Consider the following 115,343-nt stretch of genomic DNA (forward strand, 5'->3'; position numbering starts at 1 on the left):
GAGCGACAAACGAAAATTAGCAAAGGGGGAACTCGGCGAGAGCCAAAGTTGGAAAAAGAGAACGAGCCGGTGGTTCCAACCCCCCGCCTCACCGCCATATTTGAAGAAGAGCTCGTACGCAAGTACGGGCTTTTTTTTCGCCTGTGATCCGCCCTGAATAGCGTGGTATCGCTGCACCTTTGCAGCGATACCAACACACTCATCACCGGTTATCGAGTTGCACAAGCGCCAGCCCCAGTTGACTCAGAGCAGCGTAGAACCCAAAAGCGTCATATTTACAACAATTGGCTGAAAACTCTGGCAGCCATCGTAGTAACACTGATACGGTTTTTCTGCGTAATGCATTGATGCGCAGATGGTTAAGGTTCTCCTCCCCCAACGAAAAATGCAAATGACTCAGTAACTCGAGAAAAATAGCCAGATGATCGCCGGGTTCGTTAAAAGTCTCACTCGTCTGCATTCCCGCTTCAAACAACAGGTGTTTGATCTCGCTGTCACCCGACTCGCACTGCTCATAAACTGAGGCATATGGCAAAGCGGCCTGAGTATCCGACATAAGAAACAGGCCACAAAAGTCTGCGGCAAGTTCCAGTTGCCCCTCTTCACGTAGCTTAAGCGCGGCGATTTTTTCTTCCAGAATCGTCACCGGTTGATTCAACGACGGTTCGCGTTTTAACAGCGAATACCAGTCCTGCATGTCCGAGGCGTGAAGTTGCAGCAAACTTTCACTATCCAGTTCACGGGAGAACAGTCGCGCCAGCCACGCGTAAACGCAGGCAATTTGTTCCTCCGTCAGATGTTTTTGGCTATCCATTTATTTTACCTGCTGCGCTGGGACATACTCACATTGCGCCACCATTTCCAGTGGGCCATTGAATGCAGTCACGCGATCCACTTGACCATTGTATTTCTCGATCTCCACCAGCGTGGTATGCGCGCTGGTTGCCTGAGCCAACTGAGAAGTACCGATATCCAGCGTTAAGACGTTAGGGTTACCGTATTTACACAGCGCATTGATCTCTCCACCTTTATCGGGATCGTACCAGGCGCCTTCATGGATACGGACCACGCCAGGCTTATAAAAATCAGAAACAACCGCACCGGCTAATACTTGTCCACGACCATTGAAGACCCTGACAATATCACCGTTTTGGATACCACGAGCTTGTGCATCCTGTGGGCTGATAAAAACAGGTTCTTTACCGCTAACAGCATAGTGCTGCCGCAACGTTTCCGATTCGCAGAGCTGCGAATGCAGGCGAAAATCCGGATGTACTGACTGTAAATGTAATGGCCAGCGCTGTGAGCCCGGCCCGCCATGTGAACGCTCGATTTTTTCGAACCACATCGGATAGCCCTGACAGTCGTCATAGTGCATTTCGGCAATCGTTTTAGAGTAAATTTCAATCAAACCACTCGGCGTTCCCAGCGGTTCAAGATCGGGATCTTCGCGAAATGCCTGGTGACGTACAAACATTTGCGGATGCTCGAACTCGATATACTCCTGTTGATTCCAGAACACATCAAATGCGGGTAAGTGGACACCGCGTCCTTTCCCCTGCTGGCTGCCTTCCTGCCAGATGCGCTTCAACCAGCCCATTTCATCCAGACCTTCGGTGAAAGCTTCCTCGCGGTTAAAACGACGGCAGAGATCGCGGAAAATATCAAAATCATTACGCGCTTCAAATTGCGGTGCTACCAATTGTTTCATAGCAATAATTCCGCGATTGGAATGGTTGCCATATTGGTCAAGATCGTTACGTTCAAACTGGGTTGTCGCAGGCAAGACGATATCAGCAAAACGACATGTAGAAGTCCACTGGTTATCAATCGCAATGACTGTTTCCAGCTTGCGCCAGCCTTCCATGATCCGGTTGATCTGCTGATGGCGGTGGAACGGGTTGGTTCCCGCAAATACGCACATTTTTAGCGGCGGTAGTTTTACTGTTTTGCCGTTCCAGTTAATAGTTTTCCCTGGCTCCAGAATTGCGTCGATGAAACGCGCGATAGGGATAGTGCTGCTATATCCTTTGTAATCGGTGCTGTCATGCACTGGAGGCACCGTCGTCGAGCCGGAAAAACCGCTTAAAATAATACCTTTGCGACTGGGCGTTCCCGCACCATTATAGTGCCAGCCAAACCCAAAGCCTCCCCCTGGCAAACCAATTTGACCCAGCATTGAGGCCAGTACCACTACCATCCACGCCCATTGCTCGCCATGCTGCATACGCTGTACGCACCACCCTGCAATAATCTGCGTTCTTCCTGAGGCCATTTGTCGTGCCAGAGCACGGATTGTTTCGGCATCAATACCACACAATTTCTCTGCCCACCGGGCATCTTTTGGCTGACCATCGCTCTCCCCCAGCAAATAAGGGAGAAACTGTTCAAAACCGACGCAATAGTTACTAATGAAATTTTTATCGTACAGATTTTCGGTATATAGCGTATGCGCCAACGCCAGCTGTAGCGGAACATCAGCCTGTGGATTGACGGCAATATGCTTAACCTTGTCGCGACCCAGGTAGTCATGCGTTGACGTCACTACCGGATCCACACTAATTACCGAGATCTCATCCCGTGCGACTTTCTCTTTCAGTTGCTCGTAATAACCATAAACATCATGATCCGGACACCACCAGTTGGCCTGCGGGTTTTTGATCAGATCAGCCCCCCACAACACGATGGTTTTGCTATTTTGCAGAACCAGCGGCCATGAAGTTTGCTGCTCGTAGACTTCCATGGATCCGACCACGCGCGGCAAAATCACCTGCGCCGCCCCGGTGGAGTAGTCTCCGCCGGTGCTGACGCTATTGCCATGCAGCGCAATGGCTCGGGCCAACATACCGGAGGCGTTATGGAACATACCCGTCGATTGCCAGCCGCTCGCCGTCAGCAGTGCACTGGGGCCGTAGGTTTTCTGGATACGCTCCAGTTCCTGATAAAAAAAGTCCAGCGCTTCATCCCATGAGACACGAACAAAACGGTTATCTCCACGTTGCGTAGTATCGCTTTGTTGGCGTTTACGCATCCAGTCCACGCGTACCATTGGATAACGAATGCGCGATGCACCATGAACATGGTCCGGCAGACCTGCAATCATTTTCGATGGATATCTGTCACGTTCAAAAGGTTTAACCGCAATAAATCGTCCATCTACGACCGTGGCGCGGATTGCCCCCCAGTGGGAGCCAGTAAGGATCCCCTCTTTTACCACAGCGCCTTGTTCACCCATGGCGGCCGCAGTTGCACTACGGGGAGTCAGTAACGAAGGCCCTAACATACCTGCAACGGTCATTCCCCCCAGTTGCAGAAGAAAGCGCCGACGTGATACCTGCAATGTGTCTTTACTTTTCATTGTTCTCTCCCTTATCACTATGGGGCTTATCCGTGGTGTCTGACGCGTTCAACTGGAGGTATTTCAACAAGGTACGTTCTTCTCGTTTATCCAGACTGGTAAAGCCAATCATGCCATTGAGCGTGCCAATCCAGCCGTTCGCATCAAAGTGCGATTTTTCCGGAGCGCCGTGGCACTGGTTACAGGTACCGTTATATAGCGAGTCGGCATAAGCCCAGATCGGCTTGATGTCATTCACCATGTCACTCTTTTGCATCCACGCAGTGGCCTGCAACTTACTCCACTCAGTGTTAGTCGCCGCGACGGTGGTTTTTTCCAGCGTTTTCACATGTTGCTGAACATCGCCACGGATGGATGCCACAAAAATTCGCTTACCTGGAAGTTGAGTCAGAACGCGTCGACGTCCCTGGCTTTCCGTCCAGCCGGTAATTTGTACCTGCAGCCATTCACCGTCACGTTTCAACACCGTCACTTCTGAAGCTGGCAGTAACGAGCCTGCAGGTTCTTTATCACCTTTAGACGCATAAATAGGTTTGATATCAAGAGAGTACAGAGTATCGCCGTCGCTGTTAGCATTGGCGCGTAATTCATCAAATTGCTTGCGGAAACCGCTGCTCATATCGGGTAACTGGTGGGCAATACCTTTATGACAGTCAATACAGGATTGGTTGTCTTTGGCGGCAATTTTCATCTGACGTGCGGCTTCAGGATGTTGCTTAGCATGATCCATCGCATCATAGTTATGGCAGGAGCGGCAGGTTGAGGAGTTATTTTCCTTCATCCTCGCCCACTCCCTTTCTGCCAGCTCAGCACGCTTGGCTTCGAATTTTTCAGGTGTGTCAATCGAGTGAGCGATAAACGTCTGGTAAATATCGTTGCTGGCTTCAAGTTTACGTTTCACCATCCCGGGAATATCCGATGGAATATGACAGTCGTGACATTCAGCGCGAACCCCGGAGGCATTCTGGAAATGCGCCGACTGCTTATATTCCTGATAGACCGGCTGCATACTGTGGCAACTGACACAAAACTCTGTCGAACTGGTTAACTTGATTCCAACGTGTGGGAGTACAATCAGTGCGATACCGATCAGTATCCCAACAATCACCAGCGCCAGTATTGACCAGCGCGCACTTGGCCTGAGTAACGCTCTCCATAGTCTCCGCATAATAGCCCCTATAAATATATGGTTTAGTTACGGGAGATCTTATTCAGCAAATGTGAACAGCGACACTGGTCAGGATGAACGACTTACTGCAAAATATGAACGAATATGAACAGAGAGACAGAACACAGGATGTCACATCACATTGTCATTGTTGAAGATGAGCCAGTGACCCAGGCACGACTGCAGGCTTATTTTGAGCAGGAAGGTTATCAAGTCTCGGCTGTTGCTAGCGGCGCTGGTCTGCGCGACATTATGGACCAACAGTCTGTTGATCTTGTCCTGCTGGATATTAATCTTCCGGATGAAAATGGTTTGATGCTGACCCGATCGCTACGAGAGCGCTCAACGGTTGGGATCATTCTCGTAACGGGACGATGCGATCAAATTGACCGAATTGTCGGACTGGAGATGGGTGCCGATGATTATGTGACCAAACCGCTGGAATTGCGCGAACTCGTCGTGCGGGTGAAAAACCTGCTCTGGCGCATCGATCTTGCCCGCCAGGCACAACCTGCTGCGAAAGATAATTGCTACCAATTTGCGGGATACTGTCTGAATGTTTCTCGCCACACGCTGGAAAAAGAAGAGGAAACGATTAAGCTCACCCGCGCTGAGTACGAAATGCTGGTGGCATTTGTGACTAATCCGGGTGAAATCCTCACCCGCGAAAGGCTACTCCGCATGCTTACGGCACGCAGAGTGGAAGACCCTGATCTGCGTACCGTCGATGTGTTGATCCGTCGTTTGCGCCATAAACTGAGTCCCGACCTGTTCGTTACCCAGCATGGCGAAGGCTATTTTTTAGCCTCCGACGTATGCTGATACAAATATACTGGCCGGAATCCCCCCGGAGATAGCGAGCTACGGCTATGTTTGCTGTCCGCATTTTCTGGGGTCAGTACTAAAATCGGCGGGCTGACGTTATCGGGAACGTTACGTCCCTGCAATACATTGATCGCTTGTTCGACCGCCAGTTGACCTTGCCAAACCATTTGGTCACTGGCAGCCATCAGTACCCGTCCACGCTTGAGACCGCGATAAACCTGATGTGACAGGTAAAATGAGACCACCGTGAGAGGGGTCGCCAGATTGCGTCTTTCCCCCATTGCCGCTTCCGCTGCAATGGCCGTCCCGGCAACCACATCAATATCCGGATGGCGTTCCAGCATCTCCTGCAACAGATTGCGCTGTACTTCTATATCATTGTCCCCAAGGGCGACATCCACAATTTGCACCTGGCTTCCGGCGATCGCATCGCGGAACCCGGCAACCATTTCCCTACTGCCTCCGGCATCATCAGGTCCTGGCATTAAAAGCAACTTCAGTGGTTTTCCACCACTCCACTTCACCAGGTAACGACCCGGTTGATAGCCCATTTGAAACCAGGGGACCCCGACTCGCGTTCGGGTTGTCGCGTCATGGATGGCGTTCACCACCTCAATAACCGGCAACGTGCCGACCTGTTTTTTGAGATCAGGAAACGATGTGGTGCTGCTGCCAAGTAAAATGGCATCTGCGCCCCACTCTTTACACTGGGCAATTTGCGTTTTCTGCGTCGAAAGCTGCCGATACCCTCCAGCTTCCTGCACTTTCAGGCTGACGCCGTAACGCCGTGCCGCTTGTTGCATGCCGTAGTTAACCGAGAGCCAATAGGAATCTTTGAGACTAGGGTAGAGCGCACAAAGTTTCCAGACCTGATGCGCTGTGACCGTTTCCTGCTGCTGAGGGGAAAAGTGTTGCTCGTCGTGCCAACGGATCAGAGACTCTCCTGCTCCGGCCGCCAGACCTTGTACAGAAAAGAAAGTCATCACCCAAAAAACGCATGCTCGCATGATAGCCTCATTATCAATAAGGCTTTATCCTAGTTGCTTTCCGCTTTTGGACTCAACCTTTTTAATCTGTGGCGACACTCCGTGAATTTATCTCTGACCAGAAGACTATGGATGGGCTTCGCGCTGATGGCGGCACTGACCCTCATGAGTACACTTGTAGGTTGGTACAGTCTGCGTTTTGTCAGCCAGGTTGAGCAAGCCAATACACAAGAACTAATCCCGACAATGAACATGGCGCGTCAATTGAGCGAAGCCAGTGCCTGGGAGCTTTTTTCCGCGCAGAACCTGACCATCGCCGACAGTGAAAATATGTGGCTGGCACAGGGCCGAATGTTAACAGCACAAAGTCTCAAAATTACCGCATTGCTTAAAACGCTACGTCAGCAAGGTTTTGACACCACGGCGATAGAGCTGCAGGAGCAGGAAATCGCACAGTCGTTAAGTCAGCAGGGAGAGTTGGTTGGACAACGGCTGAGACTCCGCGATCAGCAGCAACAACTCAGTCAACGTATTGTCACCGCCGCAGGCGATATCGCTGAAATGGCTCACGGTCAGGCGAATAATGCGGCGACTTCCGCAGGTGCGACACAAGCGGGAATATATGATTTGATTGAAAATAATCAGCGTCGGGAGGCTGAACAGGCACTGGATCGTCTCATTGATACCGATCTGGAATACGTTAATCAGATGAACGAGGTGCGTCTGAGCGCACTACGCGTGCAACAAATGATTATGAATCTGAGTGCCGATCAGGCGCAATATAACGCCGCAGCGATGGATAACCGATTGAATGCCGCAGTCAGAATTCTGCATCGTCGACAAATACGCATTGAAGATCCAGTGGTGCGCGAACAGGTTGCGGAGTCAGTGAATACGGTAGGACGTTATGTCGAGCTGCTGGCGCTATACCAGCAGGATAATGACATCAGCACCCGGCTACAGATCCTGTCGCAGAATAACATTTATCAGTTTACCCGTTTCAGCAGTGAAGTCAGCCAGTTAGTCAACACTATCGAAGAACGTAACCGTGCAGGGTTAACTTCACTGAAACAAGCCAGCGAGCGCGGACAAACCTGGCTGCTGTTGCTCGGCGCTGTTTCGCTGATATCGCTGATCCTAATCCTCTGGCGCGTGGTTTACCGTTCAGTGACGCGCCCTCTGGCCCAGCAAACACAGGCATTGCAGCAACTGCTTGAAGGTAACATTGACTCCCCCTTTCCAGAAACCGCAGGCGTTCGGGAACTGGATACTATTGGACGTTTAATGGATGCGTTTCGTGCCAGCGTCCACGCCCTCAATAATCATCGGCAGCAGTTGGCTACGCAGGTAAAATCGCGTACCGCCGAGCTTCACGCGCTGGTCATTGAACACCGTCAGGCGCGGGCTGAAGCTGAAAAAGCAAATCAGGCAAAATCAGCATTTCTTGCGGCAATGAGCCATGAAATACGCACCCCACTTTACGGGATCCTCGGCACTGCGCAGTTGCTTTCAGAAAACCAGGCGCTGGCTCAACATCAGGAAAACCTGCGTGCAATCACCGATTCCGGCGAATCACTACTGACTATTCTCAACGATATTCTGGATTACTCAGCAATTGAGGCCGGTGGAAAGAATGTCTCTGTTAGTGATGAGCCCTTTGAGCCCAGACCTTTGCTGGAAAGTACACTCCAGTTGATGAACAGTCGCATCAACGGGCGGCCTGTTACACTTGTTGCGGACTTTTCCAGCGCTCTCCCCCTCGCACTACAGGGCGATCCTCGCCGTATTCGTCAGATAATCACTAATTTATTAAGCAATGCACTGCGATTTACCGATCGTGGTCTTATTACGCTACGCAGCTTCACTGAAGGTGAACAGTGGTGTATCGAGGTTGAGGATACGGGCAGTGGTATCGAAGCCTCTCGCCTGGCTGACATTTTTAAGCCCTTTGTTCAGGTAAGCGGCAAACGTGGCGGGACAGGACTGGGGTTAACGATCAGTAGCAGCCTTGCACAGGCTATGGGTGGTGAACTGACCGTGACCAGCACACCTGGTGTTGGGAGTTGCTTTCAGTTGCGACTTCCTTTACGTCCCGCTTCGCGCCCTACCCCTAAATGTCCCCATCGCCCGGTCAATTTACAGGGGATACGTTTACTGTTGATTGAGGACAATCCCCTCACCCAGCGTATTACCGTGGAGATGTTAACCACCAGCGGAGCCCTGGTGATGGTAGCAAGTTGTGCCGCCGACGCACTACATGCCCTGCAAGGTAATGAGCACTATGATGCCGTGCTGGTTGATTTTGATCTCCCGGATACCGACGGTATTACGCTCGCCCAACAACTGACACAGATTTATCCAACCCTGCCTCTGATTGGGTTCAGCGCTCACGTGATTGATGAGACCCTAAGCCGTCGTACCAGTACGTTGTTTCGCGGTATTATTCAAAAACCGGTGCCGCGAGACGCCCTGGGTCAACTCATCACACACTATATTTCAGGTACAGAATCCCCTTACGTCGCTGAACCACTTAGCGAGTGTCTTCTGGATACGCATCAATTATCAGAAGATGCTCGCATCATGGGACATAGCAAAATTGGTGAATGGCTGCGTTTATTTACCCAACATACACTGCCTTTACTCGACGAAATTGATACCGCTCGCTCGCAAAAAGACGTTGAGAAGATCAGACGTCTTGCACACCAGTTAAAAAGTAGCTGCGCCAGCATGGGGATGGTTACCGCCCGCCGCGCATGCGAGGCTGTTGAACAACATCCGGAAGATAACTGCGCCCTCAGAGAAGAGATATTAAAAGGCCTGCGTGCAGTTGCATCCTGGCTGGAGAACGAAATGAAATAATCAAAGTGGGCCAGGGGAAACGGCTTCCATCTGTACACAACCGTTAACAGAATATCTTTCAGCCGGGCCAACAAATCTATTCTGTCCTTAGTCAACCACATGCTAACGTAATCTCCCCTCCAGGATTATGGATAATAAAATGAGCGTTATTGGTGTTGTCGTTTTAACTTATATAAAACCGTTAAATGAAGTCGATAATTTACTTCCCGCGCATGTGGAATGGCTGAAAAAAGGGTACGCAAAGGGTTTATTCCTCGCCTCAGGACGCAAAATCCCGCGCTCAGGAGGCGTAATACTGGCAAAATGCGATGATGAAGAAGCGTTAAAAAGTTATCTCAGCCAGGATCCCTTTCAACAATCAGGGGTTGTAAAAGTCGAGCTGATCCCTTTTGAAGCAACAATGATGGCTGCTGAGCTAAAAGATATTCTGTAAGCGTAATAAAAACAAAGCCCGGTTTCCCGGGCCTTGAAGACGAAGAACATATCAGTTGTAAGCATTAAGCGTCCGCTGACAGAGCGCCGAACGAACGCAATCATCTTTATTGAAACGAACGATCCCAATCATCTCATCTTCTTCGAAGCGGGCCAGCGCATCGCTTAACCCGGATCGAACATGCGCCGGTAAGTCACACTGGGTAACATCCCCGTTCACAATTACCGTCACATTCTCTCCAAGGCGAGTTAAAAACATTTTCATTTGCGCAGCAGTCACATTCTGAGCCTCGTCGAGAATAACAACTGCATTTTCAAAGGTACGTCCGCGCATATAAGCGAACGGCGCGATTTCCACCTTACCAATCTCAGGTCGCAGGCAATATTGCATGAAGGAGGCTCCCAGTCGTTTTACCAGCACGTCGTACACGGGTCGAAAATAGGGAGCAAACTTCTCGGAAACATCTCCAGGTAAGAAGCCGAGATCTTCATCAGCTTGCAGAACTGGACGGGTTACAATGATCCGGTCCACATCTTTGTGGATCAGGGCCTCTGCTGCTTTTGCCGCGCTGATCCAGGTTTTACCACACCCGGCTTCACCCGTGGCGAAGATCAGCTGTTTACTCTCGATAGCATTCAGGTACTGCGCCTGAGCTTCATTTCGCGCCATGATAGGTGTGGCGTCGCGACTGTCACGCGCCATACCGATCGCTTCTACGCCGCCCATCTGCACAAGCGAGGTGACCGATTCATCTTCACGTTGCTTATGGCTACGCGAATCCCGTCTCAGCACACGTTTTGCTTCACGACGAGCTTTGATCACTGCTTTTTGTCTTCCCATGGATAGCACCTTGAGTTGTAGGTATACATCACACGCACCGCTTGCGGCACGATTATGCTCACGAACATCTGAGGTTTGGCTTCCTTGTAAGCCATTGCTTGCCTTCGAATAAGACACCACGCACGGCTACGCGCACCGTACAGGGCGTCGGTAACAAGGATAAGATATGGAAGGGAGAGGAATTTAGCGGTGACGAGATGGCTGGCGGAAGAGAAACGTCCGCATAACATGGTATTGCTGCTGTGAAAAGCGAGTCCATTACAGGACATTACCATTCGCGATCTCCATAGTGAATGACCATCACCGCCGGGAACTACCGCTGTTACCTATAATTACAACAGAATTTATTGTCAGCGCAACAATATTTTTACTTATTGTTAACCAAATTACATCCTGCCGCTGAGAACAGTCTCTTACAGAGAGATGACAAAATTATTTCAACGCTGCAGACATCACGAAAAATAATTGGTCCATTCATCAAGTTGTCAGGAAATACCCCGCGGGAGTGCGGGGCTCAGGTTTCAGGCCTCAAGAAGAGATTGCCCAAGATAACGATCAGGGTCTTTGACACCAGGCAAGGCAAAGAAATATCCGCCACCAATCGGCTTCACATACTCTTCCAGCGCTTCACCATTCAGGCGTTTCTGCACGGTCAAAAAACCTTTTTCTAGATCGTGCTGATAGCAAACAAACAGTAAACCCATATCCAGTTGACCAGAATTGGTGACGCCAAGCGAATAGCTGTAACCACGACGCATCATCAGGCTGGACTCCGACTCCCGGGTTCGCGGGTTTGCCAGACGGATATGGCTGTCGAGCGCAATCACCTCACCTTCAGGATCGCTGGCGTAGTCAGGTACATCGTGCTCGTGCTGCATACCTAATGGTGCACCAGTCTGTTTGTCTCGCCCGAAAATAGTCTGTTGCTCTTTAAGCGGTGTACGATCCCAGAACTCAACGCGAAACTGAATAAGCCTTACCGCCTGATAACTCCCGCCTTCCGCCCATTTCGGCTCGTCTTGATCGGACGTCACCCACACCACATTTTGCATCAGCTTTTTATCTGTGCCATCCGGGTTAGCGGTCCCGTCTTTAAAACCAAGCAGATTGACTGGTGTCTCTTTGCCTTTACTGCGTGCAGCATGATCAGAGATAAACCCTTCGCGCTTCCAGCGAACGCTGAGGAGATCCGGTGTGTGCTTAATGATATCGCGCAGCGCATGTATGACGGTGTCTTGCGTGTTGGCGCAAATCTGTAACAACAAATCGCCATGACACAACGCTGCATCCAGCGAATCATTCGGAAAGCGCGTCATTTTTTGCAGTTTTTTCGGCATGCTGGTGCTAAGACCATAGCGCTCGTCGAACAGCGAATGCCCCACCGAAAGCGTCATCGTCAGGTTATCCGGCGCAATGTAGGCACCGAGAATGCCGGAATCCATTGGCGGTAAACGCGGGTTTGGCGTCTCGGGCGCGGGCCCGCCGGTCGTCAGGAACGCAAAACGACGGGTCAGTAACCGGAACAGACGCTCAAGGTCAGCTTTATCGCTGGCGAGAACATCAAACGCCACCAGCATCATGGATGCCTGCTGTGGCGTCAGGATCCCAGCCTGATGCGGGCCATAAAATGGCTGTGCTTCACCGCGAGCATCCGGCGATAGCGTTCCCGGCGCACTCTGCGGTTTTTGCGCATGCGCAACCGGGCAGCCGCCAGCCAGTGCCAGTGCGCCACCCAGCGCGCCCATCCCTTTCAGTAAACGTCGGCGCGACGGCTCGCTCACGCCGTTTTCATTATCATGCTGCATGATGCTTAATCCAGACCCAGTACACCGCGTAATTGAGACAAATCTTCCGCCAGCGTAGTAATTGGCCCTTTCAGCGCATTGCGGTCAGCATTGGTCAGTTTGTCATAGGTTTCAAAACCGTCTTTGGTACGATATTTCGCCAGGATAGCATCGACTTTTTTGAAGTTTGCATCCACTTTTGCCAGCAGTTCAGCATTGGATTTTTGCAACTGAGGACGCAGGAGATCGACAATTTTCTGTGCGCCATCAACGTTGGCCTGGAAGTCCCACAGGTCGGTGTGACTATAGCGATCTTCTTCACCACTAATTTTGCTGGCAGCAACTTCTTCAATCAGCCCGGCAGCTCCACCAACCACTTTTGATGGTGGGAACGCCAACTCGCTAATGCGCGTTTGCAGGTCAATAACGTCGCTGTTCAACTGCTCAGCATACTTATCCATGCCTTTGGTGGTATTGTCGCCAAACAGCGCTTTTTCCAGGCGATGGAAGCCGGTAAATTTCGGATCGGCGGCTTTTTGCTCGTAATCATCTTCACGCGCATCAATGCTGCCATCAAGGTCGGAGAACAGTTCCGCAATTGGCTCAATGCGCTCGTAGTGCTGACGTGTCGGTGCATACAGGGATTTGGCTTTCTCCAGATCGCCAGCTTTAATGGCATCAGTGAATGCTTTGGTACCCGCAACCAGCTGTGCGGTTTCTGCCGTCACATAGGCTTTATATTCGGTAATCGCGCCGCTCAGGCTCAGCAAGGCATCACTTTGCGCTGCATCCGCCGTAGCATTCCCCTTCACAATCAGCTTCCCTTTCGGGTTTGTCAGCAGACCGCAGGTCATATCATATTCACCTGGTTGCAGGTTGGCGGTCATTTTCTGGCTAAAGCCTGGCGCAATATTTTCACGCTCTTCCACCACCATGACACCTTTGAGGATCTCCCACTCCAGCGCTTTCTGGCTGTGGTTCTGGATGATGAACTGTGTTTTCCCGGCATTAACAGTGATCGTCATCGGTTCACACTGTTTGTCATTTACCGTGACTTTGACCTGTGGAATATCTGCAGCCTGTGCGGCAAATGCGGAAGTAAACAGCGCGGCAATACCCAGCTGCAGCGCACTACGGCGAAAATTAATCGTCATGACCCATCCCTACAAATAAGTATGTTGTAACTAAATGATATTCTGCATCGCGTTTTTTTAAGGTGCGGTACGAGATGCCGTAGTGCCTGAACGCGGCGGCAGTGCAAACAAAATCAGTGCCGGAATCAGGTAGATAAACCAGACTGCAACCTCACTGACGCTTGGCGCTTCCTGATACCCAAAGATCCCTTCCATTAACGTGCCGAACAGAGAGTGCGTTGAAAGAACGTTACTTATGTCAAACGCTACATCCTGGAAATGATTCCATAATCCGGCCTCGTGGAACGCACGAATGGCCCCTGCAGCAAGCCCTGCAGCCACCAGCAGAATAAACAGGCTGGTCCATTTGAAGAATGCACCGAGATTCAGTCGGATCCCACCCAGATAAATCAGGTATCCCAACACAACAGCCGTTGCCAGTCCCAGCATCGCACCTACCGGCGGCCAAATACCGACATCCTGCTGAAAAGCCGCCAGCAAGAAAAAGACCGATTCCAGCCCTTCACGGGCAACAGCAAAAAAGACCATCATCACCAGCGCCCAGCCGTGATGGTTGCTGCGCTGTAATGCGTTATCGACAGCCTGCTCCAGTTGAACTTTGACGTTACGTGAGACTTTACGCATCCAGAAGACCATCCAGGTAAGGATCACAACGGCAATGACCGCCACAATACCTTCAAATAACTCCTGTTCTTTTTGCGGAAATTCACCCGTGGTTTCATTGATGAAAATCCCCAACGCCAGACATAACGCCGCCGCCAGCAATACACCAATCCACATCACGCCAATCCAGCGGCCTCGCTGAGTTCGTTTCAGGTAACTGGCTATCAGGCTGACAATCAGCGCGGCCTCTAACCCTTCGCGCAACATAATTAGAAATGGAACGAACATGCGAAGTACCCTTAAACGTTATTCTCAGTCAACTGATGCAAAGAAAAGTAAATTACAGTGATAGTGATTATCATTACAGCAACAAAAAACTCAAGCAGAATGTTTTGAGAATGATGACTGAATGTAAACAGTTAGGAGAGCAACGGTTACTGCCTCTTTGCAAGGACAGCAAATAAAACAGCCCGCACGCAGTTAACACCACAGGGTTAAGCAAAATGAGCGGTTGAACGATCCGACGGGTAGACGACAATGCCTCATCAATTTCCTGATGGTGCTTTTTTATGCTTTCTTCCTGGCTCGACAATAACCAGATCCAGGCCGAGCCCGCTTCACTTTCCTGCTTCCAGCGGTCACTACATCTCGAATGGATTTTCCAGATGATTGAATCTTATAGTTTATGACGAAGGTTGTTCTAATAATTAGACACTCACCTTATTTTGAGCGACTTTGTATGGTTACTGTTACCGGTAATGTTGAGTTATTAAATAAATATATTAAACCATCACACAAGTATTGTGTTTTTAATGTCCGATGTTGATTTTTGATTTGATCTTTTATTGATGGGAAATGTTTTTTGAATAATTCAACCATAGACATACCAAGTCCATGCTCAAGAGATTTAATCAATACGCCATCTATGTCATTTTTATTTTTTAATATTCTACATGTTATTTTGTCTTTATTGTGTTGTTGAAGTAGAAGAATCATTTCTAATTTATCTTTTGCCGGCGCAATATTATCATTTATATAATGATAAAAAACATATAAACATTGCCCTACACCTTGATTAATCATCTGGGATAATTGATCAGGATCAAATGACCGTATTTGTATTCTACTTTTTGATAGAGTGTTTGGTAATCCTTTAATCAGGGTCCATGGAGACTTAACATACAGGTCCATAATTATATTGCTGCTAAGTTGTTGTCGGAACTCAGTGTTGTTAAGCTCTCTACCTATTAAGTATTTCATGTTTGGAGAGCTCCATGATGAGTTGTCGATAATGGCATTAACTAAACCTGGTGCTATTTTTTCAACCATGTTTGCAATATAGCCACCATATGAAGATCCAATTAATATTATTTTGCTATTTTCCATTTCAAAATTTAATATAGCATCGTTAATTGCATTTATTATATCAAGCGCAGGTAGCAATCCGAAATTTTGATATTCATTATTTTTTGGCTCAATCATCGCAAAAATTTGAGATGTAGTGTTATTTTTTTTGCGCTTTCATTTATTAGTGATATTTTTTTATTGATAGATTCAGATTCATCAATAAAAAAATGTCGTGCAAGGCTGTTTATGTGAGCTATATCAAATGCGGAAAATGATATTTTTCCACCGACATTTGGTCTTGAATGATAGCAAAAATACTCTACAGTCATTGTTGTTATGTCATATGTTTCAGCTATTTTTTCGCATAATCCATGAGAGTAATTACCTAGATCCCCTCCGAACCCTGGTATATAAACAAGGATTAAGTTGTCTTTTTTAGGGTTACATATATGGTAAGAGCAAGTTCTGGTTCCTGTTTGTGAAGATAATTCTATATCAGCATTTGAAATGAATGTTTTATTTATGTTTTGCACCATCGCTTGTAAAATCTCCTTTGTTTGATTCCAACAACATAAGCGACTTTTTTTTATAAACTTAAGAAAGGGGATGTGGCAGTGTTGCTTTTAATGGGGTCCGCTTGGAAAACGGTAGTTTCCCGCGTTAGGAGAATTGAGCTTAACGGGTGGTTTCATTCCAGTGAGCGGAAGCCCCTGGCTGTAAGAAATGATCAGGCTGTCCGCTAGTTTTTTGCTTACTTACACTTCTACTGCGTGGCGTACGTCATACGTCAACACCCAGTATCCCGTTCACTCAAAGCATCTTAAGTGAACGGTGTTACGCACGCAGCGAGCTTTAGAGATGTTGGGCAGGTTATTCTACCTGTAAACGTGACGGCGGCGCTGAGTGATAGTGGGCATCCGCCTCGGCAAAACGTTTCTGCATTGCCGCAGATGGCGCTTTACCCAACAGGCTGAAGACGACGATCCCAATGCTGCCGAAAATGAAGCCAGGGATGATTTCATACAGACCCAACCACGCGAACTGCTTCCAGACGATAACCGTCACCGCACCGATGATCATCCCTGCCAACGCGCCGTTACGGGTCATACGCGACCACATGACGGAGAACAACACGACCGGGCCAAACGCCGCACCAAAACCAGCCCAGGCGTAGCTCACCAGACCAAGTACGCGGTTTTCCGGGTTTGCCGCCAGCGCAATAGAGATTAGCGCGACAACCAGCACCATGATGCGCCCAATCCACACCAGTTCTTTCTGGCTGGCATTTTTACGCAGGAACGCTTTGTATAAATCTTCCGTAATAGCGCTGGAACACACCAACAGCTGGCAGCTCAGCGTCGACATCACTGCCGCAAGGATGGCAGACAGCAGAATACCGGCAATCCATGGGTTAAACAGGATTTGCGCCAGTTCAATAAACACACGCTCGGCGTTCTGATTGACCGCCCCCGCCAGAGACGGGTTGTTATTGAAGTAAGCGATACCAAAGAAACCAACTGCGACCGCGCCCGCCAGACACAAGATCATCCAGGTCATACTGATGCGGCGTGCGTGAACAATACTATGGTGGGAATCGGCTGCCATAAAGCGCGCCAGAATGTGCGGCTGGCCGAAGTAGCCCAGACCCCAGCCCATCAGGGAAATGATGGCAACAAAGTTCAGTCCTTTGAGCATATCCACGTTCTCAATGCTCTTTTGTTTGATCACTTCCAGCGAGTCTTCAAATCCGCCCACGCCAATAATGACCATCACCGGCGTCAGGATCAGAGCAAAGATCATCAGGCTGGCCTGCACGGTATCGGTCCAGCTTACCGCGAGGAAACCACCAATAAAGGTATAAATGATTGTCGCTGCCGCACCGGCCCACAGGGCAGTTTCATAGCTCATGCCAAAGGTGCTCTCGAACAGACGCGCCCCTGCCACAATACCTGAAGCACAATAGATGGTGAAAAACAGCAGAATAACCAGCGCGGAGATAATACGCAGAATACGGCTTTTATCTTCGAAACGACCGGTAAAGTAATCCGGTAGCGTCAGGGCGTTGTTATTGTATTCAGTGTGAACACGTAGGCGACCCGCCACCAGCTTCCAGTTGATCCACGCGCCTAATGTCAGGCCGATAGCAATCCAGCTTTCTGAAATACCCGACAGGAAAATCGCGCCTGGCAGCCCCATCAGCAGCCAGCCGCTCATATCAGATGCCCCGGCGGATAACGCAGTTACAAATGGCCCCAGACTGCGCCCACCGAGAATATAGTCATCAAAGTTTTTGGTCGAACGCCATGCAATAAACCCTATCAATATCATGCCAAAAATATAGACACAGAATGTCACTAACATCGGTGTGCTAATAGCCATCAAAACTCTCCAAAATTATGTATCGGCAATGTCGTGACTTGCCGTTTTATTACCCTGCCGGAACGTGGCGAAGATATCTATGTTTACCAGGGCGACCGTATCCTGCCGGAAGCGATGGTCATTCACAATCGATTTAACACATCATTTACATCAAATTTGATCCAGATTGGATAGCATTTTTCTGGAGGTTGCACTCCCTCACATTTTTTTCGGTTGCACCTTTAAAAAGTGTTAACTACCGCAGAGAAAAAGATTTCGTTATTTTTACAACGCTCATCATAAGAACAATATTTATTAACATTTCATTCATTTTCAAGCTTGCAAACCAGGTCACATTTAACACGGTTGCACAAAGTTGCAACATGGTAGATATTTCTCGGTAACTATCAGACCCGTATTTCAGTACAACAGGAGTAAACGGCATGGGAACCACCACGATGGGGGTTAAGCTGGACGACGCCACACGCGAGCGTATTAAAACAGCAGCATCACGAATCGATCGCACACCGCACTGGCTGATTAAGCAAGCCATCTTTAATTATCTCGAAAGACTGGAAAATGACGATGCCCTTCCTGAGCTACCTGCCCTGCTGGCTGGTGCAGCGAACGAGAGCGAGGAAACCACCGCGCATCAGAATGAAACACACCAGCCTTTCCTGGAGTTTGCCGAACAGATCCTGCCTCAGTCTGTCTCACGTGCGGCCATCACCGCCGCGTATCGCCGCGCTGAAACTGACGCAGTACCGATGCTGATGGAGCAGGCTCGTCTGCCGCAGCCGATCGCGGAACAGGCTCATAAGCTGGCGTATCAACTCGCTGACAAACTGCGTAACCAGAAAACCGCCAGCGGCCGTGCCGGCATGGTACAGGGATTATTGCAGGAGTTCTCTCTCTCTTCACAGGAGGGCGTTGCGTTGATGTGCCTGGCGGAAGCGCTGCTGCGTATTCCTGACAAAGCCACTCGTGATGCGTTAATTCGCGACAAAATCAGCAACGGCAACTGGCAGTCGCACATTGGCCGCAGCCCGTCCCTGTTCGTGAACGCCGCAACCTGGGGGCTGCTGTTTACCGGGCGCCTGGTCTCCACGCATAACGAAGCCAGCCTCTCACGCTCGCTAAACCGCATCATCGGCAAGAGCGGCGAACCGTTGGTGCGTAAAGGCGTCGATATGGCGATGCGCTTAATGGGCGAGCAGTTTGTCACCGGGGAAACCATCGCAGAAGCGCTGGCGAATGCGCGCAAGCTGGAAGATAAAGGCTTCCGCTACTCCTATGACATGCTGGGAGAAGCCGCGCTGACCGCCGCCGATGCGCAGGCCTATATGGTCTCTTATCAGCAGGCGATCCACGCCATTGGTAAAGCCTCTAACGGTCGTGGGATTTATGAAGGTCCGGGAATTTCGATCAAGCTGTCAGCGCTGCACCCGCGCTATAGCCGCGCACAGTACGATCGCGTGATGGATGAGCTGTATCCGCGCCTGAAGTCGCTAACCCTGCTGGCGCGCCAGTACGACATCGGCATCAATATTGATGCTGAAGAAGCGGATCGTCTGGAAATCTCCCTCGACCTGCTGGAAAAACTCTGCTTTGAACCTGAACTGGCAGGCTGGAACGGTATAGGTTTTGTTATCCAGGCCTATCAGAAGCGCTGTCCGTTTGTTATCGACTACCTGATTGACCTGGCAACACGCAGCCGCCGTCGCCTGATGATCCGTCTGGTTAAAGGTGCGTACTGGGACAGCGAAATCAAGCGTGCCCAGATGGACGGACTGGAAGGTTATCCGGTCTATACCCGCAAGGTTTACACCGACGTTTCCTATCTGGCCTGTGCGAAAAAACTGCTCGCCGTACCGAACCTGATCTACCCTCAGTTCGCGACCCATAACGCGCATACACTGGCAGCGATTTATCAGCTGGCGGGTCAGAACTACTACCCTGGACAGTACGAATTCCAGTGCTTGCATGGTATGGGCGAACCGTTGTACGAACAGGTCACAGGCAAAGTGGCGGACGGCAAACTAAACCGCCCATGTCGTATTTATGCGCCGGTGGGGACGCATGAAACGCTGCTGGCGTACCTGGTGCGTCGTCTGCTGGAGAACGGGGCTAACACCTCGTTCGTTAACCGTATTGCAGACACCACCTTGCCACTGGATGAACTGGTTGCCGATCCGGTCGAAGCCGTTGAAAAAATGGCACAACAGGAAGGCCAGGCGGGTCTGCCACATCCGAAGATTGCGCTACCACGCGACCTGTACGGCAAGGGGCGCGATAACTCAGCCGGACTGGATCTTGCGAACGAACATCGTCTGGCCTCGCTGTCCTCTGCTCTGCTCAATAGTGCCCTGCAAAAATGGCATGCCAAACCAATACTGGAGCATTCAGTAGCAGACGGAGAAATGATCCCCGTCATTAACCCGGCAGAACCCAAAGATATTGTGGGTTATGTACGCGAAGCCACCCATGCTGAAGTGGAGCTGGCGTTACAGAGCGCGGTAAATAATGCCCCGATCTGGTTCGCAACACCGCCACAGGAACGTGCCGCTATTCTGCAGCGTGCCGCCATTCTGATGGAAGGCCAGATGCAACAACTGATTGGTATTCTGGTGCGTGAAGCGGGTAAAACCTTTAGCAACGCCATTGCTGAGGTGCGCGAAGCCGTAGACTTCCTGCACTATTACGCAGGTCAGGTTCGTGATGATTTTGACAACGAAACGCATCGTCCGTTAGGCCCGGTCGTCTGCATCAGCCCATGGAACTTCCCGCTGGCAATTTTCACCGGACAGATTGCTGCCGCATTGGCGGCGGGTAACAGCGTGTTGGCAAAACCTGCGGAACAAACCCCGCTGATTGCCGCCCAGGGCATCGCCATCTTACTGGAGGCCGGTGTGCCGCCGGGCGTGGTGCAGTTGTTGCCTGGTCAGGGTGAAACCGTCGGGGCGCAACTCACATCCGATGAACGCGTACGCGGCGTGATGTTCACTGGCTCCACGGAAGTCGCCACGTTGTTACAACGCAATATCGCCACCCGTCTTGATGCTCAGGGTCGCCCGATCCCACTTATCGCTGAAACCGGTGGAATGAACGCGATGATCGTGGACTCCTCTGCGCTGACAGAACAGGTTGTTGTGGATGTGGTGGCCTCTGCCTTTGACAGCGCAGGACAGCGTTGCTCGGCGCTACGGGTACTGTGTCTGCAGGATGATATCGCCGATCACACGTTGAAAATGCTGCGCGGCGCAATGGCGGAATGCCGGATGGGCAATCCGGGTCGCCTGACGACCGATATTGGGCCGGTTATCGATGCTGAAGCCAAAGCGAATATTGAGCGCCATATTCAGGCGATGCGCGCCAAAGGTCGCCCGGTATTCCAGGCCGTGCGTGAAAACAGTGATGATGCGCGTGAATGGCAAACCGGAACCTTTGTTGCCCCCACGCTTATCGAACTGGAAAGCTTCGACGAGTTGCAAAAAGAGGTGTTCGGTCCGGTACTGCACGTCGTGCGCTACACCCGTAACAATCTGGGCAGCCTGATTGAGCAGATTAATGCCTCCGGCTACGGTCTGACGCTGGGCGTGCATACCCGTATTGATGAAACCATCGCCCAGGTCACCGGTACGGCGCATGTAGGTAACCTCTACGTCAACCGCAATATGGTTGGCGCAGTAGTCGGCGTACAGCCATTTGGTGGTGAAGGTTTATCAGGAACCGGTCCAAAAGCGGGTGGCCCGCTCTATCTGTATCGCCTGCTGGCAAACCGCCCAGAAAATGCGCTGAGCGTAACGCTTGCCCGCCAGGATGCAGATTATCCTGTTGATGCTCAGCTCAAAGCGGCGCTTATTCAGCCTCTTGATGCGCTCACCGGGTGGGCAGCCGACCGCCCATCACTGCATGCGCTCTGTCAGCAATTTGCCGAACTGGCGCAGGCCGGGACTCAGCGTCTGCTGCCGGGTCCTACCGGGGAGCGCAACACCTGGACGCTGCTGCCACGTGAACGCGTACTGTGTATTGCGGATGACGAGCAGGATGCGCTGGTGCAGGTTGCCGCCGTGACATCTGTTGGCAGTTTGATCCTGTGGCCAGATGATGCTTTCCACCGTGAACTGGCAAAGCGTCTGCCTGCGGCTGTTTCCGGTCGCATTCAGTTTGCCAAAACCGATAACCTTACCGCGCAACCGTTAGATGCGGTTATCTTCCACGGCGATTCCGACCAGTTGCGTGCGCTGTGTGAAGCAGTCGCCGCGCGGGAAGGGGCGATTGTCTCGGTACAAGGGTTTGCCCGTGGCGAAAGCAACATTCTGCTGGAGAGGCTGTATATTGAACGCTCGCTGAGCGTCAATACCGCCGCCGCCGGGGGTAATGCCAGCCTGATGACAATCGGCTAAGGCGGTGGTTATGGGGTATACGCTTCAGATCTGTCAGTAAAGCGTCGCCAGATGACAATGAATATATTGCCTCTGGCGCCTTGTTACGTTCACCTTGAATGCTTCACCACTCTGAAGCCGTTATGCCTGTGAACGTGTAAAGGGCGTTCTCCGCCACGCCCTTTACAATCCCGGCTCCCGGCAGGAAAATTGTTGCTTCGCAATCCCCTCCGCTAATTCCTCCAGGCTACCGGGCCGGGCGCGAGGTAGCGTCCCTGCAAAACGCGCCCTGAGCCAGCATCCATGCTGGCTCTCCCGGCCTTTCGGAAACGCGTCGGCAATTTTCAGCCGGACCAGTCCACACCTGACCTCCTGCATTTTTTGTTTAAACAGCAAAAAGGAAATACCTGAAAGCCAGAGCGCTGAAGCGGCCCCCTTAGTCCGGCTGAAAATCGATGAGGCGTTGACGGCTGACCGGGGCAGCCCGCAGGGAAGCGGGCTGAGGGGACGGCCTGCAGGGATGCAGGCTCGGCACCGACCCGACAGGCAGACGGAATAAGACGAATAAATCGCGCAGCGACGATTTTCCTTGCCGGGAGCCAGGGTTGCAAGGGAGGCGGCGGTGAGCCTCCCTTGCACGTTCACAGGGGCAGAGGCCTCAGAAAAGTCATGAACATAAAGTGAACGGAACCCTGTTCCAGAGTAAAATGTTCTTCTAATACTTAACAAACAAGCATTACTGGTAACGGAACCTTATTTATGCAGCCAGAGGGAAGCATGAAACGAATAATACTGACATGTGCGGCACTGTTGCTCAGCAGCCAGGCACTGGCTGATGACTGTGCCAACGCCAATAACCAAATTGAAATGAACACCTGCGCTGCCGCGCAGTTCAAAGCGGCTGACGCAAAACTAAATGATACTTATCAGAATGCACTTAAGCGCGCCGCGCCTGCTCAGCGTGATCTGCTAAAAAAAGCGCAAGTGGCGTGGATAACTCTGCGGGATGCTGACTGCGCGTTAATCAGTTCCGGTGCGGAAGGCGGCAGCGTACAGTCGATGATTTCCAGCCAGTGTCTGATGGATAAAACCAACGAACGCGAAGCATTTCTCGCCTCGCTCCTGCAGTGTGAAGAAGGTGATTTAAGCTGCCCGTTACCGCCCGCCGGTTAACGCACGCGGATCCCCTCGATTATCATCCGCTGTACACTTTCAACCGTTTGGTTAAAAAAAGCGTCATCACGCAGCGTTGCGCCGGTCACTGCCTCTACCTGTGGGGCAAAATCAGCGTAATGCTGTGTTGAAGCCCAAATCATAAAGATCAGATGATGCGGATCGACCGGAGCCAGCTTCCCACTCTTTACCCATCCGGCAATCAGTGCGGATTTCTCATCAATCAGCGTTTTAAGATCGCCCGTCAACTCAGTCATCAGCAGCGGCGCTCCCGCCAGCATCTCCATACAAAACAGTCGGGAAGCCTGAGGATAATCGCGGGAAACTTCCAGTTTGAGACGGATATACTCTTTAATTGCCACCAGCGGCGCAAAGTCTTCACGAAAAGCCCTCAACGGTGCCAGCCAGATGTCGAGGATCTGCCGCAGAACGGCAATATACAGCACCTCTTTAGACGGGTAGTAATAGAGCAAATTGGTTTTTGACACGCCCGCCTGCTCTGCCACCTGCTCCAGACGCGTGCCATGGATCCCGTACTGGGAGAAGATATTTAATGCAGCCGTTAAAATGGCCTGACGTTTAGCACTGACGGCCTGCGAGCGTTTACCTGTTTTTTTCTCTGCGCGTTGAGCCATGCGCCCTCTCCTTGTTTTGAGGGCGTCAGCATAACAAATCACGCGGTGAATGGTTACATTAAAGCGACTCCGGCGGCGCGTCTTGCGGTATGGCTTTTTTCTTATTGAACTTCAGTTCACTGACCAGGACGCCAACAATAATAAAAGCAGCGCCTAACAAAGCCAGTAGCGGTAAGCGTTCACCGGCAAGGCGACCAAAGATCCCCGCCCACACAGGTTCTCCGGTATAGATAACCGTGGCGCGTGTCGGAGATACGCTGCGCTGTGCCCAGTTCATCGTTACCTGAATAATCGCGCTAAAAATACCCAGCCCCAGAGCAACGACCAGTAACCCTGTCGACGCTGGCGGTACGGACTCTCCCGCCGGAACCATAGCAATAAACGCCACCACTGAAGCGGTTGCCAGTTGCACCACCGTGACTCGCCGCACATCCACTTTCCCAGCCCATGCGCTGATCAGAATAATTTCTGCGGCTATCGCCACCGCGCTGGCGAGCGTGATCCACTCCCCTTCACCGAGAGCGAGTAAATTACCGCCAGGTCCGGCAAGGAATATCAGCCCAATAAATGCCAGTACAATCCCGACGCACGGCATCAGTCCCGGCATACGGCCCAGGCACAGCCACTGTAAAAGCGGCACCAGTGGTACATACATGGCGGTAATAAATGCAGACTTACTGCTGGGAATATACTGTAGCCCCCAGGTTTGCAGGCTGTAACCCAGCGCAATGGATACACCGATCGCCACACCCGCTTTTACTTCCAGCCATGTCAACCCACGTAATGTGCGTAACGACAGTAGTGCCACCGCAAGCGCCGCTGTAGCAAAGCGCACGCCAACAAAGAAGAAGGGACCACTCATCGTGACGGCATACTGCACCGCCAAAAACGTTCCACCCCAGAACATGGTGATCACAATGAGGATCGCTTCCTGGGGTTTAACGGAGAAGGAATAACGAGAAAGTAATGACATGAGACACCCAATTAACCGAATGTCATTAGTCTGCGTTGTGTTTTGTTACAGTTCAACCTTGCATACAAAAAAACCGCCGGAAGAACCGGCGGCGGTGGCGATGTAACGTCTGGCAATGAAAGCTCAGCCGTCACGATATATCTAACAGACAGCACGGCAATTACGGTTTCGTGTTGCCGTGGCTATTTTTGCCCCCTTTTTTGCCTGCCTCTGAAGCGCGTTGCGGGTCATTCTTGAAGTTGCCCCCGCTGTGCTGGCCACCTTTTCGACCTGCTTCTGATGCTCTTTCGCGGTCTTCCGCAAAATTACCGGAACCGCCTCGATGGTTTGCCATTACTGACCTCCGTCATTGATTAGACATCATATTGCATAGGTGCTGAGGAGTGATACCTCACGCAGCGTTTGGGCATTGCCCTGATTATCACTGCGTGGGATTAAGCATAGTGAAGCCTGACCAGACGACCTGCTAACGGTAATATTCTGCAACAGGATCGGTAGTAATACGAAGATAATCACAGAGCGAAATCAATAAGTCTTTCTTATGACAGCTAAAATCCACCAGCTTAAAAATGTATCATTTTGCAACAAAAACCCGTGTTATAAAAATTGTTATAAATCAAAGAAATGATTGTGAAATTTGCACTCCTGGCAGTACGTCATATCTTTAAAGGTAGGTAGCGAATCGCTACGGACACGGTTAAATCGAGGAGTAGTGTAAAATGGCAAAAGTTCTGGTGCTCTATTATTCCATGTATGGACACATTGAAACCATGGCCCATGCAGTCGCAGAAGGCGCAAACAAAGTGGATGGCGCAGAAGTTATTATTAAGCGTGTGCCAGAAACTATGCAGCCGGAAATCTTCGCTAAGGCGGGCGGTAAAACACAAAACGCACCAGTCGCAACCCCGCAGGAACTGGCTGATTACGACGCCATCATTTTCGGTACCCCCACACGCTTTGGCAACATGTCCGGTCAGATGCGTACCTTCCTGGATCAGACCGGTGGACTGTGGGCTTCTGGCGGGCTTTACGGCAAACTTGCCAGCGTATTCAGCTCGACAGGAACCGGCGGCGGTCAGGAACAAACCATTACATCGACCTGGACTACGCTTGCCCACCACGGAATGGTGATTGTTCCTATTGGATACGCCGCGCAAGAACTGTTTGATGTCTCACAAGTACGCGGCGGAACTCCGTACGGTGCCACCACGATTGCCGGAGCGGATGGCTCACGGCAGCCAAGCCAGGAAGAATTATCTATTGCCCGTTACCAGGGGGAATATGTCGCAGGCCTGGCAGTAAAACTCAACGGCTAATCTTCAACAGGAGGATTCGAATGCCAACTCAAGAAGCGAAAGCCCATCGCGTCGGCGAATGGGCAAGTCTGCGCAATACATCGCCGGAAATAGCCGAAGCCATTTTTGAAGTCGCCCACTATGACGAGAAACTGGCGGAAAAAATTTGGGAAGAAGGTAGCGACGAAGTGCTAATCAAAGCCTTTGAGAAAACTGACAAAGATTCACTCTTTTGGGGTGAACAGACTATCGAACGTAAAAACGTCTAGCGCTCTGACTCCCCCGCTTCCACGGGGGAGTTTTCTTTACTTAGCCGCCTCATTCAGCACGCTATCGAATTTATCGATGGGGCAAAATCCATTGGTATCAACCGGACAACCTTTCAGTTCCAGCGTCACGCGCTGTGCCGGGGATTTTAGCGTCAGAACTTCCGCATTACGCAACTGTTGCGAACTCTGATACACATACTCAATTTTCATCAGGTCACGGTTAGCATTGCTGTCGTGCCAGCGTTGAAAGACGATTTTCCCGCCGATCGGCGTACGTTCGTTCTGGTCGTGTAACTGGTAGGGTTTGAAATCCAGCGCCGTTAGCAGCGAGGCAATGTTTGAATCATGCCCCACCAGCACGGTAATTTTCGGCGCTTTCGTCCGTTCAGTCACCAGCGCATTGTCGATATATTTCACCAGCGGTTTAGCGACGTTCTGTGCAACTTCCGGCGAGGTGAACAGACTGTCCTGATAGCCGTTTTTCAGTTTCGACAGCACCTTCCACTGTTGGTCGGATTTAATCTCACCCCAGGCCACATCGTCCATCGGGAAGCCTTCGTAATATTGCAAAGTGAACGCATCCACCAGCGAATTACCCACCTTCAACGGTCCTGAAACACCGGGCTCCTGTTGATACTTCGCGCTGAACGTGTCTTTGGCGTCGATCAGGGAGCATTGCTGTTTTTCTTTACAGGACGGTGAGTCCTTATAGTTTGTCATTTGCTCAAGCAACTTGTAGCTGTCATTAAGCTGCATTTTGCTGCGCTCTTTTTCCATAGCCTGAACGGCCTGCTGACTAAAAGCGGCGGAATCATCAGTGATAACCGGATTAAAGGTTGGGTCCATGGTGCCCATTTTTTCCTGATGATGCACCGGAACATCACACCCAGGGAAAGCACCGGTTACGAAGAATTGTGCGGTCGCGACCGTACGCTGCAAGCTGTTAGCATAGGTATACACCGTATCAGGGGCCGGACATTCACCGGATTTCACCATCCCCTGCTCTGCCAGCCATTCACGCATGTAATGACCCATGTAGATTTCCAGCACGCCGCCTTTAGTGGTGAGTTGGCCACCCGGAACCTCCCATTGTGGCCATTGCTTTGGCGTAGACTGCTCAAGAACGCTGCCATTATTGGCTAAAGGTGCACGTAAGTTATGTCGACTCATCATCAATACTTGCTGAAGCTGATAGCCTTCCGGCGTTGTCTGCGCCTGTGCGGCGGATGACAATAAGACAACACCTGCCACGGCGGCGGCAATTAACGACTTTTTCATCCCTACGACCTCTTGTTGTTATCAATTCCTCAAGAGTGTGACAGAAATATGTCATTTTTCCGGGAACGCTTTCGCAAAACAGGAGATCTACCGCACAACTTTGATGCCAAATTCCGTCTGGAGTTTGCGGATCCCAAGCGGAGTGAAGGTGACATGGCGACTGCCCGACTGCGTTTTAATCCACTTCTGTTCGGAAAACCAACGCAGAAGCGTTGCGCCGAGCACACCGCCTGGATGGTAGCGTCGCTCACTCCAGTCCAGGCAGCCGCAGCTGAATTTTCGCCGGGATGAACCCACAGCCAGGACAATCCCCATCTCCGTCAGCATTTCCTGCCCAAGTTTGGTCAGCGTTTCGCCATCAGACGTTAGCCATTGCCGGGCAACCAGCGTATCAAAAAGCATTACCGCAACTTCACCGGCCAGATGGTCATAACAGGTTCGGGCATGCCGCAAACTCAGCGGCGTGGTAATTTTTCGTGGCGTTGATGTTGCCCATGCCACCCCCATCAAACGTTCCAGCAGTTCGGCGATCTCCGTTCCTGCGAGGCGAAAATAACGATGCCGGCCCTGAGCGAGCGCAACAACGAATCGCTGCTCGCACAGACGCGCCAGGTGCGCACTGGCGGTGGAAGCTGACACATCAGCCACAGCGCTAAGTTCGGTTGCGGTCCAGGCTCGGCCATCCATCAGGGCGCACAACATGCGCGAGCGCGATTTATCGGCCATCACTGCCGCAGTAAGCGCCATCCGCGACTCCAGCTCGCCCTCTTCATCATTGAGCATTACCGATGCCATTACTTCCCCCCACAGCCTGATCGTTGGAATTAACATGCCATGAAATCACCATAAAGTCATAGCTGGACTCACGCCGCGCGCAGCATCATTTCCACACCCAGCCCTACCAGGCAGAACAGAAAACAGTGTTTGAACACCACAGGAGAAATCAGCCGCCGCACACGGGTTCCAACCCACTGGCCCAGCAGCGCAGGAATAATGGCAAACGCCGATAAGCTCAGCGACTGAATGGGCAATGCATTGTGCCACCACAAACCCAACGCGAGAGCCAGCGTCGAAAAGGTAAAAGAGATCCCGAGCGCCTGCACCAGCTCATCTTTTTCAAACCCCAAAGACTGGATCCATGGCACAGCAGGCATAACAAAGACACCAGTGCCACCGGTCAATAAACCGGTCACAAATCCAATGACGAGGGAAAGCGGTTTTTCACGTTGCGGATCCACGGCGATTTTCTTTCCCGCCAGCGTCCAGACGGCATAGACAACCAGCGCCACGCCAAGCGCAAACTGAGTTCGGGTCGTGTTGCCCGCGGTGATCCAGACACTGGCAAGCAGAGTGGATATGACGACCATCAACAACATTGGCCACAGCCGTTGCAGCAACCTGCCTGTATTACCCCCGCCGCCAAACTGAAACACATTGCTTATCAGAGAAGGCAACAACAGCATTGCCGCAGCGGCAACCGGAGAGATGAGCGAGCCGAGGATCCCCATAGCCACCGTGGGCAACCCCATGCCGGTTACGCCTTTCACCATGCCCGCCAGCACAAACGTAGCAGCAATCATTATTACCAGGGAGGGGTCATTCGCATATACATTGGCCATTCTTCACTTTCCCGCAATAGAAGATAAGCCAGTTTGTACGCTAATAGTAATGCTTGCTTCGTCGGGCGACGAAATATGCCATCCGGTTATTCGGAGATAATCACTTCGCGACGGATATTACGCACACAATATAAGGTCCCGTCGGTAAGGTACAATTGATGAAAGCGCGTGTTATCTGGAATGTTGTGTAAAAGGGAACGCTCAGTATCAATGAACTCTTTTTGTATCCGATAATGAACTGCGTCATCGGTTTCAAAGGAGACATATTCCCGTGTGGTATACGGTTTACTTTTTAATTTTACATACACAATGTATTGCACAGTACTGAACGTCAGCCCGGTTTTTGCAGCAATCTCTTTCAGATTTAATGGTTCAGAAGACGCATAGAGAGCTTGTACCTGTTCAATGCGTTTTTGATTGTAAGCCGACACCCGCAGGCCGATTTTCAGTCGATACGCCATATTACGCACAACCGTAATATTGGTGCAAAGCATCTGCGCAATCTGCTCCGTTGTGAGAACTCCTGCGTTTTCACGCAGGACGGTCAGACTCTCTTCATTCCACCTAAATGCCATTTAGCGCTTCTCCCTGTATCGCGTTTATAGGGCTGCCAGACGCGCAAACGTAGCCTCTAACTCAGGCGGTTTCCGCATCCCCTGGTGTAATTCCAGCACGCGACCTTCCCGATCAATCAACACAGAGGTTGGCGTACCGATGACCTGATAACGCTCCTGGGAAATCTTAAGCTGATCGCGAAGTACCGGATAAGAAACCTGATGTTTCGCCAGTAAGCCATCAATCATCACCGTCTCTGGATCGGTATTCACCGCCACGACCACCACCTTATCGCCCCACTTTTTACTCAGCGCTTCCAGCGCGTCCATTTCGGCAAGACAGCCGCCACACCCCGCCGACCAAAAGTTAAGATAAACAGACTTCCCACGCCAGTGTTCAAGCCCGGATTCTCTTCCCTGCATGTCGAACGTTGCCAGCGCCGGGGCTGGCTGCCCAACCGCCAGTTTCTCTTCTTTACATCCGCTCATCAGAACCAAAACGGCGAGAATTAATACGTTAGTCCAGCGCATGTTGATTAGCCTCCTCGCCCTGATATTTGCCATGTTGCAGACGGATAATACGATCGGCAAACAACCCAAGCGCCGGATTATGTGTCACCATCACAATCGTGCGCCCCTGGCGATGCAGGTCGGTGAGCAGATCCAGTACCCGCTGTTCATTCTCCTCATCGAGGTTACCCGTGGGCTCATCGGCAAAAATCACCGGCGGCTCATTGACCAGCGCCCGGGCAATGCACACCCGTTGCTGCTCCCCTCCGGAAAGCTGACTCGGCAGGTGCGTCACGCGATGCCCAAGCCCCACCTGTTCCAGAACCTTTCTGGCCGCCGCTTCATCGACCACGCTGTGGTAGTGCTGTGCCAGCATGATATTCTCCAGCGCGGTTAAAAACGGGATCAGATGAAACTGCTGGAACACCAGCCCTATTTTTTCAGCACGAAAACGGCGCCGCCCCTCTTCATCCAGTGCGGCGGCATCAATTCCATCTAAAAACACCTGACCTTCTGTCGCGGTGTCCAGGCAGGTAAGAATATTCATCAATGTCGTTTTACCTGAACCAGACGCGCCCATAATAGCGACAAACTCGCCCTGCACTATTTGCAGGTTGATATCATCTAAGGCGGTAACATCGCCGAACCGTTTATATAAATGGCGGGTTTCAATCGCCATTGGTGGGGTCTGCATAACGGACATGGCGTTACTCTCCTTTCAACACTTTTGCGGGTTCGACACTGACCGCGCGCCGGACCGGAACAATCGCCGCCAGAATGGCGACCAGTAAAGATAACGTCAGGGTGACAGGCAGCACTGGCCAGCGTAGCGAAATTGCAGCATTGAATACGGTCAGCCCCAGCAATTGGGCCAACAGATACCCTAAGATCCACCCGCAAACCACCGCAGCCAGCGCGATAATGCAGGTTTCCAGGAGAATTTGCCGGACAATATCACCGTTGCTGGCACCCAACGCTTTTTGCAGAGCAAACTCACGGGCGCGTTCACCAACAATGGCCATCAGCGTGGTGTTCACACACAAAGAGGACAATGCAAGGATCACCACCGATACCAGCCCCATTAACCCTTTTATCTTATCCAGTACCTGTCCTTCTGAAGCAGAGACTTTCCGTATTGGACGGATCTCCAGATCCGGGTATTGAGCCTGCAAGCGGTTAGCATAGTTTTCCACCTGACCGACATCGTTGCTGACACTCATCAGCCCATGGCTGATTTTACCGGGCTGATGCAGCCACGCCTGCGCCACGTCAAGACTCACAATCAGCATGTTATCTGTCGCATCACCGGCTTCAACAATGCCTTTAATCTGTAGGTTTTTACGTTGATTGTGATCCACCAGGGTGATGCTATCGCCCGGCTGGACACTAAGACGTTCCGCCAGTTTGACGCCAATCATCGCATTACGATCGTCAAAGCTGACACCAATCCAACTCCCCTGTACCTGCCAGTACGGCACCAGCCTTTGCAAGGATTCAAACCACACGCCGACAATGACCACCTTCTCCAGTTCAGTGCGCGCCATACCGTATAGCCATGGGCTGGCTCCGTGAACCAGACCTTGTGGTGCCTGATCCAGAATGGTCTGCAACTCTTGCTGTGTCATGCTGGAGCCGTGGCCTGGCCCGATGTAGAAATTCGCGCCAAAGGTACGCAATTCTTCACTCATTTTGGTATTGATATCGAACCACACCGCAGATAGCGCGGTCACGATGGTCGCCCCCACCATCAATGCGGCAAATACCACGCTAACCCGCTGAAAGCGCAGACGCAGAGCCCGCCATACCAGTAGCCAGAGCATTGTGCGTTTAGCGGCCATACAGCACCTCCACAGGATACAGACGAGCAATGCGCCGAGCCGGGAACCAGGTGCCAATCAGGGCAATTAGTACCGCAATCACCAATACACAGGGCACTACAATCCAGGCAAAATTCAATGGCGCATCAAATAGCATCAAGCCAATCGCTTTCGCCATTCCCCATCCGGCTACGCATCCCAATGCCCCTCCGGCCAGTCCACTGGAAGCCGCTTCAAGATAGAACAACAGCATGATTTGCCACTGATGTGCTCCAAGCGCCTTCATCAGGCCGATCTCTTTAGCGCGTTCCATAATGGTGCTGGTCATCAGTGACGCAATCCCCATTGCCGAAGCTGCCAGTGCTGCGACGGTTACAACTCCCATCAGCAACTGAATTTTATCGATAACGACACCTTCAGATGCGGCAACCTGCCACACAGGACGGACTTCTGCCCCGGAAATAGCCTCCTCCAGTTGATGCGCAATAGACGAGACATAGGCCGTGCAATACCAAAGGTCGTACTCTTCAGCATTTAATGCGTCGAGATTTTCACGCGCCCGGCGCGAAAGCTCGTTTTCCGGCACCGTCAACGCCGAGACGCGAATGGCCTGCACTTTGCCTGGTAAACCGAGAAGCGTTTGCACCGTGCTCAACGGCATAACCAGTTGGTTATCTTCATCTCCGCCGCTGGAGAGGATTCCGCTGACTGTCACGGTCAATGTTGTTTTACCGTTACGTATTACCAGTTGATCGCCCGGCTTCCAGCCCGTTTGTCGTGCCAGGGCATGTCCCACCAGAGTTTGAGGGGCATCGCCTGCGGGCTCCTGCGGCCAGTCGCCAGTAACCTGCCAGAACGGGCTCACTGTTTTCTGCCCCGTCTCAAACCCTTCTTCATCTGGAATATCCACCGGCTGGCTGAAGAAGGTGCCAAGAATACGTACCTCTTTGCCATCAACGTCGACTTCACCACCGAGCATAGGGGCAAAGCCGACAATGTTGTTACGCCAGAAGATATCCTTAATGTTTGGCAGTTCCGCTTCATCAAGGAAATCCTGCCCCGATAGTGGGTTACTGTTTTCACTGAAAAGCGCAGGCAACGCCGCCTGCCCGGCGGGTTCAATCAAAATATTGGCACCGTAAGACTTCAGCTCTCTGGACATTTTATCGCCAATATCAATCGACACCGCCAGCAGTGCAGAGATCAGGCTGGATGCGAGAAATACCGTCACAATAGCCAGTCCCTTGCGTCGGAGATTGCGCCCCCAGGATTGTCGTAACATTCGCCACAGCATTGTTACTCCTCCCTCAGTTCGGCAGGTACGAACTGTTCCGGAGTGTTACGGAAGCGGTCGTAGTTTGCTTCAGACGAGAAGAACCAGGTTTTGCCACCATAGCTGTATTTGTAGTCAGCCGAGGTATTCGTCAACCGGGAACCATCAACCGGATCGGTCACATTAATGGTCATGACCGTCGAGAAGTAATTCACGCCCGCTGCCAGCTCTTTACCCGGGATCACCAGCTCTTTCTCATCATTACGCCAGTTTTCAATCGGCACCGGGTTACAACCGCCAGGTTTACCAATCGAAGGAATGAAAATGTGTACCCCGCAGGCCACGCAGATAACCTGATTCCCTTCCATCACGTAGCCCTGATCGCCACAAAGCAGACAGGCGTCAAAAACCACGCCCAAACGCAATTTGTCGGGATAGCGGTTAATCACGAAAAAACGTACAGCTTTACCGTCGTCTGCCACCCAGACAAAGCGGTGCAACTTGCCATCACGGAGTTGTTCTATCGGCAGATGTACCATGCCATCGCTGGCAAGTTGTACCGGAACTGCTTCTGATAACTGCGGCGGCTGAGATGCGACTTTTTCCCACCACAGTTGTCCGGCGATCACAACCACCGCGCATCCCAGCGTCACCAGCCAGAGACGGAACGCATTTCGACGATGCGCCAGTGCCAGTCGATGAGCAATCGGCTCATCGGTTTCACGCGTCAGGCGGATAGCACGCAGCAGCGCCGGTACCCAGCACAGCGCCAGAACAAGCAATAGAGCAGCTCCCAACCAGTTAAATAACGCCGCGTTGTTTGTCACTTTGGCCACGAAGCTCAATAGCGATTTTGCCAGCGGTAGCACCTGCAGCTTCATTAACAACAGCAGTAGATTGCCGCTTAATGGCAGCCAAATCATGACCATCAGGATCAGTGTTAACGGCCAGTAGAGCCCGCGAATACGCCGTAACAGCATGGCGCAAAGCACTCCCGCCAGGCAGAGGATCGCAAAAGCCAATAGCATTGCCGTCAGATTCAGCAGCAGGTCGGTATTTAGCACATGGGTACTGGTTAATCCGCCAAGGTTAGGATCCAGCGCCCAGTGTCGAGCCGCGCCAAACACCAGGATACCCTGCCACAGGTAGCGAATGCGGTTTGATACCCACCAGAAGCTCAACACAAACAACAGCGTGATCATCACTTCGGTGCCGACCAGCAGCAATTGCACCGGCTGCGTGCCACGGAGTGTGAGTCCCGCCAGCACGCCAACGATCAAGCCTGTGAATAAGGTCCAGACGAGTGGGCGTAAAGAAGGAGGATCGTTGCGACTCCACAGAACCCCGGAGAGCAGCGCAATGCAGAAAAAAACCTGTAGCGTCGTGACAAAAAAATAACTCATAACATCGACTCTGTACGGCGGATTGAATGATGTAACTATCCAGGTACATCGATAATGTAGAGCCTGCCCATCAAACGTTCAGGCTTGCGGTCAGTTGGGAGATGAGCAGCGCAGAACAAACCGTGGGTACATGTCGTACTTAGGGATGTGAGCACTGCCCGGTCCAAAATGGCAAATAAAGCAGCCTGATGGGAAAAGCGCTTAGTTCAGGCCAACGTATTTAAATTCATAGCTCACATCAAATGGCTTCCACCAGCGACCAACACCCGTATCACTGTCTGTGTGACGGTGCATACCTGCTTTTGACGGTGGTTCGATGTGATAGGTCACTTTGTAGTTACCCACACCCATCATTTTGATGTTCGCGCCGTAATGAGGACCATCGCTGGCGACCATCGGCATGAAGGTACCTTCTTGTTTTTCACCTGTATCACTGTTAATTAAGGTGTAACTGATGGTCAGATAAGGGATCCATTCGCCTGCGCCGAAACCATTTTTACTGCCTTCCACTGCGTGAATATCCGCCTCAAGGTGAATATCGGCTTTTGCTGCCGGTAACCCCATGCCGCGCGGCTCCATATCGATCGGCTGCAGATAGACAGCAGCCAGTTCCATCTCATTCATGGTGACAGGCTCGCCTGCCGGATACTCCTTAAAGGCAAACGCAGCCGGAGCAGTGAAAATACTGGCCATCACTGCACTGGCAATCAGGGTTTTCTTCATGGTCATCAGACATATCCTCTCGTCTTAAATAACAGCTATAGATTATTTTTTATCGTTTCCCCAGGGACTGTGCTTTTCCGCCGCATCACCCACAGCGCCACCAGCGCTGCAAGCAGCAATACGGCCTGCGGTAATAACGTTTCCATGTAGGGATAAATTCCCAACCAGCTGATTTCAGGGAAGCCGTTAATCAACGTCGGCTGGAACAGTTTGCCTTCCACCAGTTCCAGAACCCCTTTGCCCGCAAACACAAAGGCCATCAGGTACATAAAACTGCCGGTAAACATAAAGAACGGCTTCAACGGCAGGCGTACTACCGAGTAGCGCATGAGCAGCCAGGCGGCCAGCAGAACAACACAGCCGATAACAAAACCTGCAGCAATCGCCATATGCCCGGAAACATCATTCGCATCCCCGACCAGGGCGTAGTAAAACAGCACGGTTTCCGCCCCTTCGCGATAAACAGCCAGGAAGCTGGTCAGCCACAGTCCAACCAGTGAACCACGGGAAAGTGAGTGGGACAGCTTTCCTTCCAGCCAGGCTTTCCAGTGGCGTGCTTCGACCTTAGACAGTAACCAGTAGCTCATGAAGAACAGCATGACGACGGCAATCAGCATCGTTATGCCTTCGAGCAATTCACGACTGGCGCCAGAATTAGTGAACAGAAGCTGGAATATCACAGCGGTAATGACGCTGGCGATCAGCGCGACAATCACCGACTGACGAATAAGCGGTAACTTATCCTGGTGATTGTTTTTCACCATATAGGCCACGATAGCCGCCACAATAAGCAGTGCTTCCAGCCCTTCGCGAACAATGATCATCAGGCTATAGAGCAGCAGGCTCCACTGGGTCTCTTCGCCTTCTCCCAACATCGCCACCGCTTTTTGTAGATCCTGCTCCAGTGCGCTGGCTTCTGCGTTGAGCCTTTCCACTGGCTGACCCGCTTTCATCAGGCTAACCAGACGCGTAAAGTAAGCCTCCAGCGTGGTTTTAAACGCTGAGTCACGGGAGCCAATTTTGTTTTCCATACCGCTGGCTTCAAAGCGGTCAAAGTAACTGTCCTGCACATCCAGAATGGCATTCTTCGCATCGCCCCCTTGATAGCGGGCAATCGCTTCCTGAATACTTTGATTGATACCCATCGACACCGCAGCCCAGTCTGCGCGCGCTTTGTCATCCTCTGCCGCTGGAGCGTTACCCGTATTTTGCGACGCTGCAACCTGCTGTTCGTCACGGGTAGTGGGCAGACCGGGCAGAAGATCCTCAATATCCTGTAACAACGTTGTGACCTGATAAGAAACATCATTGAGGTGATCCGGCTGCGCGGTGAGCGCAATCAGCGCAGAAAATTGCTGATTAATCGCTGCTGCGTCTTTTGCCGATCGATTCTGTCTGATCGACATTTCCATCTCTGAGTTTTTAAAACCCTGATAGTGCGCCTGTTGAACGTGCTGGCTGGCAACGCTGAGATTCCCGGCCTGATAGTTATTTACTGCCTGGGCCAGCAAATCGTCGATAGTGCGGAAACTCTCTTGCCAGTGTACGGCGATATCGGTTCTGGAAAACGCATTGTGCTGCTCTTCGGCAACCAGGCGATGCCCGCCATCCAGCACAGGTTCAACTTCACGCAGCGATGCCTTCAGCCAGTCGATTTTAGCCTGCACGTCAGAGAGAGATTTTTTTTCGCCAATCATGCGACGGATCTCACCGAAAGCGCTTTCCATCTCATAACTCTTGCTGGCGGAAATGTTGATACGAATCGGACCTTCAAGGTTTTCGAATACCTCAAAGTAGGCCATTTGCACCGTGCGACGCGCTTCATCAGTTTGCTGTTGAGAGTAAAGTTCTGCCGTTTTATCAAGACGTTGCTCGATATCCTCAATAAACGGGGCATAGTTTGTTGCAGCCCATACGTGAAGGCTTACAAGCAAGCCACACAAAGTGAACAGCAGGAAAGAGCAGAACTTACGCACGGTACGCATCCCGTAAAATACAAATGATAATTATTATCATTATCGATTTTTGACTGCGTTGTACATGACCTGGATCATAAAAATGTCAACGGGTGACAAGTTATGTAAATTTATTTCATAAAAATGTGATGGATACGAAGTTGAGGCTGGCAGGATTTATTAATGAAGCCGTTAATTCAGGAGTATTTATACACCGTGCAGAATAGCGTTCCCCCATACTCGCTGACACAAATGAAGCCGACAGCGGGCATGAGGGAAAACGTTATTTAAAACAAAAAGTGTCAGGGCATCATTATATCAGGATCACGAGTAATACGTTGTAGAAAACGACCATAACCCTGTTCGCCTGTCCAGTAGTTAATACTTTTCTCTACACCCGTCGATGTCAGAGTCGCACCAGAAATACCATCTACCGTATATTCATCGATATGCTCTGGTTTTTCCTGAATTATTCTCAGCGCCGGCTTCCCGTTATTATCAACCACTTTTTTACCCGGCCATTGTTTACGCCAGTTCTCATCTTCCACTCTGGCCCCCAAAAAAGGAGTTTCCCGCTGCTGGTAGTAATACAGGTTTTTAACTGTACGCCCGTCAAGGTCAAGAGCAAGGAAGGCGTGCATCATAGACTTCGCCCCCTTACCGAAAACAGGAATTATAATTTGTTGAATTTTATTGTTTTTATTTTTCACCAGATAGACATCTGCAATTACGCAGCGCTGGTGGATCCTGGCGGGATCATGCTCCGGAGCGAGCTTCTTACATCTTTGCGTTATGGCATCGTCAGCTACCCACTCCCCGGAATCCAGATTGACCTTTCGCGCTAAAATATAACGTTGAAATAAATTATTTATAGTTTTTTCATCCTGTGCATCTGATTTTAGCAAGCCCGCAGCATGCAGAATGGCGGCATTTTTCTCTTCACTGGTCGGTTCGGTGACTTCCCCCTGGAACACCATAAACCAGGCAATAGCGGCAATAAAAATAAGGACACAAAACACCATCATTGATGCAACAATAACTTTACCCTTGTGCATTCTTCTATAATCCCTGTAAGAAATAAGATATTTAAAACGCCTTCAGGTATGCCATTACCTTTGTAGATTTGCAACTACAGAAGCGATGAAAACTATATAATCATTTCGATATAGCTTTGGGCTTTAATATCAGAACAACATGTTTTTACTGCCATTTTATCGTATAAAAAATGCCGGGTTTCCCCGGCACAAAAATCACCACGTTTTCGCCCACCACAGCCGTATCTTCATCCCCCAGTAGCTGGTCCAGCCACTGGTTGTCGATACCACACGACCTTGCGACATCACCACTAGCGTGGGAGTGACGCTAATATCCCAACTGCGGGATATTGTGCCCTCAGCATCGTTAATAACCGGAAATGCCACACCTTTGCGCGACAGCCAGTGAGCAACATCCGCTTCGCTGCCGGAACGTAGCGCGATGGTCATAATGTTTTCCCCTTCTGATCGCAGCCTGGCGACTTCCGGCGTGGTGAAGCGACACACACCACACCAGCTTGCCCAGAAATAGATCAGCACCGGCTCCTCATTACTGAGTGCGGCGAGGGTGACGGTTTCGCCATCCAGCGTCTGCAAAGGCGTACTGTCAAACGATGCTGGCAGTTGAGGCGCGCGCCATACATCCATCAGCAGCATCGCCCCGGCTAACAACGCCAGTAAGATCAGCCCTTCGCGCAGCCAACGACGCAGTTTACCGCTCATTGGCAGCCGCCAGTTTTTCTTTGACCACTTCTTCAAGCGTTTCCCACGACACAGCGCCTGGTATAAGCTCATCACCAATTATCGTAGCCGGCGTTCCCCGCACACCCACCAGCCGCGCCAGTTGCAGGTTAGTGCTCAGTGTCTCTGAACTTTTATCATCCAGATTTACCGGAGTGGCTGCGGCTTTTTCCTGCGCCTGCTTAATACTGGCAGCCGTGTGGTAGCCCCTCTTCTGCATCAGTTTTTCATGCAGCGCCAGAAACTGCTGCGGATGCTCGCGCCACGTTGTCAGCGCAGTCCGCGCCGACAGTACGGAGCTTTCCCCTTTAAACGGCAGCGGTTTAATCACCACCGCCACGTCAGGATACTTTTGCACAATTTTTTCCAGCATAGGATCCAGTTGCTTGCAGTACGGACAGTTGTAATCGGTGAAGTTTATCAGCGTCAGTTTCGCCTGCTTTGTACCAATACGCGGGCTGTCAGGATCGTTAAACAGCGCTTCCTGAATGAGCGCTTCAATTTGCTTTTCCTGTTCCGGTGTAAACGGTGCAGGCTCTTTCGCTACGCTGACGGTTGAAAACAAGGCTAACAGCAAAACAATCAGGATCTTCATGGATTGACTCCTTTGGCATCTGCCAGTGTTTTTAACACCGCCTCGCGGGTTAACAATGTTGGCAACGCCTGACCTTCCGGCAAACCGGGGCCATAAATTTGGTTAAACGGCACAGCAACCTGGCCACGTTTTTTCAGAAATGCGGTGATGGCTTCAGAAGGCAGCGTCCAGTCGCCGCGTAACGCCACTACATCAGGCTGTTGCAGTGCGGCCTGGACGTCTTCTTTATGCAATACGTTGTATTTATTTACCTTACAGGTAATGCACCAGTCGGCGGTTACATCAACGACTACGCGCTTATGTTGGGCAAGCGCATCGTCGATGGCCTGCTCGCTAAGCGGTTGCCAGTTCACACTCTCTTTCACTGCACTTTGTGTGAAAACACCCAGATGCGGGAGCAGTAACGTTGCCAGCCAGATAGCAGAGCCGAGCATCATCCCCCCCAGAAGACGTCGCAGGATGTTCATCCAGCGCCCCGGACGTGGTAACCGCAATGCCAGACCCGGTCGGAGAGCCACCAACAGCCATGGCAAGCTCATGCCCAGCCCCAGTGCGAGAAAAAGTCCCCATAGCGTTGGAAGTGAAGCCGTAAGCGCCACCGCTACCGCGGTCCCGAGAAACGGTGCACTGCACGGCGTGGCGAGCAGCGTAGCAAAAGCGCCCTGCCAGAAATGCCCTGCCAGACCGTTGCCACCGCGAGTAGCCAGCGTGGTTGTCATTGTGGAAGGAAGCCGGAATTCAAACAATCCGAACAGACTGGCGCTAAACGCCAGCATTACCAGCACCATAACGCCAATAAACCACGGGCTCTGGAACTGGATCCCCCAGCCGAGTGCCTGATTGGTCATACGCAGTACCGTCATCAGCAATGCCAGGGCCATAAATGAGACCAGAATTCCGGCCACCGACGCCAGAAACTGACGGCGAACCTGACGACGACTTTTCTCTTCGACAAGCAAAATTGAACCCAGCTTCATGCCCAAAACCGGTAGCACACAGGGCATCAGATTCAGGATCAGACCACCCAGCAACGCCATCGCAACCACCTGCCACATCGCAGGCGCAGCGGTATCCACAGCCGGAGCATCTCCAATAGCAAGTCGACTTTCCTGCGCAACGCCATTATCGGCCAGGACCAGCGTGACCAACTTGCCGCGTAAATCCGGCGCGCCTTCTCCCCAACTGTCATGGACAGGTACTGTCGCCAGCAGCGTGTCTCCATCAATGCGGATTTGCGGCATACCGAAATCCACATCATCGACGGTATCCAGATAAAGCCCGGGCTTGGACCAGCCTCCCGCGCGGTGCGCTTCGACCACCAACTCTCCAGCCCGCGCCCCTGCGCTGAGCGTATCTGTCAGGCCGCTGGCAAGCGGGATCTGCCCCATTGCCTGGGCATAATCATGCGCAAATGTCGGATCCTGAACAGAAGGTGTTACGGAAAAAGGAAAATCCGTCAGCAGGCATACATTGCTGCACGTTGATAGCGTCAATACGCCATTGATCGTGGCTGGTAGCGTACCGTGTACCACCATCGGGAATGTCACCTTATCGTGATACCCCTGGGTAGTGATATTGGCGACCTCAAAGCGCGCAGGCGTTGGCCAGAACCAATCCACTGCGGGCATTTCACCTTTCCAGGTGACAGATGGCGCGACACCGCCCTCTCCCGGCGAACGCCAGTAGGTTTTCCAGCCATCTTCCAGCTTCACATCCAGCAGTAGACGGGCTTGCCCTTCAGCAGATGTATCGGCACGCAGCCGGACGCTGGCATGGTCGTTATCGGGTGAACGCAGCCAGCCGATGTCAGCCGCCCAGGATACGGGCAGCCATAGCAATAACAGACAGAACAGCGCCTGCCTGAAAACAGTCATCATATTTTTTCTCCGTGAATAATTATCTAACAGTCAGCAACAACGGTTTGGTCATTCACGGAAGACACAGAATCTGAGATGAACCCTAAGCGTGGGCGGCGAGATGGCTCGCGGTGGGAAAAAAGGCAGACGAAAAGCCCGCACTGGCGCTAACAGCGACAGAAGCAGGCATAGCACCAGAATCGCCCCTTCAAACAGCACAGGCGGCGACGCCAGTAACGACTTCGCGCTCAATTCACAAGGGGTAACGGGTGAGGCGTCATCGGTATCCGTTTGCGCGCTCGCGACGACAGCAGTGACGGCGGTATTCATCTGCAACGCATGCAGACCCGCCATGCGTTGCGCGGTGCAAACTATCACCACAACACATGCCAGGCAGAGGAACCACCATCCCATCCGTTGACGTTTCGCCATTATACCCTCACTGATTGACGCGAGTTATCTTAGCCACTGGTGAGGTTTTGGCAACCTTTACGCTGTAAAGTTATGTCGGTACCGGAGATTAACATCTGCTGTTCATTATCACACCCGGCCACGAAATAATAATCAATGCCAGCAATAATTTCACAATCAAAAATGACACCTCTAATAAAACAACATGAAAATATCACCACAGGTATTATTCATTATTTTCGAGGCATCTCCGAGAAAACCCCGTGACAGATTATAAGAAAATATTAAAAATGTACTTTCGCATATTGATGCGTAAATGAAAGTAAGGACTGGAGCATTTCCTCAATAAAAACAATATTATAATTAAACGGACTAATATCTTGTCCATTATAAAAACGCTTTGTTTGTTAAATGTTATTCAGAGTATATGGAAATGAAAAAATATTTATTACCCCTGATCGGCTTACTTTTTACCGTTAGCACTCAAGCCGCATCATTTACCGATGGCAAGCAGTTCATCTCACTGGAGAAACCCGTACCTGCAGCACCAGCAGCACTGAAGTTTTTCTCCTTCTATTGCCCCTCCTGCTATCAGTATGATGAAGTTTTCAAAGTGACTGATAACGTGAAAAAAGTCTTGCCCGCTGATGTCAAACTCACCGAGTATCATGTCGACTTTTTAGGTCCTCTGGGACCAGACATGACGCATGCCTGGTCAGTTGCCATGTTGTTAAACGTGGAAGATAAAGTCAAACCTTTACTGTTTGATGCCGTTCAGAAAAAACAAACCATTAAAACAGCGGACGATATTCGCAATATATTTATCAACGCCGGTGTGAGTGCCAGTGATTATGACGCAGCATGGAATAGTTTTGCCGTGAAATCATTGACCGCCAAACAACAAGAGCTGGCTAAAGCTGTAGATTTAAAAGGCGTACCCGCAATCTTTATCAAGGGTAAATATATGATTAATCCTAAAGGATTAAATTCAGATGACGTAAATTCTTTTGTGCAGAGCTACGCTGACACTGTCCAGTATCTTATTTCCCGCCCCTGATGTTGAGTTAATACCATTATACGCACCACACAACAGGCTCCAGCCCCTCTCTGGTGACTGTTGGTGGTGTAATGCCTGTTCCTTGTCATATCGTCTTCTCCTCCTTTCATGTCATGGTTGGCATTCACCCTTATGAGGATTACCCTAAACTTATTGGTAGATGCCTTTCCCCAGAGGTATCCTTCTTCTATGTGTTGATTTACACGAGAGAGCGCTATGGAATTAAAGGATTATTACGCCATCATGGGCGTGAAACCGACGGACGATCTCAAGACAATCAAGACCGCCTATCGTCGACTCGCCCGCAAATACCATCCCGATGTCAGTAAAGAATCCGATGCCGAAGCCCGTTTTAAAGAAGTTGCTGAAGCATGGGAAGTACTGAGCGATGAACAACGTAGAGCCGAGTACGATCAGTTGTGGCAGCACCGCAACGACCCGCAGTTCAACCGTCAGTTCCAGCAGGGCGATGGACAGAATTACAATGCTGAAGACTTCGACGACATTTTCTCCTCTATTTTTGGCAAGCATGCTCACCATTCACGGCAGCGTCATGCCAGTCGGGGTCACGATATCGAAATCGAAGTTGCCGTTTTTCTCGAAGAAACGCTTACTGAGCATAGCCGTACCATCAGTTACAGCCTGCCGGTATACAATGCTTTTGGTCTGGTAGATCGCGAAATTCCGAAAACGCTGAACGTGAAAATTCCGGCCGGCGTGGGTAACGGCCAACGCATTCGTTTGAAAGGCCAGGGTACTCCCGGTGAGAACGGTGGACCGAACGGCGATTTATGGCTGGTCATTCATATTGCGCCTCATCCGCTGTTTGACATTGTTAATCAGGATCTGGAAATTGTCGTTCCCCTCGCCCCGTGGGAAGCCGCTTTGGGCGCGAAAGTTACCGTACCCACCCTCAAAGAGAGCATTCTGCTGACTATCCCACCTGGTAGCCAGGCCGGGCAGCGTTTACGAATTAAGGGCAAGGGGTTGGTAAGCAAAAAACATACCGGCGACCTGTATGCAGTGATCAAAATCGTGATGCCACCAAAACCTGACGACAACAGCGCCGCACTGTGGCAACAGCTGGCAGAGGCACAGAAGTCCTTTGATCCGCGCAAAGAGTGGGGGAAAGCATAATGGCTAACGTTACCGTCACCTTTACTATTACCGAGTTTTGTCTGCACACCGGCGTTTCTGCAGAGGAACTTAATGAGATTGTCGGTTTAGGGGTAATAGAACCCCGTGAAGACGAGACTGCCCACTGGCAGTTTGACGATCATGCCCTGGCCGTTGTGCAGCGCGCTTTGCGCCTGCGCCAGGAGCTGGAGCTTGACTGGCCAGGAATAGCCGTTGCGTTGACATTACTGGAAGAGAACGCACATTTACGACAGGAAAACCGCTTGCTGAGACAGCGTCTGTCCCGCTTTATCTCTCATCCATGACGCATTTATTGCCAGTCACCGGGGGCAGCATCGCTCTGCCCCTTTTTTCTCCCGTCAGTCCCACCCCAGCGTTAATGACATTAACCGGCAGATAGCATACATTCTGAGGTAAGAATTATCCTAAAGCATAAGACGTTGAGCCATGCAGCTTAAACCACTCACAAAAGGCCGTTTTCATAACATCTGGCAGCAAGATGATGCCTTTATCGAGAAGACATTCCAGGAACTGCTATCAGAGACACAGCTCATTCATGAGGATGAGTATCTCTATCATCAGGGGCAGGTTGTCGACCGTCTGATTATGGTGCAATCAGGAAGAATCTCTCTGCGTTACAGCGCTGAGAATGGTCGCCGTTTTCAACTTGGCGCGATGGAGTGTGACGAACAACTTTTTGGTGAGATGGAGTTCTTTACGGGCTATCGCTGCCAGCTTGATATTGTGGCCGAAGAGCCGCTCACCGTTGCGGTATGTAGTTGCGATCGGCTGGAAGAAGCGTTAAATCAGCACCCCAGACTGGCAATCTTCTTCGCCAGCGCAATGGCTGTCGACTACCAGGATATGCTGGAAATTTTCCTGCACCGGATGCTCTATCCGATCGTGCATAATGTGGCTTACGATCTTTATCGACAGCATCAAAACAAGCAACCCATGGATGGTTTCAGTAAAAAATATCAGGAAGCTGAGCGATTCGGCACTACCGACCGGGTCTACCGACGGGCGGTTAAAGCGCTTACTGATGCAGGCCTGGTAACGCAAACAAAGCAAGGCCTGGAAATCAAAGATCTGGATGGGCTACGGCAATTTCTGGGAAACGACATCATCGACTGACACACCAACACCGGGTCCGGAATGTTGGCGTGTCCGTCAACAACAATTAGAACTTATAGGTAAGGCTGAAGTAATGGCCGATACCCGTTGTACGCCCTGCTCCGCCGTGATTTTCCATCAATGCCATATTACGGAAATACTTCAATCCGTAACCCACTGCGTAGTGCTCTGAATGCCAGTAAATGCCGTTATACCATTCAATCGCGTTGTTGCTGTACAACGCCTGATCAGCAATCTTATTGGCAGCAAACTGGTAGTCAAAGTACCCCTGATAGTTTAAATAGCTGCCATTGGCGAAATGATAAAACGGCGTCGACCAGTTTGTTGAAAACATGTAGCCATCCCACTTACCTTCGTTATCTGCACCATAGTTTTCACGAACGTAGTGAGCGTATAGGTTCATCCCCACCATACCGAACCACGGTACCTTAACATCTGTTCCCAGGCCGATATAATGTTCGAATAATTCCCGGTCACCAATGTTGTTCACGGTTGAGATATAGAATTCGTTAAACGGGCCAACAGATAAATCTCTGTTAAAGATGGCATCAAGTGAAAAACGCGGTGATATTTTGGCAAAAAAGTTATCACCACCGTGACGATCGTCATGCTTGCTATCAAAAACATCAAAGAAATCAACGTAACCATAAAGATCGACAATACCAGAGCGAGCACCAAATTCCAGTTCAAGATACGTGTCGTTGCGAATGCCATAAGGAACCTTAGCATCAACGCTTTGCATTAAATTCATCTGCATCCAGTTGAAATCATTCTTCCGAATATTGCCATCAGTATAATCAGCAGCAACAGCATGGGCACACCCCATACTCATAACAGCGCCAACCACCAGATTTTTAATCATTGATATATTTTTCCGCAACATATTCAATTCCTTTGAGAAAGATTGAACGGCGCCACACACAGAATAGTTGTGTGGCGATAGTTCTTAATTAGAGGAAGGTAAGTGTTTTGCAATAATTATTGACGTTTGAGCTTCAGTGTTCCCAGCAACATGATAAAAATAACCAAATACAATACTGGTATTGCGTACATAATTTTTTGCAATCCCATCGTTTTTTCCATTACCGCGCTGATTGCCGGGCTAAACATTGCTCCTGCACTACCGCTAATTAAAATGTAAGAAACGTTCTGGCTACTTGCACGCTTCACAAAAGAAACACCGTAAGCAATAAAGGAGTTATACAGTGCGGCGCACACAAAGCCATAACTGTAGGCCAGATAATCTAACCCTGAAATATCTTTCTTCGTTACAATGATCGTAGTGATAATACAAGCCAGCAAAATAATACTTAACAGGAAATAATGTATCTTCACGCGGGCAACAATCCCGGTTGACACTAACGCGCCGACCAGTGCGGCCCCCCAATACTGAGTAATAATATTTCCGGCTTCTTCAAATGGAATACCAAATTTATTCTTAACAAACAGAGGTGCCCATGTCAGGAAGGTATAAAGCGCCAACATACCTAAAAACAGACCAATCCCACCGCTGATAATCCCAGGATTCCACTCTGACTTCACCGCTTCTGTCTGGCCAGAAACATGTGTTGTTTCGCAAGCTGCAAAGCGAGTTAGTGCCACAATCCCAAGGGTCAGTAAGGCCACCATACCAACGCTAAGGTAGCTGTAACTCCATGACATATTGTGGGTTAGCGCGAAGGTCGTAATCAACGGGAAAACCACCCCCGCAACGTTAAACGTAGCATCCTGTACCACCAGCATCGTACTCTGAATACGATCCTGCCAGACAGAAACCACGATCGTACCTGCCACGCATAAGCCAATACCGCCACAAAAACCGACGAGGGTCATAGCGACCATCACTGGCCATAAACCACTACTTAAATGCATTGTCAGTGCGCACAGGAAAACTATCGAATAGATAATTAACGTCATACGTTTTACACCGACTTTTTCAATCAGGAAAAAAGCGGCGATCGTGCCCGCTAATGCCCCTCCGTTCAGTAACGAAAAAATGGATGCGACAGCATTCACATCGGCATTGTAACGCATTGCAATCGGTTCAATCAGCATACCAAACTGACTGGCAAACCCTGCCATAATAAAATTTGCCAGAAAACTAATCAGCGTAAGTGCTATTTTATTCTTCATATAAAGACATCCCTGATTGGTTCAATAAAATTTCTTCGCTAAGCTGTAACTGCTGTATTCAGTGCCAGCTCAATCATATTATTAAAGGTTAATTGCCGTTCCTCCGCAGTCGTTTCTTCTCCCGTCAGGCAGTGATCGGACACGGTTAAAATCGCCAGCGCCTCAATCCCAAACTGATGTGCTAAGGCATACAATCCAGCCACTTCCATATCGACTCCCAGAACACCAAACTTCTCCAGTGCAGGAATTAAATTATCATCAGGATCGTAATAAAGATCGCCACTGAAAACATTTCCGACTTTGATATCAATGCCCGCTTTTTGCGCCAGAATCCATGCTTGTTGTAATAATGGGAAGTGTGCCGATGTTGCCATTGTATAGCCAGAACTACGTTTCAGATTCGTGACTGAGTCCGTTCCGGCTGCGACGGCAAGAATAATATCGCGCATTTTAATATGGTGCTGTGTTGCCCCCAGACTACCCACCCGAATAATTCTCTGGACACCAAAATCATGTACCAACTCATGTGCATATAACGTCATCGACGGTATTCCCATACCGTGACCCATTACTGAAACAGGTTGTCCGAAATAGTATCCGGTATAACCCAGCATATTGCGCACGTTGGTAACTTCCCGGTAATCTACCAGGTAATTTTCAGCAATAAACTTAGCGCGTAACGGATCACCAGGCATAATAACAGTTGAAGCAAAATCACCCGGTTTGGCATTAATATGTGCAGTCATAACAATTCCTGAATCATTTATATTGAAGATATGCAGGGATTGTAACCAGACGTATGCAGAGAATTGAGGACAAAAGTCCTGCTGAGAGGATCGGCCTCTCATTTTTGAGAGTTATTGTTGTTGCGTTGCCGTACGGGGAAAACGCCGCCACCCCGCGCGACAGTCACGGGGTGACATCATGTCATATCAGGGCTTATCAGCGTGACCAAACAGTAACGCGGTATAATGGGGGTTCACTTTTCCGCTACGCTTACCGTCCGGACCAAAATAGCGATCGTCCCGGCACAGACGCTCATTGGTGTCACAAAACAGACCGCCCCGGAATGTAAAAGCGGTTGTATCAAATTGCCCGGCCGCTGCCAGCTTTTCGCCCTTCTTCTTGCCGACATACCTGGTGGTCAGCGCCACCGATATACCGTGCTTATTGGCACAGATCGATTTATCACACAGCACGCCCGGGGCCGGACTGTATGGCTCAACTGTCGCTGCGTTCACTGGCAATGACAGAACACTCACTGCCAGCAGGCCCAACACTTTTATCATCTTTCTCTCCTTATATTCTTCGCCAGCCGCTTTTGCCTGCTTCTCTCATCCGAACAGAATGACACCCGGGCGTAATATTTACAGTCGCTTTTCCAGTAAATGCGCTCTCATCAACTCCGAGGCGGCCTGTGCATCACCCTTTTTAATATGCGCCAGGATCTCTCTTTGTTTCGTCGCTGTATCAATGAAATACTGGCGGTCGTTGGCGGGTAATGACTCTCTGGTTTTTTCAAAGTAGGTAATCAGAACGTCAGAAAAAACCTGCAGGACACGATTGCCACTCGCCTGTAGCAGGAGTAAATGAAAATCCCTGTCATGACGGTCAGCTTCCTGCGGATTGTCAGCGTTTTCCTCAATAAGCCGGAGTTCGTTTTCAAGTTTTGACAGCATTGCTGGAAAAATTCTTCGCGTTGCCAGAGGAATGATAGCGCACTCGATTAAGATCCTTGCCTCAGTAAACTCTGAGATATCAAACCCGGACAGGTCAAACTGCATCAACAGTTGGTTATTTATGTTATGAGAGCCCACATTTTTTAACACACTACCCCGTCGGGGAGCGCGCTCAAGCATTCCCATTTGCACAAGCGTCCCGAGCGCCTGGCGAACTTTATATCTTGATGTATTAAAACGAATTGCAAGTTCAGTTTCTGTTTCGATACGTCCATCAGCATCTCGGTTTGCATCATCAAGCAGATAATTTTTAATATTTTCAAATAGTTCGTTTTTCTTATCCATATACACTCTCAGATTAAGGTACCGAAACAATCGTAAGTATAAATAATACAATAAGTTGAGTTAATTATTTTATTGTTATGATAAGATTATACCCCATTATTATTCAAATTATATTAAGCTATTTGTTAATAAAAAGGAATTAATTATGATGTTATTCGTAACTCAGTTTGCGATAGTTCTTACATGTATCGGTATAGGCGGGCGTTTTGGCGGGATTGGTTTGGGTGCTGCGGGTGGGTTAGGACTGGCAATCCTGACTTTTGGATTTGGACTCCCCCCCGATTCTCCTCCGATAACAGTCATCTCCATCATTCTGGCTGTTATCACGTGTATCACTATTCTTCAGGCAGCTGGCGGTCTTGATTTATTTGTTACTATGGCGGAGCGGATCCTAAGGAAATGGCCAGGTGCAATAACCTTTCTGGGCCCTGCTGTTGCTTATCTTTTTACCGCTATTTGCGGGACAGGATATGTCGCTTTTTCCGTTTATCCGGTGATTGCAGAAATTGCAGCCGATGCCAGGGTTCGGCCAGAGCGAGCAATGTCGATGTCAGTTATTGCCGCTAATTTCGGTCTCATTGCCAGCCCGGTAAGTGCAGTCGTTACCGGAACAATCGCCGTTCTTGCCGGATTACATGTATCGGCTTTGGATATCCTGTCTGTCACAGTCCCCGGCACATTTCTTGGCTGTCTTGTTGGCTGTTTGTTTGTCTTTAAACGAGGTCATGAACTCGAAGATGATCCTGAATTTCAGCGCAGGATTGCGGAAGGTGAGTTTGAGTCAATAAAGGCTGAAGAACGCACTGCCAGCATGGTGACAAAAGAGGCAAAGAGAGGATTGCTGATTTTCCTTACCGGTATCATCCTGGTTGTCGTTATGGGGTCAATTCCTGAATTACGTCCGGTGTGGAATAACGGTACCGGGATGGAGCGCATGAGCATCCCGACAACGTTGCAGATAATTATGCTGACAACAGCATGTATTATTATGATGGTGTGCCGAATTTCGCCTTCAAAACTCGACTCAGGATCTGTATTTAAAGCAGGACTGGTGGGAGTGGTCGCCATATTTGGTCTGTCATGGATGATGAACTCCTTCTTTGAGGCATGGCACGAATTATTTAACACCGCTTTCCACGGTTTTCATAATCCGGTGCTGTTTGGCATTATTGTGTTCGGTCTTTCCGCTGTGATTTACAGTCCGGCAGCGACGGCAGTGGCATTACTGCCTGCGGGTGTGTTAATGGGATATCCGGCAGAAACATTAATTGCCTTGCTTCCGGTAACCTGCGGATCATTCATTATTCCAGGGGGAGCGCAGATTGGCTGTGTTGCTTTCGACCGTACAGGAACAACACGTATTGGTAAGTATGTAGTGAATCACAGCTATATGTTACCAGGTCTGGTTACCGTTCTCGCCTCAACCATTTTCTGCTTTCTCATTTCTAATTTACTGGCGTAGCGCCGAAGCGACTGGAGAAAGTCTGCAAGGCATCCTCTTCTGATGAAGCACAGAAGAGGATGCCTGTAATTAGATTTACTACGCAAACTTTAAAGGACAACCTGCGCAATCAGGTAGGCAAAAATAACCTGAGAAATGACCATAACAAAACCCGGGCGAATGTAGCTGTGGTTGATAACAAACCGCCCTATTTTAGTCGTACCTGTCCTGTCAAACGCAACACAACCAATTTGGTTGGCACCTGGAATAATGAAGTCTCCACATGTACAGGCAAGTATTGCGATTAGAAACGGCGCGGGAATATTTAGCGTAACACCTAACGGCATAATAGCAGCAACCGTTGCAGCAGGGCTCATAATAACCAGGGAGAACAAGAAAACAACCACGCCAAAGAGCATCGGAGCACCACTAACAATCCCCCCAAACACTTTTATCAGTTCTGGTTGGTAGGCATCAAAAAAGGTCGCTGTCATCCATGAAACACCGAGGATTGCTACCACCCCCATTAGACCTGCGCGGAAGACAGACCCCGTATTGAACGTATTACTGGGGACTTTACTGACAATCATAATAAACAGCGCGGCTGTCAGCATGATCATCTGAATAACCATTGGCGTTGATAGCCTTTTCCCATCCCATGAAGGCAGAAGTCCGGTAAAAGATCCCAGGATGAGCACCAACATCACGCCAACTGCAAATATCGCGACGCCTTTTTTGGCACCTGGCGTAGCAACATACTCTTTTTTCTGCTCATTATGCATGAACTCATATTCACCAGCAGCAACACGGCGCTGAAACTCTGGATCATCTTCCAGCTCTTTACCGCGTTTGTAGACTGAAAAACTGGTAACAATTGCCGCCATAAAAAATGAAGGGAGAGCGATTGTCAGTATCTGTCCAAGAGTAATGCCGGCATATTCATGCAAAATAGCAAGCATCCCTGCGGTAGCTGCGCTCATCGGACTAGCTGCGACCGCAACACTGGCAGCAATAACAGTTGCAGATAACGCTCGTTCTGGGCGAACCTTCGCCTCCGCCGCAACTTCAGCAACAACAGGATACAATGAGAATGCAACGTACGTGGTACCGCAGAATAGTGTAAATATGGAAGTTAATATTGGCGCAACAAACGTAATAGCCTGAGGTTTTTTACGCAGTAATTTTTCAGCCACGCGCACAAGATAATCAAGCCCACCTGCGGCCTGCAATATACTCACAGCCCCAATAACACAAATAATAATTAACATGGCCGTAATTGATGGTGCGGATGGTTTTAATCCAAAACCTAAAACTAATATTGTTACACCAAGCCCACCACCCGCACCGAGCCCCATTCCGCCATAGCGCCCACCGATACCAATACAGGCGAGCACAATAAATAATTGTATAAAGAATAAAGCGTCCATTTTTCACCTTAAAGCACCTCCCGAATATTGCACCCGGGAGGCATTGATTATTATGACAGGGATTACTTTAAATAAGACTTGGCATTTTCAATTTGTTTTTTAACTGCATCAGGTCCGGTTCCGCCATAAGACATTCTCGCTTTAATACAGGATTCTAAGGAGATGCTATCGTAAATATCGTTCTCAATTTTATCATCAAAAGAATGGAACTCTTCTAATGTGAGTTCTTCTAGCATCTTTTTATGTTTAATACAGTAATTCACTGCACTACCAACAATATGATGGGCCTCCCTGAATGGGATCCCTTTGCGGACAAGATAATCTGCCATATCAGTCGCATTAGAGAATCCTCTGGCAGCGGCACCGCGAGTATTCTCCGAAAGAACAGTCATTTTCTCGAGCATAGGAGCCATAATTTTCAGGCTGGTTTGCAGAGTATCCATAGAATCATAGACCTGCTCTTTATCCTCACTCATATCAGTATTATAGGCGAGAGGGATCCCTTTCATGATGGTCAGCATTGCCATCAGATTTCCGTACATACGGCCACCTTTACCCCGCATTTTCTCAGCAACATCAGGATTTTTTTTCTGTGGCATGATGCTGGAGCCCGTACAAAAATCATCAGAAAGCTCAATAAATTTGAAGTCCTGGCTGGAGAATAAAACCAGTTCTTCTGAAAGACGGGTGAGATGCATAAAACATACAGCTGCGGCTGCGGTAAACTCGACCATATGATCGCGGTCACTTACGGAATCAATACTGTTTTCTGTTGGCTTATCAAAACCCAATTCATGAGCGGTAAACTCACGATCAATTGGGAAAGTGGTACCTGCGAGGGCCGCCGCACCTAACGGACACTCACCCATGCGTTGATAGAGATCTTCGAATCGCGTCCAGTCACGGCGTAACATCCAGTAATACGCCATAATCCAGTGTGAAAGAAGAATAGGCTGACCTGTTTGTAAGTGGGTATAACCAGGCATTATCGCATTAATATTATTTTCAGCTTTGGCGATGATAATTTTTTGAAGATTGACAATATCCTGCTGAATTTCCCGAATTGTTGCTCTCATATGCATTTTAGAGTCAACGGTAGTTTGGTCGTTACGACTGCGCCCGGTATGCAACTTCCCACCAACAGGACCAATAATTTCTGTCATTCGTCTCTCAATAGCCATATGAATATCTTCATCAGCCGTATCGAAAACAAATTGCCCATCTTCAATCTCTTTATCTACCTGCCTCAGGCCACCAATGATGGTATTTGCTTCACTCTCAGTAATAATTCCCTGACGGCCCAACATCGTGGCGTGCGCAATACTCCCTTTAATATCAAAAGGGCAAAGACGCTGCTCCAGCATAATGGTCGCGTTATATGATTCGACTAGTTTATTTGTCGGCATATCAAAACGCCCACCCCATAACTTCGTAGACATAAAAACCTCCAGTATAAGTGTTGCAGAATGGTTAAATTTGGATTTAATCAGTTTTAATTCGTCCTCAGATTACAAAAGCACCATCTTAATTGTCAACAAATGAAGGCATTAAATCAATTTATACAGACATTAATTATATTTATTAAACTTTATTGCTTTCGCATTAATGGCTGAAAAATAAGATACAGATCACATTTAAATGCAACTTGATTCAAAGTTGCATTAATTAAAGGCGCAAAAATGGAATAGAGATTATTTTATTTGGCGACAATTGAGGGGGATATGTTTATTTTGGAGGGGGCAGCAGAAACGAATTTGCCCATCAGCAGGCTGGCCTTCGGTGAGAGACATGGATGTCTCTCATTAATCCCGATGAGCTTACTCTGGTAAGTGACTTGGGTAAGCGAACGTAGTCAACGCCGAGGAAGCGTGGAGGATGACGTGTATATCAACGTGGGATACCTGGATCATGAGTGATCTGGGTGGCAGGTAACGGATAAAAAACTCGGGCAAGAGAATCCCTTACAAAGAGAGGTCCAACTCCCTCTTTTATCTGGCGGCAGATGGTGCGCTACGCGATGGCGATTATTACTGATACTAAAGCAAAAAATCGCAAACCCGGCGACAAACAGCTCCCGCGCGCAGCGGTCGTTGGACACTCATAACCCTTCTTTTAGGGCTTTACTGTCTGTTGTTTTATCAGCATGTAACGGTTAATTAGCTGATGCAGATGCATATCCGTTTGCAGCATCAAGGCTTCTGGCGATTGTGCTCCAGCATCCATCAGACTCAGTTGGTACAGTTGTTCTTCAACTGGCACCGCCCGACTAAAATTCTGTGTGATGGCAAAGACCATCGATTTCAGTTCTGAGCCGGTCAGGTATTTCCCTTTGCGCTCATCCAGTGCATTCAGGCGCTGAGTTAATACCTGCAGACCACCCATGCCCTCATGCCAGCCAGAAAGCGATGATGCAGGCAAAGCGTTACTGCTGATGTAACGCTGCCATTGCACTTTCAATTTTTCAGCTTCAGTTGGTTGAGCAGTAGCAGCAAGCACAAAGCCGTAGTTTTGCAGCCACAGTGGTGATAGCTGCGCCAGCTCTGTCAGGGCGGCCTCATTTGCCACTATGGGTAACGGGCTGCTGGTTGGCGGATTTATTTGCTGCCAGCCCCACAGCCCTGCTGAACCCAGCACCAGCGTGGTCAGCACTCCCCCCACAAAACTTTTCCACGAACAGCCCGTTCCCGGCTCAGAAGATTCAGGCACAATGCGTGGTGTGGCGAGGTCTTCACGGACAATGTAAATCAGAGGTTCAGACGGAACAGCAGATACCGGACTCACTGAACCAACAGATGACGCGGGTATGGTCACAGCTCCCGTGTCACCACTGCCTGCATCAATATTTTCGAGGCGTATCACCGCATTATGCATAAAGGCGCATAGCTCCCCTATCTGACTGGCGTTTTTTAACTCCAGACGCTGCAAATGCTTACACAAAGCATCAAGGTGCTCTTCCGCCCTGTAAACCTGTGGCAGGTCAACATAATTCAGCTCCAGCGTCCGCAACACTGAGTGCAGGCGCTGGGTGAATCCAGCGAGGATCTCCATCCTGGCATGGACCAGTTGCGGCCAGAGCGTTCCCCATTGATGCATCAACAAGGCTTCCAGAACAGCCAACCCTTCATTAAGCCCCACCAGCCCCGCCATCCGTGTGCGTGCCAGCGTATACCAGCACGCCGTTTGCAGTTCGACGCCGTTCTGGCAAAACAATGCCAGACTCAGTTGCTCAACACGTCCCCAGTCAACATCAGGCCGCGCCGGGTGTGAGAGTTTGGCAAGCTCATCACGCAGAGCAGCATAATCCGCCAGCAGGCGCGGATCGCCGCCAGTTTTAACTTTACGAGAGTGAATGTCATTCATGACCAGATATCCATTTAACCTGTATGCTTATTGCCCGATTTTTGTCACGCAGAACGATAGCGAAGAGATCAAAAGTGATTACGCGCGGGTAGTCGTGCCGAGATACTGCTGTTGTTTGAGGTGTCTCAATAGTACCCGCCCTTCGGGTTTAAACTCCGTGCCATAGCGTACCAGGCCAATACCTTTGAGTTCAGCGTCAATGGCATAACGCAGTTCGCCAGGGATTTCCTGTTCCAGCAGCACAACCGCTATTGTTTTCAGGCGTGGTTCATATTTGAGTAATACGGCCGACAGAGTCCCCATCAGCTCATGCGCCGTACCGGGCATCCCTTGCAGGATTTTGGTCATGTCCGGAAGGCCGTAGTCTGGCAGATGTGCCAGCGTCCCTGCGCGGCAGTTAAGCACGCGCTGCATGTTGTCCAGTACGGACAGGATGACCTGATTTTCTTCACTGACCTGGTGAAGGTCGAGACCACCGGAGAAATTACCCGCGAGCATCTCATACAGCGAAGGGGATTTGTGAGTCTGAGGCATTATTTATCCTTTATCGGTAACAACGTCAGATGGTTATTCCCTGCCTCAATCACCCGCGCCTTGTCCGGATCGAGTTCTTCACGGTCTATCATCAGCTTCCATGTATTTTTCACCATATCGGGATGGCGGAACAATCCCACCACGGCGACGTATTTCGCCCCCTCTTCCATCGGCATATCGAGCAGTACATCTCCACCAGGTTTAACCACCACATCGCGGGTGGCCAAAAGATCAGCCCCGAGAGCCGTTTCACTGTCTTTCAGCAGTTGCTGGTACACGCTCTTGTCGAAGGTTTTATTATCTTTGAGCTGATAAATTCGCACCACGACCGACTCGGAGAGCGTGTTGTTCTCACGTGCATCGGTGTTCAGGGCTTCGCGAGCGGTAAAATCCAGGTGTAGTACCTTAATCTTCTTGTAAAAAATGGCATTGAAGGCCGATTTAGTGCCATCGGTGACGCCCTGCGTCACCCCACTGCCTGCCAGACTGAATGCCAGCAGCGGCAGTAGACAGCACGTGGTCTTAGTTAAATTTATACGTAACACGTCGGTTTCCTTGTTGTGGTTTCGCAGGCTCCAGCCCGGTGTAATAACCCAGTTCCGTCGTAAAGGTTTGCGGGATATCGTCCAGACATTCATCGTCTTCCACACCCAGCACACCATTCATCCCAAGCCAGAATGGCCCTTCACCTAACGGCGGTACAGCCAGCAGGCGGGTACGGGTAGTCAGGGTAATTTTTGCCTTGAATCGCCAGCCCAGATAAACCCGCAACATCACCAGAAAATCCTGATACAGCAGACCATCCGGCTTCCAGCCCTGCGCTTCCTGCTCATTATCCGTGGACAGGGCAATCAGCAACTGGCTGTTGGCATCCATCGCTTCGTCACCCAGGGGCGTATTACCGTCCAGTAGAAAATCCTCATTACCGTAAAAGCCCAGAGGCTGATTCACTTCCACCGGCCGAAGACAGTAGGGGCTGACCTGCACGGTGGTATCCGGTGCAAGCAGGCTAATCAGCGACTGCATCCCCTCCTGGGTTTTACCCGGCTGACGCAACACACCCAGTAATGCCAGAAAGCGTGACACCGGGGTGGCAATTTGGTTTGCCGTGCCTGGGATCCCCAGCCCCACCAGACCCAGCAGTGACTGTGAGATACTGTCGGTACCACCGGGTTCGAAGGCTGCCGGATAGGAGTATTTGCGCCAGATGCGGTAAAACTGGGTCAGGATGCGGTGGCTGAAGATATCCAGAAACCCCTGCAGCGCCTCATGCCCTTCCCGGCGCTGGGTAATGTCATCGAGATAGGCCGTCGGCAACGGGGAATCAACACCATACATCCCCATAAACGTGGTACGGATGACCGGCGGTTTGTTGTCATCGTCTTCATCATACTCAACCGCCTTCAGCTCACTGACCGGAAAGCCCATCCCCGGATGCGGCGCAAAGCGCACCGGATCATCGGTTGGATGGCTGGTTGAGCCCATCAATGGCCTGTCGGGATTGAGTTTCTCCAGCAACTGGCATAAGCGGTAAAAGTTAATGCGGTGAAGGTCTGCCTCCAGCCTTGGTGTCAACCGGGAATACGGCGATTGTGTTTCTCTTCCCATTCCAGGCGTTCTCCGGTCGGTTGCAGAATGATAATCAGGCGGTTAAACAGGTAGATGTCTGTGTAGAGTGCAAAGAAGCGGCTCAGCATCTCGCCGAACAGACAGATATCGCCGCGTCCGGCAAAACCATGACTGTCCAGCGTCACTTCAATCTGCACGCCGCGTACCAGGTAGCCCTGTTCAAAGCGCTCGGTTTCGCTGTGCTTCACGTCGATAATGGCTTCCAGACGTCGGCGGTTCATCTCGCTGTCGGTCCACTCATACAGCGCCAGCGTGCCGCGCAGCACATCGGCGTTATCCATCATCGAGAGAAATCCGCTGCCGAGATGGCTGAGTACGCGCCAGTGAAAACGGTCCTGCGCGGGTGGATAACAGGGCAGCGTTGGCGCACAAAGGTTGTGTACCGCAATACTGGCCGACGTGGTTTTCATCACGGTGTCGAGCACGGTACTTTGCAATGCCCTGCGAGGTAGCTGGCCATTGGTTCCGGTAAGCGTCAGCGACAGGCTTTCATCTTCCGGCACCGTGTGATTATCAAACGCTTCACCGCCGAGGATGAGCCAGGTGTTATGCAGTCCGGACGGGCCGCGGCGCACACGGGTGTGGTAGTAATATTCCGGGGCTTCATGGCGCATCATTCCACCTTTGTGGCGAAAGCTTGAGAACGGCACGTAAGTATGCTGGCTCGATGACATCACCGAATCCACGGCGTAAATCTCGGTATGGCCATCCTGTACGCGCATCGGGCGCAGCATGTACTCCGTCTGCAGTGAATTGAGCGTCAGCGGGTCAGATTCCAGCGGGAACAGATTAATTACCGGCACGCAGTTCAGACGCAGATGCTTTTCGCTAAAGCTGAAGTCATGCTCCCAGCGTTCCGCCAGTACCACGTCGATTTCAAACCAGGGAAGCTCCGTCGGAAAGGCCACGGTCTCCAGCCCACGCAGGCCCGTGAACATGAATTTCTCGCGGAAGGTAAAATATTCCAGCAGCAACTGGTAACCGCTGAAACTGCTGTTGCCCTTCGGCCAGAGGGTATCGTCATCACCAAACCCGAGTGCAGTGAAATGCCCGGCCAGCGGTCTTCTGTCCACATCACCAGGCATGCGCAGCCATATTCTGGCCACATTCATGGTGAACGCTTCATGCATGGCGCAGGCCAGTGGCGCATCAGCATTGAGATAGAAAGGAATATGACTGAGATCGATACGGCTCCAGTCCGCGAGTTCGCTGCAGTTAAAGCGCAAAGTGACAACAGAGCGTCCATCAGGATCGGTCGACAGACGGGCATGTTCCAGCGACAACGGCTGAAGGCCGATCTCTTTGGTGGTGGTATACCGGCAACGTGTGCCTTTTTCCCCAATTGGCCGGGAAAGGACTTCGAATCCTTTGACGATACGCATCTGCTCTTTCATTTCACGCCAGTCGGGGCTGAACTCCACCACGGACATAGACGGAATGGTGCGCAGGTAGTGCGGCCACAACAGACTGACCAGCCCTTCGGTCAGTTCCGGCAGGTCATCGTCGAGCTTTTCACGTAAACGCCCCATCAGGAAGGCAAAGCCTTCAAACAGACGTTCCACGTACGGGTCACGCGCACCCGCTTTATCAAGATTGAGCATTGCCGCCTGCTCAGGATGAGCACGGGCAAATTCTTCGCCGGCTTCCAGCAGGTAGCGCATTTCAGCGTCGTAATAACGCAGGGTTAAATCTTCCATAGTTTTTATAATCTTTCATTGAATCATCAGGCGCAGAGAACGACTGCACGGGCGGGATCTAAAGCAACCAATCCGGAAAGCAGCAAATCCATTTCGACCTGCAGGCGCGTTTTATCCACGTCACTGCGACCGGCTTTAGCGCGCAGCAGCTTGAGTCTGCGGGCTTTGACTTCAAACATTAGTTCCGGCGTCCACTGTTCGAGGGTCAGTTGCTTTGCATCGCTATCAAGTTCGCGCAGCAGATGCAGCGCCATTTCGTTTTTACCGTACTGTTCGCTTACCCGAGCCATCAGCAGTCGCATCAGCCACCGATCCCGGGAAGAGGTGTATCCCGGCTGGACGAGAAGCCAGTTAAGCGCAGCTTCTATGCCTTCGCTGTCCGCTTTCGCCAGCACTTCAGACTCCAGCGTCAGCACATCATCACTGCCAGCGGATACGGCTGATACCGGCTTATCATTCCATCCTGACATGTCATCAAGCACACTTTCGTTTATCCAGTTCATGGTGACCTCATCAGCGAAAGGTGTGCCGTCACTGAAAGCGAGTGCTTCCAGGCCCGGCAGACGCGCCAGCAAACCTTTAATGTCACGGCAGAGAATATCGGCACGCACGCTGTCATTATCCAGTTTCACCAGCGCCTGCCAGGCATACCACTGCACATCCAGCCACAAGTGATTGACGCCCTGAGCCAGCAACGTGTCCGTATGTTCCAGCAATTCAGACCAGCTTTTCTGCAGATACAGACGTTTGAGGTGCGCCTTGTTATCGGGTTTAGGCGGGACCAGACGAGTGCGCCCGGAGGCATCCAGCGGCGGAAGTTCAGTGAGCGTATCCCAGCGAACGCTTTTCAGCAGATGATGTCCGGCCAGCCACCCTCCCGGCAGGGAGCGCAGGTATTTCGCCAGCACCTTAGCCTGATCGAGTAAATCACGTCCCGACGTGACAGCATTCATCACTGGCGCAGAAGAGTCTGACACCGTTATTGCACCCTCTTCCCGACTGGTCTGTGGCACCAGACTGTTGGCACCGCCGTTCTGTACCAGACGATTGTCCAGAGCCTGATACAACCCCCCAAGCTCCGGACGGGCATCTTCATCAAACAGTTGAAAAGACTGTTCCGCCAGAAGCAGCCCGCCTGTAATGCGCTGCATAACAGACATGTCCACTTCCGGGTATAAAGACAGGCTGTCAGTCACGCGACTGCTGCCAAGCCACTCCAGGGCAGTTTTACGGCTCCTTTCACGACGTGGATGCAGCCTGGAACCGAACCGCTCAAGCATTGCCGCCAGAAGTTCAATCCCCTGTGCAAAACCGGATTCACCGTCCTGATGCAGGCGCGCCCAGACATAGAAGGTGATAACGCGCAGATCTTTGCAGGTACCGGTCAGCAACTTTTCCGTCAGCTCGCAAATCAGTCCCGTATCAATACCGGAAAGTTTGTTGACCTCTTCGCGAATGCGCTGAAAATCGTCGTCATAGCCCGGATCTTCGCCGGTTGGCTCATTGTCGCTAATCGGCTCCAGCCAGCGCGCCCACTGAGTGCTGTGTGACCGCGCACTTGTCAGCAAAGTCTGCTCATCAGCACCGCAGGCATAAAGTACGCTTTGTAATGTCGCCATTATTCCATTCCCTCCATGGCTGAATTCCCGGCTCTGTCCAGAGTCTGCAAGGTCGCAGAGGCATCCACACTGAATATCTGCTCTGGCAGACTGAAGTTACGCAACGTCAGCAGTGCCAGCGGTCCTTTTCCGAGTTGTGAGCGCAGCACCCACTGCAGCGTTTTTCCGTCTGGCGCGGTAAAGCTCAGCATCCACTGGCTGCGATCAAGCTGCTGGCGTTTACCCTGCTTCAGCCAGCGAATAAAGCCCCAGGTGCCGCCGTAAATCAGAACAGTGCGGTTGCCTTCAAGCCACTGCTGGCTTTGCAAGCCGGGCAGCAGTTGATCGATAGCGGTTTCGTCACCGGTGATTAAGAGGAGGCGAACTTTGCGGCGCCAGAAAAGGCCGTAGCGGCGGCGGAGATGGGAACAAAACTGACGGATCCCGTATTTATCAACACTGCCTGATTTTTTCTCGACACCCCGTGACACAGCGCTGTTTTTTGCCGATATCAGGGCTTTTGCCTTTAGATATTCCCGACCTCCGGCGATCCGGCTGGAAAAAAGAACAATCAGGAGCCATGTCAGGATCCCCACTGTGATCAGTATATCGGTGACCACCAATATATTTTGATGGGCAGAATCTGGTGTTATCCACATCCAATCAGGATGGAATTTTAGCACCAGATAAATGCCCGATCCCAGCATGAGAACCACCAGGCAAATGAGCCAGAACTGGAATTTGGTACTATTGAATAATTCTTTAATTCGCTTCACTGCGACTTACTCCTGGAAGGCGGGGTAACAACAAAATCAGACAAACGAAAAGTACTGTGGATTAAACTGGTCAGGATAAGAATTATTTGAAGATCGGATTAATAACGATAAACCACGGTCTGCGGACCTTCTTCCATATAACGACGCACAAACTCCCAGTGCGAATATAGCTGCTCTCTGCTGCTAGCGGATACCGCCAGTGTGAAGGTTTTCAGAACAGTTTTACGGTCTTCCGCTAATACGTGGCCCCGGATATCGTAATATTTCCGTTTAAATTTACACTGAACATAGCATCCTGTAGTAAAAAAAACCTCACTCCAGCGCACGCTATAAACCTCACCATCAACGCTGAATACATGCATTAGCTGATGTTTACGGTCAAAACGTACCGGGTAATGTGTCCAGCGAAAACACTCGACTCGCATCAATTTAAGCATTCCCCATGCAAGTAGAAATGAAATAATCACCATAATTACCCCAAAGCTCCAAAAGAATGTATCACGTGCTCTTCCGGTCATAAGATCCTGAAACATCGTCAGAGAATAGCCACATACCCCCTAGGAAAAAAACAAAAAAACATCAGGGTTGGAACAGTAAGAAAACCCTTAACAGAATAATATTTATCGACAATTTCAGCATAATTAGAACTTAGATGAACAACAGCAGCATCATCCATTACTCGCCGCCCCTAAAGGTCTATTTCTTCATTCTGAAGTAGTTGATGCTTCCGCTCATCATCTACGAGTTCAATATCAGGAAAACGATACTTAATATAATTTATCATTAATCCATCATAATCCATATCACACACCTACCTGTATTATTCAGGAAAACTTTATCCTATTTACTGTAGCGTAAATCCAGCTTTGCTTTTATACACTCATAGGCCATCTTTTGGCGGGCATAGCGTGCTTCATAGACATCCCGTTTTTCATTAGCCAGCACATAGCGCCACAGGTGTTTCGGGTTGTTCGCTGCGCTGACATCAATGGGGTCATCGTGCTCAGGCTGGCAGGCATCCAGCACCTCCTGAGGCCACTGCGGTATTTTACTGGTGCGCATGGCGATATAGCGAGAAAAGCTGGCGAGGAGATCCAGTGGAAACATCACCGGCAGAAAGATCCATTCCAGACGGGAGTTCATTTTCATCAGATACTGCAACCCGAAAATATACCCTTCCTTCTTTTTTTCTACCGGAGGGCATAGCGTGACAAGCTCTGAAAGCTCCTGTACGCAATCTTCTTCCATATAGCAACGGATAAACTCCCAGTACTCACCCAGCAACTTTTTGCCTGCCGTTAAAGAAACCGCCAGGCTAAAGGTGTCAATCACCGTTTCCCCATCTTCTGCAAGAATATGTCCGTCGATACCCCATTCGCTGGTTCTTCCCAGAGACTTAGCCGGGGTAAATAAAATATCCTTCCAGGGTACACTGAGTATTTCTCCGCTGACTTTATAGACATATACCATCTGATTTCTTCGGTTAAATCGAATCGGGTAATGAGTTTTCCTGAACCATTCCTTAATTAACAAACGGATTAAAAAAAATTCGATCGCAGCTGTGAATGCTAACGCAATAAAACCTCCTATCAATGGAAAATTCCTATTGCCATATACGGTTTCAATAGTTGCATATCCAAAACCATACGCGACCATAACAAAAATTGAAAATGACAAAACAAATATCAATGAGCTAGACACACCAGTCCCAGAATAATATTTACAGACGGTTTCCAGATTGGTTGAGTTCATCCTGATAACAGAGGCTTCGTCATTGATGGTATTGACTCTGCGTCGTTTTCCCTGATAAAAACGGCCATTTTTTTCTTGATCCGTTAAGGGGCGGTTCAATTTATGGGCTGTGTACAGCCCCGTATAATTCATCATGCTGCAGCACCTCCCTGTTGCATCAGTTTATTAAAGGAATCCATTTCTGCTGTCTCCGACATGATTTCTGGAATGTCTTTATCATCAACCGGGATTTGACGCCACCACATGGCCGCCAGCCACTTTTGTATCTCATCCTTCTCTTTTGATGCCAAGAAGATCGCCGCTCCAAAGACAAGAGCCAGGCACACAATTATCCCCAGAGGACCCAAAGTCAGCCATCCTATCGCCGTAACCCAGAGAATACCTCCTCCAATAGCAGAGACAAAATATGCCACACCCATACTGTAATTATGCTTTAAGAATAACTCATCGGCTGCATGGTATAGACCTCGACCTTTCGTGTAGGAGACGTTTTGTTGTTCATTTGATACTCCTTCCTACTGCTTTTTCGGTTCGAGTTTACGATCACATTGCATAACTTCCTGTGGTACCTGAGAAACGTCAAAAGAAAGCTCTGTGACGTGGTCGCCGTGAGCCGAGTCATACAGCACACCGGAAATGTACGGCCTGTCCGGGATACCGTCAAATCTGACGCCGAAGTCCTCGTCTCGCCGCGCATGGCTGTGCATCGCCGCCCCCCCCTGAATGACGCGCACCGGCTGCTGTATTTTAATACCGTAGCCCTGGTCAGCCGGCGCCTGCAGCGTCAGTGAACCGGCCTTCATCAGCATCATCTCTTTGCTGATGGCATGGTCTGCACTGGTGAATTCAATACGGTAGCGGAACGGCGTGCTCAGGGCTTCATCGCCTTCAAACGCCAGAACATCGGGCTCTGACTCACAGCCTTTTACTGACAGCAGATGGTGGTTATGGCTGAATCTTATCGGGAGATTACTGCTCATGCGCTCACTCCTTGTGTGCGGTCAAACTCCAGCCCAATCCCCTCTTCTTCACTCCAGGTAAGGCGTAATGACTGCGGTTTTTGTTTTGCGGCCATGTGGGTCAGCAACTGCCGGGGCTGTTGATTGTGCAGTATCGTCATTCTTCTTCATCCATATTATGGCTGTCCACACTGAATATCTGCTCCGGCAGACTGAAGTTCCGCAACGTCAGCAGTGCCAGCGGTCCTTTACCGAGTTGTGAGCGCAGCACCCACTGCAGAGTTCTTCCGTCTGGCGCGGTAAAGCTCAGCATCCACTGGCTGCGATCAAGCTGCTGGCGTTTACCCTGCTCCAGCCAGCGAATAAAGCCCCAGGTGCCGCCGTAATCCCCGAACAGCCGCGCACCGGCGCTGGTCGACGTCCAGGTCAGCATCGTTCCCGGCTTCCAGGTTTCGCCCGGCCAGCGGAAAGACTGCCAGTCGGCCATCTGGTTAAAGTAATGCAACTTCTGTCCGTCAATCGTTAACTGGGTTTCCACCACCTGCGCTGCCGGGCGGGCCTGTAGCTCAAAACTTATCCCCTGGCTGCCGTCAGTAAACAGAATGTCCGACAGTTGACTCAGTTGATTCACCGCCCGCAGAAAAGCCGGATTAAATATCAGCCCCTGGCTGTGTGCAGTGTCCGGTACCCACTGACTCCCCTCTTTGTGCAGTACGCCATTGAGCTCGGTGGTCAGGAACCGGTCGATACGACCACTGTCTTTACGGATAAACTCGGCCAGCATCGGCAGGGAAGCGTCACTCTTGCTCGCCGCAAACGGGAAACGCCCCTCAAAGGCCGTGTGCCAGTTCGCCACCACTGAGCGGTTCCAGCGGTCATTCAGACTGGCGGCTGACGGTTGCAACACCGTCTCCCAGGCCTGAGTCAGCGGCTGAACAAACATCGTGTTGCCGAAACCACTCCACTCCTCCCCGAGGCTTGCCGCCACCAGGCTGCCGTACTGTTGCGTGTCGGTCAGGTCCACACTCTTGCCCTGGAAAACCGTCTGCGCAAGCGTCTGCATCATCTCCTGCGGATCAGATGCACTCGCCACCTGCTGTAGACGCAAACGTACACGTGTAATACGGGTCAGATAAGTTTGCAGGCTCAGCGTGTTGTCAGCAGACATCACATTGCTGGCTTTGTTTTTTCCCATCAGTGTCAGTAAAGGTCCGAAGGTGTCATCCAGCGGTCCCTGCGGGCCTGTGGCCGACTGGTCAATCACCGGTTTATTCTTCCCGGCGACCAGGTCTTTCGCCGACTTAATAATGGAGTCAGAAAGGCCCTCCGTCTGTTGCCCGGCCTGTCCCTGCCAGGCGATGGTGTTCATCAGGGCAATCAGCGGCGACTGACGCACATCGCTCATCAGCGTCAGCTGGTCGGTCACATCGGCGATGTTGTGCGCCGGGTTAAGTCGCAGGCTGTTGAGGAAGTTGAGCCAGCTTCCGGCAAAATCAATGAAATAGCGCTGGGTCAGACGCGCTTTCAGCGCTTCCGGGGATAGCTCCGCAGACACTGCCTTGTGGTTGTCACTCAGCACCCAGTCTATTTCATCCCGGCGAGTATTGGCCGCATTCTCAATGGCCTGCTCAATACCGCCTTCCCATGCCTGACGGGTGAACATCCCTGGAACCACCTCATCGGTGGTAAACAGACGTCGGGCATCGGTACCATTGGCCATGTCTTCCAGTGAGACATCCGCAAAGTTGCGCCGTACCGATTTGAGCATATTTTCATACAGCGTCCCTTCTGCATTGCGTCGGCCAATCTGCTGCAACAGCACCTGACGGCTCTGACTGACCAGAGAAGCATCCGGTGTGATTTTCCACTGCGGCTGATTGGGCAGTTCGGAAATGTAGAACGCCCACAGGTCTGGCGACAGGCTCTGCCACAGGCCCGTTGAAATGCCCCTGTGCGTCGGCTGTACGGTTTTCATGGTCTGCGCGTAAAACTCGCCGTCGGCTTTATCAGGACGGGCCATCATCAGCCAGGCTTTAAGCTGGTCATAGCCCGGTTTCGCCAGTTGCGCACGCCTGTCGCTGTTGGGGACGGAATTTGCCAGCACGGTGAGCGTCTGCATCAGGGAGATATTCGCCGGATCACGGATCAGGTGATTGTTCGCGACGCCATACCACGGGAGCATCGCATTAAGTAGCTGCTGATTATGGTCAAGACCAAAGCGCTGATACCAGGGGGCCCCCTCCTGAACATGGTGTTGCAAACGACCCGCGTCGTTTCGCAGTTCATGTAATGCCGTCAGCTGAAAATCAGAAACGGAAGGATGTTCCACCAGGTTGCGGGCTTTTCCCGCAACAGATGAAATCTGTCCATAGTTCATGGCAAAGGAGAGTATCAGCCCCACCATCCAGACACCGATGATGGTCATCAGCGTCCAGGCGAGCGTCTGCTCCCAGGGCAGCCCGACACGGCGGCCGCGCACGCGGGTACAGTCGCCAACGACGCCATCCCAGGTCACCGGCAGGATCAGAGCATGACGCCGCGATCCAGGGATATTATTCTCAACATCAGCGTAAGCAACGGCGTTTTCAGGCGATGGACTTCCCGTCAGGCTGAACATCAGGCCACGCAGCGGAATACGTTGCTGGGAGGCTGACAACCATGGCACCAGTTGCTGAGCCCAGCGGCTGATACCGCCCTCTTTCAGGTGCTGACCCAGACGTAACAGAAAGTCGTGACGGTTATTCTCAATGACCTGACTGACACCCTGCGCCCGCAACTCCGGTAGCATCCGCTCAAGCTGGCGGGTAATATCCTCTTCTTTTGCACGCAGCGGGAAGCCTGCCCCGACAGCCTGCTCAGGGCGCTTCGTCTGCGACCAGTCGCTGTCGCACAGTTTCCACAGCCAGACCGGGGCGCAATAGCGCAACAGTTCACTGATTTTCTCCAGCCCCCGCAGGTCGCTGTCGCTGATTTGCGGCGTGAGCGTCTGCCCTTCCGCAATGACCCGGACAATCCCATCCAGCGGGCGACCACGACGCAGTTTGCGCAGCGCGGCGTATTTTTCCTTATCGGGCTCAGCAGTCAGACTGCCGCCGTAAATCAGAACAGTGCGGTTGCCTTCAAGCCACTGCTGGCTTTGCAGGCCGGGGAGCAGTTGATCGATAGCGGTTTCGTCGCCGGTGATTAAGAGGAGGCGAACTTTACGGCGCCAGAAGAGCGAGTAACGTCTCCTGAGATGCTTGCTCAGTGCTGAAAAATCATATTGATCCGACGTCCTTTCTTCATTGTGATTGTTTTCACCATCAGGCGTAACGGGAGAGGGATTTTGTTGCCTAGACAACGTAAAAAATACCAAGGTGCATAATGTGGCGGTCAGGATTATGAAACCTGCCAGCACATACCAGAAATTATCGTCACCACTACCGGAGGGTAACTGCGTTGTCTGTGCAAAAACAAAGAGTATCATCAGCAGGACTGCCACGATGAGTAGTCCAGCTCCCAGTGGCTTTGAAACCTTTTTCATGCCGGTTATTCCTTTCCGGAGTGTCGTGCAGCCCTGATAAATTCCGGGCGCTGAAGACGGGCTGTAATTCGTCTCAGTAAAATAGCCAGCCCGGGCAATGTCACTATCAATGAAAGCAGAAGAAGAGCGATCCCTGACCAGGAGAACGCCGTTGAAGGGAAATAGCGGATCATCAGGTTGTACAGCCCGGCATTGAGCAGCAATGCCATCAGAACAGACCCTCCGGGGAAGGGGGGCTGAATAACGGAATGATCATGCCCGACTGCGGGTGCGGCGTTTCCGAGCGTAACGGCCCAGGCATCATCTTCACCTTCGAGAAGAAGCCACTGGCTGGCGGGGCCGTAAGCAGCCATCTCAGCCGCAGCGCCAATCATTGCCCAGCCAGCAAGACCGCCATACCGCACACTGGCGGTGTCATAGTCAATGACACCGCCAGTGCCAATGCTATCGTACAGAGGAACCAACAGATCATTCAGCACCCTGCTCACTGACTGCCGTGGCGCATCTGACAGTCCACTGTGCCAGACAAGGTGTTTCTTGCTGGCAGGCGTGAGGGCTATATCCCGTAATTCACAGAGTTCCGTTGCAAGCATACGGGTGTTGAGCGGCATAGCCCGGAAAAACCGTAACGCATTTTTTTGTTCACCCGGATTTAACATTGACGGATGCATCAAGAACAATGCAGTGGCAAATTCTGGCAGAACATCATCGGGCTGACGATAGTGCATCGCCAGGATCAGTACAGGTCGGTTTGTTGACCCCACAAACTGATTCCAGTCGTCAAGGGATGAGCCTGCGTCCTGAAAATGAATTTCGACTTTCCAGGGTGGGGAACCTGCTGACCAGATACGATGGAATGACTGAGATTCACGGTCTTTGTCGATGCCGTTGGTCTGAACAATAATCTGGAGCGAGCCCGAAGGATATCGTCGACGAATCGAAGGCGTTATCTGAGCAATGAGATGACGAAGTAGCTGCTCAAAACGTGAAATCCCGGGCGTAAGGGGGGCGTCCGGCAACAGCGTTAAAGGCGGAGTGTCTGCGCTATCCCCTTCCTGTATATGTGCAAGGCGAGACAGCAATCCCGTATCTGCAGCGATGAAAACATGGCTGAGAATGACGAGATGTTGGTGTGCGCGTAAGCGCCACTTCAGACGCGTGTTCCGGCACCACTCATTCCAGTTCCAGACACGAATTGCCAGCGTTTCCCACCAGAAGGTGTAGACCGCGATGGCTGCAGAAATGCCCGCAAATGTCCGGATTGTCAGTAGCAGCCAGGCCCCACTGCTCAATGAAGGTAACCCTGTCGTCGGCGTTTTCAGTACAGCAACAAGCAGCCCAATGAAAAGTCCGAGAATAATAATCAACAGGCAAACCCACGGTGACCAGACCGGTGCCTGTTCTTTTTCAGGCACCTCCGGCAGAGACCATCCCATCAGCCAACCTCCATGTCCTGCATACTTGCGATTACGCGCGCCCCGCACTGTGTTTTACAGTTATGCAAAACGATCCCTCGCCCGTTTTCTTCATACGCAGAAACATCGCACTCAATAATTTTATTTGTGCCATGTTCTGGACAACTGACAGTATCATTCAAAAGAGCGACATTTTTACCGGATATATCGAAACTGGATGAGGCTGAAATAACTTTACCGCCATGTGAAGTGGCGTCACCTAAAACAACAACGTTTTTCCCCACTTGCCATTCCCTTCTTTATAATTAAATATTTTATTTAACTTTATAAAGCACTCTAAACATTAAAATCAGCATGAAATATATTTATGCCTTATTTACAGTTCTGTAAGCCGGTAGCTTACTTTGCGCTTTATTAAATTCATCAATGATCGTGTCTCGGCTAATTAAATCAGGTTCAGGCACTTTGTCGGGCATTCCACTGAATAGATAAGGATCCTCACCCTGTACCCAGTCCGCTTTTCGCCGTAAATCGGCCATAAATGCCTTATCCCAGGTTGCATCGCAATATCCAATAGGTAAATCATATGCCACTACCTGAGACATGAAATCAGCACGCATCGGAAGAGTACTATGATCCGTGGGCTGGGAAACATAGGTTCTTAGGCGCAGATCCTTTTCTTCAAATGTCTCCTTACGGGTCACAGGCACCATTCGGGGCTCAGATTCGGTACCGAGATTTTTAAATCCAGTCACAATATCTTGGTTAGGATATAGATTGATGTAATTATCATAGGTATTGTCGTTTTTTTGTTTTTTATCCGGATTAATTTCCCCCCAACCATCAATCTGTCTGTCATCGTGTTCAGCTCCAACACGTGTACCATCAAATCCCGTCAACTCTATCGCTTTGATCGGTTCAGGTACCTTTTCGGCATTAATAAAAACCGTTTGCCATTCTGGTGGATCCGGATAGGTGAAACTACTGCTTTGATACTTGTCGCCTTTATCATCCCAGAAGGGTTTTCCATCCGGCAATTTTGCAAAAGGCGTTACGGGATTTGGGGCTTCGCCACATGGAGTACTCCGAGCCAGCATCCGCTGAAATAAATTTCCCTGATGTTTTTTCAGCAGAGGATGAGGTTGCCCCTGAGAGTCATTGGGTAATCCCTGCCAGCCAATTGAGCGTAGCGGACGTGACCCCATAACACGGTCATGAGGAGAAAAGTAGATATATGTACGCCCATGGTTATCTCGTTCGGCGAGACTGGTGCCGCTTTCACCAGCAAGAGTGACATCAGGTCGCCAGTTCTTTTTATCCGCCGTCTGACCTACGCAAAGCCCCTCATAGCCAAGTGATGACAGGTGATTTTTCCTGGAAGCAACCTTGTCAACGATCGCAGACAATGTGCTCTGCCGCCCTTCAGGAGAAATGCACTCCTCTGCCGGAAGCGAGGCGCCATTAAGATCGTTATGATCTAACGCATAGGGGGAGTTAAGTACAAATAATGCATCAGGTGCATTCTTAGCTATCGCTACTGCAGCCATTGCCACCATCGTTCCCTGACTGTGAGAAATAATGGTAACTGTATCTTTGGGATATTTGTTACGAATACTGTCGACAAGATCCGCAAGACGTTTTGCTGCATGAGCATAGTATTTTCGCGGTGGTGCGTTGGTTAAAAGACGATCTTTATCTTCATTGAGCCATTGAACTTTAAAAAAAAATGGTCCTTCATTAAATCCTTTCTCACTCCAGAGCGAGTGCAGATTATTTGTGCCATTCTGGAATGGTCCGCCGCCCCAAAAAAATGGGCCCTGAGCCAGAATATTTTCATGAGGCATACCTTGCCTTTTTAACTGATGATAATCAATCCCTTTCTTATTGGCTAAAGGTATATCATATTTATCTTCATTACCTTTAGCTGATGAATACCCCCAATAAAAGCGAATGACAGGGGACTTATCTTTGTCAACTTCAGGTAAGTCTCGGGATGCTAGAGGTTCAGAATTTATTTTATCGTCAGAAAGATACTTATTGACCACTAGTTTATAATCAGTCCCGCTTAACCCCAGTCTCTTATTCAGACCTTCGCAAAGTTTATCCTCCGCAATTGAAAACCATTCTCCTGTCGAGTTAACACCATGTACAAGTATAATAATACCAGGCAAATGCGGAGGTAAATCACACCCACCTCTGATTTGGCAATTTTTATGTGAGGGGAATGAGCACCAGGAAGGATTCCCATTATCATCAAACTCACATTCGAGTTCCCGTGTGGGTTCAGAATTATTGTTCATTTTTCACCACTTCCTTTTTGCCACTTGACACTAATGTATATGTAATAGTTTTAGCCTCAATATTTTTATCACATGAATATTTAGCATCAATACTTTTCGCTAGAAGTTTCGGAAATTCAATCCTCTTACTATAAACCTCATCCTCAATCCTGATCCGAATCTCTGACAATTCATTTGCCATCAAATTACTTTCCTCATGAGTTTTCGGCGGTGTTAATGTTCTGATATAGTCGAATATATGAAATCTTGGGCCATACTCATTTGCATAAGGCATTTTTTTTCTTATCAATTCTTCTTTTACTAGCTTATAATATTTTTCCTGCCAGTCGTCATAAACACTAATTAAATCACCGTCAGAATACCTTAACTTATTCACTGAATAAAGATCGCGAAGACCTGTAGGGTGAGAATACGCACTCTCTGTCTGAGACTCATCTTTTAAATAAACCCCATCATTCGCCACCACCACTTTAAGCTGGCTAAAACGTTCTGGTGTGCTGTACTCCTCAGCTATGATTTTATATATAAAGGTTTTCCCATAATCGGCTGAAAAGAAGAAAAATACAGGACAACCTCGTTCTGACCTTCCGCTACCGCAATATTGCCGGGTAGATGCGCCGGGGAATGCCAGATAACCGTTATCCGCCCCATTAATAATAGAGCCCTGATAAGCTGCTAAATTATTCCCCCGACGATATGAGAAATCATAAAAATCGCTATCCCATCCCAAGGGGGTTTTTATTCCCCGTTGCGTGTCATTGTAATAGACCTGCCCACCCTTATCACAGGATATATAATTCTCTAACGTCAGGTATCGATTTTTATCTATGCGATAAATAATTTGAGCCGGAGCATCCGTTTCAACTTTTCGTGACTCTTCAACCTTTTGAGAGCCACTCATTCCTCCCAACCCTACCCCAAAACTGGCCCCCATTGATACACCGGCTAAGAACTGAAGCCCTTTATAAATGGCATACAGGAGCACCCCGACAATGGCTATAATTGTGAGGACTTTCCTGTCTGACTGATTCCATCTCATCTTAATTCGCCTTAACTAAGCTAATAATCATGTTGTCGATAACATCAGAAGAATTGAGTGATGTTGATCCAGAAGCATCTGTAATACCGGAAACAACAGAACCATTTGGCATAGTGATTTTATACGCTTTACCGGGTATAGGTTCTTTTGTTAGCGCATTTCTGATAACAAATTTCTCATCAAACGTTGATGGCTCAAACGACTTCATCACCCCCTGCATACTGCCAGAGCCCGCTTTCTTTATACCCGTATTCTTGATAAGCAATTTGCCCGGACCACCTATCTCAACATTTCCGCCGTTGATTTTGATATAGCCACCGCCACATATCAGCGTCAGCTCATCCTGTGCCGTAACAACCAGTTTCCTGCCACTCGATATATGCGTGTCCTGTGTGGACCAGGTCGTGATATTCCCGCCCTGAGCCTGAATATCAATATCGTTTTGCGAGCTGAACAGTTTGGCGCCTTCACGGCTGTACAGGCTGAGTCGCTTACCCGCCGCCAGCGTGAAGTCTTTCTGCACACCGACATCCAGTTGTCTGCCTGCCGTCAGCGTCAGATTGTCGCCGGCAGATAGCTGCATATCTTCACCACTCACCAGTGCCATCCCTTTCGGTGCACTGCCCAGGATGACCTCTTCATGCAGCTGTTCGATTTTCTGCTTCAGCAGTTTTTGCTGGCGGCTGACATCAGCGGCCAGCGCCTGGGCCTGCTGAGCGCTGGCGGCAAGAGATTCCATTTCCACTAATGCTGCAGAAAGCCGTGCGAGCGCCGGCTCCATCTCCAGCACCTGACCCTGCGCCTTTGCCTGCCCGTCAGCGCTGATAAATATCCCTTTCTGCGCCCGTATCGCGCCCCAGCTGTCGGTTCTGAGCTCAAAGCCCTCACCGCGCTGTTGTTTTTCGGCATCGACTAAATGACCAAGATTGAGCTGGCTCTTGCCGCCGTACTCCGTGCTGACTTTGATATGCTCTTTGCCGCGCTCATCATCAAGGCGAATTTTGTTGTTCGCCGGCGTGCGCAGGACGTTACGTTTGTAGTTGCGGATGGTGACGTGGTCGCCATGAGCCGAGTCATGCAGCACGCCGGAAATGTACGGCCTGTCCGGGTTACCGTCCTCAAAGCCAATCGCCACTTCGGTGCCCGCCAGCAGCGGCAGGTGCAGACCGTAGGTGTCCCCGGCATACGGGCGGGACTGACGCACCCACAGGCTCTCAAACCCGGTCTCCCAGTTGTCGCGGTCAAACAGCATGTTGACGCGGTAGCGACCGTCTTTATCAATATGCCCGTAGGTGTCATTTTCGGTGGTACTGGTGACGCGGGCCGGTAAGGTCCCGGCCATCACCGGGCGTGAGCCAGGTTCAGGACGGAAGCCAAAATCCGAGCTGTCCGGGATACCGTCAAACCTGACGCCGAAGTCCTCGTCTCGCCGCGCATGGCTGTGCATCGCCGTCACCACCACACCCTGACTGAACACCTCTGCCACTTCATACCCGCCGGTGACTTTCAGTACCTGCCCCGGGGAAAGCGTCGGACAACTGGTGACAGCCCGGGTCTGCGTCTGGGCATTCAGGTAACGCTCATGACGAATGCGGGCATAAAACGCCCCGGTCTCCGGGGACGGATTGCGGTCGTATGTGCTGCCCGGCGTCAGGTAGTTGTCAGCATAGTGATACGCATCACCGTAGGTGGTGGTGTCCCCGCGGGTCGCATCGACCTGCGTGTTCATGTCTTCTGTGGCCTGGCGGTAGTTGTAGTCGCGGGTACTGACCTGTTTTTGCACCACGTGGTGATGGCTCTCCATCCCCCACACCGAGTCCACGCCTTCTGAATGCTGGCCTGATGGCGGGACCGATGGCAGCGTCAGGCCTTTCTCGTACCCCTGCTGGCTGTCGTAAAACTCCACCACGTCGATGTTCAGGCGCGTGTCAGTGGTAAAGCGGAACCAGATGCCGACCTCACCCAGCAGACGGGTGATAAAGTGCAGGTCGTCCTCACCGTACTGCATGACCTGTTCCCGGCGCGGGTACTCTCTGGTCAGTGTGAACAGGAAATCCTGGCCGCGCATGTTGTGGCGCTCGCGCAGAATTTTTTCCACAATTTGCGGGACAGACATATCCTGGTAAATGGCGTTCTGGCGAGAACGTTCGAGCAGCGCCAGGCGCGGCTGAAGCGTCAGGGCGTAATGGGTTTCATCTTTAGAGGTGCTGAGACGTTCAAAGCCGCTCACCACCCCCTGAATGACGCGCACCGGCTGCTGTATTTTAATACCGTAGCCCTGGTCAGCCGGCGCCTGCAGCGTCAGTGAACCGGCCTTCATCAGCATCATCTCTTTGCTGATGGCATGGTCTGCACTGGTGAATTCAATACGGTAGCGGAACGGCGTGCTCAGGGCTTCATCGCCTTCAAACGCCAGAACATCGGGCTCTGACTCACAGCCTTTTACTGACAGCAGATGGTGGTTATGGCTGAATCTTATCGGGAGATTACTGCTCATGCGCTCACTCCTTGTGTGCGGTCAAACTCCAGCCCAATCCCCTCTTCTTCACTCCAGGTAAGGCGTAATGACTGCGGTTTTTGTTTTGCGGCCATGTGGGTCAGCAACTGCTGGCTCAGCACCGGTAAAATCTGCTGGTTAAGCAGGCTGTCGACATTACGAGCCCCAGTATCCGGCAACAGGCAAGCAGCGGTCAACGCATCGTACAAATTCTCGTCGATATGCGTGTTCAAGCCATAGTGGCGCTTCAGACGCTGACTGACCTGGCCGAGTTTCATCTCGACAATGGTGCGCATCGCAATCTCACTCAGCGGTCGGTAAATCACTGTCTGGAAACGCGCCAACAAGGCAGGCTGGAAGTGGTCGCGCAGAACAGGACGCAGCAGTTCCTGTACATCGCTTTCAGTCGCACCCGGTAGCTCATCCAGCAACTGCATCAGAGGGTCACTGCCGAGGTTCGACGTCATCAGAATAACCGTGTTACGGAAGTCGATTTCACGCCCTTCGCCGTCGCGCATAAAACCGCGGTCGAAAACCTGATAGAACAGGTTCATCACATCACGGTGGGCTTTTTCCACCTCATCGAGCAACACCACGCTGTACGGGCGCTTACGCACCGCTTCGGTCAGAATACCGCCCTGCCCGTAGCCGACGTAACCCGGAGGCGAACCCTTCAGCTGGGAAACCGTGTGCGGCTCCTGGTATTCCGACAGGTTGATGGTAATAAGGGATTTTTCGCCGCCGTACAGCACATCTGCGAGCGCCAGTGCGGTCTCAGTTTTGCCGACGCCGCTCGGGCCGACCAGCAGGAATACACCCTGCGGGCCGTTCTCAGATGTCAGGCCGGTTTTGGCCGCACGCAGACGCTGAGCGATGGCAGTGAGGGAAAGATCCTGCCCTACGACGCGGCTGCCGATTTCATTTTCGAGCGTCAGCAGTTCAGCCTGTTCGTCTTTCATCAGGGAAGACAATGGCACGCCGGTCCAGTCCGCAATCACGTTGGCGACCGTGCGGGTGTCGACATCCACCTGCACCAGCACATCCCCCTGCTGTTCCTGCTCCAGTTGCTGTTGAAGCGCAAGCATTTCAGCCTGATTGCTGATGTCCTGACGACTGACTAATAACTGTTGCGCCAGCGTTTGTTCTTTGCTGAAGCGACTTTCCTGCTCCTGAAGTCGGTTTTCCAGTTCCGTACGCTGCTGCTCTATAACACTCAGACGATCGCCATGCCGGTTGCAACCGGCCGCAATATCCTCCAGCAGCGCCTGCTCTTCAAATTCCAGCGCCGTCAGACGGGCTTTCAGGCGCACAATGGCTTCAGGGACTGTATCAAGGCTCATGCGCACGCGAGCGGCTGCTGTGTCCAGCAGGTCAACCGCTTTGTCCGGCAACTGACGTCCCGTCAGATAGCGACGCGACAGCGTGACGGCGGCTCGGACCGCGTCGTCGGTAATGTGTACGTTATGGTGTTCTGCATAGCGGGATTTCAGGCCACGCAGCATCAGACACGCAGTGTCGTCGTCCGGCTCATCGACTTTCACCATCTGGAAGCGGCGCTCCAGTGCCGCATCACGCTCAAAGTACTGCTTGTATTCGCTCCAGGTGGTGGCGGCAATAGTACGCAACTCACCACGCGCCAGAGCCGGTTTCAGCAGGTTGGCTGCATCAGCGCCACCGGCCTGATTACCGGCCCCGATGATGGTGTGCGCTTCGTCAATAAACAGCAGAATAGGCACCGGTGACTGCTGTACGGCATCGATGACGTTTTTAAGACGCTGTTCAAATTCCCCCTTCACGCCCGCCCCCGCCTGCAACAGACCAAGGTCGAGGGTCCGCAGGATAACCGGTTTGAGCGATGTCGGCACATTCCCTTCGGCAATGCGCAGCGCCAGGCCTTCCACCAGCGCGGTTTTACCGACACCCGGGTCACCGACCAGGATCGGGTTGTTCTTACGACGACGCGAGAGAATATCCACCATCTGGCGAATTTCCGTATCACGGCCAAACACCGGATCGATTTTGCCTTCCTTCGCTTTGGCGGTGACATCGAGGGTGAATTTGTCCAGCGCGTTCTGCAAGGCCGGATTGAGTTCGCCTTCTTTCAGATCTGCCCCAACCGGGCGACCAGCAAATTCCACCTCGCCGCCGTGGCTCTGCGCCAGTTCGGCTTCAAGCTGCACGTCCGGGCGTTCGTCTGATTGTGCATCCAGCAGCGGACGCAGACGTTCCATCTGGCTTTGCCCCAGCGTCAGCAGCGGCCACAGGCCATCGCAACGAACCAGTTTGGGTTTATCAACCAGCGCCATCAACAAATGGATGCTGCGGATGTGTTCTTCCCCGGCCAGTGATGCCAGCAGCCAGGCTTCCTGCAGCAGTGTCTGGATACTTGCCGAGAGTTGCGGGCGGCTACGTACCGAACGGGGCTGTTTCTCCAGCCAGCCGAGCAAATCCTGCCATAGCGCATCCATATCCCATTCGTAACGGCGCGCCAGTACGGTGAGGTCGCCTTCGCCCTGCTCCAGCAGCTTCAGCAGCCAGTGCTCCGGCAGAATTTCTGCATGGGCGCGAATCTGACAGAGCGAAGCCGCCCCTTCCATCGCACGGGCACAGTAAGGGTTCAGACGTCGCAGCAGGATGGCTGGATTTTCCATGACTCTCTCTCTTTGTCGGTTCCTGGACACGCTACCGCCCCTCGCTGTTTCCCGTTAAGGGGACCAAAGCGCATACGGTCAGGCAGGCAGATTGTGGGTTTCTTTGCTGAAAGCCCGCTCGCTGCAGACATTCAGCAAAGAAGAAAAAGCGGGCAGAATGGGCTGCCCGTCAGGCTGTTACTCTAAATAGTTCGTGCCGTAGCAAGGCGGCAAGCGAGTGCAGCCCCGGGAGCTTACATAAGTAAGTGACCGGGGTGCATGAACGCCGCCAACGCCGCTACAGCGCGAAATATGACGAGTAACTTACGCGGTGGCGCGCTCATTCCATGAATCGGAATGAATGATGTTGCCGTCTTTGTAGGTCCAGGTGATTTTCTCGTAACGCAACTCAATGGCTTCGAGGTGGTTGTGCTTCTCGTAAGAAGGATCCTTGATGTCGTGCATCACCGGATTCACTTTCACCACTTTCACGTTTTCAAGTTTGGTGTTGAAGTACTCCACTTCCTGGCCCGCGTCGTTGATCTTGTACCACTTGAATTCCGCAGATTTCAGGGTCTGGCCAGTAGTCACCGCTTTGTACAGGTACGGGCTGGAGGAGTCGATTTCCTTGGTAAACAAGAACGGCGTGTGAATACGGGTGCCAGTCAGCTTGCCGGTATTGTTGTCGGTCGGGATATACAGGTTATGCTCCTGTGCCACCACTTCGATGCTGCCTTCACGATCCTGAACGTCCACAGACCCTTTGATGTCCGCGCCGCCGTCGTCCTTCAGCCAAAGATAAACAGGAATTGCCATGGAATTACTCTCCATTTAATTGTGATGCGCCATCATCCTGCGATGGCGCCGGGTGTTTGCCTGGTATCCGGCAGGCATTGGCCTGCGGGACCAGACTGATTTCGACACGGCGGTTGAGCGTGCGCCCTTCCGGTGTGTCATTAGTTGCGACAGGACGGCTTGCGCCATAACCCTGGACCGCAAAACAGCTTTCCGGCACGTCACCGGTGTCACGCATCCAGTCGCGTACCGCTTCGGCACGTTTCTGTGAAAGCGTCTGGTTCAGTTGTGGGTTGCCGGTATTGTCAGTGTGTCCGGCGACGACGATCAGCCAGCCCGGTTTGGCTTTGATGCCCACCAGGGAGTTAATCAGCATTTTGGTGGAGCCTGCCTTCAGTACGAACTTGCCGGAGTCGAACAGCGACATACTGTCGAGGCGCACAATTTTCGGTGCAGGTTTGGGCTTCGGCTGAGGTTTGGGCGGCGGCGGCGGAACGTAAGAGCGGATAGCATCCAGCACCGTAAGGCGCAGGCGTTCACCCTGATACAACCCCAGCCCCATCCGGGCCGGTACACCATTACGAGTCCAGTCATCCAGTTGTGCGGCATCCTCACGCAGAACCGCGACGGCGTCGGCTTTCAGACCGTAATCATCCATCGGGATACGGTAATAACGAGCAATATCGAAGCTCACGCGGTGCAGCAATTGACGATTGTTCCAGCCGCTGCTGAGCAGCGCCGCGATGGCGGCCAGGGTAAAGATCCCGAGCGCACAGCGCCAGGTTCGCCCCCGCGGGGTTAAGCCCCGTCCTTCCGGCAACAAAGGCAGAACGAAATCCGGAAACGGCGCTATCACCGTACTGTCAGTACCTACCGGTTGCCAGCCAGCCACATGCTGCATAGCGGTGTGACGGGACAACCACGCGGTCCACGCCGAAGACGCCAGGCTACCCGCAAGAATAGGTCCCATCCCCCACAGCACCGCCGTGGGCGCAATGGCTGGAACATCAGGATTCTCATCCATAAAAACCGCTTTGACATGCTGATGAAACCAGCTCATCAGGCTGTTCATCAGCACTTGCTGTTGCATCGCAGGTGCTCCGCCAGTGGTGACCCACGCGGCAATCGAACAGGGCGCGGTAGATTCACGCCAGACCCTCACGCCTTCGCCAGGGATCGCCGCTTGCCAGAGCATGTCACTTGTCATCGCACTGCCGACCTGACCATTCAGAACCAGTGGCACAGAATGCCCGGTCTCCTTACGCAACTGGCTTATTTGCCAACGCAGAGCCAGCAGACGACTGGTCAACGCTTCGCTGTCAGCGTGTTTCTGCGGACAGACACTGACCATCACCGACAACTGTCGGCCCCAGTCCGGTCGCAGCCAAAGTACCTGGCGGGCAACCTGCTCCAGATCCTGAAAATCCTCTACACGGATCCAGCAGCCCTGCGTGACAGTCAGCACCTGTGAAAGATGCGGCCAGGTCAGCGGCAGATCGCCACAGACCAGTACGACAGGCTGGTGGTATGTGGCTTCCGGGAGGTCATCCAGGCGCAGCGTAATATCGTGTTCAGCACGACGGCTCGCGACGTACCAGAGTGCGGCAATAAGCCCCAGAGCAGCCAGCAAAACGAGAACAGAAACCAGACGGGAAACGGGCAGAAAGCTCAGGCTGACCACCGTACTTAGCAGAGCGGCCCACAACGCAAGTCCACGCTGTTGTGCAGGACTCATTTCACGGCTCCCGGCAACAGCGTCAGAAGCATCTGATCGAGCCAGTGACTCAGCCCCCACCACAAGGCCGCGACCACAATCACACTCAGGCCAATACGCACAGGCCACGACGACAGCCAGTCGCCTATCCCTGACCCGGAACGACTTTCCGCCAGAACAGGATGGTTTTGTGGATAGCTGAAGGGCCTGACATGCTCATTGAGTGCGCTGACGAGTTTCTGGCGCTCAGGATCATTTAATGAGCGGAAACTGCCGAGGAATCCCAGCATCATTATTCGCTGGAAGCAGGTCACAACGACATGCTCGGGTGCCGTTTCGCGCAGCACATCGCGCATCCGGTCACATAAAGTGTCACCGGCATCCATCGTGCCCAGAAAATGTCCCTGCAGGGGAATGTCATACCACTGCACACAGGCGTCGTCGTCTACACCGCGACCTTTGACTGCTTCATCAAGCAGCGCACACTGCGCGGTGAGAATATGCTGGCAACTGATCTCATCGAGTTCGCTCGCTTTTAGCTCACGCTGCACTCGCTCGACATCGGCGATACAACGCTCCCACAGCTTACGCCCTTCCCCATCCTGGAATTTTGGGCCGTGACGCAGGCTGATCACCTGTAGCCAGGTGTCCTGTAACAGGGCATCAATATCAATGGACGCGGCGGTGCCGCGTTTACGCTCACTCATGTTCTCAGTACCGCAAAGAGTTCAAGTTCAGGCTCGCCGAGCATCCCCGGAACGTAAAACATACAGGTGCCGCTCTGGAGCATTTCTGTGGCCAGAGGATGAGAGACATCAAGGCTGAAATACTGGTTTTCCAGGCGCAACGGAATGGCAGCCGGGACATGGCGCAACGGCATCAGTGGAACCCCCACCCGGGAAGAGTTAACAATGCTCCGGACATGATCCGGGCTGCCCACTTTGCACTGGCGTGGGAACTGCTCCTGCAATTGCGCCACCGGCATCGGTGAGCGCACGGAGAGGTAGTAATCAGCCCCTTCGCGCAGACGTGGATCATGCAGACGGGCCTGCCAGAAGTGGAGACGTGCGTCATAGTCCAGCTCAAGCGAGACCACCCGCGATGGCAGACTGGCTTCAAGCAGATCGCCCAGTAAGTCAAACAGCGGCGGGAAAACGGTATTCAGTTGTTCATGCTGCCAGACCGGAATGGCACTCACCTGATGTTCCAGCGAGAACGTCAGCAAGCTACCCGCCAGACGAGCGAGTTCCGGATACAGACGTTCAGGCGGACTTTGCGGATTGCGCTGAAACTGTCCCAGCACAGGCTCTGCACTGTTCAGGGCATTGAGCAGCCAGAACAGGGACACATCGGCCACCGCAAAATCAGCCATCCGCTCGTTACTTTCACGACGCATGGCCATCAGGCGGCTCAGACGAGCACGCAATTGCATCATCAGTTGTTCCAGTTGTGTCACCAGCCAGCGGCTGCCCTGAATGGTCAGCAGCGGAGGAAGAAACGTCTCATCAAGTTCCCAGGTCCCCTGAGAGTCCTGCTGCAGACGAGCGACCGGACAGGTCAGGTAATCGCTGTTGTTCTGATGAGCAAACCTCAGCGTCAGTTCCGGTTGCATTACGGCGATCTGCCGTGTGTCTTCCCCAAAAGTGTTGCGGATATCCCGCCAGCGCTGGCGAAAACGTACCGGGCGCTCAGCCACTTCATCGGGTTTCAGGCAATTGCCGCCGTTCGCCCGCAGCAACGGGAGTGCCAACTCCACCACCACGTCATGCGATTCGCTCTCAAGCGACAGCGCCGGAGGCAGGGCGTCAGCATTGTCTGTATCGATAAGCGTTCCGTCCGGGAAACGGATGTGCAGATGACGTGCCTGCAGGCGACCCAGCTTCAGCGCATCCGGTTCAAAAGTGGCATTAATCATTCCCCAGGGATGAGCCAGGCCCAGGCGGGCGATGCATTCCACTGACCAGGCCGCATACGCGGCCTGTTGCTGGAAGTGTTGGGGAGAGACCATCTGGCCCCTGCCCCATAACGGTTGTTCCGTTTTCATCGGCTTCCTGCCTTAGGTTACGATTTCGCCTTCGGCATCTGGGAAACCAGTGACAGGTTGACGTCCATACCTTCCACCTGGAAGTGCGGGATGGCGTACAGCTTCACGCGGAAGAAGCCCGGGTTATCTTCGATATCCTCAACCACAACTTTGGCATCACGCAGTGGATGTGACGCCTGCAGTTCGTCACCCGGATCGGTCATCTCAGTGACCAGGCTACGTACCCAGGTGTTGAGTTCCAGCTCCAGCAGACGACGGTCCTTGGTGGTACCGATATTTTCTCGCTGGATCAACTTCAGGTAGTGGGCAATACGTGACAACAGGAAGATATAGGGCAGGCGCGCATTGATGCGGCTGTTTGCCGTCGCATCTGCGGTATCGTACAGCGCCGGTTTCTGAGTCGAGTTTGCGCTGAAGAAACACGCATAATCGCGGTTCTTGTAGTAGCTGAGAGGAATGAATCCCAGGTTGGCGAATTCAAATTCGCGGGTTTCCGGAATCATCACCTCACTCGGGATTTTCACCTGATTACCGGTACCGAGATCGTACAGATGGATTGGCAGATCCTGAACCGCACCACCGGCCTGCGGGCCACGGATCTGTACGCACCATCCGTTGTTGATGAAACTGCGCACCATATTGGCGGCAAAAGCAAAGGAGGCGTTGGTCCACAGGTATTTGTTGTGATCCGGGCCTTTGACTTCTTCCACGTAGTTGAAGCTACGTACCGGTACAGTATCCGGGCCATAAGGCAGACGTCCCAGTACACGCGGCATCACCAGTCCGATGTAACGTGAGTCATCAGTATCGCGGAAAGATTTCCATTTGATGTACTCAGCGCGGTCAAAGTAGTTGCCGATATCTTTAATCGCCGCGACTTCCTCCATCGAGTCTTTAAGGAAGAATTTCGGGCCAGCGGAGCCGATAAACGGCATATGCGCAGCAGCGGACACTTTTGAAATATTACGCAGTAATGCGATGTCCTGCGCGGATGCATCAAACTCATAGGCAGAAATCAGTGCTGCAATTGGTTCTCCGCCGGGAGTGTCATACTCATCGATGTAGGTATGTTTATACAGTCCACTCTGAATAATTTCCGGGCTGTCTTCAAAGTCCTGCCGCAGATCCTCTTTGGACATATCCAGCAACTCAATTTTCACGTTCCTGCGAAAATCGGTTTTATCCACCAGCGACTTTAATCCCCGCCAGGTACTTTCCGTTCGCTGAAACTCTTCATGGTGCATCACCGCATCCAGCTGGCGGCTAATCTGGTAATCCAGTTCTGCAATATGGTGGTCGATCAGATTCTTGTCTAATTTCTCGACTTTTGAACCTGATTTTGTCAGACACTCCAGAAATACCTGCATCCCGGCAGTCAGACGTTCATCAGCAGTGGCATCGGACATCGCCTGCGAATCTTGCCAGATATCCAACGCGCTCAATTCAGAGACCGGATTCAGATTTATTTTTTCAAACAGAGACGCATAAACCCCACCGGCTAAAGGGCGTTCCAGTACAACGCTTTCGCCACCAGCAGTCTTTTCATTTTGTACAGACATGAGCATTCCTTGGTTAATCCGTTATTTCTTTGTGATGGTTACGGCTGTTTTGGTGCCAGGGATGAGAGTTCGCTGCGCAGTTCTGCGCTTAACGCTGGGTCCAGCAGAATTTTTTCCAGCTCCTTTCGGAAGGTCTGGTTATCCAGCAGATTGGCTTTTAAATCACGAAGCAAATTACGCATAGAAAGCATTGCCTTCAGCTGTGGAATTTGTCTGGCAACCTGTTCCGGGGTGAAATCTTTCATACTCTGGAACGTCAGTTTAATATTGTCCTCGCTACCGTCATCGGCAAGCGTATTTTTAACGGTAAGATTCACTTTTGGGGAATATTCGGAAAGAATAGCGTCGAAATTATTTTTAGTAACATTCACTTTTTCGCGCTCGGATAACGGCGCAGACTCCTGACCATTACTGAAATCACCCGTAACCAGTAATTTCAACGGCAACTCAGTTTTCTTGCTCGCCCCACCGGTATGCAGATCAAGTTTTAAATTGATACGTGCCTTAGGCACCTCACTCTGAAAGCTGTCAGCCATAAGTTCATCCCTCTTTATATTGCTGTGTAGTATTTGTAGTACATGTCATTTTCATACGCATAATAGAGCAATATATGATCTTTGATCAAATTTACAGATCGAAGATCTATTTCCTAGTAAAAAATAAGAATTTTCTGCTGATTGTTAATAGATAATTACACTGCAAACCAGGATATTCTGCCTGCGGATTGCTTCAGCACTGGTAACATATTCCGAGGGAGTGAAAAACAATGGAATTTTTACAATGAAGAGAATCAATAATGATGGAAATCAATGAAAATAAAACAATACGTATTTTTTATGAAAAAGATTTTCCACTAAACAACAGAAAGTGTAAGGGCAACCGTTAATAAACAATAAATGACGTGGCGTAAAACTCAGGCCATAAAAGCAATCAATACCACAACCGCCAACAATCAAAATTCATAATGTTCTACCCGTCACTAACTCATAAAACGAAGCCACAATAGCAATCAGAAAATGCATCCGGAGTGCTGTAACTTCTGTTATTAAAACGGGTATCTATCGCCTCAGCGCGACGAAGTTCAACCGCTGGGGCGATTAAAGGGTGAAAATCAGTGGGTAATAAAAACGGGGCTTTATCGGCAAGAGAGATTATCTTCCCCCTTGCCGGTATATACAGACTCAATATCGAGAGTCCCCACCCGGCCTTACGTTTAAGACTTCAACGGGTATGCAGATGAATAAAAGCATTATCATTCTGGATTAACGGATGGGATGCCCTTTCTTTGAAGGCATGTATGCAATACGCTTCAACCCCTCTAGCGCTTTTTCGAGATATGCGCGTGGACACCCCAGGTTCAGGCGGATAAAACCGTTGCCAGCCGACCCAAAGCCATTGCCCATAGACGGAGCAATGCCCGCAACATCAACCATTACCCATTTGAGCTGTTCATCATCCAGTCCCAGTTCTTTGCAATCTATCCACAGCAGATAAGTACCCTGGGCGGGGACAATACGTGCCCATGGGAGATATTCATTAACCTGTGTAACAAACCATCGGCGATTTTCTGCCAGATAACCCAGTAACTCGTCCAGCCAGCAAGCACCATGTTGCCAGGCTGCGGTACTCGCCTCGATAGAAAGCGCATTGAAAACATCCAGTCCATGAGCATCCAGACGGCGTAAAAATTGTTCGCGTAATCCCTGGGCCGGGATGAGAAAGTTTGCTATGCGTAAAGTTGATAAACCAAACGTCTTACTGGCGGAAGTCGCAGATATCACTCGCGAATGCCAGCGTTCTCCCAGATGTAAAACCGAGGTGAATCGTTCCCCAGGAAGTAACAGATCGGCCCATATTTCATCCGAGAGTAACGTGACATTATAGGTCTCACACAACTGGAGTAGCTGCTCCAGTTCCTGGGCAGACCAACAACGCCCGGTAGGGTTATGAGGATTACACAAAATCATCAATGGAGGGCGTTCAGTACGAAATAACATTTCCAGGTGAATGAGATCCATTTTGTAACCCGTTTCCGCATCCTCATGTAACGGATTCTCCAGTAACCGCCGACCATTTAGAGATATTATTTTGGAAAATGAACCATAATAAGGCCCCTGAACCACCACCCCTTCCCCAGGATGACTCAGCATTTGCACCAGTAAAGATAACCCAGGAACCACGCCTTCAATACTGCAGATCCATTCTTGCTGCAGCTTCAGTTGGTGCCGTGTCGAGAACCATGAAATGAGGGAATCATAGTACGTTTGCGGGCGTTCACTGTAACCGAAAATACCGTGTTCAATTCTTTGGGATAAAGCATGCTGAACAGCTTCCGGGCAGGTAAAGTCAAAATCAGAAACCCACATCGGCAACAGTTCATTTGTATCCTCGCCAAAATAGCGCGCAATAAAATCCCATTTCAGCGAGCCTGTATTGTGGCGATCGATAATCTTATTAAAATCCATTATTGTCCCTTCCTATTCTGCAGCCACAGTCGTCTTCTCTTTTCCAGGCATGGGAGATAGCCTGGCAATACCGATTCCAGTGAAGCCATAAATCAAAGCAAAAAAGATGGCTGAATAACACTGCACAGCCCAGGGCAGCAATTCCAGCGTACTGACACCTAATGTAGTGGCCATATATACCCCTGCAGATGTCCATGGCAACAGAGGCTCAATGACGGTTCCTGCGTCTTCAATTGTCCTTGAAAGGTTTTTGGTATCCAGCCCCATGCGCCGGTAGGCATCTTTGAACAGTTCAGCGGGAACCAGAAGCGCCAGTTTGCCGTCGCTGGTTGCCCCTGTAACCAGAATAGTGGTTGCTATGGTCGCGGCGATCAGTTGACCAACACTATGAATAATCGTCAGTAATCGGTTGATAATGATGTTGAGCGCCCCCGTCAGTGTTAAGGCACCGGCAAAAGAAAAGGCACAAAAGACAAGAAGGATAGTGCTCATCATTGAGAACATGCCACCACGATTCAGTAGGCGTGGGACATCAGCAACGATCCCTTCAGCTCCGGTCGGGAACATCTCGATTTTGAATCCATCAATAAAGGCATCCAGTCCTTGCTTGATGCTCAGTCCCTGCATCATCACACCCAGAATCAGAGCCAGCACGCATGCGCTCAGCATCAAAGGAATAACAGGTTTCTTGCGAATCGCCCCGTATAAAACAATGACAGGTGGCAAAATCAGAACAATATTAAAGTGATATAAAGTCTCAAGGGAGTTCACGATATCGGTGACGCGCTGTGGCGTAGCGACCTCACCGAGCATACTGCTATGGCCGGCAATCAGATAAACCACAGCGGCAAGCAGGAAACAAGGGATAGTTGTCCACAACAGATGCTGAATATGTTCGAACAGAGTCGTATCAGCGACAATCGCAGCAAAGTTGGTGGAATCAGACAGAGGCGATATTTTATCGCCAAAGTAAGCACCAGAAACAACAGCTCCTGCCGCTGCGGCAAGAGACACATCCAGTCCCGCAGCTACGCCCATGAGCGCAACCCCCACCGTTCCTGCTGAACCCCATGATGTTCCGGTACATACGGACACCACACTGGTCAAAAAGAATGCGGCGATCAGAATGTATTCAGGGCTTATTAATTTAAGTCCCCAGTACACCATATAGGGTATGGTTCCACTGAACATCCATGTTCCGATTAGCCCGCCAACGCAGATCAAAATCATGATGACCGGCATCGCTTTAGCGAGTTTATCAACCACCGAACTGATGATGTCTTCCCAGGTATAGCCCTGCCACCATGCAATACCTGCGGCTACAGCAGCAGAACAGAGCAGCAGGGGTTCAATGCGTAATCCCATGATGCCGTAACCAATGATCAGCAATAGCAGCATGGCTGCAATGGGTATCAGCGCTAAACCAAATGAGAGTGTTTTTTTCTGATTTTGAGAGGCATTCATAAATGGATCTCCTGTCTGTAAGGTCGCTCAAGAGTAGAGGAGCCCCCTTTTCCCTGATGTGATCGTCCATTCGCCTTCATGTAAGCGATTACATGAGATAACTAAATTTGAACCAGATCACAATTGAAATCCTTGACGGCTTAGTCATTGACCTGGAGAGGAAGAACAGAATCCCGGATCACCAGTTCTGCAGTGAACTTGTTGATGCTGGGCTGCTGAGTTGCGCCCTTGAAAAGTTGTATCGCCAGTTGCGAAGCACAGCGCGCCATGCGCTCAACCGGGTAGTGCATCGTTGTGAGTGCCGGATAGAGATAACGCGCCATTACCACATCATCGAACCCGACTATAGAAAGCTGACGTGGCAGATTAATCCCTTTCTGATGAAGGATGCGCATGATACCCGCTGCCATCACATCGTTAAACGTCACCGCTGCGGTGAAAGGTATATTGCAGTTAAGAAGCTGATGCGCTGCGCGCTCCCCCCCTTCTTCGTTAAAAGGTACGCTAATCACCCAGTTTTTTTCCGGGGTAATGCCATATTCAGCCATCGCCTGGCGATATCCTTCCAGACGCTCGCGGCGATCGATAATCGGCAAATCAGTTGTCACACAGGCAATACAACGATGCCCTTTTTCCAGTAAATGAAGTGTTGCTGTTTTAGCGGCATTACAATTTTCAAGCCATACACAACGATTGGCCATCCCGGCAATATAACGGTTCACGATCACCATCGCCGGGAAATGAGCCGCATAACGAAGGAGCTCTTTCTCGGACAATCTACTGGCATGCACCACAATAGCCTCACACCCCTGATTAATCAGAAAATCAAGCCCGGCTTTTTCCATTGCTTCATCATGACCACCGCTGCAAACCATCAGACGAAATTGCTGTTTGCGTGAAACTTCCTCCACACCACGTGCAAGGCGAGCGAAAAAGGGATCAGCAAGATTACCGGTTAATAATCCAAGCATGTCACCACTACGTTTGGCCAGTGCAATCGCTGCGGCATTACGGTGGTAATTGAGTTCACGCATGGCCTTTTCCACACGCTCACGCGTGACGGGTTCGACCCATGCGGTTTGATTGATAACACGTGAAACTGTTGCTGTTGAGACTTTCGCCAGCAATGCAACATCCTTTATTGTCGCCATTTCAGTTCCTTATATTTTCATATTACGTATTTGGCTGATAGCATTCTTATTTTCAGGATTTACTCGTATATCTGCCACGTAACATAGCAAAATCGATGACTAATTTCAGCACTAATTAGTGCATAACATGCATAGCTAAAAATTAAAGCGCAACATGAAAATACCAAGCATATTCTGAAGCCGAGAAAAAAAATAACCCCAGCTTCAGAACATTTTCAGGACTGAATAAATTGCAGCAGATCTTTATTAATTACATCTGCATGAGAGGTATGCATACCATGTGGATAACCCGGATATATTTTCAGAATGCTATTAACGAGCAATTTATCCTGTAAAAGTGCGGCATTTTTATAAGGGACAACCTGGTCATCATCTCCCTGCATGACCAAAACAGGCACCGTAATGGATTTCAAATCATCAGTCTGATCGGTTTCAGAAAATGCTTTAATACCCTCATAGTGTGCTTTTGCGCTCCCCATCATGCCCTGTCGCCACCAGTTTTGGATGGTTCCATCTGAAGCCTCAACCCCCTCCCGGTTGAACCCATAAAAGGGCCCGGACGCCACGTCAAGATAGAACTGAGCGCGATTTGCGGCAAGAGCCTGACGGAACTCATCGAAAACGCTGACGGGCGTCCCACCAGGGTTATCTTCAGTTTTTACCATAAGTGGCGGCACAGCGCTTATCAGCACGGCTTTCGCGACACGCCCTTGCGGTTGTCCATATTGGGCAACATATCGAGCCACCTGACCACCTCCAGTGGAGTGACCAACATGCACAGCGTTACGAAGATCCAGATGCTCCACAACGGCAGAAACGTCTGCAGCATAGTGGTCCATATCATGACCTTCGCTAACCTGGTCTGAGCGCCCATGGCCACGACGATCAATTGCAATAACACGATAGCCTTGATTCAGAAAGAATAACATCTGGTTATCCCAGTCATCCGCACTCAATGGCCAGCCATGATGAAATACTATCGGTTGAGCTTCTTTTGCTCCCCAGTCTTTATAAAAAATGTTTACACCATCTTTAGTTTTTACAAATGACATAGTTGTATTTCCCTCGTGAGGATATTCAGCCAAAAGTTTGATGGTAAATCAGTCAAACACTCAACGTCTTACTGGCATGTTACATATCAATGAATATGAACATCTGTAAGGCTTAGTGAGTATAGACGCAAAATTAAGTAACCTTTTATTATTGGTTTTTCGGATATATAGCGACTAAGATGAACAGAACAACGAATATAAATAATTATTAACTAACATCCACTTATCTGAATAACAACCTCCGTTCTACGAGAGAACTATCAATGCAGAGGGTGAAACGTGCCCTGATTGAGTCATACATAACTTGCCGAAGCTTTGCCATAAAGTCGCTTATTCATCTACAGCAGAAACCCGTCATTAAAAAGCCCACTCAATGAGCAGGCTATGTGGTCACCGTTACTTTTTGCGGGACTTACCCGCCTTATCCATCGCGCTGTAGTCATTATTCGCTGCAAAACGGGCATTGAATAACTCTATTGCTTACTACTTCATGGGATTTTTTAAGTGCTGCCGCAGAGTCTTTGAACGACCCCAGCAGAGTGAAGTTATTTAGATCTTGTCTTAACAAGTACCAACAATCGGCACGATGTAACTCACGTGGCATAGTAGCTATCGACCAAGAGTGTATGTAGTAAAGAAACATTCAATCCCCCAACAGGAAAAAGTTGGAATGATACAGATGATTATCTTCCAACCAATGGCTGGTCGTTCACATGAGTAGTAATGGTTGCCACTATCAATTACGCAACAATTATCACAACAATTGTCTACATAAATACAAAAAACGATCAACGGTAAATCTTTAGCGATACCCTATGATGTTTTCTACCCAGATTATTATGCCGCTGCACCTGCATAACGGATGCCTCGAAAGGTCATGTCCTGAAACCAGCCATTGAGGTTACCGGTAACCGCTTCAGCCTCTTCTCAGGCCGCAGCGGGTCAGCGCTTCGTGCCAGTCTCCTCTCCTCAAACCCACCTACGATTTTTCCGATAAGCGTTTCCCATTTCATCAATAATCTAAATTATTGTTGCAATCTTCAAATGATATTAGTAATGATTATCATTAGCATTTGCGTTTGTAGTTTATCTGGCAAGGTATACAGAGGCTGTAAGGGAACAAACATCGCCTGAACAACGACGTTTTTTCCACTTACCGACCAACGAAGGCGACTCGGTCAGGATGATGCAAACCGTGTGTCTAAGGAATCAAGGACATCTCCAGATTTGTTGACTGGTCTCACACAGCACAAATGCGTCAGAACACTGCGTCGTGGCAGCACGGCGCTGTTTTGACTGTTCAACAGGACAAAGGCGCTCAAGCGTTAATGGAAGTCGGGACACGGAGTTCCCGATTCTCCAGCGTACGTCACGGAATAGCCTGCTGCGAGATAGTCGTCGGCAGGGCCGTGCGTAACGCTGGAGAAACTCAAAAATGGCGCAGCATCTGGCAAAGCAGGTTTAACGAAAATTAACGACCTGCTGACTGGCACATGACTGCGTCGACTTCCTGATTTAATTCGTCAAGCGGAGAAGGATTTTCTCATGCGTATTCTGTTTGTAGGCCCGCCTCTCTATGGGCTGCTGTATCCGGTGTTGTCTCTGGCACAGGCTTTTCGCGTTAACGGCCACGAAGTGTTGATCGCCAGCGGAGGAAAATTCGCCCAGAAAGCGGCAGAGGCTGGGCTGGTGGTGTTTGACGCCGCTCCCGGTTTTGATTCTGAAGCCGACTATCGCCGCCGTGAAGCGCAGCGAAAGGAAAGTAACATCGGTACCAAAATGGGCAACTTCTCGTTCTTCAGCGAAGAGATGGCCGACCACCTGGTGGAGTTCGCCGGACACTGGCGACCCGATCTCATCGTCTACCCTCCACTTGGGGTCGTCGGGCCGCTGATTGCCGCCAAATACAACATACCGGTCGTGATGCAGACCGTCGGCTTCGGCCATACTCCCTGGCATATCAAAGGCGTGACGCGATCGCTCGCAGACGCCTATCGCCGACACGGGGTCGAGGCCGCGCCGCGTGATATGGCATGGATCGACGTAACGCCGCCGAGTATGAGCATTCTGCAAAACGACGGTGAGCCTGTTATTCCTATGCAATACGTCCCCTACAACGGCGGCGCGGTATGGGAAGAATGGTGGGAGAGAACGCCCGACCGTAAACGTCTGCTGGTCAGCCTCGGGACCGTCAAACCGATGGTTGACGGTCTTGACCTGATCTCCTGGGTGATGGATTCCGCCAGTGAAGTCGATGCCGAAATCATCCTGCATCTGTCGCCCAATGCGCGATCCGATCTGCGCTCGCTGCCGTCAAATGTTCGCCTGGTCGACTGGATCCCAATGGGTGTCTTCCTCAACGGCGCCGATGGATTTATTCATCATGGCGGCGCTGGTAACACTCTGACGGCGCTCCACACCGGGATTCCGCAAATCGTATTCGGCGAAGGCGCCGATCGCCCAGTGAATGCCCGCGCCGTAGTCGATCGCGGCTGCGGGATCATCCCCGGCGACGGCGGCCTGTCGAGCGCCATGATCAATGCCTTCCTTGAAAATCGTGCGCTTCGTGCCGCCTCTGAAGAGGTGGCGGCGGAAATGGCGGCGCAAGCCTGCCCGACTGAGGTGGCGAAAAGCCTGATCGCGATGGCGCAAAAAGGATAGCCACCACGCTGTCATGAAGATAATGCGCCAGCACAAATCCCGGCTCTACTCTCCCGTACCGATGCGAGACCGGAACGCGCTGGCGCTCTTTTTTTGCAGTTCGATCCGTTCCGGATCGTATTTTTTACAGACGGAGGAGGCTTAATGCCTGCGACTCACTCTCCCACCCCTGCGCGCTCCTGGATAGTTCGCCTTGGCCGCGTGTGCTGGGAACGTAAGAAACTTAGCACCATCGTGGTAGTGGCGTCGGTATCGACCATTTTGCTGGCTGCGCTGACGCCATTATTGACGCGGCAAGCAGTGAACGACGCGCTGGCAGGCAATCCTACCCGCCTGCCGTGGCTGGCCTGCGGGCTACTGCTGATCGCCTTTTTTGATTTCATCGGTAACTACGTGCGCCGCGGTTATGCCGGGGAGCTATCGCTCTGGGTACAGCACACCCTGCGGGGACGGGCCTTCGACAGTATTCAGAAACTGGATGGCGCGGGTCAGGACGCTCTGCGCACCGGACTAGTGATTTCACGGACCAACAGCGATCTGCAGCAGGTGCATACTCTGTTGCAGATGTGCCCGGTACCGCTGGCAGTATTCACCTATTACATCGCCGGAATTGCCGTAATGCTGTGGATGTCACCAGCAATGACGCTAATCGTCGTTTGCGTACTGGCATGCCTGGCCATCACCGCGCTACGCGCCCGCCGGCGAGTGTTCTCACAAACCGGTCTGGCCTCGGACCGGCTGGCGAATCTCACCGAACATATGCGCGAAGTGCTGGCACAGATCTCTGTGGTGAAATCCTGCGTGGCGGAGCTTCGTGAAACGCGCTGGCTGGACCGCCAGTCACGGCAGATAGTACGTGTTCGCATCGGCGCGGCCATCTCGCAAGCAATGCCAGGCGCCACCATGCTGGCGCTTCCAGTACTTGGGCAAATCGTCCTGCTATGCTACGGCGGCTGGTCAGTCATGCACGGACGGATTGATCTCGGAACCTTCGTGGCGTTTGCCAGTTTCCTCGCGATGCTGACCGGGCCGACTCGTGTGCTGGCGTCGTTTCTGGTCATTGCCCAGCGAACCCAGGCTTCCGTGGAGCGGGTATTTGCCCTGATCGACACCCGTTCACAAATGGAGGACGGGACTGAGGCAGTCAACGGCCAGGTTGTCGGTCTGGAGCTGGAAAAAATGAGCTTCGACTACGGTAATGGCAGACGCATCCTTAGCGATGTCTCCTTTTCTCTGCATGCCGGTGAAACCGTGGCGGTGGTGGGAGCATCGGGTTCCGGAAAATCGACACTACTGATGCTGCTGGCGCGTTTTTACGATCCCAGCGTCGGAGAGATATGGCTTAACACCCGCTCAGGTCGGCAGAACCTTCGCGACCTCAAGCTGGAGGCACTTCGCCGCCGGGTGGGCGTCGTGTTTGAAGATGCTTTTCTGTTTGCCGGTACGGTGGCGGAAAATATCGCCTACGGTCACCCGCAGGCAACGATAGAAGATATTCGTCGCGCGGCGACGGCAGCGGGGGCCAGCAGTTTTATCAACGCCTTGCCAAAAGGCTTTGATACCCGGCTAACCGAACGCGGGACCAATCTTTCCGGCGGGCAGAGGCAGCGAATCGCACTGGCCCGGGCGTTAATAACTGCGCCAGAGGTGTTGGTCCTCGATGACACCACATCGGCAGTCGACGCCGGGACCGAAGCGGAGATCAATACCGCTCTGGGTCGCTATGCCGACGAGGAACATATGCTGCTGGTGATTGCCCGACGCCGCTCAACGCTTCAGTTAGCCAGCCGGATTGTGGTGCTGGATAAAGGCCGTGTGGTGGATATTGGAACCCAGGCGGAGCTTGAAGCGCGCTGTCCGGCCTTCCGCGCCCTTATAACCGGCGACGGCGATTTCCTCGCGCCTTCCCCTGGTGGGCACAGCGAATTATGGCCGACAATACCTTTAGAGCAAAACGATGCGCTGGAGGGGGATGGCAAAAGCTTTGTCGCCCGTATGATCCATGTACCGGAGAATGCAGTACAGCAAGCGTTAGCCGGTAAAGGCCGCAAAGTTACCTCACTGCTGAAGCCGGTGGCGTGGATGTTCGTCATCGCAGCCCTTCTGATCGCGATCGATTCCGCGGCAGGCGTCGGGGTACTGATACTGCTGCAGCGCGGCATTGATTTGGGTGTCGCCGCAGGTGACATGTCGACTATCGGCCTCTGCGCCCTGCTCGCCTTGTGTCTGGTAGTTGTGAGCTGGTGCTGTTATTCGTTGCAGACGGTCTTCGCCGCCAGGGCTGCGGAGTCGGTCCAGCATACGGTGCGCTTACGTAGCTTCGGTCATATGCTGCATCTTGGCTTGCCCTGGCATGAAAAACATGTCGATTCGCGCCTGACCCGCATGACCGTTGATGTCGACTCTCTCGCCCGCTTTTTGCAAAACGGCCTTGCCGGTGCGGCCACCAGCCTGGTGACAATGTTTGCCATCGCCGCAGCTATGTTCTGGCTCGACCCGCTTCTGGCACTGACGGCATTAAGCGCAGTGCCGGTAGTCGCACTGGCGACCTGGCTCTATCGTCGCCTGAGCTCCCCCGCTTATGCACAGGCGCGGCTGGAAATAGGTAAAGTAAATAGCACCCTGCAGGAGAAAGTCTCCGGCTTGCGCGTCGTGCAATCGCACGGCCAGCAGGAGCAGGAGGCCGCCCGTCTGCGCGCGTTATCAGACCGCTTCCGCGCTACCCGCGTGCGTGCGCAAAAATACCTTGCCGTCTATTTCCCGTTCCTGACCTTCTGCACTGAGGCTTCCTATGCTGCCGTTCTGCTGGTTGGCGCGTCACGAGTCGCCGAAGGTGAGATGACTGCCGGGGTGCTCGCTGCCTTCTTCCTGCTATTGGGGCAATTCTATGGACCAGTGCAGCAGCTATCAGGAATAGTCGACGCCTGGCAACAAGCGACAGCCAGCAGTAAACATATTGATGAACTGCTGACGACCGAAGGCACAGAGAACGTCGAGCCCTCTTCCGCACAGCCAGCCACCGGCGCGCTGCACCTTGAAGAGGTAACGTTCAGCTATCCCGATACCCCTGAACCGGCGCTAAACTCGCTTACCCTGACTATCCCCGAGGGAACAGTCGTCGCGGTCGTCGGTCGCAGCGGTGCCGGTAAGTCGACGCTGATTAAGCTGATCGCCGGGTTATATTCCCCCACCAGCGGCAGGATCCGCATCGGCGAGAAGCTAATTGAGGATGCCTCGCTTGCCGATTACCGTCGCCAGGTTGGGCTGGTCGATCAGGATGTGGTGCTGTTTAGCGGAGATATCGCGGAAAATATTCGTTATTCGCGACCCTCCAGCACTAACGCCGAAGTTGAGATCGCTTCACGGTGTGTGGGACTGTTTGAGACCGTACAAAATCTGCCGCAAGGATTCCGTACGCCGGTGAATAACGGCGGCGCGGATCTTTCCGCGGGTCAACGCCAGCAGATTGCACTGGCCCGTGCCCAACTGGCAAATGCTCACATCCTGCTGCTCGACGAAGCCACGTCGCGTCTGGATCGTACGTCCGAAGAGCGATTAATGTCCTCGTTAACGGAGGTAGCACATACCGGGAAGCGCCTGGCGCTGATTGTGGCGCACCGTCTGACCACCGCGCAACGCTGCGACCTGATTGCCGTTGTCGATAAAGGCCAGTTGGTGGAATACGGCACCCACGAACAACTGTTAGCCGCGGGCGGCCTCTATACCCGCTTATGGCACGACAGCGTCGGCAGTAATAAACCACATCGCCAACGCGACATCACCGGGGATATCGTGGGATAGTTATTACACGCGTAAGACATTAATCAACACGCTCTCAAGCGGCTGTTCCGGGAATAGCCGCTTGAGTTTTCCATACTGGTATCCAAATTTTTTAACGAGATAGAATGCTGAACATGCCACAACATCCGTCTGCCTCTCCCTCTGCCATCGCCAGCCTGCGCAACCAGCTGGCCGCGGGCCGCATTACCAACCCTTCTCGTTTCTGGCGCGAAGCTGAGTCGCTGAATATACCGCTGGTTGTGCCGGCTGAAGGCGTGGAAGATGAGCGTGAAGTGACCTTCCTGTGGCACGCCCGACATCCACTGCAGGGAGTTTATCTGCGGTTGAATCGGGTGACGGATAAAGAGTACGTGGCAAAGGGGCTGATGACCGCCATTCCCGACACGGGTATCTGGACTCTGACGCTGCGTTTGCCGGCAAGCTACTGCGGCTCCTATTCGCTGGTAGAAATTCCCCCCGGTACGTCAAATGAGACGATTGCTCATTTGGGAGGTCGCTTTGCCGCCCTCGCCGGGCAGGCTGATCCACTAAACAAGACGCCAGGCATCAACGTACGGGGAAGTGCGCAGGAATCTGTTCTGGCGCTCGATAAGGCCCCCGCCCAGGCCGAATGGAGCGGTAGCGCCCACGCCGGGCAATTGCTTACCTCAGTACGAATTGTCGCCGGGCAATCCCGCCGGATTCGGCTCTATCTTCCTGATGTTGATAACACACAGCCTCTCGGCCTGGTAGTGCTGCCCGATGGTGAAACCTGGTTTGATCACCTTGGCGTATGCGCGGCAATTGATGCCGCCATCAATAACGGGCGTATCGTTCCCGTGGCCGTGCTGGGCATCGATAACATCGATGAGTGCGAACGGACTGCAATACTCGGCGGACGCAGCGAACTGATAAAAGATATCGCCAGACATCTGCTACCGGCGATCCGTGCTGAACAACCGCAGCGGCGTTGGGCAGATCGTTCACGCACCGTACTGGCCGGGCAGAGCCTCGGCGGGGTCAGCGCGCTGATGGCCGCGCGCCACGCGCCGGAAACCTTCGGTCTGGCGCTCAGCCACTCCCCGTCAATGTGGTGGACGCCAGATGGCGCCAGCCGGCCAAACATATTTAGCGAAAGCGATATTTCATGGGTGAGCGAGCATCTGCTTTCTGCCCCGCCGCAGGGCGTGCGTATCCGCCTGTGCGTGGGCTCTCTGGAGGGTTCGACGGTGCCGCACGTTCAGCAACTCCATCAGCGGTTGCTTGACGCCGGCGTTGACAGCCATTGCGCAATTTATACCGGCGGCCACGATTATGCATGGTGGCGCGGCGCGCTGATTGACGGGCTCGGCTTACTGCAGGGTTAGCTTGACCCGCGAGCACTTTCAGGCAACTGTATGTGCTCATGAAAAAATAAAATGTCACCTGCGGAAAAGGAATAATTATCAGATGTATGCCCGCGAGTATCGTTCGACACGCCCACGCAAGGCGCTTTTTTCTCTTCTTTCTTGCCTCACTCTCATTTATAGCGCGGACACTTTTGCAAAGCCGGATATGCAACCGCTGGGGCCAAATATCGCCGATAAAGGCTCCGCATTTTACCGCTTTAGCATCAACCAGTTCGACTCCGCCGATGGCACCCGCCATTATCGCGTATGGACGGCAGTACCGAATAAAACCGCGCCAGCGTCAGGCTACCCTGTTTTATATATGCTCGACGGCAACGCAGTGATGGATCGCCTGAATGACGAACTGCTCGAACAGCTGACAGACAAATCACCACCGGTGATAGTGGTCGTCGGATATCAGACCAACCTCCCCTTCGATCTCAATGGCAGGGCCTACGACTATACGCCGGCAGCGACAGAAAACGGCAAAACAAACGCCAGAAGTGGTCGCCAGGGTCGTAAGAGCGGCGGTAGCAATGACTTCCGTCAGTTACTTGAAACACGTATTGCGGCAAAAGCGGAGCAAGGATTAAATATCGATCGACAGCGTCGTGGCCTGTGGGGACACTCCTACGGCGGACTGTTCGTACTGGATTCCTGGCTGACATCCTCTTACTTCCAGGCATACTACAGCGCCAGCCCGTCATTGGGCAGAGGCAACGATTCTCTGCTGGACCGCATCACGGCGATCAAGCCCTCACAAAACTGCGCTAAGCACCTGACGATAATGGAAGGGTCAGCGGCGCCAGGCGATAACCAGGAAACGCATGCTGCCGGGGTGCTGACGAAAATTCATACCACTCTCGCCATACTGAAAGATAAAGGTGTCAATGCCACCTTTTGGGACTTTCCGGGGCAAGGGCACGGCCCAATGTTCAACGCCTCTTTCCGCAGCGCACTGTTGGATATCAGCGGTGAAAATGCGAATAACACCCCAAGCTGTCATTAATCCAGTCGCTAAATACTGCCCGCTAATACGCGGGCAGTATGACTGTAACAATGCGATCAGAATGACGCAGTAACACCGGCATAATAAGCCCGGCCAGGCTCGTTATAGGTATTCGCCCCTTCGGAAGAGCGGTAGATCTGTTTGTCGAAGATATTGCTAACCCCGACATTAAGACGCAGATTTTTATTAATATCGTAATTGAAGTTGGTACCTACCAGTGAATAAGCCCCCAGCTCTTTGCCTGACAGACCACCAGTATCTTCACTGCGCGATTCCGCATGGGTACGCGGTTTTTGTCTGCCGTATAATGTCCAGTTAACGCTGGCAGAGAACGCCTGAGTGATAGTCCAGTCTAAAGAGTTATTAATAGTATATTTCGGGATGACCGAAAGCGGGTTGCCGGTATCTTTTTGTTCCGACGTGATCATATAAGTGGCATTTGTATTCCAGCTCAGACGATCTTTCACCAGTGGGATCGCCATGCTGGCTTCGATACCGTCAACCAGCGCTTTCCCGCCATTCTGCCACTGGAGGATATATGCGCCGGATGAGGATTGCCCAATAATGTTATCCCCGGCCACGATCTTATTCTGGTAATCATTGCGGAAGTAGGTCACGCTGGCGTGGTAATCTTCCCAGGCGAACTCCAGACCGATTTCTTTGTTAATACTGATTTCCGGATCGAGATCTTTATTACCAATCAGATAACAACCGCCGGACGTAATATCTTTTGGGCAACCATTGCCTTTCGAGTAGAGCAGATAACCTTCGCTGGATTGATAAAGGTTTGGTGCTTTGAAGGTTCTCGCAATCCCCGCTTTGACTTTGAAGTAATCACCTAATTCCTGCGAGAGGTTCAGACTGGGACTGAAGTTACCGCCGGAATCGTTGAGATAATCAAAGCGCAGGCCGGGAATAATATTCGTGCCGGCAACAGGCTCAATATTATCTTCAATATATAGCGCGCTGATTTGGGAATGGTTTTTACTGCTGCGTTCCGCAGCCGAGCCAGAAATACCACCGATATTACTATCGCTCACCGTTAAGCCAGTAGAAGAAGGATCTTCGAGTCTATCGCGGCTCCACTCCGCACCAACGGTAACCGTCTGATCAACCAGCAAATTCAGCGGAATATTGAGTTCCCCGCTGGTTCGCCAGGAGTTGAGACTGTTGGTAGTGAACCTCTGATCCGCCGAAATGCGCCCTTCACCACCACCGGATAACCCTTCATCCATACGGGTATTATTGGTTTTTTCGTAATAGACACCAAAGCGGCTTTGTCCCCAGTCCCAAATACCGTTATGCGTAATGCCGTAATTCTGACGGTACAGGCGATTCGTCTCTTCCCCGGATTTGGCGAGGTTTTCGGTAACCGCATTAGAAGAGCTGTTTTGCGTATCGCCAGCATAAATATTTCCCTGCCGGCTATATCCAGCCTCAAAATCAAGGATTTGCTGCGGATTTAATTTCCACGATACCACACCGTTAATATCTTTATTACGTACCCCTTCGTGCCCGGCCGCATTTTTAGTTCCGGCTGCGGAGTTAATATCCCAACTGTCGGCATCGGTTTTATTCAGATTGCCATACAAGCGCATAGTCAGCACATCGCCGACCAGCGGCCCGCTGAGATTAAAGTTGGCACGACGCGTGGCACCTTCATCGCTGCTTTCCGGCTGATTGGTGTATAACGACAGGGAACCATGCCAGTCGTTGGTGGGACGTTTGGTAATGATGTTCACCACCCCACCCGCAGCACCCGAACCGTAGCGCGCCGCCGCAGGGCCGCGAATCACCTCAATGCGTTCGACTTGTTCCGGCGGTACCCAGTTGGTGTCACCGCGGGTATCGCGTTCCCCACGCCAGCTATAGCGCACAGAGTTGCGCGACGTCACTGGTACACCATCAATCAAAATTAAGGTGTTTTCCGGCCCCATGCCACGAATGTCAATTTGCCGGTTATTACCGCGTGTTCCCGATGCACTATTACCGGTCAGATTTACCCCTGGCATCTTGCGAATAATATCGGAAAGGTCGTTGACCGGAGGGTTCTTTTTAATATCTTCGCTGGTAATAATCGATACGCCAGGTTGTTGTTTTAGTACCTGCTCAGCAGTAGCTTCTATCACCATGGTCTCGCCGCTATCATCGGTGGATTTGGCTGCTGATACTTGACTATTCAACCCTACAAGGATCGCGGTTAGCGGCCAGAGGATCTTGTTAATTCTCATACCCATTCCCTAATAAATGCCTAACTTTAAAGTGGTTGTTCGTTAAGCTCACACCCTTCCCAGGTATTCTTATTATTATAATTATTCGTCAATGATAATGATAATTAATATCATTTAATAAAAAGTAAGGCAACCTTTTGCGAATTTTGATTTGTGTACAAGGAGAAGTAAGAATCGTGCTGACAGGTACGATTATTGAGGAGAACAAAACCGACACGAAGCAGATTACAAGAATGGTCATCACGTCTGCGCTGCGCCATACAACTGGTGCACAGTGGATGTACATTTCACGATACTAAAGTCAAAAGAGTTTCGAATTACGAAAGCAGTAGCCGGGAGAAGTAACGTTTCTTAGGCGATAAAACAGAAAACCAGCTTCTGGCTTATGTTCGAAAGATAAAAACCACGCCAGTTTTGAACGAGCAAGGACAGGAAAATTCACACCCAAAAGCCCGGTAGTAGGCTTCATAATATTGAAAAGATACCAACAGTATACAACCGCCCAAAGCAAGAAGGGGTTACCTTTCGGTAACCCCTTCTTTTATTTGGCGGAGGCGTAGTCCGCCATGTTAGTGTCCGTCCAACTCTAAATTAACACTAATTTTTAAATATAAAACAATATGTTGTCATTATTTAGTGTTCGGTAATGTATTGCTAAACAGTCTAAAATCTGTCATTTTATGCACCATCCAATGCACCACGATGAAATACTACCTATGCCAAAGAAAGCTAAAGAACTGTCTGCACTGGCTGTTTCTAAACTTAAGGCCGATGCAGAATATTACGTTGGTGGCGCTGATGGCCTATATCTTCGGATTATCGGACGCTCACGAGTTTGGGGCTTGCGTATTGTAATGGGGACCCGCATCAATAAAGCGGGTCAAACAGTTCCCCGCCGCCTCAACATGGGATTAGGTCCCTATCCCGAAATTTCGTTGTCAGAAGCGCGCGATAAGGCGCGTGAACTCCGTAAGCAGATCCGTAATGGCATTGATCCCCTAGCAGTAAAACACGCTCGAAAAGCGGCTCAAGAAGCTCTGGCACGTAAGCAAAAGACATTTCGTGAATGCGCTGAAGCCGTGATAGAAATCAAAAATAGCGAGCTTAAGAATAAAAAGCATGTGGCGCAGTGGCGATCGACACTGGAAACCTATGCCTACCCGTTCATTGGGCAAAAAGTGATTGGTGAAATCACAAAAGTTGATCTTCTGGCAATACTGGAGCCGATTTGGTTAACCAAGAATGAGACGGCTAGCCGTCTTCGTGGTCGTATTGAAGCCATCATCGATTACGCAAAGGCTAAAGAGTATTTTGAAGGTGATAACCCAGCAGCATGGAAAGGCATGTTGAAACCCCTCCTCCCCTTACCAAGCAAAGTGCAAGATCAGAAACACCATGCGTCATTACCTTATGAAGAAATCAGTTCTTTTATGTCTGAATTGCGCAAACGTAAAGGAATCTCAGCCCGTGCGTTGGAGTTTTCTATCCTGACGGCTTCTCGATCTGGTGAAGTTCGTGGCGCAGAGTGGTCAGAGATCGATCTGAAAGGTAAAACATGGTCTATTCCCGCCAGTCGTATGAAAGCAGCAAAAGAACACCGGGTTCCTCTATCTGATGCTGTTGTTGCTCTGTTAAAGGATTTACCACGATTGAAAGATAACAATCATGTATTCCCCGCCCCTCGCGCTGAAACCCTTTCTGATATGTCGTTATTGGCTATATTGAAACGAATGGGACATAGTGGTTTAACACAACATGGCTTCCGTTCTACTTTCCGTGAGTGGGCTGGTGAAACAACGGACTATCAACGTGAGGTTATTGAACATGCATTGGCGCACCAGCTGGCAGATAAGGATGAGGCAGCGTATCAGCGTGGGACGTTGTGGCCTAAGCGGGTGGCGCTGATGGATGATTGGTCGGGGTATTGTATTGCCAACAGCTAAGCTACTTATAAGCATTATCATCGATAACAGTGCTACAAATGCAATGGTAGTAGCTTACACACTCCAAAATGTGATAAAGCATAATTTCTTACTAAATCAGTTGGGTTAATGTAATAGATAGAAGATATTAATTTCAGAACACAGCTCAAGGAGAAATTATGCCCGGACTGTTAGGCTACTGGAAACAACTTCCAACCAGAGAGGAATATATTAAAAAGCACAATCTAAGTAAAATATCCTGCTACAGTTGTGGTCATGAAAAATTCAGTGATGTTGGTTTGATACAGGTGTGGGATAATCACAGAAGAATCCTTTGTGCTAAGTGTAAGACCACTCTGTTCAGAGAAGAAGATTAACTTCTTTTGACATGAGGCATGATAAGGGCTGTGCTGGTTAGGTTGCTCTTAAACGGCATCTTGAGGTTTATTGGAAGCAGTCCTACTCATTGCCCTGTCGAACGAAGCTCTAGTCTTTAAGTCAGAAGAATAAAGCGCTGTTCCATTATATTTATCACAAAGATAGCAACAAATTGCTAATGTCTCATCAATAGATGATTATTGCCATCAATCTGATACGGAACCTTTCCTCTCGGATGTGGTGATTTTATGGCTGGATTAGGCTCGAGCGGATCAACCTTTATTGTTTCATAAGATATGTGAAGCTCTTCTAAAACCCATAGAACTCTCAGTGAACGGCTTTTAGGGTATGTATATATTTGTACTGTCCTATTCCTCTGTTATTTTTTGGCTTTAGGCAACGGCAGTTCATCATACATTGCATCAAGTAATCCTGCTAAAAATTCTTTATCATCGACGTTATCCACCAACAGCATTTCCTTTCCCCCTTCATAAGGCAACTCATATGAAACGACAGGCATATAAGCTTTTGCAGAACGAACGGGTTTGATAAGAAAACGATCATCATAGATACCGCCAACAATCTTTCCGAGATAGTAAATAATGAACTCCCCCATCATTGCGCGTGAAGTTATTTCTTCTAATGATGATAACTGTCCTAATATGAACTCCAGATATTTTTTTGTTGAGGCCATCTCCGTATCACCTGTCATGTCTTTATTCGTTCATAATCAATTACACTACTTCAAAAATCATTACAATATAATTTACACTCACATATTCTTATCACAATAGATAAAAATATAAACCTTTTATGTTTATTCGTGTTTTTGTCAACTAAAAGACAATCATGTTATAAACTTAGCATTGTCCCATAAATGAAACGATTATAATGAATGATGCTGTTTGGCTCCGTTGATTTACAAAAAGAAAAGAGCCATACAACCCTTTTCTGTATCAACGAAATAAATATATTTATTTAAATAGAAGTGAATACTAATGTGTTGTTCGTTGCGCTATTACAAGCAGCTGCTGTCACTGCTACATCAAGCATTCCGCCAGCAGATTTAACCACCTTCGTTCCGACCGTAGCAATATAAAAATTCCCTGCTGCTGCGGTTGCAATCTTCACACACTCCGCTGCAGGCACATTGCTGTAGGTAATAGTAAAAGAAGAGCCAGCCGTTGATGATGGTCCTGTAGCTGCAGCCGCCAGCGTGACATTCCCTTTGAATGCGTTAATGGGCTTTGCTGTATTACCTGTTCCACTCAACATATTGTCAGGGAAGATTTTTGCCTGAACAGCAACGGTGTTCGTTAGTCCGGTAAAACTGGATGCTGACGTATAGAGTGCTTTAACACCTGCCTGTATAGTGGCAATGCTATTACTTTCCGCTTGCGCTCTTTGTGAAGCCTGAACCTTGGGATACACAATAAAAGCCGCAACCACTAATGCTGCAACAATCCCTAACACAAGTAATAATTCAAGTAGTGAGAAACCTTTCTTATTTTTTCTTTTTTTCAATAAAATCATCATCATCTCCTTTTTGTTTTAATGACAAAAAGAGATATAAACGATGAAGATAAATAAACAACCCTATTCAATGATATTATGTTAATTATCCCGACGAGTGGATTACATTAGAAAAGGCAAAGATTTCTCTTTGCCCTTCTGGAGACTTAAAAACAACATTTACTATCACTTCTTATCTATCATCACTTAATCATAAAAGACTAACGTTTCTCATGAAAAGTGATAATAATGATAAAACAAAATAAAGATTAAACAATTATTGTGTGGAACAGAACGCATGAGTTGAAAGGAAAAAATATGTATTAATAAAAAGATCATTCAGCGTTCTGTTCTTTTATATAGATAACAGAGATTTATTAGATATCAACCCCTATCATAAAATTTATTTGTTTTTTTTATTTTTGTCTTTCATCCATTTGAGCAAGAAACCATCTCCCTGCTTTTATATATCTGATTCTTTCAATATCATTCAACTCAGACGCTGAAAGTAAAATCCCCATAACAAGTTCTTTATCCACCTGTTCGACGCCACAATTCATAGCCTTAGCTACTTCCGCCCCAAGAATAATCTTGAGTCTTGTTTCAACTTTCTTTTGCTCTGATTTTTCCATTGACTTAAGGCGGTTAAGTTCAAGTTGAGCAAATGCCACTTTTTGCTTTAATATTTTTTCTGTTCTTGATCTTTTACTTTCATTATCCATACTACCTCCTTCGATTGTTATATCTTATTTTAATTACCACAAAGATAAATAACGTCAAATTTACACCGTTTTGTCAGAAGAAAAAACTTGGAGCGTACATAAATAAGATAGTGAAACGCATTTGATAGTGTTCACTAACTAAAAAAATCCGGCACTCTCCGTGTTACTTATTTTTGTACTTTTGTTATTTTATTTTCACCTATCAATTTTAAACTCTGTTTTCTAACCTCAACCTACGAATTGTGCAACACATAACACTTTCTGTTTTATTGACTTTTCCATCAAATTTAGCTATCCCGCCTTACGGCGGGAACAATTAGTACTTCTTTTGCCCTGACGGGCCTTTTCTTTACTATTTTGTCCTTCAGACGTAAAACCTACACCTTTAATCCTGTTTATGTCGTTTAATTTAACGCATCATTTTACAACCATCAGTATATTTCGTATTAATTAACTAAGGGGAAGTTTTTACAGTGGCTTATTTTTTTAAAGACAATGCCCACCTATACACTCACTTCGTGAGCGTGTGGGGTCTACCGACGGTTGCCTGCCGTAGGTTAAAAGCAAAACCTAGGTCAACGTCAACACCGAAGTTTTCCTGGCGAAAAACTAACAGCAGCATTTATATTTGAGGTTATATTTGTAATGGCGATTTTTCATCTGGATTTTAAAATTGTGAAACGAAGCGAAGGCATGACTTCCGTTGCGAAAGCTGCCTACCATGCCCGTACACGTATTACAGATGATCGCATTGGACAGGTTTTCGATTTCAGCCACAGAACAGATCTACATGGTCATATTATATTAGCCCCTGTTTCCGCTCCTTCTCATATTATCGAAAGCTCATCAGCACTATGGAATGAAGTTGAGAGAGTGGAACGCCAGAACAATGGTCAAACAGCCCGTTATTTTGATGTCGCTATTCCTGTAGAACTAAACAATGACGACAAGAAAAAATTAGTTGCCGAATACTGCCAGATGAACTTTATTGATAAGGGAATGATTGCTGATATCGCATTTCATGATCTGGAGGGTAAAAACCCGCATGCACATGTTATGTTGACCCTGAAAACTATCACCGCTGCTGGTTTTGGTAAAAAAGACAGGGGCTGGAATGACAAGAAGATGGTTGTTCAGTGGCGTGAGTCGTGGGCCACCATTTCAAACAGCTACCTTGAAGCTGCTGGAAGCGAAGAACGTATCGATCATCGTTCTCTCAAAACTCAATGTGCTGATGCCCTTGCCCAAGCAGAAGAAGCATTCAGCTCAGAAGAAAAAGCATTCTGGCTTGCCAAGGCAACAGAAACTAACCGTCCGACAATGCAGCGTGTTCATCGTGCCAAGTGGAATGACTCCGAGTCACAGGAACAACGAGCTGCCGAACAAGCTCAACGTGATCAGCAAATAGAGGAAGCGAAGAAGGTCTACAACACATTCAGTGAGCTACCACTGGAGATCGTCGTTGATGTCAGAAGTTTTACGATTACACATCTTGCTGAATCCGAAGAAATCATTCTTCCTGACTACCCGGTAACAGAAAAACAGTCGCCGGTTATGACGGCACCGGCACCATACAGAAGGCCAGCAGTAAAATCTTATCGTGATCCTAATAAGATCAGCAAAGTTAGTGCCGCAGGGAAGAAATCCCCTGTTCTGGTTGCTCCTGAACCAAATGCATCCACTAAATTGAAAACCCCATCTCTTCAAAACCTCAGAGCGATAAACCGTGCTCCTGTTAGATCCAGAAAGAGGAAGGTCAAGGCACGTCAAAATGCTCTGTTTAAGCGATTTACCTTACTTGTGGTGGACTTCTTCAAAGAGAGATTTATATGGGCCAGAAGGAAACCAGAGACCACTGATGCTGACCATGACAAGCGTATCGCAGAAAACTATATCTATGATGAAGTACTGGGTATCAATGTTCCACGCTCAGAGTTTGAAAAACGCGCCAAATTTAACAGTGGTCAAAAACCAACACAATCTGGATTCTCTGGCAAAGGATCAGATGGTAGCGAAACCGTTCGTTTCCCAAGTCGTCCAAAAAAAGAACAGCATCATCTTGAGAACCCCCTTCCTTCCCTATCACAAATCCACAAAGCAGGTGCTCCTAAGTTGAGACGACAGAGGAATCTTACTAAGTAATAATAACATATAGGCTATGACCTGAAACCATGATATTTTTTCGTACTATAAATTTCACTACATCATATGAGGTTATAAAATGCCCCTTAGAGATACAATATTTAAAGTGCACAGAGAGATTTGTTCGTTAACATGGAGGCTATTTCTTTTTTCAAAAGGGGAATTTATACTTCTATTCAAAACACATCCATTAAAAAAAGGATTAATATTCAGAAAAATCGTCATATTAACAACGATAGCATTCATATCTAATTTAGCAGGTCGTGGTGTTTTGATTTATTATATTCAAATACTCTTTCTTCTGCCGATAATTTTGGGGTGCATGTTAACTATTTACACATACAAGGATTATAAAGATGAATTGAAGTATAGCTCCGATTGTGTCTTGTATGGTTTAGCGGCTATAACATCTGCATATCTTGTTACTAACACAGGCAACGCAGAAATTAATTTTTTTGAAAACTATATGCGAGATTATAAAGGATTTTTAGCCACCAACTTTTTTGCTGTTTCCGCATCCATTCGATTCTCTATAAGTTGTGCTGATGCATGGGAAATGTATATATTAAAATATAAAAAATAACTCATTCCTCAGTATCCTTATCGCTATATATGTCAGCGCTAAGGATACCACCCCAAAATAACGTAATAAAAAACTATATTAGGTTAACAACATATTCCCTTTGACTTACAGCTAAAACATTCAAAGAAAGCATAGCAACCAGAAAGTAAAGATGCTTTCTTCTTTTTTGATATAAATAAGATAAAAAATGTACCACTGTAACCTCCGAAAAAAAAACACACACATCACCAATTTCTAATATTTAAATAATCAAGTATCAAGTTTGATACTCCTTGTCAATAATTGTATAAAAATCTGCAGAGACCCCCCAAATTTTTGTTTTTGCATTTATCAATAGAGTTATTTCCTTTTACTCCACTCATAATCCAATAAACCTCAAGATGCGGAAGTGAATACCTGAAAGTGATCGTTAATTTGTGTTGATGCTCTGACCCAAGCAGAAAAAGCATTCAGCGCTGAAGAGAAAGCATTCTGGCTTGCCAAGGCAACAGAAACAAACCGTCCAGCAATGCAACGTGTTCATCGTGCCAAGGAAGCACAGCAACAGCGTGCTGCTGAACAAGCCCTACGCAATCTTCAAATTGAAGAGGCCAAGAAGGTCTACACAACATTCAGTGAGCTACCACTGGAGATCGTGGTTGATGTCAGAAGCTTTACGATTACACATCTTGCTGAACCCGAAGAGATTGTTATTCCAGACTACCCGGCAACAGTAGAACAGCAACCTGCTATGGCGACACCATCCATAAGCACATAAGCAGAAGACCAGCAGCAAAATCTTACCGTAATCCTAATAAGGTCAGTAAAGTAAATGTTTCAGGGAAGAATTCCCCTGTTCTGGTTGCCCCTGAACCAAATACATCCACTCAATTGAAAACCCCATCTCTTCAAAACACCAGAGCGATGAACCGTGCTCCAGTGAGGAGTAGGAAACAGACCAAGCCCCACCAGAGCGGTTTGTTTAAACGTTTCACGCTACTGATAGTAGGATATATAAGAGAGAAATTTATATGGGCCAAAAGGAAACCCGATACCACTGATGCTGACCATGATAAGCGTATCTCAGAGAACTATGTCTATGCTGAAGTGCTGGGTGTCAATATTCCACGCTCGGAGTTTGAAAAACGTACCAAATTTAACAATGGTGACTATAAATTAACACCTGATAAGATCAAGCGTTTCCCAAGCCGTCCTAATCAGGAACAGCCGGAAGTTAATAAAAGCATAGATCTCACACCTTCAATGCCACCAGAACACATTAGGCAAGGAAGCGCGCCAAAACTGAGTCCACCGAGCCATAAAAGACATTAAATATAGAGCATACTTTTTAATGATCTTAGTATCGTATATATTAAAAGTTCAGCAAATCATGTGATTAGGGAGTTGATCTTGCCAACTATCAACGAAATAAAAGAAGAAGCAGTTAAGTTTCGTAGATTAATTGAAAGTTGTGATAAAAAGAACACCAGTCTTGTTATAGACTGTTTTCCTGTTATGAGTTGTAAGCTTACATCAATGCTTCTTTCTTACCATTTCCTTACACTATGGCCTGAACTTGTGATAAAAGGAGTTAGCGCAGCTACCGGGAAAAATAGCCAAATAACTCATTACTGGCTTGAGATAGATAACATTGTAGTTGATATAACAGGGGATCAATATAACATTATTGATGATAAAGAACTAAATAATAACATTATAAAAAATAGGCCATTCCCTGTCATACATATCTCACACAAAGAAAGTAGCTATCTTTATAAATTATTTAAAATTCGAGATAAAGAACCTATTATACATGGATTTCCAACATTTAGTGAAGATTTTATTGAAGAAATGGAGCTTGGATATAATCAACTATTCAACAGAAAAGAATGCAATAATAGTTAAAATATTATACCTTACTGGTATGAATCATTATACTTAGGAGTTAATCATGACAATGGAAATACTTACAGCAATTCTTGTTATCATTACAGGAATTTATGCCTTTTTGACATACAAGATGTCGAGAATAAGCGAACGAACAGCTCAGATAATGAATGAGCAAACCGAGGCAATGTCTCGTCCTTATATAATAATCCAGCCAATGGTAAGACCTCACTCGCAATTCCTATACCTGAAAATTTATAATAGCGGTAAGACACCAGCCTTGAATGTAAAATTAGAATTAGATAAGGATTTTTATCAATTCGATGAGCCAACTAAAAACCTTAAAGAAACAAGTGTTTTTACATCAACTATTGATAGCTTAGCGCCCAATCAAGAGTTATTCTTCGCCCTTGGTCAAGGTTGGGTTATTTTTGGAGAATCGAAAAATCCTTTACCACAACAATTTACAATAACCGCAACGTACAGTTATATGAATAAAGAAGTTGTTGAAAAAAACAATATAGACTTAAGCCCTTTCATGCAAAGTGAAGGCGAGAAAAATCCAATTGTCGAAGAACTTAAAAAAACAAGGGAAATTCAAGAGAAATTTCTAAACGCGTTTAATAAATAAATGCCTTATTTAATACATTGGTATAATACTCTCAAACTAAGATGAGGAACGAATAATCGCTCCCCATCTCCTATCATCAATCCTATTTAGACGTCCCCCTCTGACATATAACACCATCTTTAAATTTTTCCATCTTAAACGTCAATGAACTGAGATCTTCTGTTAAGAATTCTTGCAACATCAAAAACCAATACAATAAGTTAACTATTTCCTCTCAAAACATTCAGGTGTTACTTTATATTTTTCTAGTAATTTTTTTCTTTTCATTGAACATGAATACTTCCGAAGTTTTTTCGAAAAATTAATAGCCCAAATAAAAGATATTGAATTCTCCAAAATAATATAAATGATTCTAAATATTATAATAACAATAGCAAGCATTGCTAATAATGTTATTATATTAATAAAATTTTCAGACGCATGATATAGTGAACCAATTAACTTAAATACGCCCAAGATATAGTAGATTAGAAAAACCATAAATACGGCATAAGCAATCAAATGAAGAATTATTTTTTTTGATGAATGTGTTGGCATTTTATCTCTATCGTAATCAAAAATCTGATTGCAATCTAAAAAGGACAAAAAACCCGTGCTATTCATACGAATATTATTATCATGAATATAACTGAATAACGCTTGTAGTATTGGTAGAGGATAAAACAGACCATATTGTTTTAGCTTTAACTCTTTAATTAAAACATTATATTCTTCATCACTCTCTCTATATTCACCTATTATTTTTAAGGCATCAATTTTATCATCTACCGATAGTTTTAAAAAACCGGATGAAAGATTGTTCCTGAAGATCCAAAAGAATGGAAAAAAAAGTCGTCTTATAGATCTTACTGACCAGAAAGAAATGGCTACGATTAGCGGCCCAGTGATCCCCTTGAAATGCTCATCGAATAACCATGAATCTTTTACAATATCTATGACGTTCATTATTTTTTGATGCCTTATCGATTCTGGATTAATGCATATTAAAATAACTCACTTAGTCAAATCAATTACTTTTACGTACATATAACAACCTACCGTCTTAGAGCAGTCATACCTTATATGCAATACGCCAGCTAAAATAATTCACTGACTGAATGAAATGTTATCAGAGCAAATAGCTTTGCCAGCAATAATTTCTACTATAGCCATTATCGGCAGACTGATATAAGCTTCTTCTATACCCCGTAGACATGCCAATGAGAAAATACGTCTCAAAAGATCACGAAGGCATACCATTTGGGGTAGGCATTATATAAAACTGTTGCTAAACAACCTGAGTAAACATGCCCCTACTCTGTTTTTCCACAGAGCAACAGGGCATTTAACGATCCAGCATCCTTTTAGTTAGCTTTCCAGCCATTACTGGTTTTAAAACGAAAAGAAAACAATCAATAAAAAAGATGATAAACCTTTGCTTTCTACGCCCGATGAAGATATTGATTGGGACTCTGTTTCAGAAGGCAACATATTTGATGTTTATTCTCAAGAAGATGAGTTTGATGAAGAAGAAAACATATAAAACTTTTTCCTATATATTACACCATTTGACACTTACACCATATCTCGTAATATAAATATATCCACTATTTGTTAACGAGGTATTTTTATGAGAAAAGTAAAAACAGACAACAGTGATTTAATCCAGTATTTATATACAATCAAAGAACTAAAAAATCATATTTCGATAGAAGAATACAGGAATGAATACCGTAGGCTACGTTCTGATGATATTCCATGGAGCAAAGTTCAGAAATTTAAGTCTGAACATACTGAACTTAGCAGAATGGATAAAAAGAGAGAATCCTTTATTGAATGTTTTATTGATGAATTAAATCCTATCAGTAGTTCAAAAGCTAACACATCAGCAAAATCATCAGGTAATTTTGATCTATTTAACGAACGTGCATTATATCGTAAAGCACTTTCAGAAAAAAGTGATGATGAAATATTTGCCTTAGTCATAAAACAGCGTACAGGAGTCGCTCTGGAGTTTCAGCGTTCTATTGAACAGAGTCTTGAGCAACTCTCTCACATCTCGTCAGAGTTCGAACCATCAAGCCAAAAGCGCAAAAAAATGTCTCTTTAAAGAACTATCTTATGTTATCCATGTCAAATAGGATTTTTTAAGATTGCTTAACCGACAATATTTACTATATTATTGACTGGTTGGTATTTTTTGACTGTTCAACAACACCGCATACACTATTTTTATTAAACGCCCCTTTTAAAACACCGGATAACATACTATGAGTGAAGCTCTCAAGGCACTAAACAATATTCGTACACTTCGCGCACATGCTCGTGAAACAGATCTGGCAACTCTGGAAGAGATGCTGGAAAAGCTCTCTGCTGTCGTTGAAGATCGTCGTGAGGAAGAGAGTGCCGTCCGTAAAGAACAAGAAGAACGTCAGGCTAAACTTGAAGCCTTCCGTCAGAAACTGTTAGAAGATGGTATTGACCCGGCTGAACTCCTTGCTGCTGTTGGCTCATCTCAGCCTAAAGCAAAATCAACTCGCACTCCTCGACCAGCTAAATACAAATATACAGATGAAAACGGCAATGAGCAGACTTGGACGGGTCAGGGCCGCACTCCTAAAGCAATAGCTGCTGCTATCGAAGCTGGTAAAACACTGGAAGACTTCGCGCTCTGATCACAATAAAACCGTCAACCTAATTTGGCGGTTTTAAACCCAAGCGTCTTACGCTCTACCTTAGACGCTTCCACTGAAAAACCTTTGATTAGAACGGTATCGTAATGTGGATCAGCATTTACTGTTTCACGCTACTAAGGTTAAGAATGTGACGTTTAGATACTACCTCAGACATTGTTTATGGAGTTTAGTCGGTTGCGGATACTTGGTTTACAACATCCTGACTGATTTGTCTAATGGGCAAATATATCATTCTTATGTTCCTTATATGCCTTATGTTGCAGCATACCTTGCGATTGGTGCTGTAGCATACCCGTTTGCATATTATGCTTTAGAAATATCAGCGCAAAAGATAATGTCAAAGAAATCTTGGGATAGATTTTTTAGTGACACTGGCTCATCAAGGAATTTATTCTTATTCGTATTAATGTTTAGTATATTATTTATCGCCCCTCTCCTCACACTATATTTTTGCATATCAAAAAAGAATCAAAATAAATTATAATGCTAAAATTAAATTTAGTTATGACAAAAAATCCCCTAAAAAACCATTTCAGTTATTTTCATAACGTTCGCAACCTTCCTTATGCCCATTCTTGCATGCCAGCCCGAACCAAGTTCTTGCTTGCTCTGTGTTGATACCTCCCCCTTCACCCCGTTCATTCATCACACCAAGATCGAACTGTGCCTGCGCATCGTTTTGAGCAGCAGCCTTTTCATACCAAGCTCTCGCCTGATGAAAATCCTGCCTAACCCCTTCACCATTTTCGTATATTACGCCAAGGTTATACTGGGCATCGACATGACCTTCCCCAGCTGCTTTTTCGAACCATTCCTTCGCCTTTCGATAGCTCTGAGTTACGCCCTGACCGTAGTAATAGATCTGACCTAAATTATATTGAGCATTCAGCTGATTTTGAGACGCGGCTTTTTCAAGCCATTCTCTGGCTTGCTGAAAGTTTTGATTAACTCCCTCACCTTTGTAATAGAGCATACCAAGATTAAACTGAGCATTGGCGAAATTTTGTTCTGCTGCTTTCTCATACCAGTCTTTTGCCTGCTGGTAGTCCTGCTCTACACCATTAGCATTGGCATACAGAATTCCAAGAGCGAACTGCGCATCAGGGCTATTTTGAGCTGCAGCCTTTTCATACCAGCTTTTGGCCTGACGATAATCCTGTTCTACCCCGTTACCCTTTGCGTATAGAACAGCGAGATTGACCTGAGCACGCTCATCATTTTGAGCAGCAGCTTTTTCATACCACATCTTTGCCTGTTGGTAGTCTTGGCCTACCCCGAGACCATCGTCATACATATCTCCAAGCAAAAATTGCGCATCAACAT

General features: G+C 49.6%; 94 protein-coding genes and 5 pseudogenes (1 of these 99 running past the window's edge). 25 read left to right on the forward strand and 74 right to left on the reverse strand.

Annotated elements, in window-relative coordinates; translation table 11 throughout:
* Positions 1-202 precede the first annotated feature (202 nt).
* The 3 genes from torD to torC are packed head-to-tail and all read right to left on the reverse strand — an operon-like array spanning position 203 to position 4,526.
* Positions 203-814, reverse strand: coding sequence for a molecular chaperone TorD (gene torD, locus OH663_RS20190; RefSeq protein ID WP_045441544.1), 612 nt, complete (start codon positions 812-814; stop codon positions 203-205).
* A complete protein-coding gene (gene torA, locus OH663_RS20195) occupies positions 815-3,358 on the reverse strand; it encodes a trimethylamine-N-oxide reductase TorA (protein WP_263525825.1) in 2,544 nt (847 codons plus the stop codon).
* The gene (torC, locus tag OH663_RS20200) at positions 3,348-4,526 is read right to left on the reverse strand and encodes a pentaheme c-type cytochrome TorC (protein WP_200011915.1); all 1,179 of its coding nucleotides are present in this window, start codon (positions 4,524-4,526) and stop codon (positions 3,348-3,350) included. Before torC ends, torA begins: the two co-directional genes overlap by 11 nt.
* 129 nt (positions 4,527-4,655) lie before the next feature.
* Between torC and torR the strand changes: the two genes are divergently transcribed.
* The gene (gene torR, locus OH663_RS20205; protein ID WP_200011916.1) at positions 4,656-5,348 is read left to right on the forward strand and encodes a two-component system response regulator TorR; all 693 of its coding nucleotides are present in this window, start codon (positions 4,656-4,658) and stop codon (positions 5,346-5,348) included.
* On the opposite strand, the gene torT is transcribed toward torR, so the two are convergent.
* Positions 5,321-6,334, reverse strand: a complete 1,014-nt coding sequence (torT, locus tag OH663_RS20210) for a TMAO reductase system periplasmic protein TorT (protein ID WP_370637139.1) — start codon at positions 6,332-6,334, stop codon at positions 5,321-5,323. The two genes, torR and torT, sit on opposite strands and share 28 nt — an antisense overlap.
* Before the next feature lie 105 nt (positions 6,335-6,439).
* Here torT and torS point away from each other — a divergent pair, with 105 nt between their 5' ends.
* The gene (gene torS / locus OH663_RS20215) at positions 6,440-9,196 is read left to right on the forward strand and encodes a TMAO reductase system sensor histidine kinase/response regulator TorS (protein WP_200011917.1); all 2,757 of its coding nucleotides are present in this window, start codon (positions 6,440-6,442) and stop codon (positions 9,194-9,196) included.
* Positions 9,197-9,335: 139 nt separating this feature from the next.
* Positions 9,336-9,629, forward strand: coding sequence for a YciI family protein (locus OH663_RS20220; RefSeq protein WP_045449557.1), 294 nt, complete (start codon positions 9,336-9,338; stop codon positions 9,627-9,629).
* Between the two features lie 51 nt (positions 9,630-9,680).
* Here the strand turns inward: OH663_RS20220 and phoH are convergent, their stop codons facing one another.
* The 7 genes from phoH to putP all read right to left on the reverse strand — a co-directional run bounded on the left by phoH (position 9,681) and on the right by putP (position 17,736).
* Entirely contained in the window at positions 9,681-10,469 is a 789-nt protein-coding gene (gene phoH, locus OH663_RS20225) for a phosphate starvation-inducible protein PhoH (protein WP_045441531.1), read from the reverse strand.
* 521 nt (positions 10,470-10,990) lie between these two features.
* Positions 10,991-12,274: an iron uptake transporter deferrochelatase/peroxidase subunit gene (efeB, locus tag OH663_RS20230; protein ID WP_045441526.1), complete on the reverse strand. Its 1,284-nt coding sequence runs from the start codon at positions 12,272-12,274 to the stop codon at positions 10,991-10,993.
* A gap of 5 nt (positions 12,275-12,279) precedes the next feature.
* Positions 12,280-13,407 (reverse strand): iron uptake system protein EfeO, encoded by a 1,128-nt coding sequence (gene efeO, locus OH663_RS20235; RefSeq protein ID WP_045441524.1) that lies wholly within the window; start codon positions 13,405-13,407, stop codon positions 12,280-12,282.
* A gap of 57 nt (positions 13,408-13,464) precedes the next feature.
* The gene (efeU, locus tag OH663_RS20240) at positions 13,465-14,298 is read right to left on the reverse strand and encodes an iron uptake transporter permease EfeU (RefSeq protein WP_045441522.1); all 834 of its coding nucleotides are present in this window, start codon (positions 14,296-14,298) and stop codon (positions 13,465-13,467) included.
* Positions 14,299-14,730: 432 nt separating this feature from the next.
* On the reverse strand, positions 14,731-15,492 hold the full coding sequence (locus OH663_RS20245) for a DUF2920 family protein (protein WP_200011918.1): 762 nt from the start codon (positions 15,490-15,492) through the stop codon (positions 14,731-14,733).
* A complete protein-coding gene (locus tag OH663_RS20250) occupies positions 15,489-15,893 on the reverse strand; it encodes a DUF2920 family protein (RefSeq protein WP_075261785.1) in 405 nt (134 codons plus the stop codon). The genes OH663_RS20245 and OH663_RS20250 overlap by 4 nt, the downstream gene beginning before the upstream one ends.
* 334 nt (positions 15,894-16,227) lie before the next feature.
* Entirely contained in the window at positions 16,228-17,736 is a 1,509-nt protein-coding gene (gene putP, locus OH663_RS20255) for a sodium/proline symporter PutP (protein ID WP_045441517.1), read from the reverse strand.
* Positions 17,737-18,158: 422 nt separating this feature from the next.
* Here putP and putA point away from each other — a divergent pair, with 422 nt between their 5' ends.
* Together putA and OH663_RS20265 are read left to right on the forward strand one after the other, a co-directional pair.
* The gene (gene putA, locus OH663_RS20260; RefSeq protein ID WP_200011927.1) at positions 18,159-22,121 is read left to right on the forward strand and encodes a trifunctional transcriptional regulator/proline dehydrogenase/L-glutamate gamma-semialdehyde dehydrogenase; all 3,963 of its coding nucleotides are present in this window, start codon (positions 18,159-18,161) and stop codon (positions 22,119-22,121) included.
* Positions 22,122-22,877: 756 nt separating this feature from the next.
* Complete coding sequence (locus OH663_RS20265; protein ID WP_048222731.1) at positions 22,878-23,273, forward strand: lysozyme inhibitor LprI family protein; 396 nt, start codon at positions 22,878-22,880, stop codon at positions 23,271-23,273.
* Here OH663_RS20265 and rutR read toward each other — a convergent pair.
* The 3 genes from rutR to OH663_RS20280 form a co-directional block, all read right to left on the reverse strand.
* Positions 23,270-23,908, reverse strand: coding sequence for an HTH-type transcriptional regulator RutR (rutR, locus tag OH663_RS20270; RefSeq protein ID WP_200011929.1), 639 nt, complete (start codon positions 23,906-23,908; stop codon positions 23,270-23,272). The genes OH663_RS20265 and rutR overlap by 4 nt on opposite strands.
* A gap of 58 nt (positions 23,909-23,966) precedes the next feature.
* Positions 23,967-24,881 carry a DMT family transporter gene (locus tag OH663_RS20275; RefSeq protein WP_045441512.1) on the reverse strand — a complete coding sequence of 305 codons (915 nt, stop codon included), beginning with the start codon at positions 24,879-24,881 and terminating at the stop codon, positions 23,967-23,969.
* 160 nt (positions 24,882-25,041) lie between these two features.
* The gene (locus tag OH663_RS20280) at positions 25,042-25,215 is read right to left on the reverse strand and encodes a con-10 family general stress protein (RefSeq protein WP_045441510.1); all 174 of its coding nucleotides are present in this window, start codon (positions 25,213-25,215) and stop codon (positions 25,042-25,044) included.
* Between the two features lie 385 nt (positions 25,216-25,600).
* Here OH663_RS20280 and wrbA point away from each other — a divergent pair, with 385 nt between their 5' ends.
* Positions 25,601-26,197, forward strand: coding sequence for an NAD(P)H:quinone oxidoreductase (gene wrbA, locus OH663_RS20285; RefSeq protein ID WP_045441508.1), 597 nt, complete (start codon positions 25,601-25,603; stop codon positions 26,195-26,197).
* Between the two features lie 20 nt (positions 26,198-26,217).
* Complete coding sequence (locus OH663_RS20290) at positions 26,218-26,445, forward strand: YccJ family protein (protein ID WP_003036015.1); 228 nt, start codon at positions 26,218-26,220, stop codon at positions 26,443-26,445.
* A gap of 36 nt (positions 26,446-26,481) precedes the next feature.
* On the opposite strand, the gene agp is transcribed toward OH663_RS20290, so the two are convergent.
* The 16 genes from agp to OH663_RS20370 form a co-directional block, all read right to left on the reverse strand.
* Positions 26,482-27,723 carry a bifunctional glucose-1-phosphatase/inositol phosphatase gene (gene agp / locus OH663_RS20295; protein ID WP_045441506.1) on the reverse strand — a complete coding sequence of 414 codons (1,242 nt, stop codon included), beginning with the start codon at positions 27,721-27,723 and terminating at the stop codon, positions 26,482-26,484.
* Positions 27,724-27,810: 87 nt separating this feature from the next.
* Complete coding sequence (locus OH663_RS20300; protein WP_045441504.1) at positions 27,811-28,518, reverse strand: ArsR/SmtB family transcription factor; 708 nt, start codon at positions 28,516-28,518, stop codon at positions 27,811-27,813.
* Between the two features lie 68 nt (positions 28,519-28,586).
* Complete coding sequence (locus OH663_RS20305) at positions 28,587-29,342, reverse strand: sulfite exporter TauE/SafE family protein (RefSeq protein ID WP_045441502.1); 756 nt, start codon at positions 29,340-29,342, stop codon at positions 28,587-28,589.
* A gap of 86 nt (positions 29,343-29,428) precedes the next feature.
* Positions 29,429-29,917, reverse strand: a complete 489-nt coding sequence (locus tag OH663_RS20310) for a hypothetical protein (protein WP_045441500.1) — start codon at positions 29,915-29,917, stop codon at positions 29,429-29,431.
* Positions 29,918-29,941: 24 nt separating this feature from the next.
* Entirely contained in the window at positions 29,942-30,427 is a 486-nt protein-coding gene (locus tag OH663_RS20315) for a TlpA family protein disulfide reductase (protein WP_200011930.1), read from the reverse strand.
* Entirely contained in the window at positions 30,414-31,109 is a 696-nt protein-coding gene (locus OH663_RS20320) for an ABC transporter ATP-binding protein (protein ID WP_045441496.1), read from the reverse strand. The genes OH663_RS20315 and OH663_RS20320 overlap by 14 nt, the downstream gene beginning before the upstream one ends.
* 4 nt (positions 31,110-31,113) lie before the next feature.
* Positions 31,114-32,244, reverse strand: coding sequence for an ABC transporter permease (locus OH663_RS20325; RefSeq protein ID WP_045441495.1), 1,131 nt, complete (start codon positions 32,242-32,244; stop codon positions 31,114-31,116).
* On the reverse strand, positions 32,234-33,517 hold the full coding sequence (locus tag OH663_RS20330; protein WP_200011931.1) for an ABC transporter permease: 1,284 nt from the start codon (positions 33,515-33,517) through the stop codon (positions 32,234-32,236). The genes OH663_RS20325 and OH663_RS20330 overlap by 11 nt, the downstream gene beginning before the upstream one ends.
* A gap of 2 nt (positions 33,518-33,519) precedes the next feature.
* Positions 33,520-34,899 (reverse strand): Fe-S-containing protein, encoded by a 1,380-nt coding sequence (locus tag OH663_RS20335; RefSeq protein ID WP_200011933.1) that lies wholly within the window; start codon positions 34,897-34,899, stop codon positions 33,520-33,522.
* A gap of 201 nt (positions 34,900-35,100) precedes the next feature.
* The gene (locus OH663_RS20340) at positions 35,101-35,628 is read right to left on the reverse strand and encodes an iron transporter (RefSeq protein ID WP_045441492.1); all 528 of its coding nucleotides are present in this window, start codon (positions 35,626-35,628) and stop codon (positions 35,101-35,103) included.
* Between the two features lie 29 nt (positions 35,629-35,657).
* Positions 35,658-37,607 carry an FTR1 family iron permease gene (locus OH663_RS20345; protein WP_048221687.1) on the reverse strand — a complete coding sequence of 650 codons (1,950 nt, stop codon included), beginning with the start codon at positions 37,605-37,607 and terminating at the stop codon, positions 35,658-35,660.
* A gap of 272 nt (positions 37,608-37,879) precedes the next feature.
* Positions 37,880-38,632 (reverse strand): NADH:ubiquinone reductase (Na(+)-transporting) subunit C, encoded by a 753-nt coding sequence (gene nqrC / locus OH663_RS20350; protein ID WP_200011935.1) that lies wholly within the window; start codon positions 38,630-38,632, stop codon positions 37,880-37,882.
* A 195-nt stretch (positions 38,633-38,827) separates the two neighbouring features.
* Positions 38,828-39,334 (reverse strand): protein disulfide oxidoreductase, encoded by a 507-nt coding sequence (locus OH663_RS20355; RefSeq protein ID WP_045441489.1) that lies wholly within the window; start codon positions 39,332-39,334, stop codon positions 38,828-38,830.
* The gene (locus OH663_RS20360; RefSeq protein WP_048221688.1) at positions 39,324-39,947 is read right to left on the reverse strand and encodes a DsbA family protein; all 624 of its coding nucleotides are present in this window, start codon (positions 39,945-39,947) and stop codon (positions 39,324-39,326) included. The genes OH663_RS20355 and OH663_RS20360 overlap by 11 nt, the downstream gene beginning before the upstream one ends.
* Entirely contained in the window at positions 39,944-41,824 is a 1,881-nt protein-coding gene (locus OH663_RS20365) for a protein-disulfide reductase DsbD family protein (protein WP_200011938.1), read from the reverse strand. The genes OH663_RS20360 and OH663_RS20365 overlap by 4 nt, the downstream gene beginning before the upstream one ends.
* A gap of 48 nt (positions 41,825-41,872) precedes the next feature.
* Positions 41,873-42,235 (reverse strand): copper resistance protein, encoded by a 363-nt coding sequence (locus tag OH663_RS20370; protein ID WP_200011941.1) that lies wholly within the window; start codon positions 42,233-42,235, stop codon positions 41,873-41,875.
* A 412-nt stretch (positions 42,236-42,647) separates the two neighbouring features.
* Here OH663_RS20370 and dsbA point away from each other — a divergent pair, with 412 nt between their 5' ends.
* The 4 genes from dsbA to OH663_RS20390 all read left to right on the forward strand — a co-directional run bounded on the left by dsbA (position 42,648) and on the right by OH663_RS20390 (position 45,542).
* On the forward strand, positions 42,648-43,271 hold the full coding sequence (dsbA, locus tag OH663_RS20375) for a thiol:disulfide interchange protein DsbA (RefSeq protein WP_045441485.1): 624 nt from the start codon (positions 42,648-42,650) through the stop codon (positions 43,269-43,271).
* Between the two features lie 216 nt (positions 43,272-43,487).
* The gene (gene cbpA, locus OH663_RS20380) at positions 43,488-44,408 is read left to right on the forward strand and encodes a curved DNA-binding protein (RefSeq protein WP_200011943.1); all 921 of its coding nucleotides are present in this window, start codon (positions 43,488-43,490) and stop codon (positions 44,406-44,408) included.
* A complete protein-coding gene (gene cbpM, locus OH663_RS20385; protein WP_045441483.1) occupies positions 44,408-44,713 on the forward strand; it encodes a chaperone modulator CbpM in 306 nt (101 codons plus the stop codon). Before cbpA ends, cbpM begins: the two co-directional genes overlap by 1 nt.
* A 142-nt stretch (positions 44,714-44,855) precedes the next feature.
* Positions 44,856-45,542 carry a Crp/Fnr family transcriptional regulator gene (locus tag OH663_RS20390; RefSeq protein WP_045441482.1) on the forward strand — a complete coding sequence of 229 codons (687 nt, stop codon included), beginning with the start codon at positions 44,856-44,858 and terminating at the stop codon, positions 45,540-45,542.
* A 46-nt stretch (positions 45,543-45,588) separates the two neighbouring features.
* Here the strand turns inward: OH663_RS20390 and OH663_RS20395 are convergent, their stop codons facing one another.
* From OH663_RS20395 to OH663_RS20415, 5 genes are all read right to left on the reverse strand, one after another.
* Positions 45,589-46,425, reverse strand: coding sequence for a nucleoside-specific channel-forming Tsx family protein (locus OH663_RS20395; RefSeq protein ID WP_045441481.1), 837 nt, complete (start codon positions 46,423-46,425; stop codon positions 45,589-45,591).
* A 95-nt stretch (positions 46,426-46,520) separates the two neighbouring features.
* Positions 46,521-47,675, reverse strand: coding sequence for an MFS transporter TsgA (gene tsgA, locus OH663_RS20400; protein ID WP_045441480.1), 1,155 nt, complete (start codon positions 47,673-47,675; stop codon positions 46,521-46,523).
* A gap of 38 nt (positions 47,676-47,713) precedes the next feature.
* The gene (gene deoD / locus OH663_RS20405) at positions 47,714-48,421 is read right to left on the reverse strand and encodes a purine-nucleoside phosphorylase (RefSeq protein WP_048221692.1); all 708 of its coding nucleotides are present in this window, start codon (positions 48,419-48,421) and stop codon (positions 47,714-47,716) included.
* Positions 48,422-48,607: 186 nt separating this feature from the next.
* Positions 48,608-48,964 carry a YcgJ family protein gene (locus OH663_RS20410; RefSeq protein ID WP_200011945.1) on the reverse strand — a complete coding sequence of 119 codons (357 nt, stop codon included), beginning with the start codon at positions 48,962-48,964 and terminating at the stop codon, positions 48,608-48,610.
* Between the two features lie 78 nt (positions 48,965-49,042).
* Complete coding sequence (locus OH663_RS20415) at positions 49,043-49,699, reverse strand: FadR/GntR family transcriptional regulator (protein ID WP_048221693.1); 657 nt, start codon at positions 49,697-49,699, stop codon at positions 49,043-49,045.
* A 145-nt stretch (positions 49,700-49,844) separates the two neighbouring features.
* Here OH663_RS20415 and OH663_RS20420 point away from each other — a divergent pair, with 145 nt between their 5' ends.
* On the forward strand, positions 49,845-51,161 hold the full coding sequence (locus OH663_RS20420) for an anaerobic C4-dicarboxylate transporter family protein (protein ID WP_081918197.1): 1,317 nt from the start codon (positions 49,845-49,847) through the stop codon (positions 51,159-51,161).
* Positions 51,162-51,250: 89 nt separating this feature from the next.
* Here OH663_RS20420 and OH663_RS20425 read toward each other — a convergent pair whose 3' ends face one another.
* The 31 genes and pseudogenes from OH663_RS20425 to OH663_RS20575 all read right to left on the reverse strand — a co-directional run bounded on the left by OH663_RS20425 (position 51,251) and on the right by OH663_RS20575 (position 90,520).
* Positions 51,251-52,567, reverse strand: coding sequence for an anaerobic C4-dicarboxylate transporter family protein (locus OH663_RS20425; RefSeq protein WP_045441476.1), 1,317 nt, complete (start codon positions 52,565-52,567; stop codon positions 51,251-51,253).
* A gap of 62 nt (positions 52,568-52,629) precedes the next feature.
* Positions 52,630-54,006 (reverse strand): argininosuccinate lyase, encoded by a 1,377-nt coding sequence (gene argH / locus OH663_RS20430; RefSeq protein WP_045441475.1) that lies wholly within the window; start codon positions 54,004-54,006, stop codon positions 52,630-52,632.
* A gap of 673 nt (positions 54,007-54,679) precedes the next feature.
* Positions 54,680-55,927: a VasL domain-containing protein gene (locus OH663_RS20435; protein WP_200011953.1), complete on the reverse strand. Its 1,248-nt coding sequence runs from the start codon at positions 55,925-55,927 to the stop codon at positions 54,680-54,682.
* A 78-nt stretch (positions 55,928-56,005) separates the two neighbouring features.
* Entirely contained in the window at positions 56,006-56,461 is a 456-nt protein-coding gene (gene tssE / locus OH663_RS20440) for a type VI secretion system baseplate subunit TssE (protein WP_045441470.1), read from the reverse strand.
* A complete protein-coding gene (gene tssJ, locus OH663_RS20445; protein WP_263525826.1) occupies positions 56,461-57,006 on the reverse strand; it encodes a type VI secretion system lipoprotein TssJ in 546 nt (181 codons plus the stop codon). The genes tssE and tssJ overlap by 1 nt, the downstream gene beginning before the upstream one ends.
* A complete protein-coding gene (tssG, locus tag OH663_RS20450) occupies positions 56,984-58,069 on the reverse strand; it encodes a type VI secretion system baseplate subunit TssG (protein WP_200011962.1) in 1,086 nt (361 codons plus the stop codon). The genes tssJ and tssG overlap by 23 nt, the downstream gene beginning before the upstream one ends.
* The gene (gene tssF, locus OH663_RS20455) at positions 58,033-59,787 is read right to left on the reverse strand and encodes a type VI secretion system baseplate subunit TssF (protein WP_200011966.1); all 1,755 of its coding nucleotides are present in this window, start codon (positions 59,785-59,787) and stop codon (positions 58,033-58,035) included. The genes tssG and tssF overlap by 37 nt, the downstream gene beginning before the upstream one ends.
* A gap of 26 nt (positions 59,788-59,813) precedes the next feature.
* The gene (gene tssA, locus OH663_RS20460; RefSeq protein WP_200011971.1) at positions 59,814-61,406 is read right to left on the reverse strand and encodes a type VI secretion system protein TssA; all 1,593 of its coding nucleotides are present in this window, start codon (positions 61,404-61,406) and stop codon (positions 59,814-59,816) included.
* Positions 61,406-61,669, reverse strand: a pseudogene (locus OH663_RS20465) (hypothetical protein); the annotation flags it as partial. The pseudogene OH663_RS20465 and the gene tssA, both read right to left, overlap by 1 nt.
* A gap of 590 nt (positions 61,670-62,259) precedes the next feature.
* On the reverse strand, positions 62,260-62,694 hold the full coding sequence (locus OH663_RS20470; RefSeq protein WP_263525827.1) for a DUF6708 domain-containing protein: 435 nt from the start codon (positions 62,692-62,694) through the stop codon (positions 62,260-62,262).
* A 307-nt stretch (positions 62,695-63,001) separates the two neighbouring features.
* Entirely contained in the window at positions 63,002-64,048 is a 1,047-nt protein-coding gene (locus OH663_RS20475) for a DUF6708 domain-containing protein (protein ID WP_200011973.1), read from the reverse strand.
* Entirely contained in the window at positions 64,045-64,332 is a 288-nt protein-coding gene (locus OH663_RS20480; protein ID WP_200011976.1) for a hypothetical protein, read from the reverse strand. Before OH663_RS20480 ends, OH663_RS20475 begins: the two co-directional genes overlap by 4 nt.
* 297 nt (positions 64,333-64,629) lie before the next feature.
* Positions 64,630-64,893, reverse strand: a pseudogene (locus tag OH663_RS20485) (type VI secretion system tip protein VgrG); the annotation flags it as partial.
* The gene (locus tag OH663_RS20490; protein WP_200012095.1) at positions 64,890-65,033 is read right to left on the reverse strand and encodes a hypothetical protein; all 144 of its coding nucleotides are present in this window, start codon (positions 65,031-65,033) and stop codon (positions 64,890-64,892) included. The pseudogene OH663_RS20485 and the gene OH663_RS20490, both read right to left, overlap by 4 nt.
* Complete coding sequence (locus tag OH663_RS20495; RefSeq protein ID WP_200011979.1) at positions 65,030-68,395, reverse strand: ImcF-related family protein; 3,366 nt, start codon at positions 68,393-68,395, stop codon at positions 65,030-65,032. The genes OH663_RS20490 and OH663_RS20495 overlap by 4 nt, the downstream gene beginning before the upstream one ends.
* 5 nt (positions 68,396-68,400) lie before the next feature.
* A complete protein-coding gene (locus OH663_RS20500) occupies positions 68,401-69,831 on the reverse strand; it encodes a hypothetical protein (protein ID WP_200011982.1) in 1,431 nt (476 codons plus the stop codon).
* Positions 69,831-70,094, reverse strand: coding sequence for a PAAR domain-containing protein (locus OH663_RS20505; RefSeq protein WP_200011986.1), 264 nt, complete (start codon positions 70,092-70,094; stop codon positions 69,831-69,833). Before OH663_RS20505 ends, OH663_RS20500 begins: the two co-directional genes overlap by 1 nt.
* An 81-nt stretch (positions 70,095-70,175) precedes the next feature.
* Positions 70,176-72,110, reverse strand: a complete 1,935-nt coding sequence (locus OH663_RS20510) for a T6SS effector phospholipase Tle3 domain-containing protein (protein WP_200011989.1) — start codon at positions 72,108-72,110, stop codon at positions 70,176-70,178.
* Positions 72,100-73,149, reverse strand: coding sequence for a T6SS immunity protein Tli3 family protein (locus OH663_RS20515; RefSeq protein WP_200011994.1), 1,050 nt, complete (start codon positions 73,147-73,149; stop codon positions 72,100-72,102). Before OH663_RS20515 ends, OH663_RS20510 begins: the two co-directional genes overlap by 11 nt.
* A 1-nt stretch (position 73,150) precedes the next feature.
* On the reverse strand, positions 73,151-75,646 hold the full coding sequence (locus OH663_RS20520) for a type VI secretion system Vgr family protein (protein ID WP_200011997.1): 2,496 nt from the start codon (positions 75,644-75,646) through the stop codon (positions 73,151-73,153).
* Positions 75,643-78,297, reverse strand: a complete 2,655-nt coding sequence (gene tssH / locus OH663_RS20525) for a type VI secretion system ATPase TssH (RefSeq protein ID WP_200012011.1) — start codon at positions 78,295-78,297, stop codon at positions 75,643-75,645. The genes OH663_RS20520 and tssH overlap by 4 nt, the downstream gene beginning before the upstream one ends.
* 303 nt (positions 78,298-78,600) lie before the next feature.
* Positions 78,601-79,092 (reverse strand): type VI secretion system effector Hcp, encoded by a 492-nt coding sequence (gene hcp / locus OH663_RS20530; RefSeq protein WP_045441440.1) that lies wholly within the window; start codon positions 79,090-79,092, stop codon positions 78,601-78,603.
* 4 nt (positions 79,093-79,096) lie between these two features.
* Entirely contained in the window at positions 79,097-80,806 is a 1,710-nt protein-coding gene (locus OH663_RS20535; RefSeq protein WP_048221707.1) for an OmpA family protein, read from the reverse strand.
* Positions 80,803-81,492 carry a type VI secretion system protein TssL, short form gene (gene tssL, locus OH663_RS20540; RefSeq protein WP_200012021.1) on the reverse strand — a complete coding sequence of 230 codons (690 nt, stop codon included), beginning with the start codon at positions 81,490-81,492 and terminating at the stop codon, positions 80,803-80,805. Before tssL ends, OH663_RS20535 begins: the two co-directional genes overlap by 4 nt.
* Positions 81,489-82,829, reverse strand: coding sequence for a type VI secretion system baseplate subunit TssK (tssK, locus tag OH663_RS20545; RefSeq protein ID WP_045441435.1), 1,341 nt, complete (start codon positions 82,827-82,829; stop codon positions 81,489-81,491). The genes tssL and tssK overlap by 4 nt, the downstream gene beginning before the upstream one ends.
* Before the next feature lie 17 nt (positions 82,830-82,846).
* The gene (tssC, locus tag OH663_RS20550) at positions 82,847-84,394 is read right to left on the reverse strand and encodes a type VI secretion system contractile sheath large subunit (RefSeq protein WP_045441434.1); all 1,548 of its coding nucleotides are present in this window, start codon (positions 84,392-84,394) and stop codon (positions 82,847-82,849) included.
* Positions 84,395-84,426: 32 nt separating this feature from the next.
* Complete coding sequence (gene tssB, locus OH663_RS20555) at positions 84,427-84,924, reverse strand: type VI secretion system contractile sheath small subunit (protein WP_045441433.1); 498 nt, start codon at positions 84,922-84,924, stop codon at positions 84,427-84,429.
* Between the two features lie 726 nt (positions 84,925-85,650).
* On the reverse strand, positions 85,651-86,853 hold the full coding sequence (locus tag OH663_RS20560) for a MalY/PatB family protein (protein ID WP_048221709.1): 1,203 nt from the start codon (positions 86,851-86,853) through the stop codon (positions 85,651-85,653).
* Positions 86,854-86,865: 12 nt separating this feature from the next.
* Complete coding sequence (gene nhaC, locus OH663_RS20565; RefSeq protein ID WP_200012023.1) at positions 86,866-88,317, reverse strand: Na+/H+ antiporter NhaC; 1,452 nt, start codon at positions 88,315-88,317, stop codon at positions 86,866-86,868.
* 140 nt (positions 88,318-88,457) lie between these two features.
* Positions 88,458-89,468, reverse strand: coding sequence for a LacI family DNA-binding transcriptional regulator (locus OH663_RS20570; RefSeq protein ID WP_045441429.1), 1,011 nt, complete (start codon positions 89,466-89,468; stop codon positions 88,458-88,460).
* Positions 89,469-89,683: 215 nt separating this feature from the next.
* Entirely contained in the window at positions 89,684-90,520 is an 837-nt protein-coding gene (locus tag OH663_RS20575) for an alpha/beta fold hydrolase (RefSeq protein WP_045441428.1), read from the reverse strand.
* Positions 90,521-92,065: 1,545 nt separating this feature from the next.
* On the opposite strand from OH663_RS20575, the gene iroB reads away from it, so the two are divergent.
* The 4 genes from iroB (at position 92,066) to OH663_RS20595 (ending at position 99,358) form a co-directional block, all read left to right on the forward strand.
* Positions 92,066-93,181 carry a salmochelin biosynthesis C-glycosyltransferase IroB gene (iroB, locus tag OH663_RS20580; protein WP_045441427.1) on the forward strand — a complete coding sequence of 372 codons (1,116 nt, stop codon included), beginning with the start codon at positions 92,066-92,068 and terminating at the stop codon, positions 93,179-93,181.
* 144 nt (positions 93,182-93,325) lie between these two features.
* Positions 93,326-96,982, forward strand: a complete 3,657-nt coding sequence (gene iroC, locus OH663_RS20585; protein WP_263525828.1) for a salmochelin/enterobactin export ABC transporter IroC — start codon at positions 93,326-93,328, stop codon at positions 96,980-96,982.
* 104 nt (positions 96,983-97,086) lie between these two features.
* Positions 97,087-98,328, forward strand: a complete 1,242-nt coding sequence (locus tag OH663_RS20590; RefSeq protein WP_200012031.1) for an alpha/beta hydrolase-fold protein — start codon at positions 97,087-97,089, stop codon at positions 98,326-98,328.
* A gap of 82 nt (positions 98,329-98,410) precedes the next feature.
* Complete coding sequence (locus OH663_RS20595; RefSeq protein ID WP_200012034.1) at positions 98,411-99,358, forward strand: alpha/beta hydrolase; 948 nt, start codon at positions 98,411-98,413, stop codon at positions 99,356-99,358.
* 56 nt (positions 99,359-99,414) lie between these two features.
* On the opposite strand, the gene iroN is transcribed toward OH663_RS20595, so the two are convergent.
* On the reverse strand, positions 99,415-101,589 hold the full coding sequence (iroN, locus tag OH663_RS20600; protein ID WP_200012037.1) for a siderophore salmochelin receptor IroN: 2,175 nt from the start codon (positions 101,587-101,589) through the stop codon (positions 99,415-99,417).
* A 716-nt stretch (positions 101,590-102,305) separates the two neighbouring features.
* Between iroN and OH663_RS20605 the strand changes: the two genes are divergently transcribed.
* On the forward strand, positions 102,306-103,532 hold the full coding sequence (locus OH663_RS20605; RefSeq protein ID WP_200012038.1) for a tyrosine-type recombinase/integrase: 1,227 nt from the start codon (positions 102,306-102,308) through the stop codon (positions 103,530-103,532).
* A gap of 158 nt (positions 103,533-103,690) precedes the next feature.
* Complete coding sequence (locus OH663_RS20610) at positions 103,691-103,888, forward strand: hypothetical protein (RefSeq protein WP_163525779.1); 198 nt, start codon at positions 103,691-103,693, stop codon at positions 103,886-103,888.
* 176 nt (positions 103,889-104,064) lie between these two features.
* Here OH663_RS20610 and OH663_RS20615 read toward each other — a convergent pair whose 3' ends face one another.
* The 4 genes from OH663_RS20615 to OH663_RS20630 form a co-directional block, all read right to left on the reverse strand.
* Positions 104,065-104,247 carry a glutathione S-transferase N-terminal domain-containing protein gene (locus OH663_RS20615; RefSeq protein ID WP_320338370.1) on the reverse strand — a complete coding sequence of 61 codons (183 nt, stop codon included), beginning with the start codon at positions 104,245-104,247 and terminating at the stop codon, positions 104,065-104,067.
* Between the two features lie 21 nt (positions 104,248-104,268).
* Positions 104,269-104,601, reverse strand: a complete 333-nt coding sequence (locus tag OH663_RS20620; RefSeq protein WP_233617311.1) for a TfoX/Sxy family protein — start codon at positions 104,599-104,601, stop codon at positions 104,269-104,271.
* Between the two features lie 266 nt (positions 104,602-104,867).
* Positions 104,868-105,425: a type 4 pilus major pilin gene (locus tag OH663_RS20625; protein ID WP_200012092.1), complete on the reverse strand. Its 558-nt coding sequence runs from the start codon at positions 105,423-105,425 to the stop codon at positions 104,868-104,870.
* 392 nt (positions 105,426-105,817) lie between these two features.
* Positions 105,818-106,123, reverse strand: a complete 306-nt coding sequence (locus OH663_RS20630; protein WP_200012039.1) for a conjugal transfer protein TraD — start codon at positions 106,121-106,123, stop codon at positions 105,818-105,820.
* A 645-nt stretch (positions 106,124-106,768) separates the two neighbouring features.
* On the opposite strand from OH663_RS20630, the gene mobQ reads away from it, so the two are divergent.
* The 4 genes and pseudogenes from mobQ (at position 106,769) to OH663_RS20650 (ending at position 111,345) form a co-directional block, all read left to right on the forward strand.
* Positions 106,769-108,265 carry a MobQ family relaxase gene (gene mobQ, locus OH663_RS20635; protein ID WP_200012040.1) on the forward strand — a complete coding sequence of 499 codons (1,497 nt, stop codon included), beginning with the start codon at positions 106,769-106,771 and terminating at the stop codon, positions 108,263-108,265.
* 998 nt (positions 108,266-109,263) lie between these two features.
* Positions 109,264-110,159 (forward strand): annotated as a pseudogene (locus tag OH663_RS20640) (MobQ family relaxase); the annotation flags it as partial.
* Positions 110,160-110,237: 78 nt separating this feature from the next.
* The gene (locus OH663_RS20645) at positions 110,238-110,732 is read left to right on the forward strand and encodes a hypothetical protein (RefSeq protein WP_200012041.1); all 495 of its coding nucleotides are present in this window, start codon (positions 110,238-110,240) and stop codon (positions 110,730-110,732) included.
* Between the two features lie 46 nt (positions 110,733-110,778).
* Entirely contained in the window at positions 110,779-111,345 is a 567-nt protein-coding gene (locus OH663_RS20650; RefSeq protein WP_200012042.1) for a hypothetical protein, read from the forward strand.
* Positions 111,346-111,549: 204 nt separating this feature from the next.
* Here the strand turns inward: OH663_RS20650 and OH663_RS20655 are convergent, their stop codons facing one another.
* Both OH663_RS20655 and OH663_RS20660 read right to left on the reverse strand, forming a co-directional pair.
* Positions 111,550-112,290: a hypothetical protein gene (locus OH663_RS20655; RefSeq protein WP_200012044.1), complete on the reverse strand. Its 741-nt coding sequence runs from the start codon at positions 112,288-112,290 to the stop codon at positions 111,550-111,552.
* Positions 112,291-112,431: 141 nt separating this feature from the next.
* Positions 112,432-112,677, reverse strand: a pseudogene (locus tag OH663_RS20660) (hypothetical protein).
* 43 nt (positions 112,678-112,720) lie between these two features.
* On the opposite strand from OH663_RS20660, the pseudogene OH663_RS20665 reads away from it, so the two are divergent.
* The 3 genes and pseudogenes from OH663_RS20665 to OH663_RS20675 form a co-directional block, all read left to right on the forward strand.
* Positions 112,721-112,867, forward strand: a pseudogene (locus OH663_RS20665) (MarR family transcriptional regulator); the annotation flags it as partial.
* Positions 112,868-112,954: 87 nt separating this feature from the next.
* Positions 112,955-113,434, forward strand: a complete 480-nt coding sequence (locus OH663_RS20670) for a DUF4756 family protein (RefSeq protein WP_200012046.1) — start codon at positions 112,955-112,957, stop codon at positions 113,432-113,434.
* A 160-nt stretch (positions 113,435-113,594) separates the two neighbouring features.
* Entirely contained in the window at positions 113,595-113,999 is a 405-nt protein-coding gene (locus OH663_RS20675) for an H-NS family histone-like protein (RefSeq protein WP_001621674.1), read from the forward strand.
* Between the two features lie 553 nt (positions 114,000-114,552).
* Here OH663_RS20675 and OH663_RS20680 read toward each other — a convergent pair.
* Positions 114,553-115,343 carry the 3' portion of a tetratricopeptide repeat protein gene (locus OH663_RS20680; RefSeq protein ID WP_200012049.1) on the reverse strand. It continues 337 nt past the right edge of the window, so only the last 791 of its 1,128 coding nucleotides appear in the window; its start codon lies beyond the right edge, outside the window; the stop codon is at positions 114,553-114,555.

Source organism: Citrobacter sp. Marseille-Q5395, assembly GCF_947057495.1.
Classification (GTDB): domain Bacteria; phylum Pseudomonadota; class Gammaproteobacteria; order Enterobacterales; family Enterobacteriaceae; genus Citrobacter; species Citrobacter murliniae.

Bases quoted from the DNA above. Each gene is read 5' to 3' on its own strand.
- torD (WP_045441544.1), bottom strand. From the start codon at position 814: ATGGATAGCCAAAAACATCTGACGGAGGAACAAATTGCCTGCGTTTAC.
- torA (WP_263525825.1), bottom strand. From the start codon at position 3,358: ATGAAAAGTAAAGACACATTGCAGGTATCACGTCGGCGCTTTCTTCTG.
- torC (WP_200011915.1), bottom strand. From the start codon at position 4,526: ATGCGGAGACTATGGAGAGCGTTACTCAGGCCAAGTGCGCGCTGGTCA.
- torR (WP_200011916.1), top strand. From the start codon at position 4,656: ATGTCACATCACATTGTCATTGTTGAAGATGAGCCAGTGACCCAGGCA.
- torT (WP_370637139.1), bottom strand. From the start codon at position 6,334: ATGACTTTCTTTTCTGTACAAGGTCTGGCGGCCGGAGCAGGAGAGTCT.
- OH663_RS20220 (WP_045449557.1), top strand. From the start codon at position 9,336: ATGAGCGTTATTGGTGTTGTCGTTTTAACTTATATAAAACCGTTAAAT.
- phoH (WP_045441531.1), bottom strand. From the start codon at position 10,469: ATGGGAAGACAAAAAGCAGTGATCAAAGCTCGTCGTGAAGCAAAACGT.
- efeB (WP_045441526.1), bottom strand. From the start codon at position 12,274: ATGCAGCATGATAATGAAAACGGCGTGAGCGAGCCGTCGCGCCGACGT.
- efeO (WP_045441524.1), bottom strand. From the start codon at position 13,407: ATGACGATTAATTTTCGCCGTAGTGCGCTGCAGCTGGGTATTGCCGCG.
- efeU (WP_045441522.1), bottom strand. From the start codon at position 14,298: ATGTTCGTTCCATTTCTAATTATGTTGCGCGAAGGGTTAGAGGCCGCG.
- OH663_RS20245 (WP_200011918.1), bottom strand. From the start codon at position 15,492: ATGATTGAGCCAAAAAATAATGAATATCAAAATTTCGGATTGCTACCT.
- OH663_RS20250 (WP_075261785.1), bottom strand. From the start codon at position 15,893: ATGGTGCAAAACATAAATAAAACATTCATTTCAAATGCTGATATAGAA.
- putP (WP_045441517.1), bottom strand. From the start codon at position 17,736: ATGGCTATTAGCACACCGATGTTAGTGACATTCTGTGTCTATATTTTT.
- putA (WP_200011927.1), top strand. From the start codon at position 18,159: ATGGGAACCACCACGATGGGGGTTAAGCTGGACGACGCCACACGCGAG.
- OH663_RS20265 (WP_048222731.1), top strand. From the start codon at position 22,878: ATGAAACGAATAATACTGACATGTGCGGCACTGTTGCTCAGCAGCCAG.
- rutR (WP_200011929.1), bottom strand. From the start codon at position 23,908: ATGGCTCAACGCGCAGAGAAAAAAACAGGTAAACGCTCGCAGGCCGTC.
- OH663_RS20275 (WP_045441512.1), bottom strand. From the start codon at position 24,881: ATGTCATTACTTTCTCGTTATTCCTTCTCCGTTAAACCCCAGGAAGCG.
- OH663_RS20280 (WP_045441510.1), bottom strand. From the start codon at position 25,215: ATGGCAAACCATCGAGGCGGTTCCGGTAATTTTGCGGAAGACCGCGAA.
- wrbA (WP_045441508.1), top strand. From the start codon at position 25,601: ATGGCAAAAGTTCTGGTGCTCTATTATTCCATGTATGGACACATTGAA.
- OH663_RS20290 (WP_003036015.1), top strand. From the start codon at position 26,218: ATGCCAACTCAAGAAGCGAAAGCCCATCGCGTCGGCGAATGGGCAAGT.
- agp (WP_045441506.1), bottom strand. From the start codon at position 27,723: ATGAAAAAGTCGTTAATTGCCGCCGCCGTGGCAGGTGTTGTCTTATTG.
- OH663_RS20300 (WP_045441504.1), bottom strand. From the start codon at position 28,518: ATGGCATCGGTAATGCTCAATGATGAAGAGGGCGAGCTGGAGTCGCGG.
- OH663_RS20305 (WP_045441502.1), bottom strand. From the start codon at position 29,342: ATGGCCAATGTATATGCGAATGACCCCTCCCTGGTAATAATGATTGCT.
- OH663_RS20310 (WP_045441500.1), bottom strand. From the start codon at position 29,917: ATGGCATTTAGGTGGAATGAAGAGAGTCTGACCGTCCTGCGTGAAAAC.
- OH663_RS20315 (WP_200011930.1), bottom strand. From the start codon at position 30,427: ATGCGCTGGACTAACGTATTAATTCTCGCCGTTTTGGTTCTGATGAGC.
- OH663_RS20320 (WP_045441496.1), bottom strand. From the start codon at position 31,109: ATGTCCGTTATGCAGACCCCACCAATGGCGATTGAAACCCGCCATTTA.
- OH663_RS20325 (WP_045441495.1), bottom strand. From the start codon at position 32,244: ATGGCCGCTAAACGCACAATGCTCTGGCTACTGGTATGGCGGGCTCTG.
- OH663_RS20330 (WP_200011931.1), bottom strand. From the start codon at position 33,517: ATGCTGTGGCGAATGTTACGACAATCCTGGGGGCGCAATCTCCGACGC.
- OH663_RS20335 (WP_200011933.1), bottom strand. From the start codon at position 34,899: ATGAGTTATTTTTTTGTCACGACGCTACAGGTTTTTTTCTGCATTGCG.
- OH663_RS20340 (WP_045441492.1), bottom strand. From the start codon at position 35,628: ATGACCATGAAGAAAACCCTGATTGCCAGTGCAGTGATGGCCAGTATT.
- OH663_RS20345 (WP_048221687.1), bottom strand. From the start codon at position 37,607: ATGCGTACCGTGCGTAAGTTCTGCTCTTTCCTGCTGTTCACTTTGTGT.
- nqrC (WP_200011935.1), bottom strand. From the start codon at position 38,632: ATGCACAAGGGTAAAGTTATTGTTGCATCAATGATGGTGTTTTGTGTC.
- OH663_RS20355 (WP_045441489.1), bottom strand. From the start codon at position 39,334: ATGAGCGGTAAACTGCGTCGTTGGCTGCGCGAAGGGCTGATCTTACTG.
- OH663_RS20360 (WP_048221688.1), bottom strand. From the start codon at position 39,947: ATGAAGATCCTGATTGTTTTGCTGTTAGCCTTGTTTTCAACCGTCAGC.
- OH663_RS20365 (WP_200011938.1), bottom strand. From the start codon at position 41,824: ATGATGACTGTTTTCAGGCAGGCGCTGTTCTGTCTGTTATTGCTATGG.
- OH663_RS20370 (WP_200011941.1), bottom strand. From the start codon at position 42,235: ATGGCGAAACGTCAACGGATGGGATGGTGGTTCCTCTGCCTGGCATGT.
- dsbA (WP_045441485.1), top strand. From the start codon at position 42,648: ATGAAAAAATATTTATTACCCCTGATCGGCTTACTTTTTACCGTTAGC.
- cbpA (WP_200011943.1), top strand. From the start codon at position 43,488: ATGGAATTAAAGGATTATTACGCCATCATGGGCGTGAAACCGACGGAC.
- cbpM (WP_045441483.1), top strand. From the start codon at position 44,408: ATGGCTAACGTTACCGTCACCTTTACTATTACCGAGTTTTGTCTGCAC.
- OH663_RS20390 (WP_045441482.1), top strand. From the start codon at position 44,856: ATGCAGCTTAAACCACTCACAAAAGGCCGTTTTCATAACATCTGGCAG.
- OH663_RS20395 (WP_045441481.1), bottom strand. From the start codon at position 46,425: ATGTTGCGGAAAAATATATCAATGATTAAAAATCTGGTGGTTGGCGCT.
- tsgA (WP_045441480.1), bottom strand. From the start codon at position 47,675: ATGAAGAATAAAATAGCACTTACGCTGATTAGTTTTCTGGCAAATTTT.
- deoD (WP_048221692.1), bottom strand. From the start codon at position 48,421: ATGACTGCACATATTAATGCCAAACCGGGTGATTTTGCTTCAACTGTT.
- OH663_RS20410 (WP_200011945.1), bottom strand. From the start codon at position 48,964: ATGATAAAAGTGTTGGGCCTGCTGGCAGTGAGTGTTCTGTCATTGCCA.
- OH663_RS20415 (WP_048221693.1), bottom strand. From the start codon at position 49,699: ATGGATAAGAAAAACGAACTATTTGAAAATATTAAAAATTATCTGCTT.
- OH663_RS20420 (WP_081918197.1), top strand. From the start codon at position 49,845: ATGATGTTATTCGTAACTCAGTTTGCGATAGTTCTTACATGTATCGGT.
- OH663_RS20425 (WP_045441476.1), bottom strand. From the start codon at position 52,567: ATGGACGCTTTATTCTTTATACAATTATTTATTGTGCTCGCCTGTATT.
- argH (WP_045441475.1), bottom strand. From the start codon at position 54,006: ATGTCTACGAAGTTATGGGGTGGGCGTTTTGATATGCCGACAAATAAA.
- OH663_RS20435 (WP_200011953.1), bottom strand. From the start codon at position 55,927: ATGAATGACATTCACTCTCGTAAAGTTAAAACTGGCGGCGATCCGCGC.
- tssE (WP_045441470.1), bottom strand. From the start codon at position 56,461: ATGCCTCAGACTCACAAATCCCCTTCGCTGTATGAGATGCTCGCGGGT.
- tssG (WP_200011962.1), bottom strand. From the start codon at position 58,069: ATGGGAAGAGAAACACAATCGCCGTATTCCCGGTTGACACCAAGGCTG.
- tssF (WP_200011966.1), bottom strand. From the start codon at position 59,787: ATGGAAGATTTAACCCTGCGTTATTACGACGCTGAAATGCGCTACCTG.
- tssA (WP_200011971.1), bottom strand. From the start codon at position 61,406: ATGGCGACATTACAAAGCGTACTTTATGCCTGCGGTGCTGATGAGCAG.
- OH663_RS20470 (WP_263525827.1), bottom strand. From the start codon at position 62,694: ATGTTTCAGGATCTTATGACCGGAAGAGCACGTGATACATTCTTTTGG.
- OH663_RS20475 (WP_200011973.1), bottom strand. From the start codon at position 64,048: ATGATGAATTATACGGGGCTGTACACAGCCCATAAATTGAACCGCCCC.
- OH663_RS20480 (WP_200011976.1), bottom strand. From the start codon at position 64,332: ATGGGTGTGGCATATTTTGTCTCTGCTATTGGAGGAGGTATTCTCTGG.
- OH663_RS20490 (WP_200012095.1), bottom strand. From the start codon at position 65,033: ATGACGATACTGCACAATCAACAGCCCCGGCAGTTGCTGACCCACATG.
- OH663_RS20495 (WP_200011979.1), bottom strand. From the start codon at position 68,395: ATGAAAAAGGTTTCAAAGCCACTGGGAGCTGGACTACTCATCGTGGCA.
- OH663_RS20500 (WP_200011982.1), bottom strand. From the start codon at position 69,831: ATGGGATGGTCTCTGCCGGAGGTGCCTGAAAAAGAACAGGCACCGGTC.
- OH663_RS20510 (WP_200011989.1), bottom strand. From the start codon at position 72,110: ATGAACAATAATTCTGAACCCACACGGGAACTCGAATGTGAGTTTGAT.
- OH663_RS20515 (WP_200011994.1), bottom strand. From the start codon at position 73,149: ATGAGATGGAATCAGTCAGACAGGAAAGTCCTCACAATTATAGCCATT.
- OH663_RS20520 (WP_200011997.1), bottom strand. From the start codon at position 75,646: ATGAGCAGTAATCTCCCGATAAGATTCAGCCATAACCACCATCTGCTG.
- tssH (WP_200012011.1), bottom strand. From the start codon at position 78,297: ATGGAAAATCCAGCCATCCTGCTGCGACGTCTGAACCCTTACTGTGCC.
- hcp (WP_045441440.1), bottom strand. From the start codon at position 79,092: ATGGCAATTCCTGTTTATCTTTGGCTGAAGGACGACGGCGGCGCGGAC.
- OH663_RS20535 (WP_048221707.1), bottom strand. From the start codon at position 80,806: ATGAGTCCTGCACAACAGCGTGGACTTGCGTTGTGGGCCGCTCTGCTA.
- tssL (WP_200012021.1), bottom strand. From the start codon at position 81,492: ATGAGTGAGCGTAAACGCGGCACCGCCGCGTCCATTGATATTGATGCC.
- tssK (WP_045441435.1), bottom strand. From the start codon at position 82,829: ATGAAAACGGAACAACCGTTATGGGGCAGGGGCCAGATGGTCTCTCCC.
- tssC (WP_045441434.1), bottom strand. From the start codon at position 84,394: ATGCTCATGTCTGTACAAAATGAAAAGACTGCTGGTGGCGAAAGCGTT.
- tssB (WP_045441433.1), bottom strand. From the start codon at position 84,924: ATGGCTGACAGCTTTCAGAGTGAGGTGCCTAAGGCACGTATCAATTTA.
- OH663_RS20560 (WP_048221709.1), bottom strand. From the start codon at position 86,853: ATGGATTTTAATAAGATTATCGATCGCCACAATACAGGCTCGCTGAAA.
- nhaC (WP_200012023.1), bottom strand. From the start codon at position 88,317: ATGAATGCCTCTCAAAATCAGAAAAAAACACTCTCATTTGGTTTAGCG.
- OH663_RS20570 (WP_045441429.1), bottom strand. From the start codon at position 89,468: ATGGCGACAATAAAGGATGTTGCATTGCTGGCGAAAGTCTCAACAGCA.
- OH663_RS20575 (WP_045441428.1), bottom strand. From the start codon at position 90,520: ATGTCATTTGTAAAAACTAAAGATGGTGTAAACATTTTTTATAAAGAC.
- iroB (WP_045441427.1), top strand. From the start codon at position 92,066: ATGCGTATTCTGTTTGTAGGCCCGCCTCTCTATGGGCTGCTGTATCCG.
- iroC (WP_263525828.1), top strand. From the start codon at position 93,326: ATGCCTGCGACTCACTCTCCCACCCCTGCGCGCTCCTGGATAGTTCGC.
- OH663_RS20590 (WP_200012031.1), top strand. From the start codon at position 97,087: ATGCTGAACATGCCACAACATCCGTCTGCCTCTCCCTCTGCCATCGCC.
- OH663_RS20595 (WP_200012034.1), top strand. From the start codon at position 98,411: ATGTATGCCCGCGAGTATCGTTCGACACGCCCACGCAAGGCGCTTTTT.
- iroN (WP_200012037.1), bottom strand. From the start codon at position 101,589: ATGAGAATTAACAAGATCCTCTGGCCGCTAACCGCGATCCTTGTAGGG.
- OH663_RS20605 (WP_200012038.1), top strand. From the start codon at position 102,306: ATGCCAAAGAAAGCTAAAGAACTGTCTGCACTGGCTGTTTCTAAACTT.
- OH663_RS20610 (WP_163525779.1), top strand. From the start codon at position 103,691: ATGCCCGGACTGTTAGGCTACTGGAAACAACTTCCAACCAGAGAGGAA.
- OH663_RS20620 (WP_233617311.1), bottom strand. From the start codon at position 104,601: ATGACAGGTGATACGGAGATGGCCTCAACAAAAAAATATCTGGAGTTC.
- OH663_RS20625 (WP_200012092.1), bottom strand. From the start codon at position 105,425: ATGATGATTTTATTGAAAAAAAGAAAAAATAAGAAAGGTTTCTCACTA.
- OH663_RS20630 (WP_200012039.1), bottom strand. From the start codon at position 106,123: ATGGATAATGAAAGTAAAAGATCAAGAACAGAAAAAATATTAAAGCAA.
- mobQ (WP_200012040.1), top strand. From the start codon at position 106,769: ATGGCGATTTTTCATCTGGATTTTAAAATTGTGAAACGAAGCGAAGGC.
- OH663_RS20650 (WP_200012042.1), top strand. From the start codon at position 110,779: ATGACAATGGAAATACTTACAGCAATTCTTGTTATCATTACAGGAATT.
- OH663_RS20655 (WP_200012044.1), bottom strand. From the start codon at position 112,290: ATGAACGTCATAGATATTGTAAAAGATTCATGGTTATTCGATGAGCAT.
- OH663_RS20670 (WP_200012046.1), top strand. From the start codon at position 112,955: ATGAGAAAAGTAAAAACAGACAACAGTGATTTAATCCAGTATTTATAT.
- OH663_RS20675 (WP_001621674.1), top strand. From the start codon at position 113,595: ATGAGTGAAGCTCTCAAGGCACTAAACAATATTCGTACACTTCGCGCA.